The sequence below is a fragment of the Reyranella aquatilis genome, from assembly GCF_020880995.1.
Lineage (GTDB): Bacteria > Pseudomonadota > Alphaproteobacteria > Reyranellales > Reyranellaceae > Reyranella > Reyranella aquatilis.
Genome location: NZ_JAJISD010000006.1, coordinates 1 through 114,132, shown reverse-complemented (window position 1 = coordinate 114,132; position 114,132 = coordinate 1). Strand labels below are relative to the sequence as shown.

Here is a 114,132-nt window from a genome sequence, read left to right as displayed (position 1 = left end):
CGACGAAGACGTTGAAGCCCGGCCCCTCGGTCACCGTCCCGTCGGCGGCCGGCAGCAGCGCGATGGTGGCATCGCGGTCGTAGGCCTCGAAGATCCCCATCGTCAGGTCGAGCCAGTGGAAGTTCTTGATCCTCTGGTCGAGCGACTCCGGCGGGATGCGCTGGGTCCGCGACAGGATCATGCGCAGGCCGTCGCGCCGTTGCGCCTCGTCGGCGATCCACACGAAGGGCTGTGCGAAGGCATAGAGGCGGTTGCGGCACAGGCGCGGGTCCCGCGTGCCCGCGGGCGGCATCCCGCGCGTACACGTCACCTGCACGTAGGCATCGCGCAGACCCGAGCGGCTGGCGCACTCGATCATGATGTCCGCGATCTGGTGCCCCGTGAGCGGCAGCGACATGCGAAGACCGGCCATCGAGGCCTGGAAGCGTTCCACATGATCCTTCAGCCGGAAGAAGCGTCCCTTCCAGACGTGCGCCACGTCATAGGTCGCATCGGAGCGGACGAAGCCGCGATCGAGAATCGGGACCGCAGCCTCCGACAGGTTCATCCAGCGCCCGTCCATATAGGCCACGCCCTTGATGGCGGCGGTCTCGCTGTCGACGTCCATGCCGGATCCTCGTCGCTTCGGGTTCTGCAGGGTCGACCCTTACCACAATGGACAGACGACCGGAGAAGTCCGGGTCGCCGCGGGCTAGGGCGGGTCTGGGGCTCCATGCTATAAGGCCCGTCCAAGAATTCAGGGAAACCCCGCACGATGAGCCCTCCATCGGACGATCCCGCCGCCCCGAGGCGGGCCGGCGTCGACCCCAAGCTGCTCGAGATCCTCGTCTGCCCGGCCACGCACGGCACGCTGGAATACGACGCCGCGGCCGGTGAGCTGATCAGCCGCAAGGCCGGCCTCGCCTATCCGATCCGTGACGGCATCCCCATCATGCTGGTGAGCGAGGCCCGCCAGCTCCGCGACGTGCCATGACCGCCGAATTCGCCAAAGCCGTGCCCGACGAAGGCAACTACGAGGCGACCACGGCGCCGTGGCCGACCGAACTGCGCGTCTTCAAGGAGGAAGGCCGGCTCGAGATCGATTTCTCCGATGGCCATGCCTGCGCACTCTCCGCCGAGTATCTGCGCGTCGAGAGCCCGTCGGCCGAGGTGCAGGGCCACGGGCCGAACCAGAAGAAGATCGTTGCCGGCCGGCGCCACGTGAAGATCGTGTCGGTCGAGCCGGTGGGTCACTACGCGATCCGCATCGTGTTCGACGACCGCCACGACAGCGGCATTTACAGCTGGGCTTATCTGCGCGAGCTCAGCGAAACCCACGCCACGCGCTGGGCGGATTACGAGGCCGCGCTCGCGAAGCGCGGCCTCAATCGCGATACCTGAGGCCACACCATGAAGATCATCATTGCCGGCGCCGGGATCGGCGGGTTGACCGCCGCGATGTGCCTGCATCGTGCAGGTCACGACGTGCAGGTCTACGAGGCCGTGTCCGAACTGCGCCCGCTGGGCGTGGGCATCAACATCCAGGCCGGCGCCGTCCGCATCCTCTGCAACCTGGGGCTAGAACCGGCGCTCGCCGCCACGGCCATCGAGACCCGCGAACTGCGCTACGCCAACCGCCATGGCCAGACGATCTGGGCCGACCCGCGCGGGCGCCATGCCGGCCTGCCCTGGCCGCAATTCTCGATCCATCGCGGCGAACTGCAGATGATCCTGTTCAACGCGGCCAAGGAAATGCTGGGGGCCGACCGCATCCGCCTCGGCCGCCGCATCGCACGCTTTGCGCAGCATCACGGCAAGGTCACTGCACACTTCGTCGACCGCGAGGGCATGCCGGCCGAGAACGCCGAGGCCGACCTCCTGATCGGCGCAGACGGCATCCACTCCGCCGTGCGTGCGCATTTCTACCCCGACGAGGGTCCGCCCAAGTGGCAGGGCATCCTGATGTGGCGTGGCGTTACCGTGGGCAAGCCCTATCTCGGCGGCAACACGATGGTCCAGGCCGGCCACCACAACCAGAAATTCGTCTGCTATCCGATCAGCCGCGCCCATGCCGAGCGCGGCGAGGCGCTGATCAACTGGATCTGCGATCTCTACATGGGCGACGGCGCGCTGCCGTCGCGCGAGGACTGGAACAAGCCAGGCCGCCTGGAAGACTTCCTGCCGCGCTTCGCCGACTGGAACTTCGGCTGGCTCGACGTGCCAGAGGTGATCCGCAGCGCCCACACGATCCTCGAGTTCCCGATGATCGACCGCGATCCACTGCCGCGCTGGAGCCATGGCCGCATCACGCTGCTGGGCGACGCCGCGCACCCGATGTACCCGATCGGTTCGAACGGCGCCTCGCAGGCCATCCTCGACGGCGAGGCGATCACGCAGGAACTGGCCGTCGGCGACGATCCCGAGAAGGCGCTGCGCCGCTACGAGGAGAGGCGCCTCCCGCCGACCGCGCGGATCGTCGAGAGCAACCGGCGCAAGGGCATCGACGTCATGCTCGACATCGTCGAGCAGCGCGCGCCGCAGGGCTTCACCGATCTCGAAAGCGTGCTGCCGGCAGAGGAACTCGAGAAGATCGTCGGCGACTACAAGAAGCTCGTGACGCAGGACCGCGAGACGCTCCTGAAACTGGCCGCCGCCGCGCCGTGAACCGGACAAAAGAAAACCGGCCCCTCTCGGGACCGGCCGTGGCAGCGGTTTAAACCGACCATCACATCGCCGGCCGCTACCGAGGGAATTTATGCCCGAGTGCGATGACAGAATTATGGCTTTCCCATCAGCTTTTCCATTCCTCTCCCCCGCGAGGGGGAGAGGTTAGGTAAGGGGGAATCGACGTGCGTAACCCCCTCACCCATCCTCTCCCCCGATCGGGGGAGAGGAGACAGGCGAGAACGGCGTGAGCCTCGCGCGGGCCATCGCCACGGTCGGGGGCTTCACTCTGCTCAGCCGGATCGTCGGCTTCGTGCGCGACATCGTGCTGTCGGCGGTTCTCGGCTCCGGCGCGGTGGCCGATGCGTTCTTCGTGGCCTTCAAGCTGCCGAACTTCTTCCGACGCCTCTTCGCCGAGGGCGCCTTCTCGGCGGCCTTCGTGCCGCTGTTCGCGCGCGAACTGCAGGGTGGCGGCCGTGCCGAGGCGATGGCCTTCGCGCGCCAGGCGCAGGCGGCGCTGCTTCTGGTGCTGATCCCGTTCACGCTGGCGCTGATCCTCGCAATGCCCTGGGTGATGGCGCTGCTGGCGCCTGGGATGCGCGACGATCTGCCGACCTTCGCCATGGCCGTCGAGTTCGGCCGCATCACCTTTCCCTATCTCCTGTTCATCTCGCTCGCCTCGCTCTACGGCGGCGTGCTGAACGGGATCGACCGCTTCGCCCATGTCGCGGCGACCCCGGTGCTGCTCAACCTCGCGCTGATCGCCGCCGTGCTGGGCCTGACGCCGCTGCTGCCCAACGCGGGCTATGCGGCCTCGATCGGCGTGGCGATCGCGGGCGTCCTGCAATGGGTCTGGCTGCTGGTCGCCTGCGCTCGCGACGAGGTTGGCATGGCCTTGGTGCGGCCGCGCTGGACGCCGCGCGTCGCTCGCCTGGTGAAGCTCGCGACGCCGGTGGCGATCGGCGGCGGCGTGCAGCAGATCAGCGTCGTGCTCGACGTCGTATGGGCGTCGCTGCTGCCCGTCGGCACGATCTCGGCGCTCTACTACGCCGACCGCATCGCGCAGTTGCCGCTGGGCGTCGTCGGCATCGCCATCGGCACGGCGCTGCTGCCGCTGCTGGCGCGCGAGCTGCGCGCCGGCAACACGCAGTCGGCCATGACCAACCAGAACCGCGCCCTCGAATTCGGCCTGCTGTTCAGCCTGCCTGCCGCGGTCGCCCTGTGGTTCCTCGCCGATCCGATCATCCGCGTGCTGTTCGAGCGCGGCCGGTTCACGAGCGAGGACACGATGCGCACCGCCGGGGCGCTGGCCGCCTTCGCGGTCGGTCTGCCGGCCTTCGTCATGGTGAAGGCGCTGGCTCCTGGCTTCTTCGCCCGCGAGGACACGCGCACGCCGCTCTACATCGCGCTGGCGGCCATCAGCGCCAATATCCTGTTCAACGTCTATTTCCTGTTCGCCACCACCCTCGCGCAGGTCGGCATCGCGCTCGCCTCCTCGCTGTCGGGATGGCTGAACGCGGCGCTGCTGGCGGCGGTCCTCTGGCGCCGCGACCACCTGAAACCCGATGGGCGCCTGATCTCGCGTGCGATCCGCATGGCCGGCGCGACGACGGGCATGGGCGTGGTGCTGTGGCTCGGCCTGCTCTGGCTGGCGAAACCCCTGTCGCGCCCGGACATCGAGGGCGGCCTCGCCCTCGCCGGCATCTGCGCGATCGGGGCTCTCGCCTACGGCGCGCTCGGCGCCGTGCTCGGCGTGATCAGGATCTCGGAGCTGCGCTACGTGATGCGCCGCCAGCCGGGCGTCAGGTCAGCCGACCCAGGCGAACAACCGTGACGCCGGGCCGCAGCGGCCGGCTCGACGACGGCATGACCAGCACGCAATCGTCGTAAGGCGTCGTCACCGGCTCGTCGTCGTCGTGTCCCAGCACGGTACCCGCCTTGGCGATCACGTCCTGGCCCTGGAAACGCTGCGCCGCCGTGAAGTTGCCGCGCTTGGTGGCAATGGCATGCGTCACCTCGACGACGCGCTGCGTCGCAGGCGTCGGCTGGCGCCAGCCGGCCGGCAGGTCGCTTTCCTCCACGACACCCGTCTCGACGAGGAAGCGGGCCGTCACGTCCTTGGCCACCACGACCGAAGACGCGCGCCAGTGCTGGCCGGTCTCGATCAGCAGCGCGTTCTTGGGGCTCTCGGGATCGCCGAACCCGCCATAGTCGCGCATGCGCATGCCGGCGGCGTGGCCGGCGTCGCGCACGATGTCGACCGGCGTGCCGATCGCCTTCGCGAAGGCCACGCCCTTGTCGAGCGGGCCCGACAGCATCAGCGGCACGCAATCGTCGTGCATCGAGTGGAGGTCGAGCAGCAGGTCGGCACGCTCGACGAACGGCTTCAGCACCTGCGCGCGCCGGGTTTCGACGGTGGTCGCAGGCTGGTCGAGGCGACCCCAGACCCGGTTGAAGTCCTCGTCGACAAGGCGCGACTTGAAGGGCGTGCGCGGGTCGAAGGAGTGATAGGCCTCGATGTTGTTGAAGGACAGGATCAGGGTACCCTTGCGCGGCTTCACCTGCGCGCCGAGCAGCGCATCGACGACGATCGCGCCCGACACTTCGTTGCCGTGGGTCAGCGACGCGACCATCACCGTCGGGCCGGGCTTTCCGCTCTCCAGCACGTGGATATAGGGCGCGGCGCCCTTCTCCCACTTGCGCAGGTCGGGGAAGGCGAATTCGATCGGCGGCGTGTCGGGCATAGCGTCGAGACCGTTGTAATACTCAAGGGGATACTGAACACTAAGCTCAACCCATCCAATCTCAAAGCTCTACCACGTCGTTCAAATTCGATGTTCTTCAGCCGGCCCAACCTCAAGCCTCTCAACATCGATCTCATTTCGATCGAGGGCGGTGGCAGTTGTCCCTCTCAATTCTGGGGGCAGACAGCCGATGGACGCTCCCTCTACATCCGGTACAGAGGCGGCCATTTCGGCGTGGAGTGCGAAGACGTCAAACTGATCGATGCTTGCATCGGCCCAGGATTCCACGGCGACCTGCTGGTGGAGCAAGCATGCGATTTGGCCGGCCTCACAGTTCGCGGGAAGCGACTGGTCCTTTCGGAAGAAGCGCGGCTCGAAGCGGCAGAACATGGACCCATTCTCGATTGGTCCGGGCGAACGACTTACTGGGAGAGACATTTCCAGTGCGCGCCGGCACAGGCCTTGCACTTCATCGATACCCTCCAGCTTCGCCATCCCCGCGGCGTTCTGATGGAGATTTACTTCGAAAGCCTGCCACTGCAGGGCACAGAGACTCACGGTCTCTTCCGCGCTTGCCGTTTGCGCAAGAGGTTATCGGAATGTCCAGACCTAGGTGTGGTTGTCTTCGGTGTCGAGGCAGACGATCAGAAAATCGCCGGCATTGTGGAGAGCCGTGACGTCAAGCTGAGCGCCGTGGCGACTGCGTTCCGATATTCGATGCATTTCACCTATCGCTCCTGGAATCCCATCAGGAAGAAATCCGGTTTCTCCTGGGAAGAGGCTGGCCGCGACGAAGACGACAGGTGGCCGTTGCGGGGATCGGTGCGCGCGGATTTCGCAAGCCAGGATTCCGACGCCAGGGCATTCGTGGATACCGTTGTGCCCGTCGCCGAGGCATGCTTCCCCGAGCCTGCATAAGAGAGGAAGCGGATGCCACGCACGCGTTACCGCTGGTTCATCGTCTTCCTGCTGTTCGCGATCACGGTCGTGAACTACATCGACCGCGCCGCCCTCTCCTATGCCATCCCGATGATCCAGCGCGATCTCGGCCTCTCGCCGGAGGCGACCGGCGCCATCCTGGGTGCCTTCGGCCTGGGTTATGCCGTGACGACCCTGATCGGCGGCTTCGCCGTCGACCGCTACGGCGCGCGGCTGGTGCTCACGGTCGCCGCCCTCCTGTGGAGCCTGTCGATCGGTGCGACCGCGCTCGCCGGCAGCGTGGCCGTCCTCTATGCCGCCCGCGTCCTGCTGGGCGTGTCGGAAGGCCCGAACTTCCCGGCGCTGACCGGCGCGGTGAGCCACTGGCTGTCGCCGCACGAGCGCGCGTCGGCGCTGGCCAACGCCCTGCTGGCGGTGCCGCTGGCGCTGGCCATCGGCGGGCCGCTGGTGACGCAGCTTCTCGGCTGGCTGGACTGGCGCCTGACCTTCGGCGTGCTGTTCGTGCTGTCGGCCGCCTGGATTCCGCTCTGGTACTTCTGCTTCCGGGACGATCCCTCGCAGTCGCGCCATGTGAACGCGTCCGAACTCGCCCACATCCGCAAGGTGGATCCGGGCGTCACCGCGGCGCCGCACGCGGTGCTGAAATCCTGGCCGGAGCCCGGCGTCCTCGGGGCGCTGCTGACCAATCGCACCCTGCTCGCCAACTATTGGGCCTTCTTCGTCTTCGGCTACTTCCTGTTCTTCTTCATGAGCTGGCTGCCGAGCTACCTGGAGCGCAAATACGGGCTGAACCTGGCCTCCGTCGGCCTGTTCTCGGTGCTGCCCTGGCTGTCCGCCGCCTTCCTGCTGTGGGCGATGGGCCGCTGGTCGGACCATCTGCTCAAGACCACCGGCAGCATGCGCATCTCGCGCTCCTGGCTGATTGCCGGCAGCCAGTTCGTGGCCGCCCTCGCGGTCGTGCCGGTGGCCCTCACCGACAACCTCACCGTGGCCATCGCCGGCATCACTGTGGCGGTGGCCTCGTCGATGGGCGCCAACGCCGCCTACTATGCGGTGAACGTCGATATCGTGCCGCAGCGCGCCGCGACCGCGCTGGGCATCATGGACTTCGCCTTCGCCATCGCGGGCTTCCTGGCGCCGGCCATCACCGGCTGGGTGCTCAACCTGCGCGGCTCCTTCGCCGACGGCTTCCTGCTGATGACCGTACTCGCGCTTTCCTCGGTACTGGTGGTCCTGCTGTTCCACCATCCCGACAAGGATCGCGAGAAGGCCGCCTGACGATCAGCCGTCGAGAAACCAGTTCGCGAGATCGGAGGTGTTGTTGTCCCAGCCGCTGATCTCGGCGACCAGCCTGTTGTTCATGGCGACGGCGCTGGGCCGCATCACCAGCGGAATGGTGACCTGGTTGTTGACCACCAGCTCGTTGCACTTGATCAGCATCGCAGCGCGCTTCACCGGATCGAGTTCGACCTGCGCGGCCTTGTGGGTGTCGTCGTACTCCTTGTTCTGCCAGCGCGTGACGTTGCGGCCCTGCCACTTGTTGTCCTTGGTCGCCACCTCCCACGAACAGAACTGACGCAGGAAAGTCTCGGGGTCGGGCGCTTCCATGCCGTTGCTGTATTCCTGCAGGTCGGCATAGAACTTGGTGTAGGTATCGGGGTTGGCGACGTCCGACGAAAAGAACACCGAGGATGTCACCGACTTCAGGTCCATCTCGATGCCGGCCTTCTGGGCGGCCTGCTTGATGATCGCCTGCGTCTTCTGCCGCGGCTGGTTGATCGAGGTCTGGTAGACGAACTTCAGCCGCTTGCCGTCCTTGGCGCGAATGCCGTCGGCACCGCGCACCCACCCGGCCTTGTCGAGAAGCGCGTTGGCCTTGTCGACGTTGAACTCGAACGTCGTGTTCTTCGAGCGGAAACGCTCGGGATTGTTGATGTAGTTGGCCGTGGCGATGCCGATGCGGCCATAGATGTGATCCTGGATCGACTTCTTGTCGATCAGCAGCGCGATCGCCTGGCGCACGACGGGATCCGACAGGATGGGGTGCTTCGTCTTCAGGCTGGAACGCTCGCCGTCGACCTCCGTCCACGGGTCGGTGTTGTTGAGCTGCAGGTGCTCGATGCCGCCGCCCGGCGTAATCACGACCTTGCCCTTACCGCCCTTCTCCATGCGCACGAGGATCTCGTCCTCGACCTGCATGTTCCAGGCGAAGTGGAACTCGCCGGTCTGCAATACCGCGCGCGCTGCCGACACGGCATCGCCGCCGCCCTTCATCTCGACCGCGTCGAAGTGGGGTCGGTTGGGCACATGGTAGTCGAGGTTGATCTCGCCGGTGACGAGGTCGCCCGGCTTGAAGTCCTTGAACTTGTAGGGGCCGGTGCCGACAGGCTTGAGGTTGGTGGGCGCGTCGCGCGATTTGGCGCCGACATAGTCGCCGAACAGATGCTTCGGGATGATGCAGCCCATCCACCCGACAAAGGTGTCCGCCCAGAAGGGCGTGGGCTGCTTGAACTTCACAACCACGGTGAAGTCGTCGATCTTCTCGACCACGACATCCTTATAGGAGCCGCTCGTCACCGTCGCCGTCGCTGGATCGCTCGAATAGGCCCAGGTGAAGACGACGTCGTCGGCCGTGAAGGGCTTGCCATCATGCCACTTCACGCCCTGCTTGATCTTCCAGATCACCGATTTGCCGTCGGCGGCGAGCGTGCCGTCTTCGCGGCTCGGAATCGACGCGGCGAGCTTCGGGCGCAGGTTGCCGTCGCGGTCCCAAGCGGCCAGCGGTTCGTAGAACAGGCGCGAACCGTCGCGATCCTTGGTGCCGACGGCGAAGTGGGGATTGAGCAGCGTCGGTCCCTGCCACCACAGGACCTTGAGCAGACCGCCGCCGCCGCGCTTTGTGGGCTTGTAGACCGGCGCCGACTGCGCCATCGCCACGCCGGAGAAGGCGAGGAGCTGGGTCGCCATCGGTGCGGTGAGACCCACTGCCGCCAGCCGTTGCACGAAGCCGCGGCGGGACAGGTCACCCGCCTTCACCCGGTCGATCAGACCCCGCAAGCCACGCTCGTCCATCGGATGCCTCCATCCAGAGTGTCGAAGCCGGTCCCTGACGCTCCCGCTATGCTGCAAGATGCGTGCGATTCGATCGGAGCAGCCGCGCCGGCCCTCGTCAATGCCGCCAGCTTGATTATCGCGGCTGCCTGCGCGATACCCGCCCGCCCCTGACCTTCCACCGGCGGGGTGCGCGGAGGTCCAAACCCCGCGCCATCGACCTCTAGCGGAGTCCACATCCATGCCTGACACGACCACCGCCGCGCCCCCGGCGTCCAATCCGCATCTCGCCGCCTACCAGGCGCGCGGCCTCAAGGGCCGGATTCTGTCCGGCGTGCAGCCCACCGGCAATCTCCACCTCGGCAACTATCTCGGCGCCATCCGCAACTTCGCGCGCCTGCAGAACGATTACGAGTGCCTGTACTGCGTGGTCGACCAGCACGCGATCACCGTGTGGCAGGAGCCCGCGCAGCTCGCCGCGCAGACGCGCGAGATCGCCTCGGCCTTCCTCGCGGCCGGCGTCGACGGCACCAAGCAGATCATCTTCAACCAGTCGATGGTGCCGGAGCACGCGCAGCTCGCCTGGATCTTCAATTGCGTGGCGCGCATGGGCTGGATGAGCCGCATGACGCAGTTCAAGGAGAAGGCCGGCAAGGACCGCGAGAACGTCTCGCTCGGCCTGTTCGCCTATCCGGCGCTGATGGCGGCCGACATCCTGATCTACAAGGCCACGCACGTGCCGGTCGGCGAGGATCAGAAGCAGCATCTTGAACTGACGCGCGACATCGCCATAAAGTTCAACAACGACTTCGCCCAGCCCGACTTCTTCCCGATCACCGAGCCGCTGATCTTCGGCGCGGCGACGCGCGTGATGAGCCTGCGCGACGGCACCAAGAAGATGAGCAAGTCCGATCCCTCGGACTATTCGCGCATCAACCTGACCGACGATGCCGACGCGATCGCCCAGAAGATCCGCCGCGCCAAGACCGATCCGCTACCGATGCCGGACACGCTGGAAGACGCCGAGAAGCGCCCGGATGCCGACAACCTGCTGGGCATCTATGCCGCCCTTGCCGACCAGGAGAAGGACGCCGTGGTCGCGCAGTTCGCCGGCAAGCAGTTCTCCGAGTTCAAGACGGCTCTGACCGAACTCGCGGTCGCCAAGCTCGGACCCATCGGCGCCGAGATGCAGCGGCTGATGAAGGATCCCGGCCATGTCGATGGCGTGCTGCGCAACGGCGCCCAGCGCGCCCGCGCCATCGCCGCGCCGATCCTCGACGAGGTCTACCGGACCGTCGGCTTCCTGAAGCCTTGACGCTGGGGTGCTCCCTCAGCGTCATCCCTCCATGCGCGTGAGGGCCCACTTCACCGTGGTGCCCTCCGCCGGGACCTGGCCCACCAGCACGATCTGCTCGGTGCGGCGCACGCGGCCTTCCTCGCCGAGATAGATGCTCTCGGCCAGGCCGATGCCGGCGCCTGTCGCGCGCAAGCGCCAGCCGCGGCCGCTCGGCAGCCGCATCAGCACCGCCTGACCGCTCTGCGCCAGCGTCGCCTTGACCGTGGGATGCAGGTGGAAGCGCACGATGTAGCGCTGGTCCGGCACGGTGACGGGACGGCCCTCATAGCCCAGGAACGAATCCTCGCCCCGCAGATCGCCGCCGTCGGGCGACAGCCACAGCCGCCGCCGGTGGATGATGCCGTAGAGCGAGCGATAGCCGTCGTGGCACATATCGAGCCACTGCGCGCCGCCATCGTCGGCCCGGTCGATCAGCACGTTGCCGGCGCGATATTCGAGCGCGCCGTGATTGGTGATCTCGGTCGAGTTCACGTCGTCGACCACCGCCGTCGAATGGGCGGCCGTGTAGCGCATGAAATGCTGGAAGTCGCGCGGCGCCCCCGGATAGGTGCCGCAGTTCACGATCAGCCGCTCGTGCGCGGCGCTCATCTCGAAGCTCAGCGTGCCGGCATGGGCGATCCCGTCCATGCCGCGGCCCGGCGGGCTGCCGGCATCGGCGATCACCAGCGACGTTCCGGCCGAGAGCCGCTGGAAGCCGCTGGCCAGCGCCATGGTCGGCGCGACTTCGCCAGAGCCCGAACGCGCCAGCACGAGGTCGATCAGGCGACGGTCGCCTTCCCACGTGCCGTTGAACAGGGAGAGGCCACCGTCGCCATGCCGGAAGAAGCGCAGCATCGGCGCCATGCGGTCGATGGCGGCAACGAGTTCGGCCGGGGCGCGCCGCTCGGCCGAGGCCAGCGCCGCCCGCACGTCGATCAGGTGACGCAGCACCGCGAGCTGAAGATGCGGCGCGCGCTCCGCCACGATGCCGTCGTGCAGCACGTAGCGCTTCACGAACTTCGCGAGCCGGCCCAGCGTCTGATCGAGACTCTTCTCGAAGTGCTTGCCGTCGCGGATGAAGGCGAGGTCGGCGAAGATCATCGCCTTGTACACGGCGACGGCCTCGTGGCCGACCATGCCGCGCCGCGCGACGCGGCGCAGGTGGACGCGCTGGCGGCCGAGCGAAAAGACGAAACGGGCGGCGAAGCCCGGGTCGGCCGCCGAGGCCAGCCATTCGTAGTGGCGGATCCAGGCGACCATGCGGGCGGCGAGCACGTCGCGCTTCCACGTCACCGGCGACCAGCGCCACTCACGATTGGTCCAGTCGTCGACCAGCCGGGCAGCGAGCATCGCGCCGTGCGGATCGCCGTTGTCGCGCAGGTCGCGCAGCCAGGCGAAGCCGTTCAGCGCGTCGAGCCACAGCGGGGCCGCGCCGGGGCGCTGCCAGGGGGGATCGTCGGAATCCGGCAGGACCGTTCCGACGCTGCCGGCGGCGGCGAATTCGCCGGCCTGGAGCAGCCGCTGGCCCAGCACCGGATCGCCCGGCCAGGAATCGGCGGCGACCGCGAAGAAGCTGCGCGGCGTGTTGTAGCCCAGGGTGAGCGAATAGAGGGAGGAACCGAGGAACCAGCGTCCGAACGGCTGCCGCTCCCGCTTCGCGGCGGCGGATGGGCGTGTCGGCACCGAACGGATGGGCCGGGCCCCGGAAACCAAAGGTTCACCGGGCCGTCTTGTGTCAGAGGCGACCAGCGTCATCGTTTCTGTTCTTTGGCCCGGGAGGCTCGAGCGGCCGGGCGGTGGAGGGGTTTTGGATGCATTTTAGCCCAGTCGGAGCCCGGTGGCGATGGTTCACGGGCCCGTGCCGCCCTTGAACCTCATCTCACGCACACCAGATTCATTCCAAGGGAGTGCCCGAACGGGGTTCCCGACCACTCGCTCCGCGGAGGGGGGTTATTCATGAGTCGCGTAACGATGTTCAATTCGCCCCTGCTACTGGGCTTCGACCAACTTGAGCGGACGCTCGACCGCCTGGCCAAGAACGCCGAAGGCTATCCTCCGTACAATATCGAGCGGATCGGCGAGAACGGACTGCGCATCACGTTGGCGGTCGCCGGCTTCACTCGCGAAGGCCTGACCATCGAACTGGTGGAGAACCAGCTCACGGTGCGAGGCAAGCAGGCCGACGACGGCGACCGCATCTATCTCCACCGGGGCATCGCCGCCCGCCAGTTTCAGAAGGCGTTCATGCTCGCCGACGGGATCGAGGTGGTGGGTGCCCGACTGGACAACGGGCTGCTGTCGATCGACTTGGTCCGTCCCGTCGTCGAGCCCCGAATCCGAACCATCCGTATCGATGCCGGCCGTCCCGCCGGTGCCGACCAGACGATCGATATCGATGCGCGTCGCAGCCGTTGAGGCGGAGCGCGTTGATGCTGCCAAGGAGGTAGCCATGGAAAACAATGTCCTGAATTTCACGCCGCTCGCCGACGAGGCCTTCCTCAGTCTCGGCGCGGAGCACATCGCCTACGTGAAGGCGATCAACCTGCCCGACGGCGCACACGCGGTCGGCATCTTCTCGGCGGACGGCAAGCCGATGGCTTCGGTACCCTCGATCGAGATCGCGCAGGCGCTGATCCGCCAGCACGAACTCGAGCCCGCGCTGGTCCACTGAGGAGAAGTCGGCAGAAGAAGGTTCAGGCCGCGCTTTGGGTCTGGACCGTCTCTACGAGCAGCGCGTAGAGCGCCTCGGCGTTTTCGGTCGCGCGCAGCTTCTCGACGAGGCTGCGGTCGCGCAACAGCCGTGAGACACGCGCCAGAGCCTTCAGATGGTCGGCGCCCGCGCCCTCCGGGGTGACCAGCAGGAAAACGATGTCCACGGGACGCTCGTCGATCGCGTCGAAGTCGACGGGATGCGCCAGGCGGGCAAACAGGCCGAGCGGCCGCGTCATGGTCGACAGCCGCCCATGCGGAATGGCGATGCCGCCGCCGATCCCGGTCGATCCGAGGCGCTCGCGCTCCAGCAGGCGGTCGAACAGCCTGCGTTCGTCGATCTGGAAGAGACCGGCCGCACGGCCGGCGATTTCGGCCAGCAGCGCCTTCTTGCCGGTCGCCTTGGCGCTGGCCAGAACGGCATCCGGGCCGGTCAGCAAATCGGCGATTTCCACAATGTCACCAATGGGTTAGCGAGCGCGAACTGAAATCGGCCCTGCGAGGGGTGCGCCCCTATAGGCGCCTCCCCCGACCGGGTCAAGCCGTCGCTCGGCAGCACGGGCGGTCCCGCCGGGTGCCCGGCCTCAGTCCGCCGGACCGGTCATCGCCTCGACGGCGACGGGGGCGGACGAGAGGTTCGGCATCGGACGGCTCATGCCGAGGCGGCCCAGGCGCCGACGCTCAGCCGACGAGGGAATGCGCATGGCCTCGCGGTACTTGGCAACCGTGCGGCGAGCGATCTCGACGCCCTCGCCCTTGAGGAGATCGACGATGCGATCGTCGCTGAGCGGCTGGTGCGCGTTCTCGCCGCCGACCAGATGGCGAATGCGCGACCGAACCGATTCTGACGAAACGACCACGCCCGGGGTGCGGGCCGGCAGCGCCGAGGTGAAGAAGTACTTCAGCTCGAAGATGCCGCGCGGCGTGGAGATGTACTTGTTGGAGGTGACGCGGCTCACCGTGCTCTCATGCAGCTCGGTGGCGATGGCGATGTCGCGCAGCACCAGCGGCTTCAGCGCGCTGACGCCGTGGCGGAAGAAGCCGTCCTGCTGGCGCACGATCTCGCGCGCGACCTTGAGGATCGTCGTGGCGCGCTGCTCCAGCGTCTTCACCAGCCAGTTGGCCGACTGGAAACGCTCGGCGACGAAGTCGCGGTCGGGCTTGGCGCGCGCACCCTTCATCAGCGTGGCGTGGTAGTTGCGATCGACCAGCACCTTGGGCAGCGAATCGGTGTTGAGTTCGATGTGCCAGCCATCCTCGCCGGTGTCGGGGTCCTTGGCCGGCGTCAGGTAGAGATCCGGCGCCACCGGCTGGATCGGCTCGAATTCGAAGGCAAGGCCGGGACGCGGATCGAGGGTGCGCAGCTCGGCCAGCATGTCACGCAGGTCCTCGTCGTCGACGCCGCAGCGGCGGCGCAGCTGGCCGAGTTCGCCGGCAGCGACGAGGTCGAGATTGTCGAGCAGCGCCTTCATCGCCGGATCGAGGCGATTGCGCTCGGCGAGCTGGGCGCCCAGGCATTCCGCGACCGTGCGCGAGAACAGCCCGGCCGGCTCCATCTGGCGCAGCCGCGCCCAGATCTTCTCGACCAGCGCGATGTCGGTGGCGACGGCTTCGGCCACCGCGGCCGCCTCGAGACGGCAGTAGCCGGCCTCGTCCAGCCCTTCGGCGATCTTCAGCGCGATGCGGCGTTCGGCCGGATCCTTGAACATCAGTTCGAGCTGTTCCAGCACATGGACCGCCAGCGACTGCTGGCGCTCGGCCACGAAGTCGAGCGCATCGGGCGCATCCTCGCGCTGGCCGGCGCGGCTGGCGGCGGCGTCGCCGCCGCGGTCGGCATGCTCGCGGGTCCAGCGATCGTCGGCATCGGCCAGTGCCGGAGCGGCGGCCTGCAGGGCCTCGGCGGTATCGCGCGGGGTTTCGACGGGAGGTGCCTCGTACTCCCCGGCGGCGGCCTCTTCCGAGGAGCCCTCGGAGAGCAGCGGGTTCTTCTCCAGCTCCTGCTGAATGAAGGCCGCGAGCTCCAGGTGCGAAAATTGCAGGAGCTTGATGGCCTGCTGAAGCTGGGGCGTCATCGCCAACGTCTGGCGAGACGCGAGGATTAGACTCGGACCGATACGCATGGCACCCCACCCCGAAGGTCTGTGGACCTCCCCGTGGATACCCTACAGCAAGAACCGTGCCAGAGTCAGCACGAATTTTCGATCAGTGCGCGAAGATGTCCGTTTCGGGCCAGCCGGCGACGTCCAGACGCGCCCGGGTCGGCAGAAAATCGAACGCGGCCTGCGCCAGTTCGCGGCGGCCCTCCCGCTCCAGCAGGGAGTCCAGCCTGGCTTTCAGCGCATGCAAATGCAGTACGTCGGAAGCGGCGTAGGCAAGCTGCTCATCGGTCAGGCTGTCGGCACCCCAGTCCGAGGTCTGCTGCTGCTTGGACAGGTCGACGCCGAGCAGTTCGCGGCACAGGTCCTTCAGGCCGAAGCGGTCGGTGAAGGTCCGCACCAGCTTGGCGGCAATCTTGGTGCAGTAGACCGGCTCGCAGCGCACGCCCAGCGAATGCTCGAGCACGGCGATGTCGAAACGGCCGAAATGAAAGAGCTTCAGCACTTTGGGATCGGCGATCAGGGCGGCCAGTCGCGGCGCCTTTGCAGCGCCCCGGGGCGCACCGCGCGGTATCTGCACCAGGTGGGCGTTGCCATCGCCGGCCGAGAGCTGGACCAGGCAGAGCCGGTCGCGATGGGGGTTGAGACCCATAGTCTCGGTATCGATGGCCACGACCGGGCCGAACGACAGGTCCGCGGGAAGATCGCCGCGGTGAAGGCTGATCGCCATTAAGGGGTGCTCCGACTGACCCGCATGGTGCCCAGGAGAAGACTCGAACTTCCACGCCTCGCGGCGCTAGTACCTGAAACTAGTGCGTCTACCAATTCCGCCACCTGGGCACGGCATGCGGTCTAGTGCGGGCGCTGAGTTAGGGCCGTGCCGCGCCGATGTCAACCGCGCGACGCATCCCGACGGTCGGCCGGGGCGCTTCGCCCCTTGCACCGTCGCGGCTTTGGGCTATAGGCAGCTTCCATGAGCATCAAGCAGGTCACGGTTTTTGGCGGCAGCGGCTTCGTCGGCCGCGCCATCGTGCGGGCGCTGGCGCAGGAGGGCTACCAGGTGCGGGTGGCCTGCCGACGCATCGAACTGGCCGAGCGGATCAAGACGGCCGGCGACGTCGGCCAGATCACGGTCATGCGGACCAACCTGCGCAACGCCGCCTCGGTGAAGGCCGCGATCGCCGGCAGCCAGGCGGTGGTGAACGCCTCTGGCATCCCCTTCCAGCGCGGGCGACAGAGCTACCAGACCGTCCACGTCGAGGGCAGCCGCGCCATCGCCGAAGCCGCAAAGGCCGCCGGCGTGAAGCGCCTGATCCACATGTCGGGCATGGGTGGGGACCAGCGCAATTCGACGAACAAGTACATCCGCTCCAAGGTCGACGCCGAGGACGCGATCGTCGCCGGCTTCACCGACGCCACGATCCTGCGGCCCAGCGTCGTCTTCGGCCCGGAAGACGCGATGTTCAACCGCATGGCCCAGATCGCGGCCAAGGCGCCGTTCGTGCCGGTGGTCGGCGACGGCTCGGCCCGCGTGCAACCGGTCTATGTCGGCGACATCGGCAGCGCCGTCGTGGCGGTGCTGGCGCGACCCGAGACGGCCAAGACGGTGTTCGAGCTCGGCGGCCCTCGCGTCTACACCTACCGCGAGATCGCGGCGCTGGTGCTGCGCGAAATCGATCGCGAAAAGCGAATCGTCGGCGTGCCGGCCGGCCTGATGCGGCTGGCGGGCTTCTTCGCGGAGTTCCTGCCGGTACCGCCGCTGACCCACGACCAGGTCGACCTGCTGATCACCGACAACATCGCCCGACCGGGCGCGCCGGGCCTCGCCGCCCTCGGGATCGAGCCGACCGCCGCCGAGGCCATCCTGCCGACGTACCTCGACCGCTATCGCGTCGGCGGCCGCTACAACCAGCACGCCCCGGCCTAACCAGCCTCCTGCCTGACTCATGCAGCCGTCACAGACGGCGACTACGCTTGCCCAGAACACATAGTCCTATTTCGGTATCACTTGAGGCAGCGGAGAATCCTTCTTCGGTGTTCTTCTGAGACAAGCCGCCGACCCCAGCATAATTAGGTCAACATAGTTGACTATAGTTTTGTGGCGTGGTCTAATGTCTCCAACAACGCAGCAAAGCCGCGATCGGCGCGGTTTTTGCGTAATAAAATTTCACACATTGTCGAGGAGGCCGGGGATGGCCGAGAGGATGCTGAAGTTCGTTGGAACGCCGCAAGCCATGCCCGACAAGCGGCCGGCTGCCGAGCGCCGCCGCGACTTCGACGAGATCTACCAGAGCTACGCCCAGCAGAAAGCGGCGGAACAGGCCTCCCGCTGCTCGCAGTGCGGCGTGCCGTTCTGTCAGATCCATTGTCCGCTGCACAACAACATCCCCGACTGGCTGAAGCTGACGGCGGAGGGCCGCTTGGACGAGGCCTACGAACTCTCTTCCGCGACCAACAACTTCCCCGAGATCTGCGGCCGCATCTGCCCGCAGGACCGGCTCTGCGAGGGCAACTGCGTCATCGAGAAGGGCTTCGAATCGGTCACCATCGGCTCGGTCGAGAAGTACATCACCGACACCGCCTGGCAGCGCGGCTGGGTGAAGCCGATCCAGCCGCGGCGCGAGCGGACCGAGTGCGTCGGCATCGTCGGCGCGGGCCCCGCCGGCCTCGCCGCGGCCGAGCAGCTGCGCCGCAAGGGTTACCAGGTCGCGATCTACGATCGCTACGACCGGGTGGGCGGCCTGCTGATCTACGGCATCCCGAACTTCAAGCTCGAGAAGGAGATCGTGCAGCGTCGCGAGAAGCTGCTGCGCGACTCTAAGGTCACCTTCCACCTGAACTGCGAAGTCGGCCGCGACGTCAAGCTGGAGGAACTGCGCGCGCGCCACGGGGCCGTGCTGATCGCCACCGGCGTCTACAAGGCACGCGACATCGCCGCCCCGGGCGTCGGCCTCGCAGGCATCGCGCCCGCGCTCGACTATCTCACCGCCTCGAACCGGCAAGGGCTGGGCGACACGGTGCCGGACTTCGAATCGGGCCTGCTGAACGCCGCGGGCAAGGACGTGGTGGTGATCGGCGGCGGCGACACGGCGATGGATTGCGTGCGCACCGCCGTGCGCCAGGGCGCGAAGTCCGTGAAGTGCCTCTATCGCCGCGACCGCGCCAACATGCCGGGCTCGCAGCGCGAGGTGAAGCACGCCGAGGAGGAAGGCGTCGAGTTCGTCTGGCTCGCCGCGCCACAGGCCTTCCTCGGCAAGGACAAAGTGAGCCACGTGCGCACGGTGCGCATCCATCTCGGCATGCCCGACGCCTCGGGGCGCCAGACGCCGCAGGAGATTCCCAACAGCCACGTCAACATCGAGGCCGATCTCGTGCTGATGGCGCTGGGCTTCGACCCCGAGGACCTGCCGGCGGCGATGGGCGCGCCGGACCTCGGCGTCACCGGCTGGAATACGCTGAAGATCGACTGGAAGAGCATGATGACCAGCCTCGACGGCGTATTCGCCGCCGGCGACATCGTGCGCGGCGCCTCACTGGTCGTGTGGGCGGTGCGCGACGGCCGCGACGCCGCCGAGCGCATCCACACCTATCTCGCGGGCAAGGCACTCGCCGCCCAGCGCATTGCGGCGGAGTAGACGATGCTGAAGGTCTACGACTTCACCGGGTCGGGCAACGGCTACAAGGTCTGGCTGCTGATGTCGCAGCTTGGCCTGCCGTTCGAGCGCATCGAGCGGAACATCCTGAAGGGCGAGACGCGCACGCCAGAGTTTCTCGCGAAGAACCCGAACGGCCGCATCCCGACGCTCGAACTGGAGGACGGAACGTTCCTCTTCGAGTCCGGCGCGATCCTCTGGTACCTCGCCGAGGGCACGGCGTTCGCGCCGAAGGACCGGCTGGCGCGGGCGCAGACGCTGCAATGGATGTTCTTCGAACAGTACAGCCACGAGCCCTATATCGCCGTGGCGCGCTTCTGGAAGCACTTCCTCGACAGGCTCTCGCCGCAGCAGGAAGGCAACCTGCCCGACATCATGAAGAAGGGCTACGCCGCGCTCGACGTGATGGAGAAGCATCTTGCGACCCGAAGCTTCTTCGTCGACGAGCGCTACGGCCTCGCCGACATCGCACTCTACGCCTACACCCATGTCGCCGACGAGGGCGGGTTCGACCTCTCGGGCTATCCGAACGTCACCGCCTGGATGGCGCGTGTGAAGGCGCAGCCCGGCCACGTCGCGATCGATCACAAGTTCTAACCCAGGGAGAAGAAGAAAATGCCGATGATCAACGTCCAGATGTTCGAAGGCCGCACGATCGAGCAGCGCCGTGCGCTGGCGAAGGAGCTGACCGAAGGCACCTGCCGCGCGCTGGGCTGCACGCCCGACGCCGTGCAGATCGTGCTGACCGACATCAAGAAAGAGAACTGGGCCGAGGCCGGCAAGCTGTTCTCCGACACATGATCTCAGAGTTTTAGACACCCGTTGCGTCGCTCACCCCCTCCCTGCCTCCCCCGTATGACGGTGGAGGTGGATGAGGTCCAAGGCTCTCCCTCCCCCGTCATACGGGGGAGGTGGCCTGAAAGGCCGGAGGGGGAAAGCCACGGTGAGGATTAGCCCCATGTCCACCCTTCCCTTCGATGCCGAGCAGTTCGTCCGCGACTACCAGAGCGGAACCGAGAAGCTGACCGCCGCCTACGGCTACAACCCCGCCGAGGGACTCGATTCCTGCGGCGTCGGTCTGGTGGTCGCGCTGGACGGCAAGCGACGGCGCGACGTGGTCGCCGCGGGCATCGATGCGCTGAAGGCGGTGTGGCATCGGGGCGCCGTGGACGCCGACGGCAAGACCGGCGACGGCGCGGGCATCCACGTCGAAATCCCGCAGGATTTCTTCAAGGAATATGTCCGCGATTCGAGCGGCGAAGTCCCGCAGGTCGGGCGCATCGCCGTCGGCATGGTGTTCCTGCCGCGCACCGACCTCGGCGCGCAGGAGCGCTGCCGCACCATCGTCGAGACCGAGATCCTGCGCTTCGGGCACACGATCCTGGGCTGGCGGCAGGTGCCGGTCGACATCTCGGTCATCGGCGCAAAGGCCAACGAGACGCGACCCGAGATCGAGCAGATCCTGATCGGCCGCGGCGATGCGAAGCTCGACAACCGCGAGTTCGAGAAGCAGCTCTACATCCTGCGCCGGCGCATGGAGAAGGCGGCGCTCGCCGAGAACATCGCCGAGTTCTACGTCTGCTCACTCTCCTGCCGCTCTGTCGTCTACAAGGGCATGTTCCTCGCCGAGCATCTGTCGGCCTTCTATCCCGACCTGCTCGACGAGCGCTTCGTCTCGCGCTTCGCGATCTTCCACCAGCGCTACTCGACCAACACCTTCCCGCAGTGGAAGCTGGCGCAGCCCTTCCGCGTGCTCGCGCACAACGGCGAGATCAACACCATCCTGGGCAACGTCAACTGGATGAAGAGCCACGAGGCACGGCTGGAGCACGAGACCTTCGGCCGCTTCATCGAGGACCTGAAGCCGATCGTGCAGCCCGGCGCCTCCGATTCGTCGGCGCTCGACAACGTGTTCGAGCTGCTGGTGCGCGGCCATCGCAACCTGCCGATGGTCAAGACGATGATGATTCCCGAGGCCTCGGCCACGAACCCCAACGTGCCGGCCGATCATCGCGCCATGTACAACTACGTGAACGGCGTGATGGAGCCGTGGGACGGACCTGCCGCCATCGCCGGTGTCGCCGGCAAGTGGGCGCTGGTCGGGCTCGACCGCAACGGCCTGCGGCCGATGCGCTACGTCATGACGTCCGAGAACCTGCTGATCGCAGGGTCCGAGGCCGGCATGGTGCCGCAGGACGAGGCCAAGATCGTCGAGAAGGGCCGCCTCGGCCCGGGCGAGATGCTGGCCGTCGATATGGACCAGCCCAAGGTCTACAAGGACCGCGAGCTGAAGGACATGCTGGCCGCGACCCACGACTATGCGAGCTGGACGCAGCGCACCGTCGAGCTCGATTCGCTGATCCGCCAGGACGCGCCGGCCACCGAGCACTTCCCGGCCGACGAGCTGCGCCGCCGTCAGTTCGCCGCCGGCTGGTCGATCGAGGATCTCGAGACGATCCTCCATCCCATGGTCGAGGACGGCAAGGAGGCCGTCGGCTCGATGGGCGACGACGCGCCGCTCGCGGTACTGAGCGACACCTATCGCGGCATGCACCATTACTTCCGGCAGAACTTCAGCCAGGTCACCAACCCGCCGATCGATTCGTTGCGCGAGCGTAACGTGATGACGATCCGCACCCGGCTGGGCAATCTCGGCAACATCCTCGACGAGAATCCCGACCAGAGCGAGATGCTGTCGCTGCAGTCGCCGATCGTGCTCAACGCCGAGTTCGAGGCGATGCGCAAGTACATGGGCGACACGGTGGCCCGCATCGACTGCACCTTCGATCCGAAGGGCGGGCTCGACGCGATGCGCCAGTCGTTCGAGCGCATCTGCAAGGAGGCTGAGGATGCCGTGCGCAGTGGCTGCCTGCACATCGTCCTGACCGACGCCAACGTCGATGCCGACCGCGCGGCCCTGCCGATGATCCTGGCCGCCGGCGCCGTGCATTCCTACCTGGTGCGCCAGTCGCTGCGCACCTTCACCTCGCTGAACGTGCGCTCGGGCGAATGCCTCGACGTGCACTACGTCGCCGTCATCATCGGCGTCGGCGCCACCACCGTGAACCCCTATCTCGCCGAGGAGACGATCGCGGCCCGCCATGCGCGTGGCCTGTTCGGCAAGCTGTCGCTTGGCCAGTGCCTCGCCAACTTCAAGAAGGCGCTGGACGAGGGCCTGCTCAAGGTGATGTCCAAGATGGGCATCTCGGTCCTGTCGTCCTACCGCGGCGGCTGCAACTTCGAGGCGGTCGGCCTGTCGCGCTCACTGGTCGCCGAGTTCTTCCCCGGCATGCCGTCGCGCATCTCGGGCATCGGCCTGCGCGGCGTGCAGGCCAAGATCGCCGAGCAGCATGCGCGCGCCTTCGATGAGGACGTGATCGCCCTGCCGATCGGCGGCTTCTACAAGGCCCGCCGCGGCGGCGACCGCCACAACTTCGAGGGCGCGCTGATCCACATGCTGCAGGACGCGGTGAACACCGAGTCCTACGCGAAGTACCGCAAGTACAGCGAGGCGGTCCGCCGCCAGCCGCCGATCAACCTGCGCGACCTGCTCGACTTCAAGACCGATCGCGCGCCGATCGCGCTCGACGACGTCGAATCGATCACCGAGCTGCGCAAGCGGCTGGTGGCGCCCGGCATCTCGCTGGGTGCGCTCGGGCCGGAGGCGCACGAGACGCTGTCGATCGCGATGAACCGCATCGGCGCCAAGTCGGACTCCGGCGAGGGCGGCGAGGATGCCGCGCGCTACAAGCCGCGCCCCAACGGCGACAATGCCTCGTCGGCCATCAAGCAGGTCGCGTCGGGCCGCTTCGGCGTCACCGCCGAGTACCTGAACAACTGCCGGGAGCTCGAGATCAAGGTGGCCCAGGGCGCCAAGCCCGGCGAGGGCGGGCAGCTGCCCGGCCTCAAGGTCACCGAGATGATCGCCAAGCTGCGTCACTCGACGCCGGGCGTCACGCTGATCAGCCCGCCGCCGCATCACGACATCTACTCGATCGAGGATCTGGCGCAGCTCATCTACGACCTGAAGCAGATCAACCCCGAGGCGCGCGTGACCGTGAAGCTGGTCGCGCGCTCCGGCATCGGCACCATTGCGGCGGGCGTGGCCAAGGCCAAGGCCGACGTGATCCTGGTGTCGGGCCACAATGGTGGCACCGGCGCCTCGCCGCAGACCAGCATCAAGTATGCCGGCATCCCGTGGGAAATGGGCCTGTCGGAGACGCACCAGGTGCTGACCCTGAACCGGCTGCGCGACAAGGTGCTGCTGCGCACCGACGGCGGCATCAAGACCGGCCGCGACGTGGTGATCGCCGCCATGCTGGGCGCCGAGGAGTACGGTCTGGGCACGGCGTCGCTGATCGCCATGGGCTGCATCATGGTACGGCAGTGCCACTCGAACACGTGTCCGGTGGGCGTTTGCACCCAGGATCCGAAGCTGCGCGAAAAGTTCGAGGGAAGCCCCGAGAAGGTGGTGAACCTCTTCAGCTTCGTGGCCGAGGAGGTCCGCGAGATCCTGGCGCAGCTCGGCTACAGGTCGCTGCTCGAGATCGTCGGCCGCTCCGATCTGCTGAAGCAGGTGAGCCGCGGCGGGCGCTATCTCGACGATCTCGACCTCAACCCGCTGCTGACGCGGGCCGACGGCGGCCGCGAGACCGTCCACTGCACGGTCGAGGGGCGCAACGAGGTGCCCGACACGCTCGACGCCCAGATGCTGCGCGACGTGCAGCCGCTGTTCACGCACCGCGAGAAGATGCAGCTGCAGTACAGCGTGCGGAACACCCATCGCGCCGTGGGCACGCGTCTCGCCGCCATGATCACGCGCAAGTACGGCATGGCGGGCCTGCAGCCCGACACCGTGACCGTGCGCCTGCGCGGCACGGCCGGCCAGTCGCTCGGCGCCTTCGCCGTGCAGGGCATGAAGCTCGAAGTGTTCGGCGATGCCAACGACTATGTCGGTAAGGGCCTGAGCGGCGGCACCATCGTGGTGAAGCCGACCATCTCGAGCCCGCTGGTGCCGGAGGCCAACGCCATCATCGGCAACACGGTCCTCTACGGCGCGACGGCCGGCAAGCTGTTCGCCTCGGGTCGCGCCGGCGAGCGCTTCGCCGTGCGCAACTCCGGCGCCGATGCAGTGGTCGAGGGGCTGGGCTCCAACGGCTGCGAGTACATGACCGGCGGCACCGCGGTGATCCTGGGCCCGATCGGCGTCAACTTCGGCGCCGGCATGACCGGCGGCATGGCGTTCCTCTACGATCCGGAGGACTCCTTCAAGCTGAAGGTCAATCCCGAGACGGTGACCTGGCAGCGGATCGACCATCCGCACTGGGAGGCCGTGCTGAAGGGGCTGGTGGCCGAGCATGTCGCGGAGACCAAGTCGCCGCTGGGCGCCCGCCTGCTCAACGACTGGGACCGCCAGGTCGGACACTTCTGGCAGGTCGTGCCGAAGGAAATGCTGACGCGACTGCCCCAGCCGCTTACCGTCGCGCAGGAAAAGCGCGCCTAAGCGCGGACGCAGGAGAAAACTCCATGAGCGACGCGCGACGCTCGCGCGTGGCTTGGCTGCAGCTCGGCCTCGTCGTCGTGCTGTTCGGCCTTGCCTGGCCGGTGATCAGGATCGGCCTCGGTGCCGGCACGCCGCTCTGGCTGGCCGCGGCGCGTGCCACCCTGTCGGCCGCGACGGCATTCGTGCTGGTCGCGGCGCTGAAGCGGCTGGCCTGGCCCGGTCGCGCCGACTGGCCGATCATCCTCTCGGTCGGCGCATTCCAGCTCACCTGCTTCTTCGCCTTCGCCAATCTCGGCGTGCAGATCGTGCCACCGGGCCGCTCCTCGGTGCTGGCCTACACGACCATGCTCTGGATGGTGCCGCTTTCCTGGATGGTGGGCGAGAAGGTCGGCCGGCGCGGCTTCCTCGGCGCGGCGCTGGGCGTCGCCGGGATCGTCGTGCTGGTCGAGCCGCTGCGCTTCGACTGGGCCGATCGCACCGTGCTGCTGGGCCATGCCTGGCTGCTGGCCGCCGGTTTCACCTGGGCGCTGGCCATCCTGCATGCGCGCCGGCATTCGTGGCGCATGTCGCCGCTCGATGTATTGCCGTGGCAGATGGGTGTCGCGACCGTGCTGCTCTGGCTGCTCGCGTTCGCACTCGAACCGGCGGGCCATCTCGATTTCGGCCAGCCCTCGCTCTGGATCTCCCTGCTCTATCTCGGCGTGCTGGCCGGCCCGACGGCGACCTGGGCCGCCGTCTCGGTGGCGCGCGCCCTGCCGCCGGTCACCGGCTCGCTCGGCATGCTGGGCGTGCCGCTGCTCGGCATCGCGAGTTCGGTCGTGCTGGTCGGCGAACCCATCACCTGGCCGCTGGCGATCGGCACCGCGCTGGTGATCGCGGGAATTGCCATCGTGATCCTGGACAGGAACAATTGAGCCCATGTCCCTCATCGAGATCGAACGGCGCGAAGCCGGCGCCGCAACAATCGCCATCGTGCGCTTCAACAATCCGCCCAAGGGCTACATGAATGCCGCGATGGTCGGCGAGCTCGACGCGGCGGTCGACGGGCTGCTGGGCGACGAGTCGGTGCGCGTGCTGGTCTTCACCGGCGCGCTGAAGGGCGTGTTCATCGAGCACTACGATGTCTCCGAGCTGCTGGCGCTGTCGGAGAAATTGCGCGCCAAGGGGGCAAGCTTCTCGCTCGACCGGCTCTCGCCCGAGAGCGGCTACCACAGGATCCTGGCGCGGCTCGAAGCGGCGCCCAAGCCGGTCATCGCCGCCATCAACGGCACCGCCATGGGCGGCGGCTTCGAGTTCTGCATGGCCTGCGACATCCGTCTCGCCGAGCGCGGGCCATACTGGCTCGGCCAGCCCGAGATCAACATCGGCATCCTGGCCGGGGCCGGCGGCACGCAGCGGCTCGCCCGGCTGGTCGGCGAGGCCCGCGCCCTCGAACTGTCGCTGATGGGCCGCACGGTGTCGCCCGACGAGGCCGCTTCCCTCGGCATGGTCCATGCGGCGGTGGACGGGCCGGTGCTGGATCACGCCCTGACGATGGCCCGGCGGCTGGCGGCGCAACCGCCGCGGGCCGTCGCGCACATCAAGCGGCTGGTCCGGTCGGCGGCTGAAACGCCTTTGTCACAGGGCCTCGCCCAGGAGCGGACCCTGTTCATGGATCTCGCGGTGAGCGACGACGGGCACCGCCTGATGGGCGAGTTCGTCGCCGGAACGCGCACGATTCGCGACTGATTGACAGGCAAGCGCCCGGCCTTCCATATGCCCAAAGCCCCCTGAGTGAATGGGGGGACGCGAGGACGGAACACAGCGATGGCGAACAAGGTCTACAAGGATGCGAAGTCGGCCCTCGACGGCCTGCTGCGCGACGATCTGATGCTGATGTGCGGCGGCTTCGGTCTGGTCGGCATCCCCGACAAGCTGATCCGCGCGGTGCGCGATTCCGGCGTGAAGGGCCTCACCTGCGTGTCGAACAATGCCGGCATCGACGGCGCGGGCCTCGGCCTGCTGCTGGAGACCGGGCAGGTGAAGAAGATGATCAGCTCGTACGTCGGCGAGAACAAGACCTTCGCCAAGCTGTACCTCGACGGCAAGCTGGAGCTCGAGTTCAACCCGCAGGGCACCCTGGCCGAACGCTGCCGCGCCGGCGGTGCCGGCATCCCGGCCTTCTATACGAAGACCGGCGTCGGCACGCTGGTGGCCGAGGGCAAGGAGACCAAGGTCTTCGACGGCGAGGAATATGTCATGGAGCGCGGCCTGTTCGGCGACATCGCGCTAGTGAAGGCCTGGAAGGGCGACACGGCCGGCAACCTGATCTACCGGAAGGCCGCGCGGAACTTCAATCCGATGATGGCGACCGCCGCGAAGATGTGCGTCGCCGAGGTCGAGGAACTGGTGCCGGTCGGCGAACTCGATCCTGATCACATCCATACGCCGGCGGTCTTCGTGAAGCGCATCTTCTGCGGTGCGCCCTACGAGAAGCAGATCGAACAGCGCACAATCCGCAAGGCTTGAGGAGAGAACGATGGCCTGGACCCGCGATCAGATGGCGGCACGCGCCGCCAAGGAACTGGAAGACGGCTTCTACGTGAACCTCGGCATCGGCATCCCGACGCTGGTGTCGAACTATGTCCCTGAGGATGTCGACATCACGCTGCAGAGCGAGAACGGCATGCTGGGCGTCGGCCCCTTCCCCTACGACAACGAAGTCGATGCCGACATCATCAATGCCGGCAAGCAGACCGTGACCGAGGTGAAGGGCACGTCCTACTTCAGCTCAGCCGACAGCTTCGCGATGATCCGCGGCGGCCATATCGATCTCTCCATCCTCGGCGCCATGGAAGTGGCGGAGAACGGCGATCTCGCCAACTGGATGATCCCGGGCAAGATGGTGAAGGGCATGGGCGGCGCGATGGATCTGGTCGCGGGCGTGAAGCGCGTGATCGTCACCATGGAGCATGTCTCCAAGGACGGCGCCTCCAAGCTGCTCAGCGAATGCACCCTGCCGCTCACCGGCCGACGCGTGGTCGACATGGTGATCTCGGAGCTGGGCGTCTTCACCGTCGACAAGAAGGGCAATGGCGGCGTGACGCTGATCCAGCTCGCCGACGGCGTCACCGTCGACGAGGTGAAGGCCAAGACGAAGGCCAAGCTCTCGATCGCCGCGGACCTGAAAGTCGCTTAGTCATCTACTTTTCTCCCCTGTAAGACGGGGGAGGAATGAGAGTTACCACTTCGACAGGTATTGCCGCAGCGGCTCCGCACCCGGATTGGTGAAGCGGCGGTCGAGGATGACGCCCTTCGCGGTCGCGCCGCCGCCGTAGTAGAGCGCGTTCCAGTCGTTGTCGGCGTCGATGTAGGAGCCCTCGATCGAGGCGCCGGCGAACAGGCCCTGCGAGTTGGCGAAGGCCACGATGTCGGCGCCGCCGGCCGCCGTCGAGGCGCCCTCGAGGCCGATGCCGACCGCGACCATGGTCACGCCCGCCTCGGCGCCGAACTTGAACTTGTGATCGATGACCGCCTGCAGGCCCTTCTCGGTCCGGATGATGAACACGATCTCGGAGACCTTGCCGCCGACCTGCAGGCCGACGCTGCCGGAGCCCATGCCGTAGAAGGCCGGATAGCTCCAGTTGTTCGGCGAGCTGCGGCCCAGCAGGACGCCGCGGCCGCCGGCGGCGCCGAAGATGAAGCCGCCCTGCACCAGCTCGGGGATGATCAGGACGCCGCGCGCCGTGGACATCTGCTTGGCGGCGTCGGGAAAGTCGGGGCCGCCCAGAATCTTGCGCGCCGTGGCGAGGCACGAATCGACCAGCGACTGGCGCTTTGCGTCGGCACGGGCCGGCATCGAGGTTAGAAACGGCGCGGCGAACGCGGCCGCAGTCCCCGTAAGGACGGTTCGGCGATCGAGCTTCATTTTGTGCTCCGTATGGCTGGCGACCGACGCCGGGGAAGCGCCTGGATGGTCACAAGGGCTGAACCATACCACGTTTCGCGCCGCCTTGGCCCGGCGCAATTGGGCCGGTCAGCGCCGCGGCGCCGGGCGGTCCTTCATCAAGAGCGGCAGGCCGGCGGCCATGAAGACGACCCGGTCGGAACGCTCGGCAATCCGCATGTTCATGCGGCCCATCGCGTCCCGGAAGGAGCGGCCGAGCGGCGTCTCGGGCACCAGTCCGAGGCCCAGTTCGTTGCTCACGAACACCACCGGCTGGTTGTGATCATCCAGTGACTGCACCAGTTCGTCGGTCGCCTGGTCGACGTCCTCGCCGGCATGCATGAGGTTCGACAGCCACAGGGTCAGGCAGTCGACCAGCACCGGCTGGCCGTACGAAACCGCCTTCTCCAGCGCCTCGCTGAGCTTCAGCGGCTCCTCGATGGTCGTCCAGCCGACGCCGCGGCGGGCGCGGTGCGCCATGATGCGGGTGGCCATCTCGACGTCGCCCGCCTCGGCGGTGGCAATGTAGACCGCCGGGCTGGGCGCGGCACCATGCAGCGTGCCGGCGACCAGCCGCTCGGCATGGGTGCTCTTGCCCGAGCGTGCGCCGCCCAGGACGAGGCTCACCGGCGGCAGCGGGAAGGTCGGGATGTGTTCCATCAGACCGCCCGCCCGCTCACCAGCCAGCAGGCGCCGGGCAGATGGATGCCATCAGGCTGCACGTGCGGCGCCAGGCTTTCGGCGATTGCGGCCTTCGCCTTCTTGGCCTGCTCGGGCGTGGCGTCGGCGAAGGCGCGCGCCAGCGGTCCGAAGCGGCCGGCCCCCTCGACGATCTCGTCGATCGACGCGCCCATGAATATGGGCTGGTCGAGCGGCTCGAGCGACAGCGATCCGAATCCCGCCTGCGTGAGGATGCGCTCGACCCGCGTCCGGTCGCCGAAGGAAAATTGCCCGGGCTCTTCCGGCCCGGGTCTCGGCAGCGGCGGCAGGAAGGGCGCGGCGACGCGCACCGGCGCGAGGCTCCAGGGATTCTCCGCCGCCGTCCGCCAGCACAGGAACACCAGCCGTCCCGATGGCTTCAGGGCCTGCCGCAGGTTGCCGAACGCCGCCACCGGATCGGCGAAGAACATGACGCCGAAGCGCGAGAAGACGAGGTCGGCGGACGCCGGCTCGAACGGATGGGTCGCGGCATCGGCGACCCGGAAGTCGGCACGCGCGATCCGCTTCGCCCGTGCGCCCTCGATCAGCAGGTCGGAGATGTCGACGCCGAGGACGGAGCCCGCTTTCTCCGCCAGGACCGCCGTCGTCCCGCCGAGGCCGCATCCCACGTCGATGACGGTCTCGCCCGGACGCACGTCGGCCGCCGCCAGCGCCGCGGCGCTGAAGCCCGCGATGCTGCGCTCGATCCGTTCGATCGAGGCCAGCCAGCTCCGGCCGCCGGCGCCCTTCCAATGGGCGGCCTGGTCGGCCGCCAGTTCCGCGAGGCTCTTGCCCGGCACCGTCACGCAGGCCCGCCCCGGGCGAAGCTGAGCGCGCGCGGCATGTAGTTCACGAAAGCCACGCGCCAGGCGTGCTCCGGATTGGCCTGCTCGAAATGCTCGATCATGGTGATCGACACATTGTCGATCTCGAAGCGGACCGCCGCCTCGGGATGCAGGTTGAAGGCGTGCGCCAGCGCCGCGCGGATCGTGCCGCCATGCGCCGTCGCCACGATGTCGCGGCCTTTGTGCTCGGCGGTCAGCCGGTCGATGCTGCGCACCGTGCGATCGCGCAGGTCGACGAAGCTCTCGCCGCCCTCGGGCCGGAATTCCGGCGGCCCCAGCCAGAAGAGATGGTTGTCGGCATGGTTCTCGGCGATCTCGACATAGGTGAGACCCTGCCAGTTGCCGAAATGCTGCTCGGCGAGATCGGGATCGATGTGGAGCTTGTCCATCTCGGCGCCGGCCTTGGCGAGATGCTCGGCGGTCTTGCGCGCGCGCAGCAGGTTGGAGGCGTACCAGACCGCGCCCTTGGGCAGCAGCTTCGCCTGGTGACGGAACAGTTCCTCGTTGCTCACGTCGCAGTCCATGTCGGACTGGCCGTAGCAGCGCCGCTCCGGATTGGGGACCACGGCATGCCGCACCCACCACCACCGCGTGACCGCACCCGTGATCTTGGCGCCCGTCGCCATGCTCGTCCTCCGATCCCTTTGAAGCGGAGGCCTTCTTAGCGGCCGATGAACAGCGCCGCCACCACGAGGAAGACGATCTCGGCGGTCTGCTGGACGGCGCCCAGCGTGTCGCCGGTGTAGCCGCCCAGCCGCCTGGCGATCCAGTGCGTGGCGTACCAGGCCGCGGCCATGACGGCGAGTGGCGCCAGGAGGGCCACGAACAGGCCCTTGCCCAGCATCAGCAGGAAGGCGAGGCCGGCGCCGACGCCGATGGCCAGCCAGACATCGTTGTCGGTCGGCTTGCCGGCCCGTGCGCCCTGCCCGTCGCCATGGACGGGCGAGAAGGCCAGCAGCGGATAGGCCAGCACGGCGCGCGACAGCGCATGCGCCGAGATCAGCACGACGAGGCCGGTGGCGCCGCCGAACTGCGCCAGGCAGGCGACCTTGACCAGCACCCCGAGCGCCAGCGCCAGCACGCCGAAGGTGCCGTTGCGGCTGTCGCGCATGATCTCGAGCCGCCGCGCCGGCTCGAGCCCGTGCGGCCCCAGCCCGTCGGCGGTGTCCGCCAGCCCGTCTTCATGCAGGGCGCGCGTCAGGATCACTGCCGCACCGACCGCCAGCACCGCCGCCAGCCAGCCCGGCCCGGCGATGCCGCGCACGATGGCGAAGACCAGACCCGAGGCCAGGCCGATCGCCGCGCCGACCAAGGGCAGGACCGGCAGCACGTCGGCCAGTTGCCAGCGCGGCAGGCCGACATCGAGCTTCAGCCCGGTGAAGAAGGTCATCTGCTCCTTGAAGGCCTGCAGCCATTCGTCGAACGAGGTGGGGCGGTTGGCGCCGCCGCCTCCGAAGGGTGGCGGGGAGGGCTCGTTGGGACTGGTCATGGTCCGCTGAATATAGGATGGTCCGGCCCCTTCCAGAATGCCCCCGGACGAACAATGTCGGCTGCCTCCTTCGACGAAATGCGCCGGATCCTGCGCGAACTGCCGGGACCCGATCTCACCGCCCAGACCGAGGTGGTGCGCCGCCAGGCCCAGCTGACCAAGCCGCAGGGCTCGCTCGGCCGGCTGGAGGAGATCGCCGAATGGCTGGCCTGCTGGCAGGGGCGCGCCCAGCCGCGCATCGAGCGGCCGCGCATCGCGGTGTTCGCCGGCACCCATGGCGTCGCCGCGCGCGGCGTCTCGGCCTATCCGCCCGAAGTCACCCAGCAGATGGTGAAGAACTTCCTGAACGGCGGCGCCGCGATCAACCAGCTGGCCGCCATGATCGATGCCGACCTGCGCATCTACGAACTCGACCTCGACCATCCCACCGCCGACTTCACGCAAGGACCGGCGATGGACGAGACGCGCGCCGCCAACGCCATGGCCTACGGCATGATGGCGGCCGAGCCCGGCATCGACGTGATGTGCCTCGGTGAAATGGGCATCGCCAACACCACGACCGCCGCCACGCTGTGCGCCGCGCTGTTCGGCGGCACCGGCGCCGACTGGGCGGGACCGGGCACCGGCGTCACCGGCAAGGCGATGGCGCACAAGATCGCGGTGATCGACGAGGCGCTCGGCTTCCACAAGGAGGCGATCGCGCGCCGCGATCCGCTCGAACTGCTGGCCGCGGTCGGCGGCGAGGAGTTCGCGGCCCTGACTGGCGCCATCGTCGCCGCCCGCATGGGCCGCATCCCGGTGCTGCTCGACGGCTATGCCTGCACCGCCGCCGCCGCGGTGCTCTACGCGGTGGACCGCCGCGCGCTCGACCACTGCCTGGTGGCGCACCGCTCGGCCGAACCCGGCCATGACCGGCTGCTCAAGGAGATCGGCCTGCGGCCGCTGCTCGACCTCGACATGCGCCTCGGCGAAGCCTCGGCCGCCGCGCTCGCCGTGCCGCTGCTCAAGGCCGCCACCGCCTGTCACAACGGCATGGCGACCTTCGCCGAAGCCGGCGTATCCTCGAGGAATGCGTAGACGCACCCTGCTCGGAGCGCTCCCGCTCCTCGCGATGGCCCCTGAAGCCGCCCTCGCCCATCCGCCGCGCCAACCCGATTCGGCGGAGGCGAAGAAGTTCATCGAGGAAGTGACCGACTTTCGCGTGAAGCTCGCGAAGGCCGTGCTCGCGAAGGACTTCGCCGCCCTTCGCCCGCTCTACGCCGACAGCTTCACCCACACGCACGGCTCGGGGAAGATCGACAACAAGGACGCCCGCCTGGTCGCCGCCATGGCCGGCGAACCCCTGATCGAAGCCGCCCCTGCCACCGACCTCAGCTTCCGTGTCTTCACCGGCCCGACCGTGGTCGTGACCGGCAAGAGCCCGATCCTGAACGTGAAGGAACAGAAGACCTACGATTTCCGCTGGGTGTGCGTGTACGTGACGGCGAAGGATGGCTGGCAGTTGGCGGTCAGTCAGGCGACGCGGCTCATTTGACTGCCCGTAATCGCCGAAGCACGGCAAGGTATCTCAAACAACCGCTCACGCTCTTGCAATGACGCAAACCGACAACCCGCCGCCCACTTTATCGACCGAACAGGCTCTCGCAGAATCTGAGAAGACACGAGCCGAAATCGAAGCACTTGCGTTGAAGATCCGAGAGCTGATCATCGCTCAACCACCAATCGAGCTCTTAGGATATGTCTGGGCACAATTCGCCGTTAGACGACTAAAGGAAAGCAGGGATATCGAAGAACAACCGAGCGACTCGGACCTCACAAGACAATTTCAGCATACGCTGGAATATATGCATGCGGTATGGAGCACGACCCCAGGCCATTACCCAACAAAAAAGCTGGACGAATCAAAAGCTAAGGAGCTTCTTATCTGCTGCTCAAGCATGGCTAACACCGCAATGATGCATGCGATGGCTAGCAGCGTCACAAGCGCAAGCGCAGAGTTTGGCACCGAATCGCGAACTGTCGAATTTCAGGCGAAAACCTCGTGGCTCATAATTCGCGGCCATCGCTATCAGGTTCTTGAGAAGGAGTTCTTTGAGTTTGTATTGGCGCCACATGATGACGCATTGCAACAAGCATACGGCACCGACTCTCATGCAATAGCTTTAGGCATTCAAACCATCTCTGACTCGCTACGCGTTGGATTTAGCAACGCCACGCTTGCGATGCAGGATAACTTCGCCAAGCACCAGTCATTGAGCGCCACAAGAAATCTATCCAAAGAAGAGGCAATTGCCGAACTGAGATCGCAAGATCCAGAATTTGACACCAAGATGACAGAAGCTTGGGCAGATGTATTCATGGGTGGGATCTGCAACCTCTCAAAAAAGACTCAGCTGCCAAGTCTTCTCTTGGCTGACCTCTCGTACGAATTTGGTGAAGAGCAGAGTTTCTTTGCCGACGGCCCATACAAAGGCACCCCTTTTAGGCGACTGCCCGCGCGCGTGCGGCCGTTAATTAGACTCGGAGCAGATTACTACGCGACAGATCCGCAATTTGTTCGAGATTCAGCTTATCGCGCAATACAATGGGCATTACTCAAGCGCCTTCCTGCGTATCGCGACACTTGGGCCCGAAGCCAATCGAAACTAGTTGAGCGATCTTTTCCCAAGATCCTCAAAGATCAACTTTCGCAAGCGACTTTTTTTGAAGAAGTCTACTTCAAGGATCCAGAGACGGGAGAATGGGTTGAAACGGATCTCGTTGGCGTAGTTGACGACGTCCTGCTCGTGATCGAGTCAAAAGGCGGCGTGATGGCCATGCATTCGCCCGCGACCAACTATCAGGTGCATGTGCGAACGATCCAGAGCTTGGTCGTCGAGGCATTTAACCAATGTCGACGCTTCCTGGAGTATCTTTCGAGCGCACGAGAAGTCGCGCTGTTTCGGCTAGTCAACGGGCAGCATGAGCAGGTCGCACTACTTAAAAGAGAGTCCTTCAGACTTATTCTGCCTATTGGATTGACGATCGAGTCGTTCACTCCATTTTCATCAATGTGCAAAGCCCTCCCGGAAGTTAAGCCTCTGCTTGGGGTTCATCCGTTCATCTCAATGTCAGTCGACGACCTCTTTGTGCTTCGTAGATTTTTACCAACCGCGGGTGAGCTATTCCATTACCTAGAAGTACGCCAAGCTATCGCCGGCATAGTTCAAGCTCACATTTTCGATGAACTTGACCATCTAGGTGCCTACATTACCAAAAACCGCTTCGATCAGAACCTCACTGACATGCTCGAAACCGCATCTATGGTCACGACAGCGTCTTTCAGCGATGTAGTTGATCGACATTTTGAACGTGAAGACTGGCAAACTCGTCCGCCGCCGCGTCAGGTATACCCTGTCGAATTGCAAGCACTTCTCGATGCGCTCAACCGGATACACCCCAAGGGCTGGTTACGCGCCGACGCCCACTTGCGCAACTACGGCGACGAGGGCCGAAAGCACCTAGAAACACAACTGCTGACACTTAGCGAATCGTTGAAACTCCACCCAGTCCGAAGAATCGGATTCAACAGCGAGCCGCCACTTCAAATCTGGATTTGCCGGGAGGGCAGTCATCCGCATGCCGCGGAAATAGAGCGGCAAGGCATGATCAGCTGCCTGACTTTTGAAGCGCCATCAACTCTTGTCGTTTGCGTCGAATACAATTCGAACAGGCAGATATCCAACGTAACGACCCAGATGGTTATTGCGCCACTACTGATACGTGGTGACTACAAGGAACTCGACACAGAAGCTCAGAGGCAGAAAAAGCGGCTTATTGATCTTCAGTAGACGCAGGATGACCGACATCCTTCCCATTCCCCCACTCCTCTTTCCCGACGCACGCCGCGTCTTGTCGGAAAGAGGTCCCTTGAGTGCGCCGCCCTGCCGGCGGCTTCGCTCGGGACGACGGATATGAAAGGCCCGCCACGGCTTTCACCGGGCGGGCTTTCGGTTTTCAGGTGACGCGGATCAGGCGTGGAGGTCGAAGCGGTCGAGGTTCATGACTTTGGTCCAGGCGGCGACGAAGTCGTTCACGAACTTCTCCTTCGCGTCGGACTGGGCATAGACCTCGGCCAGGGCGCGGAGCTGGCTGTGCGAGCCGAAGATCAAGTCGACGCGCGTGGCCGTCCACTTCACCGCACCGCTCTTGCGGTCGCGGCCCTCGTAGACACCCTCCTCGGCGGCGGGCTTCCACTCGGTCGCCATGTCGAGCAGGTTCACGAAGAAGTCGTTGCTGAGCGTCCCGGTCTTCGAGGTGAAGACGCCATGCTTCGACTTGCCCGTGTTGGCGCCCAGCATGCGCAGACCGCCCACGAGCACCGTCATCTCGGGCGCGGTCAGGGTGAGGCGCTGGGCGTGGTCGACCAGGCGCTCCTCCGGCGATTGCGGCATCTTGGTGCCGACGAAGTTGCGGAAGCCGTCGGCGGTCGGCTCCAGCGGTTCGAACGAATGCACGTCGGTCTGTTCCTGCGAGGCGTCCATGCGACCCGGCGTGAAGGGGACCTTCACGTCATGGCCGGCTTCCTTCGCCGCCTTTTCGATCGCGGCAACGCCGCCCAGCACGATCAGGTCGGCCAGCGAGACCTTCTTGCCGCCCGCGGCGGAGGCGTTGAACTCCTTCTGCACCGCTTCGAGCATCGCCAGCACGGTGGCGAGTTCGGCCGGCTGGTTGACGGCCCAGTCCTTCTGGGGCGCGAGACGGATGCGCGCGCCGTTGGCGCCGCCGCGCTTGTCGGCGCCGCGGAAGGTCGCGGCCGAGGCCCAGGCCGTCGTCACGAGCTGCGACACGGTGAGGCCCGAGGCCAGCAGCTTCGCCTTCAGCGACTCGATCTCGGCCTCGCCGACCAGCGGATGGTCGACGGCAGGAATCGGGTCCTGCCAGATCAGGTGCTCCTTCGGCACCAGCGGGCCGAGATAGCGGGCGATCGGGCCCATGTCGCGATGCGTGAGCTTGAACCAGGCCCGCGCGAAGGCATCGGCGAACTGGTCGGGGTTCGCGAGGAAGCGGCGCGAGATCTTCTCGTAGGCCGGATCGAAGCGCAGCGAGAGATCGGTGGTGAGCATCGTTGGCAGGTGACGCTTCGAGGGATCGAATGCGTCGGGCACGACCGCCTGGCCTCCCTTGGCGGTCCACTGGTGCGCGCCGGCCGGACTCTTCGTCAGCTCCCATTCGTTGCCGAACAGGCTCTCGAAGTAGTTGTTGCTCCACTTCGTGGGCGTCGTCGTCCAGGTGACTTCGAGGCCGGAGGAGATGGCGTCGTGGCCCTTGCCCGACGCGTAGCCGCTCTTCCAGCCGAAGCCCTGCTGCTCGATCGGCGCGGCTTCCGGCTCCGGCCCGACCAGGGCGGCGTCGCCGGCGCCATGGGTCTTCCCGAAGGTGTGGCCGCCGGCGATCAGCGCCACCGTCTCCTCGTCGTCCATCGCCATGCGCGCGAAGGTCTCGCGGATGTCGCGGGCCGCCGCGACCGGATCGGGGTTGCCGTTGGGACCCTCGGGATTGACGTAGATCAGTCCCATCTGCACGGCGCCCAGCGAGCCTTCGAGCTGGCGGTCGCCGCTGTAGCGCTCGTCGGCCAGCCACTTGCCCTCGGGGCCCCAGTAGATGTCCTGCTCGGGCTCCCAGGTGTCGGCGCGGCCGCCGCCGAAGCCGAAGGTCTTGAAGCCCATCGATTCCAGCGCGACGTTGCCGGTGAGGATCAGCAGGTCGGCCCAGGAGATCTTCGCGCCGTACTTCTGCTTGATCGGCCAGAGCAGGCGGCGCGCCTTGTCGAGATTGACGTTGTCGGGCCACGAGTTCAGCGGCGCGAAACGCTGCTGGCCGCCGCCGGCGCCGCCGCGCCCGTCACCGACGCGATAGGTGCCGGCGCTGTGCCAGGCCATGCGGATGAAGAACGGGCCGTAATGGCCGAAATCGGCCGGCCACCAATCCTGCGAATCGGTCATCAGGGCGCGCAGGTCGGCAATGACGGCATCGAGGTCGAGGCTCTTGAACGCCTTGGCGTAGTCGAAGGCCTCGCCCATCGGGTTGGACAGCGGGGAATGCTGGTGCAGCACCTGCAGGTCGAGCTGGTTGGGCCACCAGTCGCGGTTCGAAGGTCCCTTGGGGGCGCCGCTGAAAGGGCACTTGCTCTCGGTCGTCATCGTCCATCCCTCGTGTTCTGGCTGAGCCGGCTCAATTTAGAACGATTCTAAATTAAAAGTCACGTTCTTTGTCGAACGGAGGCACTTTCGAACGCTCGGCAGGGGGGCGCTACCTATCCTTTGGCATGGTTCTGGCGTCTGCGGAGACAACGACCACAAGGAAACAGGGACCTTCGCCATGATCTTCCGCAACAAAGCCGTTCTGGGGACCGTCGCGCTGCTGGCATCGCTGGCCGCGACCCCGGTGCTGGCGCAGGGCACGCTCCGTATCGGCATGACGGCCTCGGACATCCCGCTCACCACCGGCCAGACCGACCAGGGCGGCGAGGGCATGCGGTTCATGGGCTATACGGTCTATGACGGCCTCATCAACTGGGACCTGTCGTCGGCCGACAAGGCCTCGGTGCTGGTGCCCGGCCTCGCCACGTCCTGGAAGGTCGACGAGGCCGATCCGACCCGCTGGACCTTCACCCTGCGCGAAGGCGTGAAGTTCCACGACGGCAGCGAGTTCAAGGCCGACGCCGTCGTCTGGAACCTGGAAAAGCTGCTGAACGACAAGTCCCCGCAGTTCGACCCGAAGCAGGCCGCGCAGGGCCGCTCGCGCATTCCCGCCGTCGCCTCCTACAAGGTGATCGACGACAGGACGGTCGAGGTCCGGACCAAGACGCCCGATGCCTTCCTGCCCTACCAGATTTCCTGGGTCATGATGTCGAGCCCGGCGCAGTGGGAGAAGGTCGGCAAGGACTGGAACAAGTTCGCGCAGACGCCGTCGGGCACCGGCCCGTGGACGGTGACGGCCTTCCAGCCGCAGACCCGCGCCGAGCTGTCGCCGAACAAGGAGTACTGGGACAAGGCCCGGATCCCGAAGCTCGACAAGATGGTCCTGCTGCCGATCCCCGAGCCCGCGACCCGCACGGCGGCGCTGCGGTCGGGCCAGGTCGACTGGATCGAGGCGCCCTCGCCCGACGCCGTGCCGAGCCTGGAGAAGGCCGGGTTCAAGATCATCAGCAACGCCTATCCGCACAACTGGACCTGGCACCTCTCCTTCGCCGACGGCTCGCCGTGGAAGGACATCCGCGTGCGCAAGGCGGCCAACCTCGCCGTCGACCGCGAGGGGCTGAAGGTGCTGCTGAAAGGCATGATGATTCCGGCCAAGGGCTTCCTCACGCCGGGCAGCCAGTGGTTCGGCAATCCGAGCTTCGACGTGAAGTACGATCCGGAAGCGGCGAAGAAGCTGCTGGCCGAAGCGGGCTTCAGCAAGGCCAAGCCGGTGACTGCCAAGGTGCTGATCTCGAGTTCGGGGTCGGGCCAGATGCTGCCGCTGCCGATGAACGAGTACATCCAGCAGAACCTCGCCGACGTCGGAATCAAGATCGAGTTCGAGGTCGCCGAGTGGAACACGCTGATCAACCTGTGGCGGGCCGGTGCGAAGTCCGATCTCGCCAAGGGCGCCAGTGCGCTGAACTTCAGCTACTTCATCCAGGACCCGTTCACCGCCTTCATCCGCCATCTCGATTCGAAGCTGGTGGCGCCCAACGGCACCAACTGGGGCTTCTACCAGGACCCCGGCATGGACGCGCTGCTGGAGAAGGCGCGCACGACCTTCGATTCGAAGGCGCAGGACGAGGCGCTGAAGAAGGTGCACGAGAAGATCGTCGACGACGCGCTGTTCCTGTTCGTGACCCACGACGTGGCGCCGCGCGCCCTGTCGCCCAAGGTGACGGGCTTCGTGCAGGCCCAGAACTGGTTCCAGGACTTCTCGCCGATCACGATGAAGTAGGAACGCGGGACTCCACGAGCATCTCGCAACACTTGGCCTCATCCTGAGGAGGTCGCGCAGCGACCGTCTCGAAGGATGGGCACAGGCGCGGTGCTCGTGCCGACCCTTCGAGACGCACCGCTACGCGGTGCTCCTCAGGGTGAGGCTTATTTGTTCAGGCGGCCTTATGCCCTCACCCGGTCCCACCAGTCGCGGGTGCGGTACCAGGCGCCGACGAAGGGCAGCACCCATTCGGGATTGCCGTTGTAGAAGGGCACGGTCGGGAAATCCTGGCCGTCGAAGGCGTTGACCGGCGCGTTCGAGCCGCCGGCGATCTTCCGCGCGGTCTGGTAGCCGAGATAGGACATCATCGCGACGCCCGAGCCGTTGCACGCCATCAGGTAGTGCATGCCCTGCTCCACGCCCATGTGCGGCAGGAAGTCGAAAGCGAAGGCAACGTTGCCGGTCCAGGCGTGGGTCACCTTCACGCCCTTGAGCTGCGGCCAGCGCTCCAGCATGTAGCCATGCAGCACCGGCGCGCTGACTTCCGGCGTCACCTGGGTGAAGCGGGCGCGGCCGCCGAAGATCACACGCTTGTTGTCCGGCGATTGCCGGTAGTAGCAGAGCACCCGCTTGGTGTCGGAGACGACGCGGTTCTTCGGGATCAGGCTCTGCACCAGATCCTCGGGCAGCTCCTCGGTGGCGATGATGTGGCTGGCCACGGGCACCAGCTTGCGGCGCAGGGTCGGCGTCAGTTCGGTCGTGTAGCCATTGGTGGCGATCACCACCTCGCGCGCCTCGATCGGGCCCTTGCTGGTCAGCACGCGGAAGCCGCCGCCCGACTTGCGCTCGATCTTTTCCGCGTCGCAGTTGGCGCAGAGCCGGGCGCCGGCACGATGCGCCGCCTTCAGCAGGCCGCCATAGTAGAGTGCGGGATGGAGCTGGCCGGTGCGTTCCACGACCATGCCGCCATAGTAATAGTCCGACGCGATCTCCTCGCGCTGGCGCTCGCGCGGGACCATGTAGGTGCCAAGCGCCGCCTTCTCGTTGTAGGTCGCGACCTTGGCCTGCTGCTCGGCGAAATGGCGCGGTGTGTAGGCGCCGCTGAAGCGGCCGTTCATGCGCCAGTAGCACTCGATGCCCTCGCGCTGGATCACGGTCTCGACCTGCGTGAGCGAATCGGCAGCGTCGCTCAGCATGCGCGCCATCACCTTCTTCCAGGCCTCCGGGTCGCCACCGACGCCCTTGCCGGAGAAGCCCTTGCCCATGGTCGTGCCGCCGCTGACGCCGCCGCCGTTGCGCGTCGAGGCGCCGACACCGAAATCGCCGCGCTCCAGCACGGTCACCTCGACGCCCGAGCGCCCCAGTTCCAGCGCCGTCGACAGGCCGCCATAGCCCGCGCCCACCACCAGCACGTCGGTCTTGAGCGGCGGGTCCTGGCTCAGCTCGTTGGAGGGATGCCACCATTCCCACCACCAGGGCGTCGCCTTGAAATCCTTGTGGAAGACGCTGTCAGCCATCACCAGCTCCTTGGCCCATCCTTCGAGACGCGGTCCTTTGGACCGCTCCTCAGGATGAGGGTTTCACTACACTTCCACCTCACCCTGAGGAGGCCGCTTCGCGGCCGTCTCGAAGGGTCGGCAACGTCGTCATCTCGCACTATCCTTAAGGCCGCGGCCGAAGCGGCCGATCAGCACCAGCACGACGGAGACCAGCAGGATCTGCATCACCGAGACGGCAGCGATGGTCGGGTCGATCTCCATCAGGATGTTGTCGAACATCTTCTTCGGGAGCGTCATGTTCGCGCCGGCCAGGAACAGCGCGACGACGACCTCGTCGAACGAGGAGATGAAGGCCAGCAACCCGGCCGAGACGAGGCTGGGCCGCAGCAGCGGCAGGGTGACCCGAGAGAGCGTGCGCCAGCGGCTGGCGCCCAGCCCCTCGGCGGCCTGCTCCAGCGAGCGGTCGAAATCGCGCAGGCCGGCCACGATCACCAGCACCACGAAGGGCAGCGCCAGCACCGTATGGGCGATGACGAGTCCGTACCAGGTGCCGATCAGCTTCAGCTTGGCGAACAGGCCGTAGACCGCGACCGAGAGGATGATGGTCGGCACGATGACCGGCGCCAGCGCGAGCCGGTCGATCAGGACGCGGCCGAAGAAGCGCCCGCGCACCAGCGCGAAGGCCAGCGGCACGCCCAGTGCCAGGGCGAAGATCGCCGTTGCCGCGCCGATATAGAGCGAGCGCCAGGTGGCGTCGATCCATTGCGGATCGTCGAGGTAGCGCTCGTACCACTGCCAGGAAAGACCGGGCGGCGGGAACTGCATGTACGGTGCCGACGACAGCGAGATCGGGAAGACAACCAGCAGCGGCAGCATCAGGAAGAAGTAGATGAGGCCGCAGGCTATGACGAGCAGGCGCCGGCTGGGAGGAGTCCTCATCGCGCGGCCTCCGCCTCGCTCCGCGTGAAGCGCTGCGCCATCGCATAGACGGCGAAGGTGAAGACCAGCAGCACCGCGGAGAGGGCCGCCGCGAACGGCCAGTTCAGCGCCTCGCGCACCTGCTGCTCGATCAGGACCGCGATCATCATCACGCGACCGCCGCCCAGCAGCGCCGGGGTGATGAAGAAGCCGAGCGACAGCACGAAGACGAGGACGGAGCCGGCAAAGATGCCGTTGAGGGTGAGCGGCAGGTAGATGCGGCGGAAGATCGCGAAGCTCGACGCGCCGAGGCCGGCCGCGGCGGCCGGAATGGCCGGATCGACCTTGCGCACCGCGCCGTAGATCGGCAGCACCATGTAGGGCAGCAGCACGTGCACCATACCGATCAGAACGCCGGTGAAATTGTGCAGCATTGGGATCGGATCGGTGGTGATCCCGGCCTCCATCAGCGTGCGGTTGAACACGCCGTTGCGCCCCAGCAGCACCATCCAGGCATAGGTGCGCACCAGCACCGAGGTCCAGAGCGGCAGCAGGACGAAGATGAAGCCCACCGTCGCCCAGAAGGGCGTGGTCGTGGCCATCAGGAAGCCCAGCGGATAGCCCAGCAGCAGGCAGAAGAAGGTGACCAGCAGCGCGATCTCGAACGTGTTCCAGAAGACGCGCAGGTAGAGCTGCTCGCCCAGCGCCTTGGCGTACCAGTCGAGCGTCCCACCTTCGAGGCTGAACCCCAGCATGCGCACGACCGGGAACAGGAAGAACACGAACAGCAGGATCAGTGCCGGCAGCGCGGGGAGGAAGCCGCGGCCAGTCACGACATACCCCTCATCCTGAGGAGGCGCGCAGCGCCGTCTCGAAGGATGGGAATGAGCACCGTCCCTGCGGCCCATCCTGCGAGACGCATCGCTGCGCGATGCTCCTCAGAATGAGGTCGTAGGGGCTCGCGCTCAGAACACATGGATCGACTCGGGCTCGATGCCGACCGTCACGCGGGCACCGGCGGCGGGCAGCGCGCCGCGGGCAGGCTGGCGCACCAGCAGTTCCGGGCCGCCCTCGCAGGCCAGCCGCAGCTTGAACGACGTGCCGAGATAAACCGATTCGATCACCTCGCCGCTGAAGGCGTTGGCACCCGACGGCGCGAATCGCTCGGGGCGCATCAGCACGCCGACCTTCGCGCCCGCGGGCTTGTCGCTCCTCACCTGCAGCGCGCGGCCGCCGTCCAGGACCACCATGCCGGGCGCGCTCATCGTGCCGTGGAAGATGTTGCTCTCGCCCACGAAGTCGGCGACGAAATCGTTGGCCGGCCGCTCGTAGATCTCGGTCGTGGTCGCGATCTGCTGGATCGTGCCCCTGTTCATCACCGCGATGCGGTCGGACAGGACCAGCGCCTCTTCCTGGTCATGGGTGATGAAGATGGTGGTGAGCCCGAGGCGGCGCTGCAGGCGGCGCACTTCGAGCTGCATCGTCTCGCGCAGCTTGCGGTCGAGCGCGCCGAACGGCTCGTCGAGCAGCAGGAGCCGCGGGTTGAAGACGATGGCACGCGCCAGCGCCACGCGCTGCTGCTGGCCGCCTGACAATTGCCGCGGCAGCCGTGCCTCGTAGCCCTTCAGCTCGACCATCGCCAGGGCCTCGGCGACACGGCGCTCGATCTCGGGCTTCGCGACGTTCCGCATCTCCAGCGGAAACGCGACGTTGGCCGCGACGCTGAGATGGGGAAACAGCGCGTAGTTCTGGAACACCATGCCGATGTCCCGCTTCGCGGGCGGCAACGCGGTGATCTCGACACCGCCCACCGTCACGCGGCCGGCGTCGGGCGTCTCGAAACCCGCGACGACCTTGAGCAGCGTGGTTTTCCCGGAACCGCTGGGACCCAGGATGGTGAGCAGCTCGCCCTGGGCCACCTGCAGCGAGACGTGATCCAGTGCGACCACATCCCCGAAACGCTTTCCGACACCCTCGATGAGGAGGTCGGCCGATCCGCTTGCACTCAAGGGATATCAGCCCTTCTTCAGCATCCAGGCGTTCCACAGTTCGGCGGCCTTGGTGCCGTTCTCGGCATACCACTCGTCGCTGATCCAGAACTGCTGGTCGAGATAGGCGGTCGGCAGGAACGGCTTCACCTTCGGATCGACGAAGTTCAGCGATTCGAGATTGAGGCCGGGATAGCCGAGTTCCGAGGCGTAGACCGCCTGCTGCTGCGGGATGGCGAGTTCGGCCAGCATCTTGTTGGCCCAATAGGGGCTCTTGGCGCCCCGCGGGATGGCGAAGCTGCCCTGCTTCAGCGCACCTTCACTCCACTCGATACCGACCGGCGCCCCCTTCTTGATGATGTCGTAGAAGCGGCCGTTCCAACCGGTCGCCAGCACGACCTCCTTGTCGAGCAGGAGCTGGGCCGGCTGCTGGCCGGTCGACCACCAGACGGTGATGTGCGGCTTGATCTGGTCGAGCTTCTTGAAGGCGCGGTCGAAGTCGATCGGATAGAGCTTGTCCTTCGGCACGCCGTCGGCGATCAGCGCGAATTCGAGGTTGTCGGTCGGATGGTTGCGCATCGAGCGCGCGCCCGGGAACTTCTTCACGTCCCACCAGTCGGCCCAGCTCTTGGGCTGGCTGCCGTTCTTGAAGACGTCGTTCCGGAATCCCATGATCGTCGTGTAGACCGACGAGGCGAAGACATAGGGATTCTGCGCCGTCGCCGGATACTTGGAGCGGTCGACCACCTTGGTGTCGATCTTCTCCAGCAGGTTGGCCTTGCCGGCACGGATCGCGTCCTGGCCGCCGATCTCGGTGAGATCCCATTCGACGTTGCCGGAATCGACCATGGCACGCAGCTTGCCGAAGTCGACCGGGCTCGTCTCGACCACCTTGATCCCATACTTCTTCTCGAAGCCGTTGAAGAAGGCCTTGCGCATGGCGGTACCCATCGACCCGCCGGAATGGTTGACCACGAGCTGCGCGGGCTTGGGCGGTTCGGCCTGGGCGAAGGCGGAGCCGGTGGCGCCGACGGCGGCGGCACCTCCCAGCAGCGAAAGAGCGTGGCGGCGGTGCAGGCGCTTCATGTCCATGGCGGTCCCCTCGGAAATCCCCACGGAGACTGTAGAAGTGAGTTTCACGCGGAGCAACAACCAAGCCCATAACCTTCTGGAATGACCAGAAGGGGCGAATGAATTTCTCCCGCAATGCAGGAGGCGTCTAACGTTGCCACAACGAGATAACGGCGGGGGCCTGCGATGATGAACCGATTGAAGGCACTGATCTGCGGCGCGATTCTCGCGTGCACGGGCGCGGGGGCCGCGACGGCCCAGGAACTCACCATGGCGGTGTGGGGTGGCGGCGGCGCCAACACCTGGCGCGAGGCCTTCATCAAGCAGTTCGCTCCCGGAAACGGCTCGACCATCAAGATGGTCGAGGTGCCTAATCCGGCCGGCGCGCTGCGTTCCCCGGCAGCCGCCAACCAGTACAGCCTGGCGCTGGTCACCTACTTCGAGGCGATCGCGCTCTCCAATGCCGGCCTGATCGAGAGCTTCGACGACAAGCAGCTGCCGGGCATCGCCGACGTCGATCCGAAGTACCTTACGAAGGACAAGGCCGGGCGCCATGTCGGCCTGCCGGTCTACTTCACCTACTACGGCATCGCCTACAACACCGACCTCGCCAAGGCCGAGGACTTGGCCTCGTGGCAGGGCCTCGCCGACCCGAAGTGGAAGGGCAAGCTGTCGCTGACCCGGCCGACCTATCTCGCGCCCTACGACGCGGTGATCATGGCCAAGGCGATGGGCGGCAGCGAGAAGGACATCGATCCCGGCTTCAAGCTGCTCGAGAAGATCGTGCCCAACGTGCTGGCGACTTACACTTCGCTTGCCCACATGAACACGCTGCTGACGCGCGGCGAGGTGGCGGCCGTGCCGTTCTACGCCTCGCGCGTCTGGGCGCTGCGCCGCCAGGGCGCCGCCAACGTGGGCATCGTGATCCCGAAGGAAGGCGCGCTGATGCTGCCCTACGTGGTGGTGGTCCCGAAGGGCGCCAAGAACCTGGACAAGTCGCTGGTCTGGATGAACTACATCGCCGGCGCCGAGCCGCAGCTGCGCGCCGCGCTGCTCGACGGATGGCTGCCGATGAATTCGAAGGTCAAGCTGCCCGAGGACCTGCAGAAGACGCTGGGCCAACCCTACGAGCAGATCGTGAAGTCGCTCTATTCGCCCGATTGGCGGATCATCGTCGAGCACAACGAAGCCCGCGTCGACCGGGCCGAGAAGCTGCTGTCCGGCGTCAAGCAGTGAGCCGAGGCACGATCTCGATCGCGGGGGTCGGCAAGGAGTTCGGCGCCGCGACGGTGCTCGACGCGGTCGATCTCACGATCGCCGGCGGCAGCTTCGTCACCCTGCTCGGCCCCTCGGGCTGCGGGAAGACGACGCTGCTGCGCCTGATCGCCGGGTTCCTCGAGCCGAGCCGCGGCACCATCGCCATAGACGGCGTGCCCATGCAGGGCGTGCCGCCGCGCCTGCGCCCGCTCGGCATGGTGTTCCAGAACCTCGCCCTGTTCCCTCATCTCGACGTGTTCGAGAACGTGGCCTACGGCATGCGGATCCGCGGCATGGCGGCGGCGGAGATCTCTGGCCGCGTCTCGAGGTTCCTGACCCTCGTCGGTCTCGCGGGCTTCGAGCGGCGCCGCATCGGCCAGCTCTCCGGCGGCCAGAAGCAGCGGGTGGCGCTGGCGCGATCGCTCGCGCTCGAACCCGCCATCCTGCTGCTCGACGAGCCGCTGAGCGCGCTCGACCTGCAGCTGCGCCGCCAGCTCCAGGTCGAGTTGAAGTCGATTCAGCGCCAGCTCGCCACCACCTTCGTGTTCGTCACCCACGACCAGGAGGAGGCGACCATGCTCTCCGACACGATCGTCGTGATGAACGGCGGCCACGTGCAGCAGGTCGGCACGCCCGGCGAGATCTATCGCCGCCCTGCCTCGCCCTTCGTCGCGCGCTTCGTGGGCGACATCAACATGCTGGACGGCCGCATCGAGGCGGTCGACGCCGGGTCGGTTGCCGTGTCCGTCGCCGGCCGGCGCATCGCCGTGCCGCGCGCCTCGGTCGTCGGGAACGCCTCGACCGGAGGCACCTGCCAGCTCGCCTGCCGGCCCGAATCGGTCCGCCTCGGCGAGGCACAGGCCGACGCGCTGTCGATCGAGGCCCGTGTATCGGCGCTGCATCGCCTCGGGCCCACCGTGAAGGCCGTGCTCGACACGCCGCTGGGGCCGCTCACCGCCCTGATGATGGCCGACCAGCCCCGGGTGGCGGAACTGGCCGAAGGAAAGACCGAGCGTCTCTCGGTGCCGTCCGACACATTCACCCTCTTCGCCTCAACCTGAAAGATCCGTCATGCCCGCTCAGGATTTCGCCGGCCGCACCGTCGCAGACCACGTAGAAGCCTTCACGTCCGGCAGGGTCGCCGCGCGAGACATCGTCGAGGGGCTGCTGGAACGCACCAGGAAGGCCGAGCCGTTCAATCCGATCGCGACGCTCGACGCCGAGGGTGCCCGCGCCGCCGCCGATGCGCTCGACGAGCGCCGCAAGAAGGGCGGATCCTTCGGCGCGCTGGCCGGCGTGCCCGTCTCGGCCAAGGACCTGATCCTCACCAAGGGACTGCGCACCGCGTTCGCCTCGGTCACCATGAAGGACAACGTGCCGACAATGGACGCCGAGGCCATCGCCCAGTGGCGCGCCGCCGACGCCGTGCTGTTCGCCAAGACGACGACGCCGGAGTTCGGGCACAAGGTGCTGACCGACAGCCCCTTGCACGGCATCACGCGCAATCCCTGGAACCGCGAGCATACGAGCGGCGGGTCGAGCGGCGGCGCGGCCGTGTCGGTGGCGTTGGGCCTCGGTCCGATCGCCATGTCGACCGACGGCGCGGGCTCGGGCCGGATCCCGGCCGCCTGCTGTGGCGTCTACGGGCTGAAGGCGACCCTGGGGCGCGTGCCGCACGAAGTGCCGCCGGACCAGTTCGGCCAGCTCACCTATCTCGGCGTCATGGCGCGCCATCCGGCCGATCTCGGCGCCGGACTCGCCTCGATGTCGCGCAGCCATCCCAACGATCCCTGGACGCTCGCGATCGGCCGCGAGCCCTTCGCGTGGCCCGATAAGTCGGGCGGACATCCCATCGCCGGCAAGCGCATCACCGTGATCCGCCGCATGACCGGCGGCTATCTCGATCCCGACACCGAGGCGCGTCTCGACGCGGCGCTCGCTTTCCTCGACAGGCAGGGAGCGAAGATCAAGGAGTTGGACGGAAGCGAGATCGACTGGAAGCTCGACGTGGCGCGCATCATCCTGCGTGCCAACCAGATCGAACGCTTCGCCGACATCCTGAAGAACCGGCGCGGCGACCTCGACCCGTCCTTCGCCCGGACACTGGACGAAGGCAATGCCATCGACGTGGTGCAGCTGCGCCGCGCGCTGGTCGATCGCACCACCGCCTTCAAGTCCGTGCAGGGCCTGTTCGCCGACTGCGACCTGCTGCTCACGCCCACCGTCGCCACGCCGGCGCCGCCCGCCACCCAGAACCAGTTCGAGCCGCTGGTGGTCGACGGCAAGCCGCTCGGCGACCTGCGCGCTGCCTGGTACACCTACACGATCCCCTTCAACATGACGGGCCATCCGGCGATCTCGATCCCGTTCGGCCGCTCGAAGGCGGGCCTCCCCATCGGCATCCATTTCGTGGCGCCGTGGTACGCCGAAGGCCACCTGATCAGGCTGGCCCAGGCGTTCGACGCGGAGACCGGCGCGTCGGCCGAGTTCCCGCCGGGCTTCGCAGCCGGCACCTGAGATGCGCGGCGCCACCTCCACTCCGCGAAGCCTCGGCTGGCTGTTGCTCCCGGCGCTGCTGGTGCTCGCGCTGTTCCTTGGCTCGGTGGCGCTGCTCTTCTTCCATGCCTTCTGGGGCAAGGACGGTTTCTCGCTGATCTATTTCCGGCAGATCCTCGACCGCGCGGACTACCACGAGGTCTTCCTCCGCACCGTGTCGATCGCGGCCATCGTTTCGGTCGCCGCCGCCATCCTGGCCTATCCGATCGCCTGGCTGCTGTGGCGGCTGCCGCGCTGGCGCAACCTCCTGCTGGTGATCGTCCTGGTGCCGTGGCTGGTCAGCCTGGTCGTGCGCACCTACGGCTGGCTGGTGATCCTGGGGCCCAAGGGCTTCCTCAACGAAACGCTGAAATGGGCCGGCGTGATCCAGTCGCCCGTGCCGCTGATCTTCAACGATCTCGGCGTGGTGATCGGCCTCACCCACGTGTTGATGCCCTTCGCCGTCATCTCCACGCTGTCGGTGCTGCTGCAGATCGACCACCGGCTGGAGGAAGCCAGCGAATCGCTGGGTGCCGGTGGCTTCGACACCTGGCGCCGCGTCGTGCTGCCGCTGTCGCTGCCCGGCGTCTTCACCGGCCTCAGCATCACCTTCCTCACCTCGATGGGCGCCATCGTGACGCCGATCCTGCTGGGCGGGGTGCGCCAGAAGATGGCCGGCACGCAGATCTACCAAGAGGTCGTCTACAACTTCAACATGAGCAAGGCGTCGGCCTGGGCGATCTGCCTGCTGCTGCTGAGCGCCCTCGGCCTCGCGCTGCTGCGCGCCGCCGAAGCCGCCCTCGTGCCGAAGGCCGACCGATGAACGCGCCCCTGATCAGGCTCGGCCGCGCAGGCTCCTTCGCGCTGCTGCTCTTCCTGCCGCTGCCCATCGTGGTGATCGGCGCGACCTCGTTCGCGGCCGCCGGCTATCTCCGCTTCCCGCCAGGCGAACTCAGCCTGCGCTGGTATGCCGAGGCCGCCACCGATCCGCGCTGGATCGAGGCCTTCGCGACCAGCCTCGCGATCGCCGCGGTGGTCGCCGTGCTGGTCACCGCCATCGCCTTCGCCGGCGCCTATGCCTGCCACCGGCTGCGGCCGCGGTGGCTGCCGGCCTTCGAACTGGCCATCATGTCGCCCCTGTTCTTTCCGCACGCGGCGCTCGGCGTGGCGCTGGTGAACGTGCTCGCCATGGCGGGCTATCTCGGCACGGCGACGGGCATCGTGATCGCCCACGTCGTCTGCACGCTTCCCTTCGCGTGGCGGCCGATCGTCGTGGCCCTGCAGCGGATCGACGGCGAGATCGTCGAGGCGGCCTCGCTGCTGGGCGCCGACGAACGTCGTATCGCGCTCGGCATCGCCCTGCCGCTGGCGCGCTCCGGCCTCGTCACTGCGCTGCTCTTCTCCTTCATCATCTCGTTCGACGAAGTGACGGTGACGATGTTCCTCACCGGCCCGCAGGTCACGACCCTGCCGGTCCAGATCTATGCCTTCATCCAGGAGAACGCCTCGCCGGTGCTGGCGGCGATCTCGACCGCGACCGTCGTCGTCACCCTGCTGGTGGTGATGCTGCTGGAGCGGCTGATCGGCCTCGAATTCTTCGTGGCCCATGATCCGGCGTAACGTTCGACAATCATCCGCCTCCCCATTCAAATGGGGAGGTGTCGGCGTCTCGCGGCTTGTAACCAAGCCGCTCAGCCGACGGAGGGGTCAGGGTGGCCGGTGGTACGTCGGCGCTCTCGGACATTGCAAGCAATGTCCTGTCGCTCATTGGGCCGAGCCTTGCTCAGCCCTACCAACCCTTCGCCTTGAGATGCGCCTTCACCGCATCGAGGAAGGCGTCGGCCAGCCGGGAGGGCTTGCGGTAGCGCGGGCGCATGGCGCGAAACAGGTAGCGGATACGCGGCTCGAACGGCACCACGGCGATACCCTCGCTGAGGAAGTCGCGCGCGGTGAAGGGCTCGACGATCGACACGCCGAGCCCCCGCGCCGCCAGCGCACAGGCATCGGCCGAGGAATAGACGTCGATCTGCAGCTTGCGCTCGATCCGCTCCTGCTCGAAGGCCGCATCGATGAGATGCCGCATGCGGCCGTCGAGCGGAAACGACAGGAAGCGCTCGCCGCGCAGGTCGGCCGGGCGGATCACCTTGCGGCGGGCCAGACGATGGTCGCGCGGCAGCACGCAGACGGCGGTCGCCCGACTCAACTCCTCCGTGACCATCGAGGGATGCTCGAACGGCATCATCGAGAAGCCGAGGTCGATCTGCTGGTCGACCATCTTCTGGTTGATGTAGGTCGAGCTGCGGACATGGAAGACGATATGCGCCTTGGAGTGGCGCTTCATGAAGCCCGCCATGACGTCAGGCAGCACGCTGCGCCCAAGCGCCGGCGTCGAGTAGATCAGCAGGTCGCCGACCTGGCGTTCGCGGATCTCGCGCGCGACCTCGGTGACCCGCTCGAGACTGTGATAGAGCCGCGTCACCTCCTGCTCCAGAAGCCGCGCTTCGCTGGTCGGCGCCAGCCGGCGCTTGATGCGCGTGAACAGCGGGTAGCCGATCTCGTGCTCCAGCCCCGCCAGGATCTTGCTCACCGCGGGCTGCGAGACGCCCAGCCGCTCGGCGGCGGCCGTCACCGTGCCGTGAGCCATGATGGCGCGAAAGGCTTCGAGCTGGCGCGACGTGATCATCATAACCTCGGGGACTTAACCACCCCGGACAATGACTTTGACCGTGTCGCCCCTCAAGCCGTAACTCAGTCCTGTCAACGTTTTGTGTGCGAGCCTCTTCATGCCTGCGGTTAACCAGTCGATCTTCGCCACTGACTTCAAGGACCAGCCCTACTGGTGGGAGGCGTTCCGTCCGCAGGCCATCACCGCCCCGTCGCTGCCGGCCCGCACCGACGTCGTGGTGGTCGGCGGCGGCTATGCGGGGCTGGCGACGGCCCGCGCGCTGGCCGACGGCGGCGTCCAGAGCGTCGTGCTCGAGGCCGACGAGTTCGGCTCGGGCGCCTCGACGCGCAGCGGCGGCGCGCTGAGCGCCGGCCTGTCGATCGGCAAGAGCTTCACCGGCCGCACGCTCGACTATTCGCCCGACCTGGTGCGCGACGTCGTGGGTTGGGCGATCGACGCCTATCGCGCGCTGATCGATCTGGTCGAACAGGAGAAGATCGACTGCCATCTGGAGCAGCGCGGCCGCTTCCTCGGCGCCTGCGCGGCCTCGCACTACGAGGGGCTGCGGACGCGTTTCGCCAAGCTGCGCGACGGCGGCGCCACCGACTGCCGCCTGATCACCCGCGAGGAGCAACGCGAGGAGATCGGCAGCGACTTCTATCACGGCGGCATGGTGTTCGAGACCGCGGGCAAGCTGCACCCGGCCCTGTTCTACGGCGGCCTGCTGGCGGCGGTGCGCCGGCGCAATTCGATCACGCTGGCCGGCCATTGCCGCGCCACCGGCCTCGCGCGCGACGGCGAGGGCTGGCGGGTCAGCACCAGCCAGGGCGAGGTACGTGCCCGCCATGTCGTCGTCGCCACCAACGGCTATACGTCCGGCGTCACGCCGCGCCTGCAGAAGCGGCTCGTGCCGATCGCCAGCCACATCATCGCGACCGAGGAACTGCCACCCGAGCTGATCAAGGAGCTTTGCCCCAAGGGCCGCACCTTCTCCGAGACGCGGCGCGTGCTGCACTACTACCGGATATCGCCCGACGGCAAGCGCGTGATCTTCGGCGGCCGCGCCCGCTTTACTGAAATCCCCGGAGAGTTGCGTGCCCAGCTCCTGCACCAGTCGCTGGTCGAGCGTTTCCCGCAACTGCGGGACACCAAGGTCACGCACACCTGGCAAGGCAACGTCGCCTTCACCTACGACGCGCTGCCGCATGCCGGCGAGCTCGACGGGCTGCACTTCGTGGTCGGCTGCAACGGCTCGGGCGTGTCGATGATGCCGTTCCTCGGCAACGCGATGGGCCAATCGATCGCCGGCCGCCTGCATGGCAAGGTGCCCTTCGCCGAAACCGAGCTGCCCGCCATTCCGCTCTATTCCGGCAAGCCCTGGTTCCTGCCGGTGATCGGCGGCGCCTTCCGCACCCTCGACTACATCGACGAGAAGATCAGATGAGCGCCGCCTTCTTCTCCGCCACCTATGGCGAGGCCCGCCAACGCTTCCTCGAAGCGGCCACCCGGGCTGGTGCCGCGGTCGGGCACCATGTCCATCCGCTGACGGGCGCGGCGGGAGAAGAGATCGGCACCGACACCGCGCTGCTGGGACCCGCCGACGCGGGCAAGCTTTTCATCGTCAGCTCCGGCACGCACGGTCCGGAGGGCTTCTCCGGCTCGGCCTGCCAGCTCGCCCTGCTGAACGACGAACTGGCCCGCCGCGCCGCCGATCGCGGCATCGCCCTGCTGCTGATCCATGCGGTCAATCCGTTCGGCTTCTCGCACCTGAAGCGGACCAACGAGGACAACATCGACCTCAACCGCAACTTCAACGACTTCGCGACGCCCTATCCCGACAATCCGGTCTACGAGCAGATCCACGACCTGCTGGTGCCCGCGGCCTGGCCGCCTTCCGCCGATAACGAGGAGCGTTTGAACGCGGCGATGGCGCGGCTCGCCGGCCAGCGCAACCCCGGCGTTTCCAGCGGCCAGGACAAGCATCCCGACGGGCTCTTCTACTGCGGGACGGCGCCTGCCTGGAGCAACCGCACGATCCGCTCGATCCTGCGCGCCCACGGCACGACGCGACGCCACATCGCCTGGATCGACGTCCATACCGGCCTCGGCCCCTACGGCCACGGCGAGAAGATCTTCGGTCGCCATTCCGAGGAGACGACCCGGCGTGCCAAAGCCTGGTGGGGCAGCGACCTGATCGTCAGCACCGCGACCGAATCGGTTTCGCCGCGGACGGTCGGCCACATCACCGGCTGCGCGCCGGAAGAATGTCCCGACGCGGCGATCACGCCGACGACACTGGAATACGGCACGGTGCCCAATCCCGTCGTGCGGCGCGCATTGCGCGGCGAAGCCTGGCTGGCCGGCCACCCCGATGCGCCCGCGACGCTGGTGCGCGAGATCCGGCAGGCGGTGCGCGATGCCTTCTACGTCGATGCCGACGACTGGAAGGGCATGATCCTCGGCCAGTTCCGCAGCCAGGCGCTGCAGACGATCAACGGCCTCGCGGCCGAAGAATGAACAAGGAGACGCCCATGAAGTTTCGACATCTGCTTGCGGCTGCCGCCGCATTCGCGTTCGCGACGCCCGCGGTGGCTCAATCGACTCTCAAGATCGTCATGCATTCGGATCTCAAGATCCTCGATCCGGTCTGGGCATCGGCACAGATCAGCCGCACCCACGGCTATCTCGTCTACGACACGCTGTTCGGCCTCGACGGCGATCTGAAGCCGCAGCCTCAGATGGTGGGCAACTGGACCGTCGATGCGGCAGGACTGGTCTATGCCTTCACCCTGCGGGACGGTCTGAAGTGGCATGACGGTGCGCCGGTCACGGCGGAGGATTGCGTCGCCTCGCTGAAGCGCTGGGGCAGCCGCGATCCGGTCGGCCTCAAGCTGATGGCGAACGTCAAGGAGCTGAGCGCCCCCGACGCCAGGACGATCCGCCTCGAACTCGCGCGGCCCTACGGGCTGGTGATCGATTCGCTGGCCAAGCCGGCCGGCATCGTGCCGTTCATGATGCCCAAGCGCGTCGCCGAGGCGCCGGCCACGCAGCAGATCAAGGACCCGACCGGCTCCGGCCCTTTCATGTTCAAGGCCGACGAGTGGCGGCCCGGCGATCGCGTCGTCTATGTGAAGAATCCCGGCTACGTGCCGCGCGCCGAGCCGCCCGCCAACTTTGCGGGCGGCAAGGTGGCGAAGGTCGATCGGGTGGAGTGGGTCTCCATCGCCGATCCGCAGACCGCGGTGAACGCGCTGGAGAACGGCGAGGTCGATGCGCTCGAATCGGTGGCGCATGACCTGCTGCCGCTGGTCGAGAAGAGGAAGGGCATTGCGGTCCAGCGCGGCGCCTACGCCAGCCAGTACGCGCTGCGGCCCAACTGGCTCCATCCGCCGTTCAACGATCCCCGGATGCGGCTGGCGCTCGGCTATGCCATCGACCAGAAGGGCTTCCTCGACGCCGCCGTCGGCGACCCGCACTTCTGGCGCTTCTGCAAGACCTACTACGGCTGCGGCACGCCGCTCGCGTCGGACAAGGGCACCGCGGGACTGCTCGAAGGCAATGTCGAGAAGGCCAGGGCGCTGATCAAGGAGGCAGGCTACGACGGACGGCCGATCGTGCTGCTGCAGGTGACCGACCTCGCCTCCCTGGCCAATCTCGGCCCCGTCGCCAAGGCGCAGCTGGAACGGGTCGGCTTCAAGGTCGACATGCGGCCGGCCGACTGGCAGACGCACCTCGCGCGCGTCATGCGCAAGGAGCCGCCGGAGGACCGCGGCTGGAACGTCACTCTGTCGAGCACCGGCGTCATCGACGTCGTCAACCCGATCACATCGCTGTTCCTGAATTCCGCCTGCGACAAGGCCTCGGCCGGATGGTCGTGCGACGAGCGGATCGAGGCGATGCGCGAGGCCTACGCGCTGGAGCCGGACGCGGCGAAGCGCAAGGCCATCGCCGAGGAAATCCAGGAACGCGCGCTGCAGCTCGGCACGCACTATCCGCTCGGCGAATGGTACAGCGCCTCGGCCGTCAGCGGCCGAACCAGGGGCTGGATCCGCCCACCCTCGACGACCGCCTTCTGGAACGTCGAGATCGCGAAGCGATAGATGATGAAGACGAAGTAGCGACCTCACCCAGAGGAGCGCTCCGCAAGGAGCGCGTCTCGAAGGGTGGGCACGAGTACCTCGTTCGTTGCCCATCCTTCGAGACGCCGTGCTGCGCACGGCTCCTCAGGATGAGGCTGGCTGAATCGACGCCCGCTACTTCTTCTGGGCGCCCGGCAGGAAGTCATCGAGCGGCACGCCGAAGCTGTTCAGCGCCCACGAGACGAGATTGTACTGGCCGACCGTGAAGACGGCATCCATCAGCTGCTCGGTCGAATAGGTCTTCGAGAGCGTGGCCCAGGTCGCGTCGGAGGCGACCGAATTCTCGAACAGATCGTCGGCGAGCTGCATCAGCGCCGCCTCGTGCTCGTTCCAGCCCTTCGCCTTGGGGCCTTCCTTTAGGTTGGCGATGTCGGCGTCGCTGACGCCGCCCCGCTTGGCGATCAGCTCGTGCTGCGCGAACTCGTATTCCGCCTGATTGAGCCAGCCGATGCGCAGGATCAGAAGCTCGCGATCGCGAAACGGCAGCGTCTGCTTCGAGAGGATGTGGCCCGCGAACGGCGTCCACCGCTTGGTCAGCGCGGGATGATTGGCCAGGACCTTGAAGATGTTGAAAACCTGGCCGTTCATGGCGTTCTTCTCGATCGCCTCGCGATCCTCGGGCTTCATGGTCGAGAGATCCCGCATCGGGATACGCTGCTTGCGCTTGATCACTGGTTTCCTCCTTGTCGGTCCTGAGTGGACTAACGTCCCCTCAGGCGACCGACAAGGCGAAAGACATTACTTCGCAGCCGGGTTTTCGCGCGGCGGCTGGAGCCTGGCGGCGGCAAGGCGCGCCTGGCCCGGTGTGCTGAACTGATGGCCTTCGAGTTCGAAGAACGGACGCGTGAAGGCATGAAAGCGGAAGGCGTTGCCTTCCTTGAGGACGACACCGGCGGGCTGTCCCCAGATTTCGACGACGAAGGGTTCGGGCATGGCGCGGTCTCCTTCAGGCTGAACGAACGGCGACCCAGTGATGGGCGTGGCTGAGATGGGAGCGGCATGAGGAGATGACAATGACCCGAAGGCTTGAACCGCGAACGGTCACAGCAGACGCCCCGCGTACGGCATGAATATGGCGACAGCCTCTTTCATCGCTGGTGTTGCGCTCATCGTTGCTGAACAATGACACTTGCATGTCACGTCCTCTCACCCGCTCCCGGCTGATCGGCCTCGCTGGCGCCGGCCTGATTGTCGCGACACGCAGCGCCGCCCAACCCGGAGCCCGCATGCATCAGCGCAGGATCCCCGCCTCGGGAGAGATGTTGCCCGTGGTCGGCGTCGGCACCTGGCGCACCTTCGATGTCGGCGGCAAGCCCGAGGATCGCGCGCCGCTTGCAGAAGTACTGCGTCGCCTGTTCGAGGCGGGCGGCTCGGTGATCGACACATCGCCGATGTACGGATCGGCGGAGGCAGTCGTCGGTGACCTGCTGGCCGCTGCGAACACGCGCGACAAGGCCTTCATCGCCACCAAGGTCTGGACCACCGGCCGGGACAACGGCATCGCCCAGATGCGCGCATCGATGCGGCTGCTGAAGACCGACCGTATCGACCTGATGCAGATCCATAATCTCGTCGACTGGCGGGCCCACCTGCCCACCCTGCGGGCCTGGAAGGCAGAGGGCCGCATCCGCTATCTCGGCATCACCCACTACACACAGAGCGCCCACGACGAACTGGAGAGCGTGATGCGGGCGGAGAAGTGGGACTTCGTCCAGATCAACTACGCGCTCGACGATCGCGCGGTCGAACGAAGGCTGCTGCCGCTCGCCGCCGAGCGCGGCATCGCGGTGATCGTGAACCAGCCCTTCGGCGGCGGCGGGCTCTTGCGCAAGCTCTCCGGCCGCAAGCTGCCGGACTGGGCCGGCGAGATCGGCACCACGAGCTGGGCGCAGATCCTGCTGAAGTTCGTGCTGGCCAACCCCGCCGTGACCTGTGTGATCCCCGGCACCAGCAAGCCCGAGCACATGACGGACAATCTGCAGGCGGGGTTCGGGGCCTATCCGGATGCTGCGATGCTCAAGCGCATGATAAGCGAGATTTCTGTCTAGAGCGGAATGAGCCCTCCGCCCCTGCGGGGCACCTCCCCCCTTTGAACGGGGAGGCGTCGTCGTCTTACGACGATGCAGGGGTCAGAGGCTCAGCGGCAGTTCCGCTTCGATCCACGCCGTCGCCGAGGCATGCCTCGGCTGCCAGCCCAGCTCGCTGCGGGTGCGCTTGCCCCGCACGCGGCTGTTGGAGCCGAAGGTATAGGCCGCACTGTTTGCGCCGAGCTCCTTTGCCGCCTCGGCGAACGGCCAGACCTGCGGCGCGCCGAGCTTCAGGCGGCGCGCGATCGCAACGCAGATGTCGCGATAGGAGGCCTCACCGTTCTCCGCGAAATAGAACGCGCCCGCCGGCGCCCGGGTGAGCGCCAGACGGTAGATATCGGCCACGTCCTCGACATGGACATTCGACCAGATGTTCAGCCCCTCGCCGACATGGCGCACCACGCCCGAGGACCTGGCCCGCTTCGCGAGGCCGGGGATCTGGGCGCTGTCACGCGCCAGGCCGAGGCCGTTGCCGTAGATCATGGTGGGACACACCACGACCGAACGCACGCCGCGCGCGCTCGCGCCGCGAACCAGCCGGTCGATCTCGACCCGCGCCTTCTTGCCCGGCACCGGATCGAGCGGCGTGTCCTCGTCGTAGATCTTCTCCGGCGCGACATCACCGCGGGCATCGTCGGCCACGATGCTGGAACCGCTGGTATGGAGGAACGGCTTGTTCGAGCCGGCCAGTCCTTCGAGGAAGGCTTCCACGGCGCCGCGATGATCGCTGTTGGCCGTATTGATCACCGCATCGGCGCGTCTTGCCTCGGCGGTGAGGAGCGCCGCATCGTCGAGACCGCCGATCAGCGGCTCGACACCGAAATCCGCCAGCTTCCGCGCTTTTTCCTCGTCGCGCACGAGGCCACGCAGTTTGTGGCCGTCATCCAGGAGGCGGCGCGCGATGGTGCCGCCGATGTAGCCGGTGGCGCCGGTCATGAAGATATCCATGGTCATGCCTCCTAGAGAGCCAGCGTCATCTGCGGCGGCACCCGGCGCTCCTCGCGCTGGTGCAGGTTATGGAGCGAGACGCCGAGCAGGCGCACCTTCTTCTCCAGCGGGAAGATCGTGCGCACCAGTTCGCGCGCGGTGCGCTCCAGCACCTCGCGGCTATCGACGCTTTCCTCGAGCGTGCGGCTGCGCGTCACGATCCGGAAGTCGGCATACTTGATCTTCACCGTCACGGTCCGACCGAGGATGCCGGTGCGCTCGCAATAGGCCCAGACGTCCCCGAGCACGGAAGCGACGCCCTCCTCCACCGCCGCCGGCCGGTCGAGATCCTCCATGAAGGTCGTCTCCGAACCGACCGACTTGCGTGGCCGGTTGGGCACGACGCGCCGTTCGTCATGGCCGCGCGCGATGGCGTAGTAATAGGTGCCGGACCGGCCGAAATACTGTTCGAGGAACTCCAGCGGCTGGGCCTTCAGGTCGGCGCCGGTATGGATGCCGAGCCGGTTCATCTTCTCAGCCGTCTTCGGGCCCACGCCGTGGAAGCGGCCGACGGGCAGGCCCTCGACGAAGGCGGGGCCCTTCTCGGGCGGGATCACGGTCTGGCCATCGGGCTTGCGATGATCGGAGGCGAGCTTGGCCAGGAACTTGTTGTAGGAGATGCCGGCCGAGGCGGTGAGGCCGGTGCGCTCCAGGATCCGGGCGCGGATCTCGCGCGCGATCTCCGACGCGAGCGGCATGCCCTTGAGATTGGTCGTGACGTCGAGATAGGCTTCGTCGAGCGACAGCGGCTCCACCAGCGGCGTGTAGTCGAGGAAGATCTCGCGGATCTGGCGCGAGACCTCCTTGTAGACGTCGAAGCGGGGCTTCACGAAGATCAGCTCCGGGCACAGCCGCTTCGCCGTGACCGACGGCATGGCCGAGCGCACGCCGAACTTGCGCGCCTCGTAGCTCGCGGCCATCACGACGCCGCGCTGCCGCCCGCCGACTGCGACCGGCTGGCCGCGCAGCGCCGGGTCGTCGCGCTGCTCCACGGACGCGTAGAACGCGTCCATGTCGACATGGATGATCTTGCGGACCTCGGTCTCCGCCATGGGTTCAGTATAGGCGCCCGCAGGAATGATGCTGTATTTTGCGAATGACACTCGTTTGCATTTTGGCTAGTCTGCGGCCATGCCCGACATCACCCATGTGCGCGAGCCTCGGCTGCTCGCCCTCGACCAGCTGCTGGGCCGGCGCTCGGTCGGCCCGCTGCAGGACCCCGCGCCGGAAGGCACCGATCTCGACCTGATCCTCGACGCCGGCCTGCGCGCGCCCGATCACGGGCGGCTGAGGCCTTGGCGCTTCGTCGTCATCCGCGGCGATGCCCGCCTCGCCTTCGGCGACAAGCTCGGCGAAGCCGCCGCCGCGCGCGACCCGGCGAACGCCGCGGCGCTGGCCGAGCGATACCGGGCCTGGGTCCGGCGCACGCCGATGCTGATCGCCGTCGGCGCGGTCGTCAGGCCGGGCAACATTCCCGAGATCGAGCAGGTCCTCTCGGCCGGCGCGGCGGCGATGAACATGCTGAACGCGCTGCACATGCTGGGCTATGGCGGCATGTGGGTGACGGGGCCGAACACCTATGACGCCACCGTGAACAGGCTGCTGGGTTTCGAGGCCCCATCGCGCCTCGTGGGCTTTCTCACCGCCGGCACACCCGTCACCTCGACCGCTCCCGTGCCGGCGCGTCCCGACCGCGCCGCGCACGTCGCGGAATGGAGGGCCGAGCAGAGCTTGGCCCCCTGAGCGTCAGGACACCGCTTGCGATGTCCGGGAGCGCCGCAGCATGAACGACCAAATCGCGTGCCGAGAGGCGCGCTACTTGCCGGCGGCGTCGAGGGCCTGCGCGAGGTCGGCGAGGATGTCGTCGATATGCTCGATGCCGATCGACAGGCGCACGTAGCCGTCGGACACGCCGGTCTTGAGCTGCTCCTCGGCGGTGAGCTGCGAGTGCGTGGTCGAGGCGGGATGGATCGCCAGGCTGCGGGCATCGCCGATGTTGGCGACGTGATAGAGCAGCTTCAGCGAATCGATGAAGCGGCGGCCGGCCTCTCGGCCCGCCGCCAGCTCGAACCCGACCAGCCCGCCGTAGCCACCCTTGAGATAGGCGTCGGCGCGGCGGCGGGTCTCGCCTTTCTGCTGCGACGGATGGATGACCTTCGCGACCTCGGGCCGCTTGGCCAGGAAGTCGGCGACGGCCTGCGCGTTCTTCACATGGCGTTCCATGCGCAGCGTCACCGTCTCGATACCCTGCAGGATCAGGAAGGCGTTGAACGGCGACAGGGCCGAGCCCAGATCGCGCAGCAGCGTCGTGCGCGCCTTGATGATGTAGGCCACCGGACCGATTGGCTTCACCGCCTCGACCCAGATCGCGCCGTGGTAGCTCGGATCCGGCGTGTTCAGCGCCGGCTGGCGCTTCGGATGGGCCGCCCAGTCGAACGTGCCGCCGTCGACGATCAGACCGGCGATCGAGGTGCCGTGGCCACCGAGATACTTGGTGCCGGAATAGACGACGACAGCCGCACCGTGATCGAGCGGCCGCGTCAGGATCGGCGCGGCGGTATTGTCGATGATCAGCGGAATGCCGAGCGGCCGGCCGATGTCGGCGACCTCCTTGATCGGGAAGACCGCGAGCTTCGGGTTGGGCAGCGTCTCGGCGTAGTAGGCACGCGTGCGGTCGTCGGTGGCGCGGGCGAAGGCCTGCGGATCGGACGGATCGACGAAGCGCACTTCGATGCCCTGGTCCTTCAGCGTGTGCGCGAACAGGTTCCAGGTGCCGCCGTAGAGGTCGGTCGAGCTCACGATGTTGTCGCCTGCCTTGGCGATGTTCTGGATCGCGAAGGCCGACGCCGCCTGGCCCGAACTCACGGCCAGCGCGGCTGCACCGCCTTCGAGCGCGGCGATACGCTGCTCCAGCACGTCGACGGTCGGATTGCCGAGGCGGGTGTAGATGTTGCCGAGTTCCTTCAGCGCGAACAGGTTCGACGCGTGCTCGGTGTCGCGGAACTGGTACGAGGTCGTCTGGTGGATCGGCACCGCGACGGAGCCGGTCGTGGCATCGGCGCGCCAGCCGGCGTGCAGCGACAGGGTTTCGGGATGGCGGGAATTTGTCATGACGGGCCTCGCGGTTGCGACGAGGCGCCAAACTCGTGGCATTGCCCGCCGCAGTCAAAGGGAATGGCTGCCGATGGCCGACAGGTGGGCAAAAAGTCCGCCCTGCGGGCCGCGACGGGAGGAGAAAATTCTTCTCCCACGATCTTTGCCCGTCTCGAACGCGGTCCGAGCCGCTCTACTGGCGCGGCGTCGACACGTTTTGGTTGGACGGCGGCGGGAACGCCGGCGGTGCCGGATTGGCCTGCTTGAGCCCGCCGATCGGCACCGGCGGCGGCAGGTCTTCCTGGCGCCAGCCTCCGCCCAGCGCCTTCACCAGGTTGGCGCTGGCGATCAGCCGGTTGAGGCGGATCGTGAGCAGCGACTGTTCGGCGGCGAGCGCCGACGCCTGCGTCTGCACGACAGTCGTGTAGGGCACGGTGCCGACGCGATATTGATTGAGGGAGAGTCGCTCGGCTTCGCGGGCGGCGGCGACGGCCGCCCGCTGCACCCGCTCCTGGGCGACGAGGATACGCTGCTGCGCGAGCGCATCCTCGACCTGCTGGAAAGCGGTGAGCACGGTCTGGCGATAGGTCGCGACGGTGGCGTCGTAGCTCGCGCGGGCGCCCTGCACCTGTGCCGCGATCCCGCCGCCGTCGACCAATGTCCCGGCGATCTGCGGGCCCACGGACCAGGCCGCCGTGCCCAGCTGCAGCAGCGAACCCAGGCCGCCGCTCAGAAAGCCGATGGTCGCACCGAGCGAGATCTGCGGATAGAAGGCGCCCTTGGCCACGCCGATCTGGGCATTGGCCGCCGCCATCTGGCGTTCGGCCGAGGCAATGTCGGGCCGCCGCTCCAGCAGGGTCGAGGGCACGCCGGAATCGACCGTGGGGATCGTGAGACGCGTCGGCGCGGGCTCGATGCTCACCTCGGACGGCGCCTTGCCCACCAGCAGCGCGATCGCATGCTCCAGGAGCGCGCGGTTGATGCCCTCGTTCACCAGCTGGGCGCGCGTCTGCTCATACTGGGTCTGGGCCTGCACGAGATCGACGCGCGAGACGATGCCGGCATCTACCTGGTTCTGCGCGATCTGCATCGAGCGCTGGTAGGCCGCGACCGTCGCCTCGTAGAGACGCTTGCGGTCGTCGGAGATACGCAGCGACGCATAGTTCGTCACGAGATCGGTCTGGGCCGACAGGCGCGCGTTTGCGAGTTCGGCGTCGCTGGCTTGCGCCGACGCCGAATCGCTTTCGACCTGGCGGCGCAGCGTACCCCAAAGGTCCAGTTCCCAGTTGAGGGTGAAGCCGGTCGAGTACTGGCCGATCGTCGAATCGTAGCGCGTCACCGTCGACGTGCCGCCGGCGGCCGTGGTGCCGCGCAGGCCGCCCGTGCCCGTCTGCTGCGCCGAACCAGTGCCCGAGATGCTGGGGTAGAGCGCCGATTGGTCCTGCCGGATGATCGCCCGTGCCCGCCGGTAGTTGGCCTCGAAGATCTTGAGGTTCTGGTTCGACACGTCGATCTGGGCGGCGAGACTGTCGAGAGTCGGATCGCCGTAGATGCGCCACCACTGGCCGCGATCGGCGCCGTCGGCGGGCTGGGCCGGGCGGAACACCGATGCCGCGCCGGTCGGAAGCTCGGCTTCCTTGTAGGCTGGCGCAACCGGGCTGGCCGGCGGCGCACGCTCGTAGTCGGGCCCGACGAGGCAACCCGAGACGAGCAGCAGAGGAAGAAGCGACGCCGAGCCACGCTTCATGCCGGCGCTCCGGCGCTTCCCAGGACGCGGGCGACACGACTCGGCCGGTCGCGGTCGCGGCGGCGGAAGCGGTCGAGATAGAGGTAGATCACGGGGGTGGTGTACAGGGTCAGGATCTGACTCACGATGAGGCCGCCGATAATCGAGATGCCGAGGGGACGCCGCAACTCCGCGCCGTCTCCGTATCCGAGCGCCAGCGGCAGGGCGCCCAGGATCGCGGCCATGGTCGTCATGAGGATGGGACGGAAGCGCAGAAGGGCGGCTTCATGGATCGCCCTGGCAGGCTCCAGCCCCTCGGCGCGCTCGCGCTCCAGCGCCACGTCGATCATCATGATGGCGTTCTTCTTCACGATCCCGATCAGCAACAGCACGCCGATCATGGCGATGATGCTGAACTCCACGCCGGTGTACTGCAGCGCCAGTAGTGCGCCGACACCGGCGGATGGCAGGGTGGACAGGATCGTGATCGGGTGGATGTAGCTCTCGTACAGGATGCCAAGGACGATATAGACGGCAGCAAGGGCTGCCAGCACCAGCAGGAGCTGGTTGCCGAGGGACTGCTGGAACGCACGCGCCGTCCCCTGGAAGGAACCGTGCAGGGTCGACGGCACGCCGATCTCGCGCATCGTGTCGTTCACGTACTGCACGGCATCGCTCAGCGTCTTGCCGGGTGCCAGGTTGAACGAGACCGTGCTGGCCACGAACATGCTCTGGTGGTTCACGGCGAGAGGCGTGGTGCCGTAGTCCCAGCGCGTCACCGCTGACAGCGGCACCAGCTTCTCCGGCGTCGTGCTGACCGCCGCCCCCGTCGAGGCCGAGCCCCGTCCGCTCACGGCAATCTGGTTGGTCCGCAGGTTGCGCACCGCCTGGGCGGGATCGATCGTCGATGCGCCGGCGGCTCCGGAAGAGTTCGTCGTGGTGGTGGTCGAGGCGATGCTGCCGGTCGTCTGGGTGCCGCTCAGCGCTCCGCCCGAGGTGCTGACGTAGATCTCCTTCAGCGATTCCGGATTCTCCCACCACTGCGGCGCCACCTCCATGACGACATGGTACTGGTTGAGCGCATTGTAGATGGTCGAGACCTGGCGCTGGCCAAAGGCGTCGTAGAGCGTCGCGGAGATGTTGCGCGTGGAGACGCCGAGCCGGCTCGCCGCATCGCGGTCGATGGTGAGGTTGAGCTGCAGCCCGCGCTGCTGCTGGTCGGAATCGACGTCGGTAATCACCGAGGAGTCCGCCTGCAGGGCCTGGGTAAGCCGCGGCCCCCAGGTGTAGAGGTCCGGCAGCGAATCGGCCTGCAGCGTGAACTGATACTGCGCGTTGCCCTGGCGGCCGCCGACGCGGATGTCCTGCACCGCCTGCAGGAACAGCATCGCGCCGGGCACCTGGGCGAGCTTGGGACGCAGCCGCTGGATCACCTGGTCGGCGGTGACGTCGCGCTCGCTGAGCGGCTTCAGGGTCGCGAAGATGAAACCCGAGTTGGTCTGCCCGCCGCCCGTGAACCCCGCCACGCTCTCGATGGCGGGGTCAGAGCGCACGATCTCGACGAATTGCCGGAACTTCCGGCGCATCGCCTGGAAGGAAATGCTCTGGTCGGCGCGGATGCCGCCCATCAGCCGGCCCGTGTCCTGCTGCGGGAAGAAGCCCTTGGGAATCGTGACGTAGAGATGAATGTTGAGCAGCACCGTGGCCAGGAAGACCAGCATGGTGAGCAGCGGATGGCGCAGCACCAGCGCCAGGCTGCGGCCGTAGAGCCATTGCAGCCCGCCCAGGCCCCGCTCGCTGAGCCGCGCGAAGACGTTGGGCCTGCGATGCTCGCCCGGCGGCCGCAACACATAGGCGCACATCATGGGCGTGGTCGTCAGCGACACCACCATCGAGATCAGGATCGCCACCGAGAGCGTCACCGCGAACTCGCGGAACAGGCGGCCGACGATGCCGCCCATCAGCAGGATCGGGATGAAGACGGCGATCAGCGAGACGCTCATCGACACGACGGTGAACCCGACCTCGCGCGCGCCCTTGAGGGCGGCGTCGATGCGCGACATCCCGGCCTCGAGATGACGCGTCACGTTCTCGAGCACGATGATCGCATCGTCGACCACGAAGCCCGCGGCGATGGTGAGCGCCATCAGCGACAGGTTGTTCAGGCTGTAGCCGAGCAGGTACATCCCGCCGAAGGTCGCGACCAGCGACACCGGCACGGTCACGGCGGCGATAAAGCCTGCGCGCGCCGAGCGCAGGAAGGCGAAGGTGACCAGCACCACCAGCACGACGCCGATCACCAGCGCCTGCTCGACTTCCTTCAGCGCCGCGCGGATCGTCGTCGTGCGGTCGCTCACCACCTGCAGCTCGACGTCGTTCGGCATCGAGGCCTGCAGCTCCGGCAGCAGCGCCTTGATCTCGTCGACCGTCTCGATGATGTTGGCGTTGGGCTGCTTGTAGATGATCACCAGCACCGAACGCTTGCCGTTGGCCTGGCCCTCGTTGCGGATGTTCTCGGTCGAGTCGATCACCTCCGCCACGTCCGAGAGGCGCACCGGGGCACCATTGCGCCAGGCGATGATCAGCGAGCGGTATTCGTCGGCCACGCGGGCCTGGTCGTTGGAATAGAGCTGGTAGCGCAGGTCGCCGACCTCGATGGCGCCCTTGGGCGAGTTGGCGTTGGCGGCCGCCAGCGCCGCACGTACGCTCTCCAGCCCGATCCCGTACTTGGTGAGCGCCGTCGGGTTGAGCTCGACCCGGACCGCGGGCAGCGAGCTGCCGCCCAGCGTCACCTGGCCGACGCCGCTCACCTGGCTGAGCTTCTGCTGCAGGATGTTGGAGCCGGCATCGAACAGCCGGCCCTGGCCCAGCGTATTGGAGGTGAGCGCGATCACCATCACCGGTGCGTCGGCCGGATTGAGCTTGCGGTACTGCGGGTTGCTGCGCAGATCGGCCGGCATGTCGGCGCGGGCGGCGCTGATCGCCGCCTGCACGTCGCGCGCCGCCCCGTCGATGTCGCGCGACAGGTCGAACTGCAGCGTGATGCGCGAATTGCCCACGGTGCTCGACGAGGTGATCTCGGTGACGCCGGCGATCGCCCCCAGCCGCCGCTCGAGCGGCGTCGTCACGCTGGTCGCCACCGTCTCCGGCGAGGCGCCCGGCAGGTTCGCGGTGACCTGGATGGTCGGGAAATCGATCTTCGGCAGCGGCGAGACCGGCAGCCCGAAGAACGCCACCAGGCCGGCCAGCGCCAGCCCGATGGTGAGCAGCGTCGTGGCGACGGGGCGCGCGATGAAGGGCGCCGACAGGTTCACGAAGTCCCCTCGCCCGCCTCGGCGCGCACCGGATGCAGCGGCGTATCCAGCGGCATACCGCGGATGCGGCGGCCCAGCCGGTCGAAGGCGAGATAGATCACCGGCGTCGTGAACAGGGTCAGCAGCTGGCTGACGATCAGGCCGCCGACGATGGTGAGGCCGAGCGGCTGGCGCAGTTCCGAACCGGTGCCGGAGCCCAGCATCAGCGGCAGCGCGCCGACCAGCGCCGCCACCGTCGTCATGAGGATCGGCCGGAAGCGCAGCAGGCAGGCCTGGTGGATGGCCTCGCGCGGCGCCTTGCCTTCGTTGCGTTCGGCGTCGAGCGCGAAGTCGATCATCATGATCGCGTTCTTCTTCACGATGCCGATCAGCAGCACGATGCCGATGATGGCGACGATGCTGAGGTCGGTACCGGCCAGCATGAGGGCCAGCAGCGCGCCGATGCCGGCCGAGGGCAGGGTCGACAGGATCGTGATCGGGTGGATGTAGCTCTCGTAGAGCACGCCCAGCACGATGTAGACGGTCACGATGGCCGCCAGGATCAGCAGGAGCTGGCTGTCGAGCGACTTCTGGAAGGCGAGCGCCGCGCCCTGGAAATGCGTGGTGATCGACCGCGGCATGCCGATCTCGCGCTGCGCCGCGACGATGGCGTCGACGGCCTGGCCGAGCGCATAGCCCTGCGCCAGGTTGAAGGAGATGGTGGTCGCCGGGAACTGGCCGAACCGGTCCAGCCGCAGCGGGGCGGTGCGCTCCTCGAAGGTCGCGATGGCCGACAGGGGCACCTGCTTGCCGCTCGCCGAACCGGGCAGATAAAGGTCGTTGAGGGATTTCAGCGACCGCGCCATCTCGGGCTCGACCTCGTAGATCACGCGGTACTGGTTCGACTGGGTATAGACGGTCGACACGATGCGCTGGCCGAACACGTCGTACAGCACGTTGTCGACGGTGGCGGCGGTGATGCCGAAGCGGGCCGCGGCGTCGCGGTCGATGCGGATGAACATCGACAGGCCCTTGTTCTGGAGGTCGCTCGTCACGTCGACCAGTTCGGGCAGCTTCTCCAGCCGGTCCATCAGGCGCGGCACCCAGGCGTCGAACTCCGACGCATTGGCCGATTCCAGGACGAACTGGTACTGCGTGCGGCTCACCGTCGAATCGATCGTGAGATCCTGCGACGGCTGCATGTACAGCGAGATGCCGGGCACCGAAGCGGTCTCCCGCTGCAGCCGCCGGATCACCTGGGCGGCCGACAGCGAGCGCTCGCTGCGCGGCTTCAGGTTGATCAGCATGCGTCCCGAGTTCAGCGTCGGATTGGTGCCATCCACCCCCACGAAGGAGCTGAGGCTCTCGACGGCGGGGTCCTTCAGAATCGCCTCGGCGAGCGCCCGCTGGCGTTCGCTCATCGACGCGAAGGACACGCTCTGCGGCCCCTCGGTCACAGCCTGGATCAGGCCGGTGTCCTGCACGGGGAAGAAGCCCTTGGGGATGACGACGTAGAGCAGGACCGTGAGCACCACCGTCCCGACAGCGACCAGCAGTGTCAGCGCCTGGTGCCGGAACACCACGATCAGGCAGCGGTCGTAGAAGCGGATCACGCGAGAGAACCAGCCGGTCCCGATGTCCTCGTCGTGAGCGGAGACCGGGGCCTTTGCGGCGCCGGGCGCTGCCGGCGCATGCGTCCGCTGGCGCAGGAACTGGGCGCACATCATGGGCACGAGGGTGAGCGACACCACCGCCGAGATCAGGATCGTGACCGAGAGCGTCACCGCGAATTCGCTGAACAGGCGGCCGACCACGTCGCTCATGAACAGCAGCGGGATCAGGACGGCGATCAGCGAGACGGTGAGCGACACCACGGTGAAGGCGATCTGCTTCGAGCCCTTCAGCGCCGCCTGCTTGGGATCGTCGCCGCGCTCGATGTAGCGGGCGATGTTCTCGATCATGACGATGGCGTCGTCGACCACGAAGCCGGTGGCGATGGTGAGCGCCATGATCGACAGGTTGTTGAGGCTGAAGTCGGCGAGATACATCACCGCCAGCGTGCCGACGAGAGACAGCGGCACCGACAGGCTGGGGATCAGCGTGGCGCGGGCGTCGCCCAGGAAGGCGAAGATCACGGCCACGACCAGGATGACGGCGAAACCCAGTTCGATCTGAACGTCGCGTACCGAGGCGCGGATGGTCAGGGTCCGGTCCGTCAGCACGGTCACGTCGAGCGAGTTGGGCAGGGTCTCGCGCAGGGTCGGCAGCAGGGCCTTGATGCGGTCGACCACCTCGATGACGTTGGCACCCGGCTGGCGCTGCACGTTTACGATCACCGCCTGGGTATTGTCCATCCAGGCGGCGATCCGGTTGTTCTCCTGCCCTTCCTCGACCGAGGCGACGTCGCGGATGCGCACCGGCGCGCCGTTGCGATAGGCGACGATGATGTCGCGGAACGTGTCGGGGTCGGTGATCTGGTCGTTGGCATTGATCGTGAGCGCGCGCGCTGGCCCGTCGAAATTGCCCTTGGGCGTATTGACGTTGGCGTTGGAGATGGTGGTGCGGAGGTCGTCGATGTTGAGGCCGTAGGCGGCGAGCGCCGTCGGGTTGGCGCGGATGCGCACGCCGGGCTTCTGGCCTCCCTCCAGCTTCACCAGACCGACGCCGGGAAGCTGTGAGATCTTCTGCGCGAGGCGGGTGTCGACGAGATCGTGGACCTTGGTGAGCGGCTCGGTCTTGGACGTGACGGCCAGGGTCAGCACCGGCGCGTCCGCCGGGTTGAACTTGGCGTAGATCGGCGGCGACGGCAGGTCGCCCGGCAGCAGGTTGCCGGCGGCATTGATCGCGGCCTGGACCTGCTGCTCGGCGATGTCGATCCCGAGCTTGAGGTCGAACTGCAGCGTGATCGACGAGGCGCCGGCCGAGCTGGTCGAGGTCATCTGGTTGAGTCCCGGCATCTGGCCGAACTGGCGCTCCAGCGGCGCGGTGACCGACGTGGTCATCACCTCCGGGCTGGCGCCGGGATACAGGGTCAGCACCCGGATGGTCGGGTAGTCGACCTGCGGCAGCGCCGACAGGGGCAGGAAGCGATACGCGATGATGCCGACCAGCATGATCGCGACCATGAAGAGCGAGGTCGCGACCGGCCGCTCGATGAAGATCCGCGACGGGTTCATGTCGCGAGCGCGCTACTGGTTGGTCTGGGTCGCCGGCTGGCCGGGAGCGGGCCCGCCCGTGCCGCCGCTGGCGCCATTGGCGTGCTGCCGACGACGCTGACCCTCGGCGGGCGCGCCCTGCGGCTGGCCGTCGGGGCCTGCCTTGGGCGGCGGGGCGTTGGCGACCGGCGGACCCGCCGATGCGCGCGGCGGAGCATTGGGGCGCCGGATCTTGGCGCCGTCGCGCAGCCGGTCGACGCCGTCGATCACCACCTGGTCGCCGACCTGCAGCCCCTTGAGGATCGCCACCTTCTCGCCGTCGGTTTCGCCGAGCTGGACGACACGGATCTCCACCGAATCGTCGGGCTTGGCGAGATAGACGAAGGTGCCGGGCTGGCCGCGCTGGATGGCGGCGACGGGAACCACCACCGCATCCCTCACCGTGTCGGCGAGCAGGCGCACGTTCACGAACTGGTTGGGAAACAGCGCCTCGTCGGCATTGTCGAAGATGGCGCGCAGCTTCACCGTGCCGGTGGTGAGATCGATCACATTGTCGGTCGTGTCGAGCCGGCCCACGCCGAGTTCGACCTTCTGCGACCGGTCGAGCGCCCGCACCTCCATCGGCTCGCCGGTCTTCAGGCGCTTGCGCACCAGCGGCAGCGAGTCCTCCGGAATCGTGAACAGCACGGAGATCGGCTGCACCTGGATGATCACGCAGATGCTGCTCGAGTCTCCCATGGTGACGTAGTTACCTTTGTCGACCATGCGAAGGCCGATCTTGCCCGTGAGCGGCGCCACGATCCGCGTATAGTTGACGTTGAGCTTGGCCGCGTCGACCAGCGCCTGGTCGATCACAAGAGCCGCCTCGTACTGGCGGACCAGGGCAACCTGCGTGTCGTACTGCTGGCGGGCGATCGAGTCCTGCTGAACGAGCTTGCGATAGCGCTCGAGGTCGGTCTGGGCGTTCTTGAGCAGCGCCTCGTCGCGCTGCTGCTGTCCGAGCGCCTGCTGCAGCGCCACGTCGTAGGGACGGGAATCGACCAGTGCGAGCAGGTCGCCCTGCTTCACCATCTGGCCTTCCTTGAAGAAGACGTCGACCAGCTGGCCGGTGATCTGGGTCTTCACGTTCACGGTCTGGAGCGGTGTGACCGTACCCAGCGCCCGCAGCACGATGGGAATGTCCCCTTTCGTGGCAGTGGCAATTCCGACCGGCACGGCGACGCCGGCGGCAAACCGGCCCGGAGACCGCGGCGGCGGGGCTGTGCTCGACTGCGTGATGTACCAGCCCGCGCCAGCCACGATCACCAGCCCGACACCGATCCCGAGGAGGGTTCGCAGCCGCTTCATCTTGTCGATTCACCCCAGAAACACAGCACGTACCAGATACGCGCTGAACCGGCGGAGTCTCCCCCACTGAAATGGCGGGCGCAAGGCAGGCGCCCGCCGAACCGGGGGCTCAACGTCCGAGGGGCGCAAAAGACCCCTTGGATGCCCGAGAAATTACGTCAGTCGGCCGATTTGTCCGCGACGTAGAGGCTGCCGCCGCCGGCGCGGAAGCGCTGGCTCATCTCGTCCATGCCCTTGCGGGCATAGTCCCGGATGTCCTGGGTGATGCGCATGGAGCAGAACTTCGGCCCGCACATCGAGCAGAAGTGCGCGGTCTTGTGCGCCTCCTTGGGCATGGTCTCGTCATGGAACTTCTCCGCCGTGGCGGGATCGAGCGAGAGATTGAACTGATCGCGCCAGCGGAAGTCGAAGCGCGCCCGAGACAGCGCGTCATCGCGCAGGCGGGCGGCCGGATGGCCCTTCGCCAGATCCGCGGCATGGGCGGCGATCTTGTAGGTTATCACGCCCACCTTCACATCATCTCGGTCAGGCAGGCCGAGATGTTCCTTGGGCGTGACGTAACAAAGCATCGCCGTGCCGAACCAGCCGATCATGGCGGCGCCGATGCCCGAGGTGATGTGGTCGTAGCCGGGCGCGATGTCTGTCACGAGCGGCCCCAGCGTATAGAACGGCGCCTCGCCGCATTCGCGCAGCTGCTTGTCCATGTTGGCCTTGATCTTGTGCATGGGCACATGGCCCGGCCCCTCGATCATCACCTGGCAGCCCTTGTCCCAGGCGACCCTGGTGAGTTCGCCCAGCGTCTCCAGCTCGGCGAACTGCGCGGCATCGTTGGCGTCGGCGTTGCAGCCCGGCCGCAGACCGTCGCCCAGCGAGAAGGAGACGTCGTACTTCCGCATGATGTCGCAGATGTCACCGAAATGCTCGTAGAGGAAGCTCTCGCGATGCTCGGTGAGGCACCATTGCGCCATCATGGAGCCGCCGCGGCTTACGATGCCGGTGACGCGGCTGGCCGTCAGGGGCACATGCGCGAGGCGCACGCCGGCATGGATGGTGAAGTAGTCGACGCCCTGCTCGGCCTGCTCGATCAGCGTGTCGCGGAACACTTCCCACGACAGCTTCGTCGGGTCGCCGCCCACTTTCTCCAGCGCCTGGTAGATCGGCACCGTGCCGATCGGCACCGGCGCGTTGCGCACGATCCATTCGCGCGTGTCGTGGATGTTGCGTCCCGTCGAGAGGTCCATGACGGTGTCGGCGCCCCAGCGGATCGCCCACACCATCTTCTCGACTTCTTCCTCCATCGAGGAGGAAACGGCCGAGTTGCCAATGTTGGCGTTGATCTTCACCAGGAAGTTCCGGCCGATGATCATCGGCTCCAGTTCGGAGTGATTGATGTTCGCGGGAATGATGGCGCGGCCCGCGGCGATTTCCTGGCGCACGAACTCCGGCGTGATGAACGCGGGCAATGCCGCCCCGAAGCTCTCGCCGTCGGCCAACCGCGCCTCGGCGCCGTCAAGGACCTGCTTGCGGCCGAGATTCTCGCGAGCGGCGACGTAGATCATCTCCTTGGTGATGACGCCGGCGCGGGCCCATTCGAACTGGGTGATTGGCTTGCCGTCGATGCCGCGCAGGGGCTGCTGCGCCTGCGGGAACGGCCGCAGCACCGAGTCCTTCACGTTGCCGTTGTCGATCGGCTGGATCGCACGGCCGGCATATTCCTCGACGCCGCCGCGTTCGAGCACCCAGGCCCGTCGCGTCTGGGCCAAGCCCTTGCGCACATCGATCGCGACGTCGGTGTCGGTGTAGGGACCGGTCGTGTCGTAGACGCGCACCGGCGGCTCGAGCGGCGATGACAGTTCGATCTCGCGCAGGGGAACCCGCAGGTCTGGCGCGGCGTCGGGCGTCGCGTAGACCTTGCGGGATGCGGGCAGCGGCCCCGTCGTGACGGTCGGGGCGCTCGGGGTGACGATGGTGTCCATGATGGATCTCCCGTGGCTGGTTGGCAGACGGAGATCCGGTGTTCTGTCGTGCAAAGGATGTATCCAGTCCCTTCGCCGGCATGACCCGGATCAGGTTCAAAGGGTCACCGCGCCGACGCCAGCAGGAACTGGCGACCATCGGTATCTCAGCCCCTTGTCGGGACCCCCCTTGGACGGGGCCAGCTTAGGTCGCCGGGCTCAACATCTCAAGCTTTCGCAAACTGTCCCGCCAGTTCCGCAATTCCTTAACTCGAGGCTTCTAGCGTCCCTGCCTGCAAGGATCGGGGGTATCGATGCGGGCCACGAGGATCGCCAGCGGTTTGCTCTTGGCCGCGCTGGCCCTGGCGCCATCGCCCATCCTTGCGCAGACGCCCGATGCGGGGCCCGCCAATGGGCTCAGGGCCGAGTTGCAACGCTTCCTGTACGACGAAGCGACGGCCGTCCTGCACCTGCGCAGCTACCTCTTCGATCGCCAGAACCAGAGGCCGCCCAGCTCGGCCGCCATCGTCACCGGTGGCTGGGTCGGACTGCAGACGGGCTGGTTCTACGACACGCTCCAGCTCGGCGCGGTGGGATACACGACACAACCGGTCTGGGCACCGCAGGGCCGCGACACCACCTCCGACGGGACGTCGCTGCTCAAGCCGGGAGGATACGGCTACTTCACCCTCGGGCAGGCCTATGCCTCGGCCCGCTGGAACAGGCAGACCGTCACGGTCTTCCGTCAGTATCTCGACGAACTCGAGGTCAATCCGCGCGACGACCGCGAGATCCCGCAGACCTTCGAGGCCTATGCGCTGCGCGGCGCGCTCGGACCGGTCAACTACTTCGCAGGCTACGTGGCCGCCATGAAACCCCGCGACTACTCGGCCTTCATCAACATGGGCGAGGCGGCCGGCGCGCCGAACGTCAACAAGGGCATGGCCCTGTTCAGCACCAAATACGGCAGCATGAGCGAGCTGCAGGTCCGCGCCTCGGCTTATTACGTCCCGGATATCCTCTGGTCGAGCTATGCCGACGTGGGCGGCACGATCAGGGTGAACGAAGACCTTCGCGTCCAGCTCGCCGCGCAATTCGCGGTGCAGGGCAGCAACGGGATGAATCTCCTCACCGGCCAGCCCTTCAGCACCTTCTGGGGCGGCTTCCGCGCGGATGCCTTCTGGGGACCGATGGCCTTCCGTGTCTCCTATACGCAGATCGGCTCGGCCGCGGCCTGGCGGAACCCCTACGGCATCTTCATCGGCTACAACAAGATGCAGTCGCTGGACTTCAACCGGGCCGGCGAAATGGCCGTCACGGCGGGGGCCAGCTACGATTTCAAGGGCGCAGGCCTTCCCGGCGTGATCTTCATCGCGAGCGCGACCTACGGCGGCAACTCGGTCAATGCCCAGACTCACACGTCGCTGTCCGACAACTGGGAATACGATCTCGAGCTGGCCATCCGGGGCGACATCATGCCGAACGCGCCCGACTGGCTGAAGCCCTTCAACCTGCGCAATCGCGTCGCCTTCGTCGACCAGTACCTCAACAACACGGTCACGTCCTATACGGAGTACCGCGTCCAGTTGAACTACGAGCTGACCTGGAAGGGTCCGCGCCTGCGCCAATAACGGCGCTCATGCGCCGTCGAGAGCGTGCCCACGACAGGACGAAGTCGCTGTCCATCGGTACGTGGTTGCCCATCATCAGGATCGTGAAGTCGGCCACTGTGTCGGCGTTCACGTCGCCTTGCAGCAGGGTGGCGGCACCGAGCGCCGACGGGCGCAACTCGCCCGCCGCGCCACCATCCGACACGCTTGCATGAGGGCCGGGAAATCCCGAAAACTCGATCCGCACAGAAATCGTCCGGGGAAGCTCAGGTACATGCAGTTCGATGACGTCATCCGCGGCCGCCGCAGCATTCGGGGCTACAAGCCCGATCCCGTCCCCAGGGCGCTGATCGAGGAGATCATCGGCCTGGCGATGCGTGCGCCCTCGTCGATGAACACCCAGCCGTGGAATTTCTACATCGTCACCGGCGAGCCGCTGAACCGGATCCGCGCGGGCAACACGGAGCGCATGCTGGCGGGCGTCCCTCAGTCGCGCGAATTCCGCACCGGCAAGTCCTTTGCCGGTGTGCATCGCGACCGGCAGGTCGGCGTCGCCAAGCAACTGTTCTCGGCCATGGGGATCGCGCGTGACGACAAGGAGGGGCGTCAGGACTGGGTGCTGCGCGGCTTCAGTCAGTTCGACGCCCCGGTCTGCGTGATCGTGACCTACGACCGCGTGCTGGACGGCAGCGACGATACGCCGTTCGACTGCGGCGCCGTGGCGACGGCCCTGGTGAATGCCGCCTGGTCGCGCGGGCTGGGCGCCGTGATCAACAGCCAGGGCATCATGCAGTCGCCGGTGGTGCGCGAGCACGCGGGAATACCCGACGATCAGGTCATCATGAAAAGCATCGCCCTGGGCTGGCCGGATGACAGCTTCCCGGCGAACGCGGTCGTCTCGGAGCGGAAGTCCGTCGCCGAAGCCGCGGTTTTCGTCGGCTTCGACGACTAAAGCGCTGCAATCCAGTCGCGACGCGCCCTCAGACGACCTCTGCCGCGCGCATCTCGGCGATCTCGGCGGGCGAATAGCCCGCCTCTTTCAGCACCTCATCGGTGTGCTGGCCGAGCGTGGCCGGCGGGCGGTCGATCGAGCCGCCGCCATGTTCGAGACGGAAACCCGAGCCCACGACCTTGATCGGGCCGTGCTCGGTCTCGACGGTCTGCAGCACCGTGCGATGCTTGAAGAGATCGAGCTGCGCGGTCTCCGGGATGCTGTGGACGCGGCCGGCCGGCACGTCGGCCTTGGCGAAGCGCTCGATCCAGGTGCCGGAATCCTCGGTCTTCATCGCCCCTTCGACGATCTCGTGCAGGGCGGTGTTGTTGGCGATGCGCGTGGCCCAGTCGACGAAGCGCGGATCGTCCAGCACCTCCTCGCGGCCCAGCACCTTCATCAGGCGCCTGAACTGCGGATCGGTCATGACCGCAAGCACGATCCAGCCGTCGCGTGTCTTGAAGAGATTTCCCGTGGGCTTGCGCGTCACCGACAGGTTCGCGGCCTGGCCATGCACGCGGCCGGTCATCAGGTGCTCGGTGAACTGTTGCGCGAGATAGCCCATCACCGCGTCGATCATGGCGACGTCGACGAGCTGGCCCTTGCCGGTGTGCGTGCGCTGGTAGAGCGCGGAGGCGATGCCCAGTGCCGCCGTGGCGCCCGACATCACGTCGGCGCCGGCAAAGCCCACGCGCGTCGGGCCGTTATTCTCGAAGCCGGTGATCGACATCAGCCCCGACATGGCCTGGATCATGCCGTCGAAGGCCGCCGTCTTGGACTCAGGCCCCACCTGGCCGAAGCCCGACACGGCGCAGTAGATCAGCCGGGGATTGATCTTCTTCAGCGTCTCGTAGCCTATGCCGAGCTTGTCCATCACGCCCGGGCGAAAATTCTCGACGACGACGTCGGCCGTCTTGACCAGGCGCTTGATGACCTCGATCGCCTTGGGCTGCTTGAGGTCGAGCGTGACCGAGCGCTTGTTGCCGTTCACCGCGACCCACGGCGCCGCGAGGCCGCGCTTCTCCCAGTCGTTGGACCGGGTGCCGTAGCGCATGTCGTCGCCTTCGCGCGATTCGATCTTGATGACGTCCGCCCCGAGGAGGGCGAGCTGGTAGGAGCTGTAGGGCCCCGCCAGCACACGCGTGAAATCGACGACCTTTACGCCCGTAAACGGCTTGCTCATGTCACTCCTACGCCACGCCCGCCTGTTTGCGCTGGCTGAGCGCGACCTGCTTCACCTTGTCGAATTCGGCGCGCCGCTTGGCGACCTCTTCCGGCGGCATGCGCTCGAGGTTGTTGTAGTCGTTCTTCCAGTCCCCGTCCTCGTTCCAGCGCAACGGCGACTGGACCGTCGTGCGCGGACCGATGGCGCTTTCCAGAACCTTCAGGGCGAGATCCAGCGTGAAGCGCTGGGTATCGGGCTCGTGCGGCTTGCCGCAGGAATTGCCGAGCGGGAAGTCGCTGAACAGGAAGCGCGGGACGCCCGCCCATTCGACGATGTCCTTCGCTGCCCCCATCACTACGGTGGGGATGCCGTTCCGTTCGAGATATCGGGCGACCAGACTCACGGTCTGGTGACAGACGGGTCATGTAGGGACGAGCAGCGCCGCGTCGACCTGGTCCTGGCGGCAGCGGGCGAGGATTTCCGGCGCATCCGTCTCCAGCGTGACGCGCTGGCTGCGATTGGTCGGCGCGCCGTGGAAGCGCTTGGCGAGCTTGAAGCGGCCCTGGTTCGCGAACTCGCGCATCAGCGGCAGCGGGAACCAGGTATTGCTGTCCTTCGCCGTCGTGTGCTTGCGGTCGTAGCCGATGTGGGAGATGCGGGTGTCGTGGTCCCTGTCCGTATCGCCGGAATAGACCGAGTAGAACTTGGCACTGGCGTTGTAGAGGGCGCCCGGACCCTGGTCGCCCTTGTCGGGCTGGTAGGGCGCCGCTGTCGAGATCAGCGCCAGCGTGCTGTCCTTCAGCGGCTTCGTGAGCGGCGTGAAGGGTGCGTCCGTGTAGTGCGCCCAGCGGTAGGGATTGTCGTAGCCCAGGGCGAGATAATACTCGCGCGTCCGGCGCATGTATTCGAGCGGCGCGTCGTATTCCGGCGCGAAATCTGTCGTATCGACCATGGTCGAAAACTGAGCGCTGAAACGCGCGAAGTCAAACGAGGAGAGGCTCTTGTCCGCCTGACGGTATGTCGAACGGGATCGGTCGGCGGGGCCGGCGATGGCCATCCCGGCGGCCGGAGAAGCTGACCCCGATGTAACCCCCCGGCCATAGTGCCGCCCAACTCCATCGCGCTATATATGAAACGAGAGCGGACAGGCTGGGGAGCGCATCGCATGGCGATCAGACGGCGCAGCGTATTGGCGGGGGGCGTGGCCCTTTGGGCCGGTGCCCCGGCGATTCTGCGGGCCCAGACTGCGGCTCCCGGGGCCCCGGCCGCCCCGGGCACGATCCATGTCAGCCACGGCTTCGCCATGCACGGCGAGCCCAAGTACAAGGCAGATGCCGGCCCGCCCGACTACCTGAACCCCAATGCCCCCAAGGGCGGCAGCGTCCGGCTGGGCGCCCGCGGCACCTTCGATTCGCTGCATCCCTACATCGTGAAGAGCGTCCCCGCCGCCGGCATCAGCCAGCTCTGGGACACGCTGTGCTGGAACTCGCGCGACGAGGCCTCGACCGAATACGGACTGATCGCCGAAACGATCGAATGGCCCGAGGACCGTTCCTGGGTGGCCTTCACCCTGCGGCCGCAGGCGCGCTGGCACGACGGCAGCCCGATCACGGTCGAGGACGTGATCTTCTCGCTCGACATCCTGAAGTCCAAGGGCCTGCCCAACTACGCCTTCTATTACGCCGACGTGCTCAAGGCCGAGAAGGTCGGCGACCGGAAGGTCAGGTTCAGCTTCCGCGACAATACCAACCGGGAACTGCCGCTGATCATCGGGCAGCTCCCCATCCTGCCCTCCAAGTGGTGGGCCAGCCGCGACTTCGAGAAGGTCTCGCTGGAGCCGGCGCTCGCCAGCGGCCCCTACAGGGTCGAGTCCTTCGACGTCGGCCGGTCGATCACCTACCGCCGGGTCGCCGACTGGTGGGCGAAGGACCTCTGGATGAATCGCGGGCGCAACAACTTCGACGTGATCCGCTACGAATACTATCGCGACGTCACCGTGCAGTTCGAGGCCTTCAAGGCCGGCGACCTCGACGTCCGGCAGGAGAACATCGCGCGCAACTGGGCGACCGCCTACGACATTCCCGCCGTGCGCGACGGCCGCATCCAGCGCGCCGAGATCCCGCACGAACTGCCGACCGGCATGCAGTGCTTCGCCTTCAACCTGCGCCGCGACTATTTCAAGGACAAGCGCGTACGCGAGGCGATCGCCACGATGTTCGACTTCGCCTGGGCGAACAAGAACCTGTTCTACGGGATGTACAAGCGGAACGTCTCGTTCTTCGGCAACTCGGAGCTGGCCTCGTCGGGCCTGCCGACCGCTGCCGAACTGAAGTACCTCGAGCCGCTGCGCGGCAAGATCCCCGAGGAGGTCTTCACCAAGGAGTTCGTCCTTCCCGAGACCGACGGCACCGGCAACGTCCGCGAGCTGGCGCGCAAGGCGCTGGCCCTCCTCAAGGAGGCCGGCTGGGAGGTCAAGGACGGCAAGATGACGGAGACGAAGACGGGCCGGAAGCTTGCCTTCGAGATGCTCCTGAACGACGCCAGCTTCGAGCGCGTCGTGCTGCCCTACAAGCAGAACCTCGAGCGCATCGGCATCGACATGACGGTGCGCACCGTCGACACCGCGCAGTTCAAGCGGCGCGAGGACGAGTTCGACTACGACATGATGGTCGAGGGTTTCGGCCAGTCGCTGTCGCCGGGCAACGAGCAGCGCGACTTCTGGGGCTCGAAGTCCGCCGACACGCCGGGCAGCCGCAACTCGCTGGGGATCAAGGACGCCGCCATCGATTCGCTGATCGACACGCTGATCGCGGCGCCGGACCGGGAAAGCCTGATCGCCGTGACGAAGGCGCTGGACCGTGTGCTGCTGTGGAGCAACTTCGTGGTGCCCAACTGGCACAACAACAAGGTGTTCGTGGCCTACTGGAACCGCTTCGCGCGGCCCGACAAGAGCGCGCGCTACGCGCCCTTCGCCTTCGACACCTGGTGGATCGACGAGGCCAAGGATCGCGCCCTGCAGCGCGAGAGGAAGTAGGCGTCCGGCCGCTCCATGCTCGCCTACATCCTGCGACGCCTCGTGCTGGTGGTGCCGACCCTGTTCGGCATCATGGTCATCAACTTCTTCATCGTGCAGGCCGCGCCCGGCGGCCCGGTCGAGCAGACGCTGGCCCAGATCCAGGGCACCTCGGTCGATGCGACGGAGCGCTTCTCCGGCAGCTCCAGCGGCGGCGAGACGCTGCGCAAGTCGGCCACGGATTCTTCCGGCGGCGGCACCTATCGCGGTGCCCGCGGCCTGCCGCGCGAGCTGATCGAACGCATCGAAAAGATGTACGGCTTCGACAAGCCGATCGGCGAGCGCTTCCTGCTGATGATGAAGAACTATCTCGTCTTCGATTTCGGCGAGAGCTTCTTCCGCAACAAGCGCGTCGTCGACCTCATCATCGAGAAGATGCCGGTGTCGATCTCGCTCGGCCTGTGGACCACGCTGCTGATCTACTTCGTGTCGATACCGCTCGGCATCGCCAAGGCGGTGCGCGACGGCTCGCGCTTCGACGTGACGACCTCGACGACGCTGATCGTACTGAACGCGATCCCGGGCTTCCTGTTCGCCCTGCTGCTGGTCGTGCTGTTCGCGGGCGGCTCCTACTTCAAGTGGTTCCCGCTACGCGGGCTCGTCTCCGACGACTGGAGCTCGCTGGGCACGATCGACAAGGTGCTCGACTATTTCTGGCACATGGCGCTGCCGATCGGCGCCATGGTGATCGGGGGCTTCGCGACGCTCACCTTCCTCACCAAGAACTCGTTCCTCGAGGAAATCCACAAGCAGTATGTGCTGACCGCCCGCGCCAAGGGCCTGGTCGAGCGCCGCGTGCTCTACGGCCACGTCTTCCGCAACGCCATGCTGATCGTGATCGCGGGCTTTCCCGCAGCCTTCGTGGGCGTGCTGTTCACCGGTTCGCTGCTGATCGAGGTGATCTTCTCGCTCGACGGGATCGGCCTGCTGGGCTTCGAGGCGGCGCTGAACCGCGACTATCCGATCATGTTCGGCACGCTCTACTTCTTCGGGCTGATCGGCCTCGTCATGGGGATCCTGGGCGACCTCATGTACACCGTGGTCGATCCGCGGATCGACTTCGAGGCGCGCGCCTGATGAACCCGATGAACCGGCGCCGCCTCGCGGCTTTCCGTTCCAGCAAGCGCGGCATGATCTCGCTCGCGATCTTCGGCACCCTGTTCTTCCTGTCGCTGTTCGCCGAGCTGCTGGCCAACAACAAGCCGATCCTCATCCGCTACGACGGCGGCTTCTACTCGCCGCTGCTCAAGGACTATCCCGAGACGACGTTCGGAGGCGACTTCCCGACCAACACCGTCTACTCCGACCCCGAGGTGAAGAAGCTGATCGAGGAGAAGGGCTGGATCCTCTGGCCGCCGATCCCCTACAGCTACGACACCGTGCTGAAGGGCGAGGGCCGCACGACGCTGCAGCCCCCGTCCCGCCAGCATTGGCTGGGCACCGACGACAGCGGGCGCGACGTGCTCGCGCGGCTGATCTACGGATTCCGCATCTCCGTCCTGTTCGGCCTGGCTCTCACCGTGGCCAGCACGGTGATCGGCATCGCCGCCGGCGCCGTGCAGGGCTATTTCGGCGGCGCGGTCGACCTGTTGATGCAGCGCTTCCTCGAGATCTGGTCGAGCATGCCGACGCTCTACCTGCTGATCATCCTGGCGAGCTTCATCCAGCCGGGCTTCTGGGTGCTGCTGGGGATCATGCTGCTGTTCAGCTGGATGGCGCTGGTCGGGCTGGTGCGCGCGGAATTCCTGCGCGGCCGCAACTTCGACTATGTCCGCGCGGCCCGGGCGCTGGGTATGATGGACGTGCGCATCATGTTCCGCCACATCCTCCCCAATGCGATGACCGCCAGCCTCACCTTCCTGCCCTTCATCCTGGCGGGTTCGGTGACGACGCTGACCTCGCTCGACTTCCTGGGCTTCGGCCTGCCGGTGGGCTCGCCTTCGCTGGGCGAGCTTCTGTTGCAGGGCAAGAACAACCTCACCGCCCCGTGGCTCGCCTTCACCGGCTTCTTCGTGATCGCCCTGATGCTGTCGTTGCTGGTGTTCATCGGCGAGGCGGTGCGCGACGCCTTCAACCCGCGCAAGGTGCTGGCGTGAGCGATTCCCTGCTGCTCGAGGTCAAGGACCTCTCGGTCACCTTCGGCGCCGGCGACAAGGCGGTGCGCGCGGTGCGCGGCGTCAGCTTCGACATCAGGCGGGGCGAGACCGTCGCGCTGGTGGGCGAGTCCGGCTCCGGCAAGTCGGTGACGGCGCTCTCGGTGCTGCAACTGTTGCCCTATCCGGCCGCCAGCCATCCCACGGGCAGCATCCGCTTCCAGGGCCAGGAGCTGGTCGGCGCCTCGACGCGCGATCTCCTCGCGGTGCGCGGCAACCGCATCTCGATGATCTTCCAGGAACCGATGACCTCGCTCAACCCGCTGCACACGATCGAGCGGCAGGTGAACGAGGTCCTGATCCTGCACAAGGGCCTGTCGCGCGAGGCGGCGCGCAAGCGCACCCTCGAACTGCTGGAGCAGGTCGGCATCCCCGAGGCCGCCAAGCGCCTCGACGCCTATCCGCACCAGCTCTCGGGCGGCCAGCGCCAGAGGGTGATGATCGCCATGGCGCTCGCCAACGAGCCCGACCTGCTGATCGCCGACGAGCCCACGACCGCGCTCGACGTCACCATCCAGGCGCAGATCCTGAAGCTCTTGAAGTCGCTGCAGGCGCGCTACGGCATGGCGCTGCTGTTCATCACCCACGACCTCGGCATCGTGCGCAAGATGGCGGACCGTGTGTGCGTGATGACCAAGGGCCAGATCGTCGAGCAGGGTCCCGTGGCCGAGGTCTTCGACCGGCCGCAGCACAGCTACACCCAGCACCTGCTCTCGGCCGAGCCCAAGGGCCGGCCGGCGGACGCCGATCCGGCGGCGCCCGAGATCCTGCGTCTCGACGATCTCAAGGTGCACTTCCCCATCCGCCGCGGCCTGATGCGGCGCACGGTCGGCCATGTGAAGGCGGTCGACGGCGTCAGCATCGCGCTGCGTGAGGGCCACACGATCGGCCTGGTCGGCGAGTCGGGCTCCGGCAAGACCACGCTGGGCCTCGCCTTGCTCAAGCTCGAGCGCAGCGAGGGCGGCATCCGGTTCGACGGCCGCGACCTGCAGGGGCTGAGCCAGCGCGAGCTGCGTCCGATGCGGCGCGAGATGCAGATCGTCTTCCAGGATCCGTTCAGCTCGCTCAGCCCGCGCATGTCGGTGGGCGAGATCATCGGCGAAGGGCTGGAGGTCCACGGGATCGGCACGCCGCAGGAGCGGACGGCGATGATCGAGCAGGTATTGCACGAAGTCGGCCTCGATCCCGCGAGCCGCGACCGCTACCCGCACGAATTCTCCGGCGGCCAACGCCAGCGCATCTCGATCGCCCGTGCGCTCGTCCTCAAGCCGCGCCTGATCGTGCTCGACGAGCCGACCTCGGCGCTCGACATGAGCGTCCAGGCCCAGATCGTCGACCTGCTGCGCGACCTCCAGCAGAAGTACAAACTTGCATATCTCTTCATCAGTCACGACCTGAAGGTCGTGCGCGCGCTGGCCGACGAAGTCGTCGTCCTGAGGCATGGCAAGGTGGTCGAGCGCGGCCCGGCGAAGCAGATTTTCGAGGCGCCGCAAACCCCTTACACCCAGGCGCTGATTGCAGCCGCCTTCAACCTCGAGGCGATCGGCGCCGACAGTCGCGTGGTCGCGACCTGATAGTTTCAATTGCAGCGAAATCTCTGATGCCTTGCAGGCGTCGCGCGACAAATTTATGAGGAGGGCCTGAAAGGGAGGAATTCATGATCGGCCTCCGCCGCGCCCTGCTCGCCGCCGCTCTCGTCGTCATGTCTCCCCTCGCCGCTCCAGCCCTTGCGATCGCCCAACCGCAGGACCTCACGCTCGGCACCGCCTCGGTCGGCGGCACCTATCACGTCTACGGCGGCGTCGTGGCCGCCCTGCTCACCGACAAGGCCGGGCTGCAGGTGACGACCCAGCAGACCCAGGGGCCGAACCAGAACGTCATCATGATCGACGACGGCAAGATCGGATTGGGCATGACGACCCTGGGCGTCGCGCTGCAGGCCCTTCAGGGATCCGCGCCGTGGACCAAGGGCCGCAAGTACGAAAGCATCCGAGCGCTGTTCCCGATGTACGACACGCCGATGCAGTGCGTGTCGCTGAAGAAGTCGGGCATCACGAGCTTCCGGCAACTCGACGGCAAGACCGTCGGCACCGGCCCCAAGGCCGGCACGTCCGGCACCTATTTCCCGCTGATCTTCGACGCGCTCGGCATGAAGGTGACGGCGCGCAACGGCCAGAGCGCCGAGGCGGGCAACCAGCTCAACGACGGGCTGATCGACGCCTTCTGCTTCGGCGCCGGCGCACCTGTACCGATCTTCACGCAGCTCGATGCCGAGCAGCAGGTCAATTTCTTCGCCTGGACCCCGGAAGAAATCGCCGTCATCCGCCGCAAGATGCCGGAATTCACCGAGTCCACGATCCCCAAGGGTCTCTACAAGCAGCAGACGGCCGACCAGAGGTCGGTCGGGCTCTACAATTTCGCGATCGCCAGCAAGGAAATGCCGGACGCCCTTGCCTACACGATCACGCGGACGATCCTCGAAAACAATCCGACCATGCTGCGGGGCCATGCGGCGGCCCGGGACACGGTCGCCGCCAACGCATCGCGCAACACCATCCTCACATTCCACCCCGGCGCCGTGCGGTATTACAGGGAGAAAGGAATCAAGCTCGACCCGGCGACGCTCCCTAAGTAAAAGGCTGCATGGCCGGAGCTATTGCCTACATCAGCCGCGATACCGACGGCGTCCTCTGGAAGAAGGTCCTGGAAGCAGGCCTTGGTCCGATCGATTTCCGCACCCGCGACAATCTCGGCAACAAGGACGACATCGAAATCGTCCTCGCCTGGAAGCCGGATCGCGGCCTGATCGCCTCCTTCCCGAATGTAAAACTCATCGTGTCGCTGGGCATGGGCGTCGACCATCTTCTGGCCGACGATCAGCTGCCTGCGGGCGTGCCGATCACCCGCATCATGGACGACGGGCTGGTGGGCCAGATGAGCGAATACGCCATCTACTTCGCCCTGCGTCACCATCGCGACATCGACAAGTATGCCGAGAGCCAGCGGGCGAAGACCTGGAAGCCCGAGGATTTCGTCGATACCATCCATCGCCGCATCGGCATCACCGGCCTCGGCACGATCGGCCAGGACACTGCAAGCAAGTTCGCGGCGCTGGGTTTCCCGACCGCCGGCTGGAGTCGCACGCAGAAGACCCTGGCGGGCGTCGAGACTTTCCACGGCCCCGACGGGCTCGCGGCCTTCCTTGCCCGCACCGACATCCTGGTGAACGTGCTGCCGCTCACGCGCGACACCAAGGGCCTGCTCGACGCCAGACTGTTCGCCGCCCTGCCGAAGGGCGCCTACCTGATCAACATGGGCCGCGGCGGCCACGTGGTCGACGACGACCTGCTCGCCGCCCTCGATTCGGGCCATCTCTCCGGTGCCGCGCTCGACGTGTTCAACACCGAGCCGCTGCCGCGGGACCATCCCTACTGGACGCACCCGAAGGTGAAGGTGACCCCGCACATCGCCGGCGCCACCAACCCGCGCACCGCCTCGCCCGGCGTGATCGAGAACATCAAGCGCATCCGCGCCGGACAACCGCTGATCAACACGGTCGATCCGGTCACGGGATACTGAGTCTCCCATCGGAGCGCGCACCTGGCGTTGCGCGCTCCGATGAATAGCTACTTCCCAAACCGGTCCGCGATCGTGCGGTAGATCGCGCGCGCGACCTGGGCCTCGCCGCCTTCGGGGCGACCCGGCCGGCTGCTATTGTTCCACGCCATCATGTCGAAATGCGCCCACGGCACGTCGTTGGGCACGAATTCCTTCAGGTAGAGCGCCGCGGTGATGGCGCCGCCGAAGGCGCCCGAGGAAACGTTGTTGATGTCGGCCACCTTGCTGGCGAGCATCTGGCGATAGGGTGCGTAGAGCGGCATCCGCCACATCGGATCGGTGACGGCCTCGCCGGCCGCGACCAGCGCATGGGCGAGCTTGTCGTCGTTGCAGAACAGCGCCGGCAGGTCGGGCCCGAGCGCCACACGGGCCGCGCCCGTCAGCGTCGCGCAGTCGATCATCATCGCGGGCTTTTCGGACGCGCCTTCGTGCAGCGCGTCGCACAGGATCAGCCGCCCCTCGGCGTCGGTGTTGCCGATCTCCACCGTGATGCCCTTGCGCGTCCTGACCACGTCCATCGGCCGGAAGGCGTTGCCGGACACCGAATTCTCGACCGCCGGCACCAGCACGCGCAGCCGCACCCGCAGGCCCGTGGCCATGATCATCGACGCCACCGCCAGCACCGTGGCCGCACCGCCCATGTCCTTCTTCATCATCAGCATGCCGGCCGCCGGCTTGAGATCGAGGCCGCCGGTGTCGAAGCACACGCCCTTGCCGACCAGGGTCACCTTGGGATCGCTCGCGCGGCCCCAGGTGAGGTCGATCAGCCGCGGCGCGCGCACAGAGGCGCGGCCCACGGCATGGATGGTCGGATAATTCTGCTTTAGGAGCTCGTCGCCCACGATCACTTTCACCCGCGCCTTGTGCGCCCGGGCGAGCTTCTGCGCTGCCGCGGCCAGTTCGGCCGGTCCCATGTCGGACGACGGCGTGGTGATCAGATCGCGCGCCATCGAGATCGCCTCGACGGTGGCGATGGCGCGCTTGCGGTCCGCACCCTCGGGCCAGAGGAACTTCGCACCCGACTTGCTCTTGCTGGCGCGATAGCGCTCGAACTTCCAGGCGCCGAGGCCGATCGCCACGGCGACGTCGGTCGCCGCAACCGGCGCGGTCCTGCCTTCCAGCCGCCACGTCGCTGCCGGGAGCTTCGTCGAGAGGGAACCGAAATCCCACAGGGTCGGCGAATCGGGAATCACAGCCACTGCACCGGATGCCTTGCCGTCGCGTCCGGGCAGGACGGCGACGTCGCCCGGCGAACCGGCAAGCCCCAGCGATTCGACCCAGCCGCGCGTGGCGGCGGACTGGGCTTTCAACCATGCACCCCATTTCGACTGGACAACAAACTGCAGGGGGAGAGCGGAAGAAGAACGGTCGACGAACGGCAGCGACATGGCCATGCTCACAAACATCGGAAGAACGGTTTACATTGCCGGTCAAACTCCATGGCTGGCAAGGAGGGCGTACATGGCCGAGTTCACAGTCGTGATCGGCAACAAGAACTATTCGTCCTGGTCGTTGCGCGGCTGGCTGATGGCCAGGATCGCCAACATCGACTTCGACGAGATCGTGATACCGCTCGACCGGCCCGAGACGCAGGCGGCGATCCGCAAGCACTCGCCGTCGGGCCGGCTGCCGGTGCTGCTGCATCGCGGTCTCGCGGTGTGGGATTCGCTCGCCATCGCCGAGTATCTGAACGACATGAAGCCCGAGGCGGGGCTATGGCCGCCCTCGGCCGCGGCGCGCGCCCACGCCCGGTCGATCTCGGCGGAAATGCATTCGAGCTTCGCCGACCTGCGCAACAGCATGCCGATGAACATCCGCGCGTCGTATCCCGGCATGGGCATGACGGCGGGCACGCGGGCCGACATCGAGCGGATCACGTCGTTGTGGCGCGACTGCCGCAAGCGCTTCGCCGGCGCCTTCCAGAAGGACGACGGCTTCCTGTTCGGCACGTTCGGCGCCGCCGATGCGATGTATGCGCCGGTGGCGACGCGGTTCAAGACCTACGGCGTCACGCTCGACAGCGATGCCGACGCCTATTGCGCGGCCGTGCTCGGCCACCCGGCGATGAAGGAGTGGATCGACGCCGCCGAGCACGAGCCCTGGCTGATCGACAGCTACGAACTGAAGTAGCGATCAGCAGGCCGGGGATCAGGCGCTCCTGCGACGCGCGGTCCTGCGCCCGCCGGTCTTCTTCCTCGCTGTCTTCTTCTTCGCAGTCTTCTTCTTCGCTGTCTTGCGCTTGGCGGTCTTCCGTTTGGCCGGCACCTTCTTGCCTTTGGCACGGGCTTCGGAGAGACCGATGGCGATGGCCTGCTTGCGGCTGGTCACCGTGCCGCCCTTGCCGCCGGGTCCGCTTTTCAGCGTGCGTTTCTTGCGGCGGTGAAGGGCACTCCCAACCTCTTTGCCGACACTTGGGGAGTACTTGGCCATTTGGTTTCCTCCTGTGGTTGGCGCGTTGAACCCTAGGCGGCGCCTGACAGCGCCGATTCCCTCGTCGGATCCGTCATCAAGACCCTGCCAACGGACCGCTCTCCGGTCGCTTCCTCGGGCGTGAGGAACAGTCGCCAGCGGCGAGCGCCGACGCCCCACGCGCGGCGGCTGGAATAGACGGCGAGCGGTGGCGCAAGCAGCAGTCCGGCCACCACCGGCAGCAGCCAGGGCAGGAAAGCCGGCGCCCAGTTCCCGATCACCAGCACGGCGACGACGCCCATGAGTACCTGACCGACATGCCGCTCCACCGCGGTATCCCATTCCATGCCCCGGTCGCCCCGCGCCTGCGGCGGCCAACCGACGGCGCGCCCCGCGAGGATTCCCAGCACGAACGTCGAGTGGAACAGCATCATCACCGGCGCCAGAAGCATCGAGAAGAGCGTCTCGAGAAGAACGCTGAGGGTGATCGCCAGACGTCCGCCATGGCCGCGAGAGGACGCACCAAGCCGCAGCACCAGCGCCAGCAGCTTGGGCAGGAAGAGCACGCAGGCCGTCATGACGAGAAGCCCGTGGACATGGCCGGTATTGTATTGCGGCCAGTTGGGAAACAGCGACGGCACGCGGCCGAAGTAGCTCGGGCCGACGATCTCGTGCTCCAGCACGATGGACGCACTCAAGATCAGCGACCCCAGCCACAGCGGTGAGGCGAGATAGCCCATGATCCCCATCGCAAGATGCAGGCGGCTCATCCAGTGGAGGCCGCGCACACCCAGCAGTCGCGCGTGCTGGAGGTTGCCCTGGATCCACCGCCGGTCGCGCACGGCATAGTCCACGACGTTCGACGGCAACTCCTCGTAGCTGCCGCCCAGCGTCGGGAGGTTCCAGACGAACCAGCCGGCCCGCCGCATGAAGGCCGCCTCGACGAAGTCGTGACTGAGGATCTCGCCGCCGAGCGGCGCCCGGCCGGGAAGCACCGGCAACCGGCAGTGATCAGAGAAGGCAGCGACGCGAATGATGGCGTTGTGGCCGAAATAGTTCGCCTCGCCCTTCTGCCAGAAGGCATGGCCCGTGGAGAGCATGCTGCCATAGACGCGTGCGGAGAATTGCAGGACGCGGGCGAACAGGGTTTCCCGCCCCACGGGTTCGGCATGGGTCTGCACCATGCCCGTGCGCGGACTGGCGTCCATCAGCGCCACAAGGCGCACCATCGTATCGCCGGACATGACACTGTCGGCGTCGAACACGATCATGTGGTCGTAGCGGCTGCCGTGAAGATCGAGCCAGTCCGCGATGTTGCCGGCCTTGCGCCCCACATTGGCGGCGCGCCGGCGCCAGTGCAGCCGCTCGCCCAGGCCGAGGCGCCGCCGCAGGGCCTCCGCTCCCTTTTCTTCTTCCGCTGCGATCGCGTCGACCGTGGTGTCGCTCAGCACGAACAGGTCGAAGGCGTCCGCCCGGCCGGTGGCTTCCAGCGAGCGCCATGTCGTCTCGAGCCGGGCAAAGACCTCATCCGGCTGCTCGTTGTAGACGGGAACCAGGAGGGCGGTGCGGCCCCGCAACGGCGGCACAGCGCCATCGCCGGGACCGACTCGCGACAGCGAGAGCGGATGGAGGCCGGTGGCCTTCAGCAGGAAACCCAGAATGGCCGCCCAGAAAGACAGCACGATCCAGGCGAAGCTCAGCGCAAAGACGCCAAGCAGGGCGATCGCCAGTCCGAGCGGCACCTGAGGCCCCAGCGCCATCGCCAGCAGGTGGACCCCCGCGACCGTCGTGATCGCAACCGCCGAGAACAGCGCGAGCCGGCGCCATCCGGCACCCGCGGCATGCCGGTCGAGATTCCAGTGCGACACATCGAACTGATCAGCCATTGGATTGGCTCTCCTCACGGGCGCAGCACGATGTTGAACGTCTCGGTCAACCGTTCACCGCCTGCCGTCAGGTGGGCCCTGATGTCGGAAGGGCGGCGGCCATCCAGCTCGACGTCGAGGAACAGGCGGCGATTGGTCGAGCCGGGCGGACGGTCGATGTCGGCCCGCAGCAAGCGGCCCGCCGATACGGTGACGTTGGACTCGACGAGCCGTTCCACCTCGAGGGCGGACAAAGCGTCGCCCTCGAACTCCACGACCAGACGGCGCGCCTTCGAGTTGCCCTCGATCGGCCCCTGTCGGGCAGCGATCACACGGGCAAGTGGGGACAGGGCTGCGTCGTCGGCAAGAGCTGAGATGCGATAGCGGTACTCGAGCGCCTGCCCCTTGGCGACGGGCCAGCGCGAGACCCAGAAGGCCACGATGTTGTCGTGATACTCCGAAGGCGTCGGGATCTCGACGAGCCGGACCTCGCCCTCTCCCCAATCGCCCTTCGGTTCGATCCAGAGGCTGGGCCGCGCCTGATACTGCGCCACGCCGTCCTGATATCGCTCGAAGCGACGCTCGCGCTGCAACAGCCCGAAGCCGCGCGGATTGTTGTCGACGAGGGCAGACACCTGCAGCGTTCCCGGATTGCCGAGCGGTCGCCAGATGGACTCACCCGCGCCCGTCAGCACCGCGAGGCCGTCGGAATCGTGCACCTCGGGCCGGAAATCGTCGCGCCACGGCCCCGACTTGCCCGAGAGGAACATGCTGGTGAGCGGTGCGATTCCCAGCACCGACACGCCATGTCTCAGGAACAGCCTGGCATCGACATCGACCGTCGTGCGCGGGCCGGGCGTGACCACAAACGCATAGGCGCCGCTGGCTCCGGGCGATTCCAGGAGGGCATAGAGGGTCAACGACACATCCCCCGGCGCCGGCTCGACCAGCCAGAACTCACGGAACTCTGGAAACTCCTCCGATCGCGGCTGGGCAGTGTCGATCGCCAGTCCCCGCGCCGAGGCGCCATAGGTCTGGCCCTTGCCGATCGGCCGGAAATAGCTGGCGCCGAGGAACGACACAATCTCGTCGAAGCGTTGCCCGTGCAGAGGAAAGGTGAGTTTGAAACCGGCAAACCCCACGCTGGCCGGCGTGCGGCCGGCGCCGAAGTCGAACATCGACGGCGACGACGTGAGGGCCGTGACGCTTCGGTCCGTTCGCGCGATGACATTCAGCTTCACGGGCGTCTGGTAGAGGAAGCCGGTCGGAAAGAACTCGACCCGGAAGTCGCTTCCCCCTTCGCGCCACAGCATCGACTCGGGTCTGAACCGGATGCCTCGATAGGCGTCGTATCCGAGGCTCACGGTTTCGGGGATGGGCGCTTCCTTGCGATAGGGCTGGGCTGCCGAAGCCTGGGCACGATCCACCAGCGTACCGAAGAAGTCCTGCGCAGCCGCCGACGACGACGCCATGCCCACATAGACGATAAGCAGTACGAACAGTCTGATCACGGCACCTCTCGCTGACCTCGACACGCGTCGGGACACGCGTCCGGGCGTCGCCCGCAGCCGCAACGTGACGTCACGCTTTTCGGTTGCTGTGACGCGATGGCGATGGCGATCGCGATGCACGTCATCGGTCCGCTAGGGAACATCCGCAACGGGCTTCAAATAGGCGAGGAACGAAAAGCATCGAGCGCACGTTGGCCGCCTGCAACCATCCCGGCGTCTCGCCGGGCAAGAGATTGCCGAGGGAGTTTACGAATGGCCGACACGTCACACGCCACCGCGCCCAACGAGACCAAGCCCGATCTCGGCGCCGCGGTATCCGAGATCAAGAATGCGCTTACAGGAAAGGCCGAGGAACTGGCCGGTCGCTCGGCCGAGACCGGGGCCGATGCCGTTTCCGCTCTTGGGAAGACTGCCGCCACACTCGCCGGGAGCCTGCAGGACCAGTCTCCCGCCGTCGCCGACTATGTCCGATCGACCGGTCAGCGGATCGACCGTCTCGCCGACGACCTGCGCGACAAGTCGGCGGGTGAGCTTCTGACCATGGCGACCGACTTCGGCAAGCGCCAGCCGCTCGCCCTGCTGGCCGGCTCGGTCATCGTTGGCTTCGCCCTGTCGCGCATCGTCAAGGCCGGCATGGGCGCCTCGACCGAAGCGGCCGGCCCGCGGGCGAACGAGCCCAACGTCGGCCGCATCGACGTCTAGGAGGTATACATGAACACCACCGAAAGGCCGGGCGTCGTCGCCCTGGTGACGGACGCGCTGGGACGAAGCGCCGACCTGATTCAGACCGAGATCCGGCTCGCCCGGGTCGAACTGGGAGAGAAGGCCGAGGCGCTGCGCACCAGCCTCGTCAGCGGCATCGTCATGATGCTCGTGGGCACCGTCTTCATCATCGGCGCCCTCATCCTGGTCCTTCAGGCGCTCGTGGCCGCCCTGATCGAAGGCGGCGTCACGCCCGCCGTGGCGATCCTGATCGTCGCCGGCGGATCGGCCTTGGGCGGCATCGTCGTCCTGATGGCCGGCAAGAAGACGCTGGGCGCCGTCGACCCCACCCCGACCCGGACAATCGCGTCCCTGCAGAACGACGCCCGCATGGCGAAGGAGAACCTGACATGAGAGAGAGCGCCCAACTCCAACGCGAAGCCGAGGCCCAGCGCGCCGGCCTGTCCAACACGCTCGGCCAGCTGCGTGAAGGCATGACCACTTCCGCGCTCTCGACCGAACTCGTCGGCGTGCTGCGCGACAGCAGCCTGTCGATCGTGAAGAGCCTGGCGGAATCGGCCCGCACCAATCCTGGCGCAGCCCTGCTGATCGGCGCCGGTCTCACCATGATGCTGACACGCACCACCGGCGCCGATGTGATGGCGACGGCGACCTCCGCCCTCAAGACCGCGACCACCGTCGGCAGCGACGCCGCCGCGGCGGCCGCGGGCAAGGTCAAGAGCGCGGCCGGCACTGCGGCCGATACTGCGAAGTCGCTGGCCAGCCAGGCCGGCGACACCGCCAAGTCGCTCGCCGGTCAGGCCACCGACAAAGTCGCCGGCATCGCGACGAAGGCCGAGAAGCTGGCGTTGAACACGGCGGCTTCGCTGACCGATCAGGCCGTCGGCGCGGCCGATGCGGTCCGCGGCGCCGCCGGCGAGCAGGTCGACCACGCCAAGCGGCTGGTCGAAGAGGGCAAGGAGACGGCCGAGCATCTCAATCAGGATGCGTCGAAGCTCGCCGCCGATACCCGCCAGGCCGTCACGAAACTCTTCGAGGAGCAGCCCATCCTCGTCGCGGCGATCGGGACGGCATTGGGCGCCCTGTTCGGCGCGGCGCTCCCGGTGTCGCAGGCCGAGCGTCAGGTGCTGGGCAAGGTCGGCGCCGAGGCGATCGACAAGGGCCGCGACGTCCTCGAGACCGCAAAGACCGCCGTCGGCGAGCAGATTGCCGACGCCCATCTCGGCGAGAAGGTTGGCGACATGGCCGGCAAGCTCGTCGACACGATGGTCCCCACTTCGTCTTCCCGTTCCGCCTGATCCATTACCGAAGGAGTTACCATGCCCGCCAAACAGGATGCCGTCGCCCTGCTGAAGGCCGATCACCGCAAAGTCGAAGATCTTTTCGAGAAGTTCGAGAAGGCCAAGGGGTCGGAGCGCAAGCAGAGCCTGGCGACCCAGATCTGCACCGAGCTGACCGTCCACGCGATCATCGAGGAGGAAATCCTCTATCCCGCCAGCAAGGGCGAGGTGGAGAACGATCTGCTCGACGAATCCTATGTCGAGCACGACGGCGCCAAGGTGCTGATCGCCGAGATCTCGGCCGGCTCGCCGGACGACGAGTTCTATGACGCCAAGGTCAAGGTCCTGTCCGAGATGATCAAGCATCACGTCAAGGAAGAGGAGCGTCCGGGCGAGGGCCTGTTCGCGCAGCTGCGCAAGGCCGGCGCCGATCTCGTCGAACTCGGCGAGCGCCTGAAGGTGCGCAAGCAGCAGCTCATGGCCGAGTTCAAGAATGCGGAGCTGCCGCCGCCCGAGACCCGCAGCTTCACCGGGCATGAGCTGGTGCAGAGCAAGCCGCTGGAAGCGACTGCCTGATCCAACCTAGAGCCGTTCCAGTTCACATTGACCCACTTACCTCATCCTGAGGAGCGCGCCGAAGGCGTGCGTCTCGAAGGATGGGCAACAGGCAAGGTGCGCGTTCCCACCCTTCGAGACGCATCGCTGCGCGATGCTCCTCAGGGTGAGGTCGTTGTTTGAATGTTCGGCTTGATTCAATCTCGCCCAGAAGCGCTCTAGCCCCCGCTTCACTTCTGAAAAAGCCCGGCGAAACAATTCGCCGGGCTTTGCTGCAGAAATCGGAAGAGTGGAAGCCGCGGTTCAGGAATTGGGCTTGGGGAGACTCGTCGGGCTGATCCGGAGGATCTTGTAGCCCACCTGCTCCAGTTTGACGGCCTCGGCCTGGGCTTCCACCAGGCTCGAATAGCCGATGCCGATTTCAGACTGTGTGCGCGGGTCCACCGTCCACACCATGTGTTTGCCGAATGCTTCGTTGCTCATTGCGCCTTGTACAGGTCTTTGGGCCGCGAGTCCGAAGCTTGTTCGTCGCGCCCCCGCGCTCAGCGGCCGCAGGCGAGACGCCCCCGCTCGACCGCGCCCTGTCTGAAATCGGCCGTCAGGGCCGCCGCGAGCGTGCGGTTCAGCAAGCCCGTCGGATGGCCATCGTCCGGCATATAGTAAAGGTCGATCGACGAAGGTGGGTCGGGCAGGAGCGCATTGACGTCCAGAACGGTGACACCCGCGTTGCACAGCAGGGGCACCATCGTCGCCCGCCAACCCGCCACATCCCCGCGCCAGGTTTCGCCGGAATAGTAGAGCACGACGAGCCTGGCGCCGTAGTCGGCGGCCAGCCTGTCCCTGATCTCGCGCAGGATACGCGCGAACAGGCGTCGTTCCCCCTCCTCGTCCACGAACAGCTTCCACGCCAGCGCGAACAGCCGCGATCCGACCAGCAGCGATTCGACGAAATCGGACGGCTGGACCCAGGTGCCGCGCGCCGTCAGCCGGCCGTCCGGCTCGACGACGTAGCGCGGGCTGTCGCGCAGCCACTGGACCCGGCCGGCCACGCGCAACACATGATCGTCGACGATCGAGAGGATCGCCCAGGGGTAGCGGGCGAAGCCCGCCCTTCGCGGCTCACCCATCTCGATCTGACGCAGCACCTGATGGATGCCGTAGCCCTTCACCGCGAGGTTCACCGGCTGCAGCCGTGAGTCCGACAGCTCCCGCAGATACCAGGCCAGCGTTTCCCGGTCGGGGAGGCCGGCCCCGAAGGCAAAGGAATCGCCCAGGATCAGCACCGGCGTCTCGCCCCCCGGCTTGCCGTCCGGGGGCACGTTGCGAAAGCCATGCTCGTCGGTGGAATAGATGACGTCGTAGATCGTTCGTCCGTTCTTGACCGCGGTCGCCCGCGCCTCGCGATTGGGCAACATCCGGAAGGCCAGTGCGGGATCGGGGACGATCAGAGGATCCAGCGTCGTCGCCAGCCCGCGACGGAATTGCGCGAGATCCCGCTCCTCGACGAAGCGATTCATCAGATCGGTGCGCAGCAGCAGCTCGGCCGCGAGCATGCCGGCCGAGAGCGTGAACAGAAGCAGCGAAAGATTCCGCAACCGGGGCGCGGCCGCCAGCATCAGCAGGAACCACACGGCGAGCAGCGCCATCGCGCCCAGCACCGACGAGGCCCAGGTCACCGCCAGCCAGAAGCCGAGGGCCGGCAGGCACCCCAGAAAGAAGAGTACGCCGGCGACGGCCCGCCCGGGATACGGGCGGCGCGCCGGAGCGGGGGTCGGTTCGGAAGTCCTCAGCCGTCCACCTTGGCGCCGCTCGCCTTGACGATCGGCGCCCACACCGCGATCTCGCTCACGATGCGGTCCTGCAGGCCTTTGGGCGACATCGGCCAGGGATCGGTGCCCAGAGCGGCGAACTTGGCCTTCACGTCGGCGTCCTCGAGCGCCTTGGTGCCGGCGGCGGCGAGCTTGTCGACGATGGGCTGCGGCACGCCGGCCGGCCCGCCGAAACCCATCCAGACTTCGACCACGTAATTCGGCACGAACTCGATGATCGCCGGCACGTCGGGCGCGGCCTTGTTGCGCTCGCGGCTGGTGACGCCCAGCGCCCGCAGCTTGCCGGCCTGCACATGCGGGAAGCAGCTCGGCATGTTGTCGAACATGATGTGGACGTTGCCGGCGATCAGGTCCTGGATCGCGCCGGCGCTGCCCTTGTAGGGGACGTGCAGCATGTCGGTGCCGGTGAGCTGCTTGAACATCTCGCCGGCGAGATGGATCGTCGTGCCCGATCCGGACGAGGCCATGTTGTACTTGCCCGGATTGGCCTTCAGCAGCGCGATCAGTTCCGGCACGGTCTTCGCCGGCACGCTGGGATGGACCACCAGCATGTTCGGCCACACCGACATGCCCGCCATCGGCGAGAAGTCCTTGGCCGAATCGTAGGGCAGCTTGGCGTAGAGGGCCGGCGCCATGCAGAACATGGAGATGGTGACCAGGCCGATCGTGTAGCCGTCGGGCGCCGCCTTGGCGATCGCATCGGTGCCGATCGTGCCGCCGCCGCCCGCCTTGTTGTCGATCAGGACCTGCTGGCCGAGGATCTCCGACACCTTGGCCATCACGATGCGCGAGATGTTGTCGGTCGCGCCGGCCGGCGTGTAGGGCACGATGAACTTGATCGGCTTGTTCGGAAACGCGTCCTGCGCGCGGGCGAGGCCCGGTGCAACCAGGGTTGCGGCGGCGCTCGCCAGCACGGCACGACGGGTAGGCTTGAACTCGGACATAACTCCTCCACGCACCTTTTCTTGATCTGTGCGCGGACGCTAACAGCCCGTCTGACGGGCGTCACGCAAGGCCGTGTTCCCCGCTCGCGCTGCGGCCTGCGAGGTCGCTCCGCGGGCGGGATCGCCTACTGCAGTGCCGCCATCACGCGAGCCAGCGCAGGCAGCCGGTATCGGCAAGCACGGGATCGAGCCGGCGCCGGACATTCGCCGGCAGGGCGGCGAGTTTCTTGCGCAGCGCGTCGTAGCACTTGGCCTGGTAGCGGAACGGCGCCTGGCTCCAGGGCCGCCCGAGGATCTCGAGGTCGACCGACGGCGCGCCGGCTTCCAGCGCCGCGCGGTTGGCGCTGAGGAACGGCAGGTAGGTCTCGCCGCAATGCTTCAGCAGCGCGAGCAGCGTTCCGGGCAGCGGCGCATCGGCCGCCAGCCATTCGCCCTCGACGCCCGAGGCATCGTCGAGGCGCAGCAGCCAGCAATAGACGTCGGGCGCGCGCCGCCGCATCTCCACCATCGGCGTGGGATCGACCGACAGGATCTGCAGCTGGCCGAACAGACCGAAATCGGCCAGCGACGGGCGCGAGCCGAACAGGAACTCCTGACGGCGCACATGGGCGTCGAGCGTGTCGAGGATGAAGCGGTAGCTGTCCTCGATGACGGGCCTGTTGGCGTCGGTGCAGCCGACCATCGCCATGCGACCGACCTGGCGGTCGTTGAAGGCCTGCATCGCCTCGCGCCGCGCGGCCTCCGGCATCTGCGGGTTGCGCGAGGTGATCACCCAGACCTGCGCGAATTCGCGATCGGCGGCGTAGAACCAGCGATAGTGGAACATCGCCTTGGTGACCCACTCGTCGCCGAAGTCCTCCAGCAGGTCGCTGAGATAGGCATGCGCGGGATCGTCGGGGATGATCGAGCGCTGGCCGGGATGCGCGCGCTCCAGCGCATGGGCGAGCGGCGTCGAATCGTTCATCAGCGTGCCGTCGGGGAAGCGCAGCACCGGAATGACCGGCGGCAGACCGGCGGCGACGGCGACGTCGCGGGCGGTGCCATCGGCCTGCCACACGAACGGCAGGCGGCGATAGCGCAGCAGGGCGCGCATCTTCACCGAATAGGGCGACGGGGCGATGCCATGGAGGATGTAGGGCTTCGTGCTCATGTCACCACTCATTCCTACCACTGCCCGAAGAAGATGCCGTGCTGGCGGTGCTTGGCCGTACGGGCCTCGACATAGGCATCGTCGACGGTGACGCGGCTCTTGCGCGCTTTGGCCCAGGCGTTCAGCCGCTCCTCCATCTCGCGGAAGATCGGCGCGTAGGTGAGATCGCCGCCGAGGTCGCGGCGCTCCTTCGGATCGTTGGCAAGATCGAACAGCATCGGCCGGTATCCCTGCCACCAGACGTATTTCCAGCGATCGGTGCGCACCATGATGGCGCGGCATTCCGAAGGCTTGCGGCCGAGGATCTTGCGCGCCTCGCGGAAGGAATAGTCGAGTTCGGAAAAGACCGCGTCGCGCCAGCCGTCGAGATGGATCCTGCGCAGCAATGGCAGCAGCGATCGGCCCTCCAGCAGATGGTCCTGCGGCGGCAGGCCCAGCGTCTCGAGGATGGTCGGCACGACGTCGATCGCCTCGACGAAGCGCTCGTCGACCGTGCCGCGCGTCAGATCGGCCTCGGGATCGGGGTCGACCACGATGAAGGGCACACGCTGCGCCTCCTCGTAGAACATCTCTTTTTCGCCCAGCCAGTGGTCGCCCAGGAAGTCGCCATGGTCGGCGGTGAAGACGATCAGCGTGTCGTCGAGCCGTCCGGCCCGCTCCATGTGCGCGAACAGGCGGCCGAGCCAGTCGTCGAGCTGGCGGATCAGGCCCATATAGGCGGGTCGCACGATGCCCGGCGCCTCGGGGCGGCTGAAGGAAACGGATTCCTCCATCTCGCGATAGGCCGCGAGCACGGGATGTTCGTTCGCGCGTTCCTGCTCGTCGCGATTGAGCGGCAGCATGTCGGCGGCGCCGTACATGTTGTGATAGGGCGCGGGCGCCATGTAGGGCCAGTGCGGCTTCACGTAGCTGAGATGCAGGCACCACGGCTTCTCGCCCATCTCGTCGATGAAGCGCATCGCCTCGCGCGTCATGTAGGCGGTCTCGGAATGCTCCTCCTTCACGCGTGCCGGCAGATGGACGTTGCGCATGTGCCAGCCCGACAGCTTCTCGCCGCCGGGACCGTCGGCCGCGATCACGAAATCGTTCCACGGATCGTCGGAGACGTAGCCGTGCCTGCGGAGATAGGCCGCGTAGCCGCTCTCGGCGCCCGGCGGCGAATGGCCGTCATAGCGGTCGAGTTCCTCGAAGCGCCCGGCCCGCATCAGCGCGTCCAGCGCCGAACCGCCCTCGATGCCGAAACGTTCCAGCGCCTCGAGGTCGGGCAGGACATGGGTCTTGCCGGCGAGGGCCACCTTGATTCCGGCCGCCGACAGGAAGTCGCCGATCGTCTTTTCGCGCAGGGAGAGCGGCACGCGGTTCCAGGTGGCGCCGTGGCTCGACACGTAGCGGCCGGTATAGAAACTCATGCGGCTGGGTCCGCAGACGCCGGACTGCACATAGGCGCGCGGGAAGCGCACGCCGCGCGCCGCCAGCGCGTCGATCGCCGGCGTCTTCAGGTGCGGATGGCCGGCGCACGACAGATGGTCCGCGCGCAACTGGTCGCACATGATGAACAAAACGTTTTTGACCTTGCCCACGGTTTCCTCACTCGACGGCTTCTGCGTGCCCTGTCTAACTAAGCCGCATGACACAGGCGCCGTCCATCCGCGACATCATCGATTTCTGGTTCCTGCCGCTGGGGCATCCCGATCGCGGCAAGCCGCGTGACATCTGGTGGACCAGCACGCCCGAGTTCGATGCCGAGATGATCGAGCGGTTCGGGTCCATGATCCCGCGCGCCCTCGCGGGTGAACTCGACGCCTGGAAGGACTCGCCCGAGGGCGCGCTGGCGCTGATCCTTCTCTGCGACCAGTTCACGCGCAACTGCTTCCGCAAGACGGCGCGGGCCTTCGACGGCGACGCCCGGGCCATAGAGACTGCACGTTACGCCCTGGCGCGTTTCTATCCGTCGGTATTCCCGCCCGACATGCGCCTGTTCTTCTACATGCCGTTCGGCCACAGCGAGCATCTGGCCGATCAGCACCTCGCCTGCGCGCTGTTCGAGACCATCGGCGGGGAGAACAACATCAAGTCCGCGATCGAGCACCGCGACGTCGTCGCCCGCTTCGGCCGCTTCCCCCACCGCAACGAAGTGCTGGGCCGGGCGACGACGGCGGAGGAGATCGAGTACCTGAAGAACGCGAACCGCTACGGGCAGTAAAAGAGGTCCCGCGACTGATAGGCGGTGCGGAGCCCCCTCACCCAGCCTCTCCCCCTAGCGGGGGAGAGGAGTTTGAATTTCATGTTCCTCTCCCCCGCCAGGGGGAGAGGTTGGGTGAGGGGGTGACGCAGATTCTAAACGCCCGCGATCTCGCGGTAGAGGTCTGCGGTTTCCGTGTCGAAGCAGCAGAAGATGACTCGCTCGATCATCGGGATCATGTTGACCTCGTGGATGGCGATCTCGGCGGCGTCGCGTTTCGGATAGCCGTAGATGCCGGTCGAGATGGCGGGGAAGGCGATGCTCTGCAGCCCGTGCACGACCGCCAGCGCCAGCGAGTTGCGATAGCAGCGCGCCAGCAGGTTGGGCTCGCCCTGCCGGCCGCCCTGCCATACCGGGCCGACCGTATGGATGACGTGGCGCGCCTTGAGGCGGTAGCCGCTGGTGATCTTCGCTTCGCCGGTCGGGCAGCCGCCCAGCGTGCGGCACTCGGCGAGGAGTTCGGGACCGGCGGCGCGGTGGATGGCGCCATCGACGCCGCCGCCGCCGAGCAGGCTTTCGTTGGCGGCATTCACGATGGCATCGACGTCGAGGCGCGTGATGTCGCCCTCGACGATCTCGATACGGCTCATGCTCTTGCCGGTATCGCCCTTACCAGTAGCGGACGGGACCGGTGTCGAGGTGCACGAAACCGGAGCGCGGATAGAAGCCGACGCCGCCCATGTTGAGCGAGCGCGCCGCCTGGCGGATGCGGAACACGGGGACGCCCGGGAAGCGGATGTCCATCGCATTGCCGTTCATGTGCTGGCTGTCGCGCGCGACGCCGCGGCTGACGCTGGCCAGCCAGGCGTTGCTCTCGGGCGAGCGGAAGGCCGACAGGACCTCGATCGTGCCGGCGTAGCCCGAGATGCGGGCGGTGTGCCACAGCACGTCGAACAGCAGCGGGTCCATCTCGGTCACGCCGGCGTCGCGGCTGTCGCGCAGGAACTGGTTCAGCTGGTCGAGCGCGCTGCGATGATAGGCGCCGTTCGACCAGTAGGTGACCGTCAGCTCTTCCTTGGTGTTGAAATTCATCAGGCTGAGGCTGCGCGGGCTCGACAGGTCGAGTTCCGGCGCCGGAACCGGCGCGGCCATCGCGGCGGCCGAGAAGCCGCCGTAGCGGGCGGCGGCGGCGGCGCGATTCTGCTGCGGCGTGGCGGCCGGCGCCTTCTTCTGCTGGGCAGCGACCTTCTGGACGCTGGCCGACTTGGCCGGTGCGGCTGTCTTCTTCTTCGTGTTAGAATTGTCGGCGGAAGCGGCGCTCTTGACCTTCGGAGCGGTCGAAGCCCCGGTATTCGTCTGGGCGAAGCCGGTGCCGGCAAATGCCAACAGAGTCGCCAGGCTCAGTACAAAGCTACGCATCCCTGCCCCGGTGTTGTTGCATTTTTGTCACAGACACCCTTATCAGAGACCCATTCTCGACTCAAAGCTAAATTCCTGGTCGCGGCTGAGGGCCAGGCCCACAACTTCACCTACCATGCACAAAGTTGGGCCCGTCAGGATGGCCCTCTGAGCCTGCCCCTCGATGGTGGCCAGGGTTCCCACCACCCTCCTTTCGCGCTCGGTCGTCCCGTGCTCGATCAGGGCGACGGGTGTTGAGGGCGGGAGTCCGTGGGCGATGAGCTGCGAGGCGATCTGCTTCAGGGCTCCCACTCCCATATAAATGACGACCGTCTGGCGCGGCCGCGAAAGCATCTCCCAGTCGAGGTTGACGGTGCCGTCCTTCAGGTGACCGGTGACGAGTACGCAGGCCTGCGCATGGTCGCGATGGGTGAGCGGGATGCCCGCGCTGGAGGCGCAGCCCAGCGCCGCGGTCACGCCGGGTACGACTTCGACGGCGATGCCCGCCTTCACCAGCGCCTCGACCTCCTCGCCGCCGCGGCCGAACACGAACGGATCACCGCCCTTCAGGCGCACCACGCTTTTGCCGGCGCGGGCCAGGGCCACCAGCCGGTCGTTGATCTCCTGCTGGGGCACGCAATGATTCGCCCGGCGCTTGCCGACATAGACGCGCTCCGCGTCGCGACGCGCCATCGACAGGACCTCGTCCGAGACCAGCCGGTCGTAGACCACGACGTCGGCGCGTTGCAGCAGCCGGTGCGCCTTCAGTGTCAGCAGGTCGGGGTCGCCGGGGCCAGCGCCCACCAGGTGGACCATGCCGGTCGACGCCGTTTCGTTGCGCACGCCGTCGAGCAGGCGGATCAATTCGCGGCGCGCGCCGATCTCGTCGCCGGCCAGGGCCAGCTCGCCGACACGGCCCTCGAAAACGCGATCCCAGAAGCGACGCCGCGCACGCGGTACGACGAGGGTACGACGAACCTGTTCGCGGAAGACATCGGCGAAGCGCGCGAGCCGGCCCAACGCGGCGGGCAGGCTGCGCTCGATCTCGGCGCGGACACGGCGCGCGAGGGCCGGTGCCGCGCCGCCCGTCGAGATGGCGATGGTGACGGGCGACCGGTCGACGATGGCCGGCATGATGAAGCTGGACAGGGCAGGCCGGTCGACGACGTTGACGGGCACGCACCGCTTCTGCGCCGCCGCCGAGACTCGCGCCTGCTCGGCTTCGTCCTCGGTGGCCACGATGACCAGCGACATCCCGTCCAGTTCGCCGTCATGGAAGTTGCAGCCGGCCCAGGAGATGTGGCCCTCGGCGATCAGCTGGGCGATCTCGCCGCCCACCGTGCCCGCGACGAGGGAGACCTGCGCGCCGGCCTTGAGCAGCAGCTCGGCCTTGCGGGCCGCCGCGTCGCCACCGCCGACGATCAGCGCGCGGCGTCCCTGGAGGGAGAGGAAGAGCGGAAAGGTCTGCATCAGGCTGCCTTTGCGAGACGGGCCTTGCGCAACAGCGCGCGAAGTTCGGGACGGCAGGAACCGCAACTCGTTCCGGCCTGGGTCTGCGCACCGATGGCGGCCAGCGATGTCGCTCCATCGGCAATGGCGGCTTCGACGGCACCGCACGAAACGCCGAAGCAGGCGCAGATCTCGCCGCCGCGATGCATATCGGTGCCGCCGTGCAGCAGCTGGTCACGCTGGGCATCGCTCAGGCGATCCAGCGCCATGAACGGCGCGAAGCGGTCGCGGGCCCCGGCGTCATGCGTCTCGGTCAGCGACAGGATCGCCTCGACCCTTCCATCACTGATGACGGCGGCGACATTTTTCTCGCCGACGAGCCAAGGGCCGGGATTGGTCGTGCGCACGGCCGCCGCCAACATGCGTTGTGCAACTGCGAAGGACTGCTCGCCCGCCACGCTGTAGGCGTGATAGCCGGCGCCCTGCATCCGCGCCCAGTAGGAAATCTCCGGCAGCATGAGAGCGCGACGAGCGAGAATCGTGCCATGCCAGCGCATATCCAGACGTCGAATTTCGACGGGCGTGTGTTTGAGCTCGGGCTGCCCGGAGATCGGATCGACCGCCGGGTTGACCGCAGCGTTTATGCGACCGGCACGACTGACCTGGGCCGTCCAGTGCATCGGGGCGAAGGCCTCGCCGGGCCGCACCGAATCGCTCGCATGCACCCGCATCACGCTCCGTCCCCACGCACTCGACATTTCCGCGATGTCGCCGTCCGCAAGTCCGCGCGCGGACGCATCGCCTGGATGCAGTTCGACGGTGGGCTCCGGACGATGCCCGGCAAGGCGCACCGACTTTCCGGTGCGGGTCATCGTATGCCACTGGTCGCGCACGCGGCCGGTGTTGAGGATCATCGGTCGCGCGGCTTGCGGCGCATTCACGGGCGCGCGTGCCGTCGTGGCGATGAAGCGCGCGCGCCGGTCGGCATGGAAGAAGCCGCCGTCGCCGAAGAAGCGCTTGTCGCTCGCGCCGCCCCAGGTGAAGGGTCGCAGCGAATCGTAGGCGGCATCGTCGAGCGCGGCGCAGTCGCCGATATCGAAATCGCGCGTGCCCGCGTTCTCGAACGCCGACAAGGCGGCGTGCTCGCGGAAGATGTCGGCGACGCCGCGCCAGGCGAAGGCCTGGCCATAGCCGAGGCGCTTTGCGACCTCCGAGAGGATCCACCAGTCCTGCTTCGCCTCGCCGGGCGGCGGCAGGAAGGGCCGCTGGCGCGAGATGCCGCGCTCCGAATTGGTCACCGTGCCGTCCTTCTCCGCCCAGGCCAGCGCCGGCAGGCGGATGCGGCAGGCGTCGACGGTGTCGGTGGCGCGGATCGCCTCCGACACGATCGAGAGATCGCATGCGCGCAACGCCGCGCGGACGGCATCGGCATCGGGAAGACTGTCGACGGGATTGGTGGCCATGATCCACACCGCCTTGATGCGGCCGGCGCGCACCGCGTCGAACAGCTCGACCGCCTTGAGACCGGGCCGGGTCGCCATGCGAGGCGCGCCCCAGAATCGCGCGACCCGGTCGATCTCCGCCGGGCCGAAGTCCATGTGGGCCGCCAGCGTGTTGGACAGCGCACCGACCTCGCGTCCGCCCATCGCATTGGGTTGGCCGGTGATCGAGAAGGGTCCCATGCCGGCCCGGCCGATGCGTCCGGTCAGCAGGTGGCAGTTGATGATCGCGTTCACCTTGTCGACGCCGGCGCTCGACTGGTTCACGCCCTGGGAATAGAGCGTCACCGCCTTCTCGCTGCGGGCAAACCAGTCGAGGAAGGTGGCGAGATCCGAAGCCGCGAGGCCGCAGGCGGCGGCGTCGGTCGCCTGGGCGACGGCCAGCGCCTCGGCGAGACCCGACGTGTGCTGCGCGACGAAGCGGCCGTCGGTCGCGCCGCGCGCCGAAAGACCGGCCAGCAGGACATTGAACAGCGCCACGTCGCTGCCGGGCTTCAGCGCAAGATGAAGATCGGCGATGTCGCAGGTCTCGGTGCGGCGCGGATCGACAACCACGACCTTCATCGACGGCCGCGCGCGCTTGGCCGCCTCGATCCGCTGGAACAGCACGGGATGACACCAGGCGAGATTGCTGCCGACCAGCACCACGAGGTCGGCCAGCTCGAAATCCTCATAGCGTCCCGGCACAGTATCGCTGCCGAAGGCGCGCTTGTGGCCGGCCACCGACGACGCCATGCAGAGACGCGAATTGGTGTCGATGTTGGCGGTGCCGAGGAAGCCTTTGATCAGCTTGTTCGCCGCGTAATAGTCCTCGGTGAGCAACTGGCCGGAGACGTAGAAGGCAACGGCGTCGGGTCCGTGTTCGGCGATGGTCCTGCGGAAACCATCCGCCACCGTGTCGAGCGCCACGTCCCAGGAAACCCGCCGGCCGTCGATCTCGGGATGCAGCAGGCGATCCTCCAGCGACAGGGTCTCGCCCAGTGCCGCGCCTTTCGAGCACAGCCGTCCCTGATTGGCCGGATGATCGTGATCGGCCGCGATGCCTGCCCCGCCCCGGCCGTCGGGCGTGGCGACGATCCCGCATCCCACGCCGCAATAGGGGCAGGTCGTGTGGACACCGGCGGCGGTCATGACGACAACAACGACCTCACCCTGAGGAGCGCTCCGAAGGAGCGCGTCTCGAAGGGTGGGCACGCGCACCACGCTCGTTGCCCATCCGTCGAGACACCATGCTCCGCACGGCTCCTCGGGACGAGGTTGGGTGGATTGATTGAGGACTTAAGGCGCCTAGTAGACATCGCGCTGATACCGGCCGGCCTTCGCGAGGCCGTCGAGCCAGACCTTCGCCTCCGCAGGGCTCCTGCCGCCCTGCTCCATGGCGATATCGAGCAGCGCCGTCTCGACGTCCTTGGCCATGCGCTTGGCGTCGCCGCAGACGTAGAAGTGCGCCCCCTGCTCGAACCAGGCCCAGAGTTCGGCGGCGTTCTCGCGCATGCGGGTCTGGACGTAGATCTTCTCGGCCTGGTCGCGCGAGAAGGCGAGATCGAGGCGCGACAGGACTCCGCGCCGCTGCCAGTCGGCGATCTGGTCCTCGTAGAGGAAGTCCGTCGTGCGCTTCTGGTCACCGAAGAACAGCCAGTTCCTGCCTTTGGCCCCGCGCGCATCGCGCTCCTCCAGGAAAGCCCGGAACGGCGCGATGCCCGTGCCCGGCCCGACCATGATGGCGGGCACCGTATCGTCCACGGGCGGCGCGAAGCCATGGCTCTTCTGCACGAACACCGGGATGACGTCACCCGGTTTGGCAAAGTCGGCGAGGTAGCACGAGCCGATGCCGGTCCGGGTCCTTTCCTTCGCGTCCCAACGCACCGCCGAGACCGTCAGATGGACCTCGCCCGGATGCGCCTTGGGCGACGAGGCGATCGAATAGAGACGCGGCTGCAGCCGGTCGAGCGACTTCAACAGGCCGGGCAGCGACGGCGAGACCGACGGGAAGGCCTGCAACAAGTCGAGCAGATCGGCCTCGGCCAGTTCCGGCGGCCCCTCGCCCGCCGCCAGCGCCTGGAGCTTCAAGGCTTCCTCGCCGTCGAAGGCACGGTTCGCGAGGAACAGCATGCACTCGTCGCTCGGCCGGGCGATGTCGACCTTGCTGAGCAGCGCCTGCCGCAGTGGCAGCGCCTCGTGATCGATGCCGACCATCTCCTCGCCGGTGGCGCCGAGCCGGTCGAGCACCGCCTGCACGAGCTGCGGATTCTTGCGGGCGAAGACGCCCAGGCTGTCGCCCGCCTCGTATGTGACGTCGCTCGCCGAGAGATCGAGCACGACGTGGCGCACGTCCTTGGCGGAGCCGGGGCGGTTGAGCGGATGAGCGTCGACCAGCGTGGCGAGTGCGGGCCGGTCGCGCGAGAAGCCGACCTGTGCCGCGGGTTTCAAGGCGGGGGCCGCGACGGCGGAACCGCTTCGCAGCGGCTCGAGCGCAGCCACGAGTTCCTTGATCTTGCGCTGCGTTTCCTTGCCGCCCGGCACGCAGCGGCCCAGGTCGGCCTCGGCGCCGGACCACACCGCCTCGGCATAGGTCTGGCAGAGATAGCCGCACTGGCCGCAATCGAGCTGCGCCATCGCGGCCATGAGCTGGCGCTCGGGCTTCGCGCCTTTTGCCAGGTCGAGCCGCTCGGCCATCGTCAGCGCCGCATCGTGCCAGGGATGATCCTCGGGCTCGGCAGGTTCTGCCGCCTCATCCGCAGCGGCGCTGTCGGCGACGCCGAGATAGGCGGCGAAGAAGCCGTTCAGCCAGGCGCGCTGTTCCGTCGAGAACGGCGCGTTCTCGGGGACGATCTGCGGAATGGGCGTCACGATGTTCATGCGGCAAGCGCCAGCACCGGCGCGCGATCGGCCAGCTCGCGCAGGGCCGCGATCTCATGGCGTCGGCAGAACTCGAAGAACGATTCGGCGGCGGACAAACGGTGCGCCAGATAGGCCGACAACAGCCTTTCGAGAAGCGGCGGCAGGTCGTCGAAGGCAATCGAGCTCGCGTACTCCCGCGCCATCGCCTGCTCAGCGGTCGCCGCGGCGCCGCCGCCGATGAAGACGTGATAGCCCTCTACGCTGTCCTCGCCGCGCTCGACCTTTGCCGCGATCAGGCCGATGTCGCCGACATAGTGCTGCGCGCAGGAATGGTGGCAGCCGGTCAGGTGGATGTTGATCGGCGTGTCGATGGCCAGTCGCCTCTCGAGATGCTCCACCAGCTTCAATCCATGGCCCTTGGTGTTCGCCGCCGCGAACTTGCAGCCGGCATTGCCGGTGCAGGCGACCAGGCCCCGCCGCAGGGCACTCGCCTCGACGCGCAGCCCGAGCGCCGCGAAGGCGGTGATGCAGAGGCCGACGTCGCGGTCGGCCACGTCTGAGATCAGCAGGTTCTGCCACACGGTCAGCCGGATCGTACCGCTGCCGAAGCGCTCCGCGATCTCGGCGACGCCGCGCATCTGCGCCGACGTCATGCGGCCCACCGGCAGGACGAGGCCGAGATAGTTGAGCCCCGCCTGCTTCTGGCGATGCACGCCGATATGGCCATGCTTGTCCGCCAGCGTGCGCGGCGCCAACTGCGCGCCCGCTGCACGGCGCAGCTTCGCCCCATGTTCCTTTTCGACTTCGGCCAGGAAGGCTTCGCGGCCCATGCGATCGATCACGTACTTCAGTCGCGCCTTCTGCCGGTTGGTGCGATCGCCGTGGATGGCAAAGGCACGCACCACGGCGCCCGCCACGGGCACGCATTCGTCGGACTTCAGGAGAACCCCGGTCTCGAAGGCGAAATCGAGATGGCCGGTGATACCGCCCAACTGGAGGTGAAAATAGATGCCGGGCTCAAAGCCCTCGCCGCCCGTCACCTCGGTCGCCACGAAGCCGATGTCGTTGGTGTCCTCGAGGACGGGCACGCGCCCACCGCCGTCGAAGGCGATGTTGAACTTGCGCGGCAGGCCATACATCTCGCGGTGATTGAGGATGTAATGGTGCATGGCGCGGCACAGCGGCTGCGTGTCGTAGAGCTCCTGCGGGTCGATGCCGGCCGTCGCGCTGCCGGTGATGTTGCGGATGTTATCGGCGCCGGAGCCGCGTGCCGTGAGCCCGAGATCCTGCACGGCCAGCAGCAGGTCGATCGCGTGCCGTGCCGGAATCTCGCGGATCTGCAGGTTGGCGCGCGTCGTGACATCGGCATAGCCGCCGCCGAACGCGTCGGCCGCGTCGGCCAGGCCGCGCATCTGCCAGGCGTTCAGGATGCCGTTGGGCATGCGCAGCCGACACATGAAGGAATTCTCGGCCGGCGCGACGAAGAAGAGTCCGTGATACTTCGTGAGGAAGACGTCGATGCCCTTGGGAAACTGCCCCGCCCCGGCGCGCTCCACCAGCTCGTCCCAGCGATCGAGCGGATGACGCGCCCGCTTGGCCGTCTCCTCGGCCACCAGCCGGCCGCCGGCCGCCACGGCACGGTCCTGCGCGGCATGCTGCAGGGCATCCGGTCCGATCGCCTGACCCGCTGCCGGCGCGCCCGGCGGGCGTGAGGCGAGCTTGTCCGCCGCCTTGCGGGCTTCGATCCCGCTGACGAAACCCTGCAGCCACTGCTTCTGGGCGTCGTCGAATTCCTCGGTCATGCGGCCCGCGCCGGCACCCTGTGACGTGCATAGAGGAACTCGAGCACGGCCGCGCGGCAGCGGGCGTATTCGGCATCCGTCGCCAGTTCGAGCCGGCGGCGCGGCCGGGGCAGGTCGACCGGCAGAATCTCGCCGATCGTGGCGGCGGGACCGTTGGTCATCATCACCACGCGGTCCGACAGCAGCACCGCCTCGTCGACATCGTGGGTGATCATCATCACCGTGTTGCCGAGGCGCGCATGGATCTCCATGACGCTGTCCTGCAGGTGCGCGCGGGTGAGTGCATCGAGCGCGCCGAACGGCTCGTCCATCAGCAGGACCTTGGGCTGCATGGCGAGCGCCCGCGCGATGCCCACGCGCTGTTTCATGCCGCCCGACACTTCGTGCGGCCGCTTGTCCTTGGCCTGGGCCATCTGCACCAGTTCGAGATTGTGCATCACCCAGTCGTGGCGCTCGGCCTTGCTCTTCGACGAGCCGAACACCTTGTCGACGGCGATCGCGATGTTGCCGTAGACGGTCAGCCACGGCAGCAGCGAATGGTTCTGGAACACGATGGCGCGGTCGGGACCCGGATCGTCGACAACCTTGCCTTCGAGGAAGACCTCGCCGCTTGTCGACTTCAGCAGGCCGCCCAGGATGTTGAGCAGGGTCGACTTGCCGCAGCCGGAATGGCCGATCAGCGAGACGAACTCGCCCTGCTCGATGCGCAGGTTGACGTCGCGCAGCACTTCCGTCGCCATCTGGCCGCGGCGGAAGCTCATGCCGACCTGTTCGAACTTGAGATAGGGCTGGGTTGTCATGGCCGGGTGCTCCCCTACTGCGCCGAGACGCCGTGCGACACGAAGTGACCGATCGTGGCGATCAGCTTGTCGAGCAGGAAGCCGACGATGCCGATATAGACGAGCGCCACGATGATGTCGGAGATGCGCGAGCTGTTCCACGCGTCCCAGATGAAGAAGCCGATGCCGACGCCGCCGATCAGCATCTCGGCCGCCACGATGGCGAGCCAGCTGAGGCCGACGCCGATGCGCAGGCCGGTGAAGATGTAGGGCACGGTGGCGGGCAGCGTGATCTTGTAGAAGACCTCCCACCAGGACAGCCGGATCACGGCCGCCACGTTGCGATAGTCCTGCGGGATGTTCCGCACGCCCACCGAGGTGTTGATGATGATCGGCCAGATCGAGGTGATGAAGATCACGAACAGGGCCGAGGGATCGGCATGGCGGAAGCCCGCCAGCGACAGCGGCAGCCAGGCGAGCGGCGGCACGGTGCGCAGCACCTGGAAGATCGGATCGAGGCCGCGCATCGCCCAGGTGCTCTGGCCGACCAGAACGCCGAGCGCGATGCCGACCACGGCGGCGAGGCTGAAGCCGATCGCCACGCGCCCCAGGCTCTTGGAAATCTGCCAGAACGCGCCCTTGTCGATGCCGCCATTGTCGTAGAACGGGTCGGCGATGAAATCCCAGGCGTCGGCCACCACCTTGGTCGGCGGCGGCAGGCGCGCGCCGGGCTCCGAGCAGAGCAGCTGCCAGACGAACAGCGTGATCGAGAGCACGATGAGCGGCGGCAGGACCACGCTCGCGACATGGCGCGCCATCTCCAGAGCGCGTTCGAGAGCCGGCCGCACGGGCGGCCGGAACGTGACGATCTCGGCCGAGGTTTCCGGCACAGGTGTCGCAGCGGCCACGGAGGCCGCCCTTGCAGTGGCCGGCATCACGCCACCTTCTTGATCTGGAGGGCCGCCAGATAGGCCTTCGGATCGGCCGGGTCGAAGACCTTGCCGTCGAAGAAGGTTTCCTTGCCGCGCGACACGCCGGCCGGCATCTGGTTCGCGGGAACGCCGATCGCCTTGGCGGCCTCGCGCCACAGATCCTCGCGGTTGACCTTGCCGATGATTGCCTTGGTGTCGAGGTCGGCGGCCATCATGCCCCAGCGCTGGTTCTCGGTCAGGAACCAGAGTTCGTGGCTCTGGTAGGGATAGGAGGCGTGGTCGCGCCAGAACTTCATCGACAGGTCGCGGTTGTCGATCTTGCGGCCGTCGCCGTAGTTCACCTTGCCTTCGATGCGGTTGATGATGTCGGAGGGGGGACAGTTGAACCACTGGCGCTTGCCGACGATGTCGGCCAGTTCCTTGCCGTTCTCGAGCTTGTCGCACCACTGCGCCGCCTCGAGCACAGCCTGCAGGACGGCCAGCGCCGCCTTCGGATTCTTGTCGACCCACTCGGCGCGCATGGCGAGGCTCTTCTCCGGATGGTCCTTCCAGATGTCGCCCGTGGTGCAGGCGGTGTAGCCGATGCCCTGGTTGACGAGCTGCTCGTTCCACGGTTCGCCGACGCAGAAGGCCTCCATGCTGCCGACCTTCATGTTGGCCACCATCTGGGGCGGCGGCACGACGATGGTCGAGACGTCCTTGTCGGGATCGATGCCGCCCGCGGCCAGCCAGTAGCGGATCCACAGGTCGTGGGTGCCGCCGCGGAAGGTCATCGCGCACTTCGGGTCCTTGCCGGCGGCCTTCATCTTGGCGAAGGCCTCCTTGAGCGGCGCCGCATTGACGGTGGCGCCGGTGCTCATCAGGTCCTTGGCGACCGAGATCGCCTGGCCGTTCGTGTTGAGGCGCGACAGGATGTACATCGGCACCGGCTTGTTCTCCGGCGTCGTGAGCCCCAGCGACATCTGGTAGGGCTTGGGCGTCAGGATATGGGCGCCGTCGACGCCGCCCGAAGACGAACCCAGCACGGTATTGTCGCGCGTCGTCCCCCACGACGCCTGCTTGGCGACGTTGGCGTCGGTGATGCCGTACTTGTCGAACAGCTTCTTTTCCTTGGCGATGATCAGCGGCGAGGAATCGGTGAGCGCGATGAAGCCCAGCGTGACCTTGTTGGTCTCCGGTCCGCTCGTCTGCGCGAAGGCACCGCCCGGAAAGGAGGCACGCACGGCGCTCATCAGGGCGGCCGTCGCCGCGACGCCCGAGGCGCTCTTGAGAAGGTCGCGCCGTCCCAGGCCCTTGCGGCCGTTCCTGTTAGCCATGATTGCTCTCCTGCTGTTTGAAGGTCTTTGACGTTTCTGTGCTTGGGTCGAACACCGACCCATCGAGGAAACTGTCCGGTCCCATCGCGACCGGTGCGCCGTTGGTCGGGATGATCCAGGGATCCGGATGCGCGCCCTCGACCTTGCGATCGTCGAGCGGGCACGGCAGCCCCAGTTCGCTGGCCGCGGCGCGGTAGATGTCGCTGCGGAAGACACGGTCGGCGACGGCCCGCATGTCGTGGCGTGGCGCCACCTGTCCCCACCGCACCATCTGCGACAGGTACCAGTCGGCGTGGCTGCGCCATGGGAAGTTGGCGAGCTGGCGATGGAAGATGTGGAAGTCCGGCTGGCTCAAGGAGCGGCCGATCACGTCGGCCGGCACGTTGAGGAAGCGCGGCGTCGACAGGATGCGCGCCGCCTCGGGCCGGTTGGCCGGCTCGTCGAGCCAGGCGCCGGCCTCGGTGATGGCCTTCACCAGCGCGATCAGGGTCTTGGGATTCTGCTGCGCCCACGCCTCGGTCGTGCCGAGGATCTTCTCCGGCATCGAGTCCCAGATCTGCCGGCTGGACGCGGCGATGCGGCCGATGCCGAGGCTCGCAGATTGCTGGTTCCACGGCTCGCCGACGCAGTAGCCGTCGATGGTGCCGCCGGAAAGATGCGCCACCATGTGCGGCGGCGGCACTACCGTGAGACGCACGTCGCGATCCGGATCGATGCCGCCCGACGCGAGCCACAGACGCAGCAGGTGGTTGTGAGAGGAGTAGGTGAAGACCGACGCCAGCGTGATGGGCGCCCGGCCGTCGCGGCGACGGCGGGCGACGACCACCGCCAGCGCGCGGGCGTCGAGCGGCGCTCCGGCGGGACGGTTGTCGCCGACATGCTCGGGCGCGGCTTCCTCGATCTCGCGCCACAGACCGTTCGAGAGCGTGATCGAGTTGCCGTTGAGGTGCAGCGTCATCGCCGCGATCATCGGGACGTTGACGCTGTCGATGCCGAGCGTGGTCGCGAGCGGCATCGGCGAGAGCATGTGGGCGGCGTCGAGCAGGCCGACCGCCAGCTTGTCGCGGATGTTCGACCACGAGACTTCGCGGCGCAGCTCGACGTCGAGACCGTGACGCTCGTAGAGGCCGAGGACCTCCGCGAACAGCACGGGCGCGCAGTCGATCAGGGGAATGAACCCCACTCTCACCTTCGGTCGCTCGACGTGACCCACCAGACTCGACTCCAAAAAAAACGACGCCCCAAGCGGCCGCGGGAAAGCGACCGTGTGGGACGTCGTTGTCCGGAAAGGCAGACCGCCATTGGCCTGCCCTTGAAATTCAGGAGGCGCCCATCATTGGGCGTCTCGCTGACAAGACAGCAGGAACCATGCCAAGCGGCAGGCGCGCCGAGGCGAAGTGCGAAGCGCCTGATCCTATTGGAGAATTCGGCAGATGCGTTGTGCAGTGCCCAAATCACATCCAGATGGTTGTGATACCGCCTGCCCGCTTGCGCGCCAGTGCCGCCGAAGAGGCAGGCAGTTGGCCTGAAGCGAAAGGTCTCTCACTTCGTTCGGGATGACGCCGATTTCTGACTCGACGCATTGCGCCAATCCCGACGGCGATGTCATCTCGAACGAAGTGAGGGACCTTTGTGCCTCTTAGCGCCGTTCCAGGTCACATTGACCCACTTACCTCATCCTGAGCGACCGTCGTGAGGGTCAAGCGTTTGCCCATGGCTTTTTGTCCCTGAGGATTGCGTTGAGGATGGTCACGAGCTTGCGCATGC

96 protein-coding genes, 1 tRNA gene and 1 riboswitch (1 of these 98 only partly in view) are annotated in these 114,132 nt (G+C 66.9%); of the genes, 46 read left to right on the top strand and 51 right to left on the bottom strand.

Going from position 1 to position 114,132, the window contains the following annotated elements; all coding sequences use genetic code 11:
- Positions 1-607: the 5' portion of an aminotransferase class IV gene (locus LJ725_RS14950; protein ID WP_230551445.1), read on the bottom strand. It extends 308 nt beyond the left edge of the window; 607 of the gene's 915 nt are visible here — the first part of the coding sequence; the start codon lies at positions 605-607; the stop codon falls past the left edge of the window.
- Positions 608-754: 147 nt separating this feature from the next.
- Here LJ725_RS14950 and LJ725_RS14945 point away from each other — a divergent pair, with 147 nt between their 5' ends.
- From LJ725_RS14945 to murJ, 4 genes are all read left to right on the top strand, one after another.
- On the top strand, positions 755-973 hold the full coding sequence (locus LJ725_RS14945; RefSeq protein ID WP_230551444.1) for a Trm112 family protein: 219 nt from the start codon (positions 755-757) through the stop codon (positions 971-973).
- Positions 970-1,380, top strand: coding sequence for a gamma-butyrobetaine hydroxylase-like domain-containing protein (locus LJ725_RS14940; protein WP_230551443.1), 411 nt, complete (start codon positions 970-972; stop codon positions 1,378-1,380). Before LJ725_RS14945 ends, LJ725_RS14940 begins: the two co-directional genes overlap by 4 nt.
- A 9-nt stretch (positions 1,381-1,389) precedes the next feature.
- Entirely contained in the window at positions 1,390-2,643 is a 1,254-nt protein-coding gene (locus LJ725_RS14935) for a flavin-dependent oxidoreductase (RefSeq protein ID WP_230551442.1), read from the top strand.
- 247 nt (positions 2,644-2,890) lie between these two features.
- Positions 2,891-4,477 (top strand): murein biosynthesis integral membrane protein MurJ, encoded by a 1,587-nt coding sequence (gene murJ, locus LJ725_RS14930; protein ID WP_230551441.1) that lies wholly within the window; start codon positions 2,891-2,893, stop codon positions 4,475-4,477.
- Here murJ and LJ725_RS14925 read toward each other — a convergent pair.
- Positions 4,446-5,387, bottom strand: coding sequence for a M14 family metallopeptidase (locus tag LJ725_RS14925; protein WP_230551440.1), 942 nt, complete (start codon positions 5,385-5,387; stop codon positions 4,446-4,448). The genes murJ and LJ725_RS14925 overlap by 32 nt on opposite strands.
- Before the next feature lie 90 nt (positions 5,388-5,477).
- Between LJ725_RS14925 and LJ725_RS14920 the strand changes: the two genes are divergently transcribed.
- Positions 5,478-6,305 (top strand): hypothetical protein, encoded by an 828-nt coding sequence (locus LJ725_RS14920; RefSeq protein ID WP_230551439.1) that lies wholly within the window; start codon positions 5,478-5,480, stop codon positions 6,303-6,305.
- A gap of 12 nt (positions 6,306-6,317) precedes the next feature.
- Complete coding sequence (locus LJ725_RS14915; RefSeq protein WP_230551438.1) at positions 6,318-7,604, top strand: MFS transporter; 1,287 nt, start codon at positions 6,318-6,320, stop codon at positions 7,602-7,604.
- 3 nt (positions 7,605-7,607) lie between these two features.
- Here the strand turns inward: LJ725_RS14915 and LJ725_RS14910 are convergent, their stop codons facing one another.
- Positions 7,608-9,398: a peptide ABC transporter substrate-binding protein gene (locus LJ725_RS14910; RefSeq protein ID WP_230551437.1), complete on the bottom strand. Its 1,791-nt coding sequence runs from the start codon at positions 9,396-9,398 to the stop codon at positions 7,608-7,610.
- A 220-nt stretch (positions 9,399-9,618) separates the two neighbouring features.
- On the opposite strand from LJ725_RS14910, the gene trpS reads away from it, so the two are divergent.
- Positions 9,619-10,692: a tryptophan--tRNA ligase gene (gene trpS / locus LJ725_RS14905; RefSeq protein ID WP_230551436.1), complete on the top strand. Its 1,074-nt coding sequence runs from the start codon at positions 9,619-9,621 to the stop codon at positions 10,690-10,692.
- 21 nt (positions 10,693-10,713) lie between these two features.
- Here trpS and LJ725_RS29190 read toward each other — a convergent pair whose 3' ends face one another.
- On the bottom strand, positions 10,714-12,396 hold the full coding sequence (locus LJ725_RS29190) for a heparinase II/III family protein (RefSeq protein ID WP_230551435.1): 1,683 nt from the start codon (positions 12,394-12,396) through the stop codon (positions 10,714-10,716).
- Between the two features lie 273 nt (positions 12,397-12,669).
- On the opposite strand from LJ725_RS29190, the gene LJ725_RS14895 reads away from it, so the two are divergent.
- Together LJ725_RS14895 and LJ725_RS14890 are read left to right on the top strand one after the other, a co-directional pair.
- Complete coding sequence (locus LJ725_RS14895) at positions 12,670-13,128, top strand: Hsp20 family protein (RefSeq protein ID WP_230551434.1); 459 nt, start codon at positions 12,670-12,672, stop codon at positions 13,126-13,128.
- Positions 13,129-13,162: 34 nt separating this feature from the next.
- Positions 13,163-13,384: a DUF1150 family protein gene (locus LJ725_RS14890; protein WP_230551433.1), complete on the top strand. Its 222-nt coding sequence runs from the start codon at positions 13,163-13,165 to the stop codon at positions 13,382-13,384.
- A 22-nt stretch (positions 13,385-13,406) separates the two neighbouring features.
- On the opposite strand, the gene LJ725_RS14885 is transcribed toward LJ725_RS14890, so the two are convergent.
- From LJ725_RS14885 to LJ725_RS14870, 4 genes are all read right to left on the bottom strand, one after another.
- On the bottom strand, positions 13,407-13,877 hold the full coding sequence (locus LJ725_RS14885; protein ID WP_230551432.1) for a PTS sugar transporter subunit IIA: 471 nt from the start codon (positions 13,875-13,877) through the stop codon (positions 13,407-13,409).
- Between the two features lie 129 nt (positions 13,878-14,006).
- Complete coding sequence (gene rpoN, locus LJ725_RS14880; RefSeq protein WP_268990669.1) at positions 14,007-15,542, bottom strand: RNA polymerase factor sigma-54; 1,536 nt, start codon at positions 15,540-15,542, stop codon at positions 14,007-14,009.
- 82 nt (positions 15,543-15,624) lie between these two features.
- Complete coding sequence (locus LJ725_RS14875; protein ID WP_230551430.1) at positions 15,625-16,248, bottom strand: ribonuclease D; 624 nt, start codon at positions 16,246-16,248, stop codon at positions 15,625-15,627.
- 25 nt (positions 16,249-16,273) lie between these two features.
- Positions 16,274-16,358: transfer RNA gene (locus LJ725_RS14870), tRNA-Leu, on the bottom strand.
- Between the two features lie 133 nt (positions 16,359-16,491).
- On the opposite strand from LJ725_RS14870, the gene LJ725_RS14865 reads away from it, so the two are divergent.
- The 9 genes from LJ725_RS14865 (at position 16,492) to LJ725_RS14825 (ending at position 27,852) form a co-directional block, all read left to right on the top strand.
- Complete coding sequence (locus LJ725_RS14865) at positions 16,492-17,445, top strand: complex I NDUFA9 subunit family protein (RefSeq protein WP_230551429.1); 954 nt, start codon at positions 16,492-16,494, stop codon at positions 17,443-17,445.
- Positions 17,446-17,710: 265 nt separating this feature from the next.
- Positions 17,711-19,153, top strand: coding sequence for an NAD(P)-dependent oxidoreductase (locus tag LJ725_RS14860; RefSeq protein ID WP_230551428.1), 1,443 nt, complete (start codon positions 17,711-17,713; stop codon positions 19,151-19,153).
- Positions 19,154-19,156: 3 nt separating this feature from the next.
- Positions 19,157-19,768, top strand: a complete 612-nt coding sequence (locus LJ725_RS14855) for a glutathione S-transferase family protein (protein WP_230551427.1) — start codon at positions 19,157-19,159, stop codon at positions 19,766-19,768.
- Between the two features lie 18 nt (positions 19,769-19,786).
- Positions 19,787-19,972 (top strand): 4-oxalocrotonate tautomerase, encoded by a 186-nt coding sequence (locus tag LJ725_RS14850; RefSeq protein WP_068191259.1) that lies wholly within the window; start codon positions 19,787-19,789, stop codon positions 19,970-19,972.
- Positions 19,973-20,129: 157 nt separating this feature from the next.
- Entirely contained in the window at positions 20,130-24,674 is a 4,545-nt protein-coding gene (gene gltB / locus LJ725_RS14845) for a glutamate synthase large subunit (protein ID WP_230551426.1), read from the top strand.
- A gap of 23 nt (positions 24,675-24,697) precedes the next feature.
- Positions 24,698-25,588 carry a DMT family transporter gene (locus LJ725_RS14840; RefSeq protein ID WP_230551425.1) on the top strand — a complete coding sequence of 297 codons (891 nt, stop codon included), beginning with the start codon at positions 24,698-24,700 and terminating at the stop codon, positions 25,586-25,588.
- A gap of 4 nt (positions 25,589-25,592) precedes the next feature.
- Positions 25,593-26,402 carry an enoyl-CoA hydratase/isomerase family protein gene (locus tag LJ725_RS14835; RefSeq protein ID WP_230551424.1) on the top strand — a complete coding sequence of 270 codons (810 nt, stop codon included), beginning with the start codon at positions 25,593-25,595 and terminating at the stop codon, positions 26,400-26,402.
- 78 nt (positions 26,403-26,480) lie between these two features.
- Entirely contained in the window at positions 26,481-27,182 is a 702-nt protein-coding gene (locus tag LJ725_RS14830; RefSeq protein ID WP_230551423.1) for a CoA transferase subunit A, read from the top strand.
- Positions 27,183-27,192: 10 nt separating this feature from the next.
- Complete coding sequence (locus LJ725_RS14825) at positions 27,193-27,852, top strand: CoA transferase subunit B (RefSeq protein ID WP_230551422.1); 660 nt, start codon at positions 27,193-27,195, stop codon at positions 27,850-27,852.
- A gap of 42 nt (positions 27,853-27,894) precedes the next feature.
- Here the strand turns inward: LJ725_RS14825 and LJ725_RS14820 are convergent, their stop codons facing one another.
- The 5 genes from LJ725_RS14820 to cobS form a co-directional block, all read right to left on the bottom strand.
- Positions 27,895-28,581, bottom strand: coding sequence for a lipid-binding SYLF domain-containing protein (locus LJ725_RS14820; RefSeq protein ID WP_230551421.1), 687 nt, complete (start codon positions 28,579-28,581; stop codon positions 27,895-27,897).
- 108 nt (positions 28,582-28,689) lie between these two features.
- Positions 28,690-29,259, bottom strand: a complete 570-nt coding sequence (gene cobU, locus LJ725_RS14815; RefSeq protein WP_230551420.1) for a bifunctional adenosylcobinamide kinase/adenosylcobinamide-phosphate guanylyltransferase — start codon at positions 29,257-29,259, stop codon at positions 28,690-28,692.
- Positions 29,259-30,104 carry a class I SAM-dependent methyltransferase gene (locus LJ725_RS14810; protein WP_230551419.1) on the bottom strand — a complete coding sequence of 282 codons (846 nt, stop codon included), beginning with the start codon at positions 30,102-30,104 and terminating at the stop codon, positions 29,259-29,261. Before LJ725_RS14810 ends, cobU begins: the two co-directional genes overlap by 1 nt.
- A complete protein-coding gene (locus tag LJ725_RS14805) occupies positions 30,101-30,769 on the bottom strand; it encodes a histidine phosphatase family protein (protein ID WP_230551418.1) in 669 nt (222 codons plus the stop codon). The genes LJ725_RS14810 and LJ725_RS14805 overlap by 4 nt, the downstream gene beginning before the upstream one ends.
- 35 nt (positions 30,770-30,804) lie before the next feature.
- Complete coding sequence (cobS, locus tag LJ725_RS14800) at positions 30,805-31,632, bottom strand: adenosylcobinamide-GDP ribazoletransferase (RefSeq protein WP_230551417.1); 828 nt, start codon at positions 31,630-31,632, stop codon at positions 30,805-30,807.
- A gap of 54 nt (positions 31,633-31,686) precedes the next feature.
- On the opposite strand from cobS, the gene cobT reads away from it, so the two are divergent.
- The 3 genes from cobT to LJ725_RS14785 are packed head-to-tail and all read left to right on the top strand — an operon-like array spanning position 31,687 to position 35,462.
- On the top strand, positions 31,687-32,709 hold the full coding sequence (cobT, locus tag LJ725_RS14795) for a nicotinate-nucleotide--dimethylbenzimidazole phosphoribosyltransferase (protein ID WP_230551416.1): 1,023 nt from the start codon (positions 31,687-31,689) through the stop codon (positions 32,707-32,709).
- The gene (locus tag LJ725_RS14790; protein ID WP_230551415.1) at positions 32,702-33,166 is read left to right on the top strand and encodes a nuclear transport factor 2 family protein; all 465 of its coding nucleotides are present in this window, start codon (positions 32,702-32,704) and stop codon (positions 33,164-33,166) included. The genes cobT and LJ725_RS14790 overlap by 8 nt, the downstream gene beginning before the upstream one ends.
- Positions 33,167-33,224: 58 nt before the next feature.
- The gene (locus LJ725_RS14785; RefSeq protein WP_230551414.1) at positions 33,225-35,462 is read left to right on the top strand and encodes a hypothetical protein; all 2,238 of its coding nucleotides are present in this window, start codon (positions 33,225-33,227) and stop codon (positions 35,460-35,462) included.
- Positions 35,463-35,642: 180 nt separating this feature from the next.
- Here the strand turns inward: LJ725_RS14785 and katG are convergent, their stop codons facing one another.
- Positions 35,643-37,814, bottom strand: coding sequence for a catalase/peroxidase HPI (katG, locus tag LJ725_RS14780; protein WP_230551413.1), 2,172 nt, complete (start codon positions 37,812-37,814; stop codon positions 35,643-35,645).
- A gap of 178 nt (positions 37,815-37,992) precedes the next feature.
- Between katG and LJ725_RS14775 the strand changes: the two genes are divergently transcribed.
- Complete coding sequence (locus tag LJ725_RS14775) at positions 37,993-39,594, top strand: ABC transporter substrate-binding protein (RefSeq protein ID WP_230551412.1); 1,602 nt, start codon at positions 37,993-37,995, stop codon at positions 39,592-39,594.
- Between the two features lie 164 nt (positions 39,595-39,758).
- Here the strand turns inward: LJ725_RS14775 and LJ725_RS14770 are convergent, their stop codons facing one another.
- The 5 genes from LJ725_RS14770 to LJ725_RS14750 all read right to left on the bottom strand — a co-directional run bounded on the left by LJ725_RS14770 (position 39,759) and on the right by LJ725_RS14750 (position 45,073).
- Entirely contained in the window at positions 39,759-41,093 is a 1,335-nt protein-coding gene (locus LJ725_RS14770; RefSeq protein WP_230551411.1) for an NAD(P)/FAD-dependent oxidoreductase, read from the bottom strand.
- 129 nt (positions 41,094-41,222) lie between these two features.
- Positions 41,223-42,014: an ABC transporter permease gene (locus LJ725_RS14765; RefSeq protein WP_230551410.1), complete on the bottom strand. Its 792-nt coding sequence runs from the start codon at positions 42,012-42,014 to the stop codon at positions 41,223-41,225.
- Positions 42,011-42,826, bottom strand: coding sequence for an ABC transporter permease (locus tag LJ725_RS14760; RefSeq protein WP_230551409.1), 816 nt, complete (start codon positions 42,824-42,826; stop codon positions 42,011-42,013). The genes LJ725_RS14765 and LJ725_RS14760 overlap by 4 nt, the downstream gene beginning before the upstream one ends.
- Positions 42,827-42,958: 132 nt before the next feature.
- Positions 42,959-44,002, bottom strand: a complete 1,044-nt coding sequence (locus LJ725_RS14755) for an ABC transporter ATP-binding protein (RefSeq protein WP_230551408.1) — start codon at positions 44,000-44,002, stop codon at positions 42,959-42,961.
- A gap of 6 nt (positions 44,003-44,008) precedes the next feature.
- Entirely contained in the window at positions 44,009-45,073 is a 1,065-nt protein-coding gene (locus LJ725_RS14750; RefSeq protein WP_230551407.1) for an ABC transporter substrate-binding protein, read from the bottom strand.
- A 165-nt stretch (positions 45,074-45,238) separates the two neighbouring features.
- Between LJ725_RS14750 and LJ725_RS14745 the strand changes: the two genes are divergently transcribed.
- Genes LJ725_RS14745 through LJ725_RS14725 form a run of 5 tightly spaced genes read left to right on the top strand, consistent with a single transcriptional unit; the run spans position 45,239 to position 50,464 of the window.
- A complete protein-coding gene (locus LJ725_RS14745) occupies positions 45,239-46,288 on the top strand; it encodes an extracellular solute-binding protein (protein WP_230551406.1) in 1,050 nt (349 codons plus the stop codon).
- On the top strand, positions 46,285-47,370 hold the full coding sequence (locus LJ725_RS14740) for an ABC transporter ATP-binding protein (protein ID WP_230551405.1): 1,086 nt from the start codon (positions 46,285-46,287) through the stop codon (positions 47,368-47,370). Before LJ725_RS14745 ends, LJ725_RS14740 begins: the two co-directional genes overlap by 4 nt.
- Before the next feature lie 10 nt (positions 47,371-47,380).
- Positions 47,381-48,826, top strand: a complete 1,446-nt coding sequence (locus LJ725_RS14735; protein ID WP_230551404.1) for an amidase — start codon at positions 47,381-47,383, stop codon at positions 48,824-48,826.
- Between the two features lies 1 nt (position 48,827).
- Positions 48,828-49,667 carry an ABC transporter permease gene (locus LJ725_RS14730; protein ID WP_230551403.1) on the top strand — a complete coding sequence of 280 codons (840 nt, stop codon included), beginning with the start codon at positions 48,828-48,830 and terminating at the stop codon, positions 49,665-49,667.
- Positions 49,664-50,464, top strand: a complete 801-nt coding sequence (locus LJ725_RS14725) for an ABC transporter permease (RefSeq protein WP_230551402.1) — start codon at positions 49,664-49,666, stop codon at positions 50,462-50,464. The genes LJ725_RS14730 and LJ725_RS14725 overlap by 4 nt, the downstream gene beginning before the upstream one ends.
- A 169-nt stretch (positions 50,465-50,633) precedes the next feature.
- Here LJ725_RS14725 and LJ725_RS14720 read toward each other — a convergent pair whose 3' ends face one another.
- Positions 50,634-51,527: a LysR substrate-binding domain-containing protein gene (locus LJ725_RS14720; RefSeq protein ID WP_230551401.1), complete on the bottom strand. Its 894-nt coding sequence runs from the start codon at positions 51,525-51,527 to the stop codon at positions 50,634-50,636.
- A gap of 100 nt (positions 51,528-51,627) precedes the next feature.
- On the opposite strand from LJ725_RS14720, the gene LJ725_RS14715 reads away from it, so the two are divergent.
- From LJ725_RS14715 to LJ725_RS14705, 3 genes are read left to right on the top strand one after another with little or no spacing between them, the layout of a single operon-like run.
- Positions 51,628-52,953 carry an NAD(P)/FAD-dependent oxidoreductase gene (locus LJ725_RS14715; protein WP_230551400.1) on the top strand — a complete coding sequence of 442 codons (1,326 nt, stop codon included), beginning with the start codon at positions 51,628-51,630 and terminating at the stop codon, positions 52,951-52,953.
- Complete coding sequence (locus tag LJ725_RS14710) at positions 52,950-54,026, top strand: M14 family metallopeptidase (protein WP_230551399.1); 1,077 nt, start codon at positions 52,950-52,952, stop codon at positions 54,024-54,026. Before LJ725_RS14715 ends, LJ725_RS14710 begins: the two co-directional genes overlap by 4 nt.
- 14 nt (positions 54,027-54,040) lie before the next feature.
- Positions 54,041-55,609, top strand: coding sequence for an ABC transporter substrate-binding protein (locus tag LJ725_RS14705; protein ID WP_230551398.1), 1,569 nt, complete (start codon positions 54,041-54,043; stop codon positions 55,607-55,609).
- A 153-nt stretch (positions 55,610-55,762) separates the two neighbouring features.
- Here the strand turns inward: LJ725_RS14705 and LJ725_RS14700 are convergent, their stop codons facing one another.
- Together LJ725_RS14700 and LJ725_RS14695 are read right to left on the bottom strand one after the other, a co-directional pair.
- The gene (locus LJ725_RS14700; protein WP_230551397.1) at positions 55,763-56,320 is read right to left on the bottom strand and encodes a carboxymuconolactone decarboxylase family protein; all 558 of its coding nucleotides are present in this window, start codon (positions 56,318-56,320) and stop codon (positions 55,763-55,765) included.
- A 66-nt stretch (positions 56,321-56,386) separates the two neighbouring features.
- Entirely contained in the window at positions 56,387-56,581 is a 195-nt protein-coding gene (locus LJ725_RS14695) for a hypothetical protein (protein ID WP_230551396.1), read from the bottom strand.
- 200 nt (positions 56,582-56,781) lie between these two features.
- Here LJ725_RS14695 and LJ725_RS14690 point away from each other — a divergent pair, with 200 nt between their 5' ends.
- Positions 56,782-57,696 carry an aldo/keto reductase gene (locus LJ725_RS14690; RefSeq protein WP_230551395.1) on the top strand — a complete coding sequence of 305 codons (915 nt, stop codon included), beginning with the start codon at positions 56,782-56,784 and terminating at the stop codon, positions 57,694-57,696.
- 81 nt (positions 57,697-57,777) lie between these two features.
- On the opposite strand, the gene LJ725_RS14685 is transcribed toward LJ725_RS14690, so the two are convergent.
- Entirely contained in the window at positions 57,778-58,683 is a 906-nt protein-coding gene (locus LJ725_RS14685; protein ID WP_230551394.1) for an NAD-dependent epimerase/dehydratase family protein, read from the bottom strand.
- Positions 58,684-58,694: 11 nt separating this feature from the next.
- Positions 58,695-59,774, bottom strand: coding sequence for a DNA polymerase IV (gene dinB, locus LJ725_RS14680; protein ID WP_230551703.1), 1,080 nt, complete (start codon positions 59,772-59,774; stop codon positions 58,695-58,697).
- A 79-nt stretch (positions 59,775-59,853) separates the two neighbouring features.
- Between dinB and LJ725_RS14675 the strand changes: the two genes are divergently transcribed.
- Positions 59,854-60,465 carry a nitroreductase family protein gene (locus tag LJ725_RS14675; protein WP_230551393.1) on the top strand — a complete coding sequence of 204 codons (612 nt, stop codon included), beginning with the start codon at positions 59,854-59,856 and terminating at the stop codon, positions 60,463-60,465.
- A gap of 72 nt (positions 60,466-60,537) precedes the next feature.
- Here LJ725_RS14675 and LJ725_RS14670 read toward each other — a convergent pair whose 3' ends face one another.
- The 6 genes from LJ725_RS14670 to thiC all read right to left on the bottom strand — a co-directional run bounded on the left by LJ725_RS14670 (position 60,538) and on the right by thiC (position 73,312).
- Positions 60,538-61,833, bottom strand: coding sequence for an O-acetylhomoserine aminocarboxypropyltransferase/cysteine synthase family protein (locus LJ725_RS14670; RefSeq protein WP_230551392.1), 1,296 nt, complete (start codon positions 61,831-61,833; stop codon positions 60,538-60,540).
- A 175-nt stretch (positions 61,834-62,008) separates the two neighbouring features.
- Positions 62,009-63,562: an efflux transporter outer membrane subunit gene (locus tag LJ725_RS14665; protein ID WP_230551391.1), complete on the bottom strand. Its 1,554-nt coding sequence runs from the start codon at positions 63,560-63,562 to the stop codon at positions 62,009-62,011.
- Positions 63,559-66,855 (bottom strand): efflux RND transporter permease subunit, encoded by a 3,297-nt coding sequence (locus LJ725_RS14660; RefSeq protein ID WP_230551390.1) that lies wholly within the window; start codon positions 66,853-66,855, stop codon positions 63,559-63,561. Before LJ725_RS14660 ends, LJ725_RS14665 begins: the two co-directional genes overlap by 4 nt.
- Entirely contained in the window at positions 66,852-70,010 is a 3,159-nt protein-coding gene (locus tag LJ725_RS14655) for an MdtB/MuxB family multidrug efflux RND transporter permease subunit (protein ID WP_230551389.1), read from the bottom strand. The genes LJ725_RS14660 and LJ725_RS14655 overlap by 4 nt, the downstream gene beginning before the upstream one ends.
- Positions 70,011-70,022: 12 nt before the next feature.
- Positions 70,023-71,336 carry an MdtA/MuxA family multidrug efflux RND transporter periplasmic adaptor subunit gene (locus LJ725_RS14650; protein ID WP_230551388.1) on the bottom strand — a complete coding sequence of 438 codons (1,314 nt, stop codon included), beginning with the start codon at positions 71,334-71,336 and terminating at the stop codon, positions 70,023-70,025.
- A 158-nt stretch (positions 71,337-71,494) separates the two neighbouring features.
- Positions 71,495-73,312: a phosphomethylpyrimidine synthase ThiC gene (thiC, locus tag LJ725_RS14645; RefSeq protein ID WP_230551387.1), complete on the bottom strand. Its 1,818-nt coding sequence runs from the start codon at positions 73,310-73,312 to the stop codon at positions 71,495-71,497.
- 49 nt (positions 73,313-73,361) lie between these two features.
- A riboswitch (TPP riboswitch) is annotated at positions 73,362-73,492 on the bottom strand.
- A 113-nt stretch (positions 73,493-73,605) separates the two neighbouring features.
- On the opposite strand from thiC, the gene LJ725_RS14640 reads away from it, so the two are divergent.
- Both LJ725_RS14640 and LJ725_RS14635 read left to right on the top strand, forming a co-directional pair.
- On the top strand, positions 73,606-74,922 hold the full coding sequence (locus tag LJ725_RS14640; protein ID WP_230551386.1) for an OprD family outer membrane porin: 1,317 nt from the start codon (positions 73,606-73,608) through the stop codon (positions 74,920-74,922).
- 253 nt (positions 74,923-75,175) lie between these two features.
- On the top strand, positions 75,176-75,853 hold the full coding sequence (locus LJ725_RS14635; protein ID WP_230551385.1) for a nitroreductase: 678 nt from the start codon (positions 75,176-75,178) through the stop codon (positions 75,851-75,853).
- A gap of 28 nt (positions 75,854-75,881) precedes the next feature.
- Here LJ725_RS14635 and LJ725_RS14630 read toward each other — a convergent pair whose 3' ends face one another.
- Both LJ725_RS14630 and LJ725_RS14625 read right to left on the bottom strand, forming a co-directional pair.
- Positions 75,882-77,075 carry a CaiB/BaiF CoA transferase family protein gene (locus LJ725_RS14630; protein ID WP_230551384.1) on the bottom strand — a complete coding sequence of 398 codons (1,194 nt, stop codon included), beginning with the start codon at positions 77,073-77,075 and terminating at the stop codon, positions 75,882-75,884.
- Positions 77,076-77,082: 7 nt separating this feature from the next.
- Positions 77,083-78,009, bottom strand: a complete 927-nt coding sequence (locus tag LJ725_RS14625; RefSeq protein ID WP_230551383.1) for a glycine/sarcosine/betaine reductase selenoprotein B family protein — start codon at positions 78,007-78,009, stop codon at positions 77,083-77,085.
- A 213-nt stretch (positions 78,010-78,222) separates the two neighbouring features.
- On the opposite strand from LJ725_RS14625, the gene LJ725_RS14620 reads away from it, so the two are divergent.
- The 6 genes from LJ725_RS14620 (at position 78,223) to LJ725_RS14595 (ending at position 85,862) form a co-directional block, all read left to right on the top strand.
- The gene (locus tag LJ725_RS14620; protein ID WP_230551382.1) at positions 78,223-80,091 is read left to right on the top strand and encodes an extracellular solute-binding protein; all 1,869 of its coding nucleotides are present in this window, start codon (positions 78,223-78,225) and stop codon (positions 80,089-80,091) included.
- A 15-nt stretch (positions 80,092-80,106) separates the two neighbouring features.
- Positions 80,107-81,207 carry a microcin C ABC transporter permease YejB gene (locus LJ725_RS14615; RefSeq protein WP_230551381.1) on the top strand — a complete coding sequence of 367 codons (1,101 nt, stop codon included), beginning with the start codon at positions 80,107-80,109 and terminating at the stop codon, positions 81,205-81,207.
- Entirely contained in the window at positions 81,207-82,226 is a 1,020-nt protein-coding gene (locus LJ725_RS14610) for an ABC transporter permease (protein WP_230551380.1), read from the top strand. Before LJ725_RS14615 ends, LJ725_RS14610 begins: the two co-directional genes overlap by 1 nt.
- A complete protein-coding gene (locus LJ725_RS14605) occupies positions 82,223-83,857 on the top strand; it encodes an ABC transporter ATP-binding protein (protein ID WP_230551379.1) in 1,635 nt (544 codons plus the stop codon). The genes LJ725_RS14610 and LJ725_RS14605 overlap by 4 nt, the downstream gene beginning before the upstream one ends.
- 83 nt (positions 83,858-83,940) lie before the next feature.
- The gene (locus tag LJ725_RS14600; RefSeq protein ID WP_230551378.1) at positions 83,941-84,918 is read left to right on the top strand and encodes a TAXI family TRAP transporter solute-binding subunit; all 978 of its coding nucleotides are present in this window, start codon (positions 83,941-83,943) and stop codon (positions 84,916-84,918) included.
- An 8-nt stretch (positions 84,919-84,926) separates the two neighbouring features.
- Positions 84,927-85,862 carry a 2-hydroxyacid dehydrogenase gene (locus tag LJ725_RS14595; RefSeq protein WP_230551377.1) on the top strand — a complete coding sequence of 312 codons (936 nt, stop codon included), beginning with the start codon at positions 84,927-84,929 and terminating at the stop codon, positions 85,860-85,862.
- 47 nt (positions 85,863-85,909) lie between these two features.
- On the opposite strand, the gene LJ725_RS14590 is transcribed toward LJ725_RS14595, so the two are convergent.
- Positions 85,910-87,289, bottom strand: a complete 1,380-nt coding sequence (locus tag LJ725_RS14590; RefSeq protein WP_329958368.1) for a leucyl aminopeptidase family protein — start codon at positions 87,287-87,289, stop codon at positions 85,910-85,912.
- A 73-nt stretch (positions 87,290-87,362) separates the two neighbouring features.
- Here LJ725_RS14590 and LJ725_RS14585 point away from each other — a divergent pair, with 73 nt between their 5' ends.
- The gene (locus LJ725_RS14585) at positions 87,363-88,031 is read left to right on the top strand and encodes a glutathione S-transferase family protein (RefSeq protein ID WP_230551375.1); all 669 of its coding nucleotides are present in this window, start codon (positions 87,363-87,365) and stop codon (positions 88,029-88,031) included.
- Positions 88,032-88,049: 18 nt separating this feature from the next.
- On the opposite strand, the gene LJ725_RS14580 is transcribed toward LJ725_RS14585, so the two are convergent.
- The 3 genes from LJ725_RS14580 to LJ725_RS14570 are packed head-to-tail and all read right to left on the bottom strand — an operon-like array spanning position 88,050 to position 91,686.
- Positions 88,050-88,331, bottom strand: coding sequence for a DUF6496 domain-containing protein (locus LJ725_RS14580; RefSeq protein WP_230551374.1), 282 nt, complete (start codon positions 88,329-88,331; stop codon positions 88,050-88,052).
- A gap of 32 nt (positions 88,332-88,363) precedes the next feature.
- Positions 88,364-90,196, bottom strand: coding sequence for a glucans biosynthesis glucosyltransferase MdoH (mdoH, locus tag LJ725_RS14575; RefSeq protein ID WP_230551373.1), 1,833 nt, complete (start codon positions 90,194-90,196; stop codon positions 88,364-88,366).
- Between the two features lie 14 nt (positions 90,197-90,210).
- Positions 90,211-91,686, bottom strand: coding sequence for a glucan biosynthesis protein (locus LJ725_RS14570; protein WP_230551372.1), 1,476 nt, complete (start codon positions 91,684-91,686; stop codon positions 90,211-90,213).
- 252 nt (positions 91,687-91,938) lie between these two features.
- On the opposite strand from LJ725_RS14570, the gene LJ725_RS14565 reads away from it, so the two are divergent.
- Genes LJ725_RS14565 through LJ725_RS14550 form a run of 4 tightly spaced genes read left to right on the top strand, consistent with a single transcriptional unit; the run spans position 91,939 to position 94,265 of the window.
- Complete coding sequence (locus LJ725_RS14565) at positions 91,939-92,388, top strand: hypothetical protein (RefSeq protein WP_230551371.1); 450 nt, start codon at positions 91,939-91,941, stop codon at positions 92,386-92,388.
- A 9-nt stretch (positions 92,389-92,397) separates the two neighbouring features.
- Positions 92,398-92,802 carry a phage holin family protein gene (locus tag LJ725_RS14560; RefSeq protein WP_230551370.1) on the top strand — a complete coding sequence of 135 codons (405 nt, stop codon included), beginning with the start codon at positions 92,398-92,400 and terminating at the stop codon, positions 92,800-92,802.
- Positions 92,799-93,707, top strand: a complete 909-nt coding sequence (locus tag LJ725_RS14555) for a hypothetical protein (RefSeq protein WP_230551369.1) — start codon at positions 92,799-92,801, stop codon at positions 93,705-93,707. Before LJ725_RS14560 ends, LJ725_RS14555 begins: the two co-directional genes overlap by 4 nt.
- Positions 93,708-93,728: 21 nt before the next feature.
- Complete coding sequence (locus tag LJ725_RS14550) at positions 93,729-94,265, top strand: hemerythrin domain-containing protein (protein ID WP_230551368.1); 537 nt, start codon at positions 93,729-93,731, stop codon at positions 94,263-94,265.
- Positions 94,266-94,547: 282 nt separating this feature from the next.
- Here the strand turns inward: LJ725_RS14550 and LJ725_RS14545 are convergent, their stop codons facing one another.
- From LJ725_RS14545 to LJ725_RS14525, 5 genes are all read right to left on the bottom strand, one after another.
- Entirely contained in the window at positions 94,548-94,727 is a 180-nt protein-coding gene (locus LJ725_RS14545) for a hypothetical protein (protein ID WP_216957331.1), read from the bottom strand.
- 59 nt (positions 94,728-94,786) lie between these two features.
- Positions 94,787-96,076, bottom strand: a complete 1,290-nt coding sequence (locus LJ725_RS14540; protein WP_230551367.1) for an SGNH/GDSL hydrolase family protein — start codon at positions 96,074-96,076, stop codon at positions 94,787-94,789.
- The gene (locus LJ725_RS14535; RefSeq protein WP_230551366.1) at positions 96,031-97,017 is read right to left on the bottom strand and encodes a Bug family tripartite tricarboxylate transporter substrate binding protein; all 987 of its coding nucleotides are present in this window, start codon (positions 97,015-97,017) and stop codon (positions 96,031-96,033) included. Before LJ725_RS14535 ends, LJ725_RS14540 begins: the two co-directional genes overlap by 46 nt.
- 142 nt (positions 97,018-97,159) lie before the next feature.
- Complete coding sequence (locus LJ725_RS14530; protein WP_230551365.1) at positions 97,160-98,167, bottom strand: glutathione S-transferase family protein; 1,008 nt, start codon at positions 98,165-98,167, stop codon at positions 97,160-97,162.
- A gap of 14 nt (positions 98,168-98,181) precedes the next feature.
- Positions 98,182-99,747, bottom strand: a complete 1,566-nt coding sequence (locus LJ725_RS14525) for a sulfatase-like hydrolase/transferase (protein ID WP_230551364.1) — start codon at positions 99,745-99,747, stop codon at positions 98,182-98,184.
- Positions 99,748-99,794: 47 nt separating this feature from the next.
- Between LJ725_RS14525 and LJ725_RS14520 the strand changes: the two genes are divergently transcribed.
- Entirely contained in the window at positions 99,795-100,370 is a 576-nt protein-coding gene (locus LJ725_RS14520; RefSeq protein WP_230551363.1) for a DUF924 family protein, read from the top strand.
- Between the two features lie 134 nt (positions 100,371-100,504).
- Here LJ725_RS14520 and LJ725_RS14515 read toward each other — a convergent pair whose 3' ends face one another.
- The 10 genes from LJ725_RS14515 to LJ725_RS14470 form a co-directional block, all read right to left on the bottom strand.
- Positions 100,505-100,999: an O-acetyl-ADP-ribose deacetylase gene (locus LJ725_RS14515; protein ID WP_230551362.1), complete on the bottom strand. Its 495-nt coding sequence runs from the start codon at positions 100,997-100,999 to the stop codon at positions 100,505-100,507.
- A gap of 19 nt (positions 101,000-101,018) precedes the next feature.
- Positions 101,019-101,768 (bottom strand): DUF882 domain-containing protein, encoded by a 750-nt coding sequence (locus LJ725_RS14510; RefSeq protein ID WP_230551361.1) that lies wholly within the window; start codon positions 101,766-101,768, stop codon positions 101,019-101,021.
- A gap of 42 nt (positions 101,769-101,810) precedes the next feature.
- The gene (cysG, locus tag LJ725_RS14505) at positions 101,811-103,217 is read right to left on the bottom strand and encodes a siroheme synthase CysG (protein ID WP_230551360.1); all 1,407 of its coding nucleotides are present in this window, start codon (positions 103,215-103,217) and stop codon (positions 101,811-101,813) included.
- Positions 103,217-105,826, bottom strand: a complete 2,610-nt coding sequence (locus LJ725_RS14500) for a nitrate reductase (RefSeq protein ID WP_230551359.1) — start codon at positions 105,824-105,826, stop codon at positions 103,217-103,219. Before LJ725_RS14500 ends, cysG begins: the two co-directional genes overlap by 1 nt.
- A gap of 156 nt (positions 105,827-105,982) precedes the next feature.
- Positions 105,983-107,554 (bottom strand): sulfite reductase subunit alpha, encoded by a 1,572-nt coding sequence (locus LJ725_RS14495; protein ID WP_230551358.1) that lies wholly within the window; start codon positions 107,552-107,554, stop codon positions 105,983-105,985.
- On the bottom strand, positions 107,551-109,338 hold the full coding sequence (locus LJ725_RS14490) for a NirA family protein (RefSeq protein ID WP_230551357.1): 1,788 nt from the start codon (positions 109,336-109,338) through the stop codon (positions 107,551-107,553). The genes LJ725_RS14495 and LJ725_RS14490 overlap by 4 nt, the downstream gene beginning before the upstream one ends.
- Positions 109,335-110,138: an ABC transporter ATP-binding protein gene (locus LJ725_RS14485; RefSeq protein ID WP_230551356.1), complete on the bottom strand. Its 804-nt coding sequence runs from the start codon at positions 110,136-110,138 to the stop codon at positions 109,335-109,337. The genes LJ725_RS14490 and LJ725_RS14485 overlap by 4 nt, the downstream gene beginning before the upstream one ends.
- 14 nt (positions 110,139-110,152) lie before the next feature.
- A complete protein-coding gene (ntrB, locus tag LJ725_RS14480) occupies positions 110,153-111,052 on the bottom strand; it encodes a nitrate ABC transporter permease (RefSeq protein WP_230551355.1) in 900 nt (299 codons plus the stop codon).
- Entirely contained in the window at positions 111,052-112,365 is a 1,314-nt protein-coding gene (locus LJ725_RS14475) for a CmpA/NrtA family ABC transporter substrate-binding protein (protein WP_230551354.1), read from the bottom strand. Before LJ725_RS14475 ends, ntrB begins: the two co-directional genes overlap by 1 nt.
- Complete coding sequence (locus tag LJ725_RS14470) at positions 112,358-113,578, bottom strand: CmpA/NrtA family ABC transporter substrate-binding protein (protein ID WP_329958367.1); 1,221 nt, start codon at positions 113,576-113,578, stop codon at positions 112,358-112,360. The genes LJ725_RS14475 and LJ725_RS14470 overlap by 8 nt, the downstream gene beginning before the upstream one ends.
- Positions 113,579-114,132: the final 554 nt, after the last annotated feature.

What these genes read in the sequence shown, in the direction of transcription:
- LJ725_RS14945 (WP_230551444.1), top strand. Translation starts at nt 755, where the DNA reads ATGAGCCCTCCATCGGACGATCCCGCCGCCCCGAGGCGGGCCGGCGTC.
- LJ725_RS14940 (WP_230551443.1), top strand. Translation starts at nt 970, where the DNA reads ATGACCGCCGAATTCGCCAAAGCCGTGCCCGACGAAGGCAACTACGAG.
- LJ725_RS14935 (WP_230551442.1), top strand. Translation starts at nt 1,390, where the DNA reads ATGAAGATCATCATTGCCGGCGCCGGGATCGGCGGGTTGACCGCCGCG.
- LJ725_RS14925 (WP_230551440.1), bottom strand. Translation starts at nt 5,387, where the DNA reads ATGCCCGACACGCCGCCGATCGAATTCGCCTTCCCCGACCTGCGCAAG.
- LJ725_RS14920 (WP_230551439.1), top strand. Translation starts at nt 5,478, where the DNA reads ATGTTCTTCAGCCGGCCCAACCTCAAGCCTCTCAACATCGATCTCATT.
- LJ725_RS14915 (WP_230551438.1), top strand. Translation starts at nt 6,318, where the DNA reads ATGCCACGCACGCGTTACCGCTGGTTCATCGTCTTCCTGCTGTTCGCG.
- LJ725_RS14910 (WP_230551437.1), bottom strand. Translation starts at nt 9,398, where the DNA reads ATGGACGAGCGTGGCTTGCGGGGTCTGATCGACCGGGTGAAGGCGGGT.
- trpS (WP_230551436.1), top strand. Translation starts at nt 9,619, where the DNA reads ATGCCTGACACGACCACCGCCGCGCCCCCGGCGTCCAATCCGCATCTC.
- LJ725_RS14895 (WP_230551434.1), top strand. Translation starts at nt 12,670, where the DNA reads ATGAGTCGCGTAACGATGTTCAATTCGCCCCTGCTACTGGGCTTCGAC.
- LJ725_RS14890 (WP_230551433.1), top strand. Translation starts at nt 13,163, where the DNA reads ATGGAAAACAATGTCCTGAATTTCACGCCGCTCGCCGACGAGGCCTTC.
- rpoN (WP_268990669.1), bottom strand. Translation starts at nt 15,542, where the DNA reads ATGCGTATCGGTCCGAGTCTAATCCTCGCGTCTCGCCAGACGTTGGCG.
- LJ725_RS14875 (WP_230551430.1), bottom strand. Translation starts at nt 16,248, where the DNA reads ATGGCGATCAGCCTTCACCGCGGCGATCTTCCCGCGGACCTGTCGTTC.
- LJ725_RS14865 (WP_230551429.1), top strand. Translation starts at nt 16,492, where the DNA reads ATGAGCATCAAGCAGGTCACGGTTTTTGGCGGCAGCGGCTTCGTCGGC.
- LJ725_RS14860 (WP_230551428.1), top strand. Translation starts at nt 17,711, where the DNA reads ATGGCCGAGAGGATGCTGAAGTTCGTTGGAACGCCGCAAGCCATGCCC.
- LJ725_RS14855 (WP_230551427.1), top strand. Translation starts at nt 19,157, where the DNA reads ATGCTGAAGGTCTACGACTTCACCGGGTCGGGCAACGGCTACAAGGTC.
- LJ725_RS14850 (WP_068191259.1), top strand. Translation starts at nt 19,787, where the DNA reads ATGCCGATGATCAACGTCCAGATGTTCGAAGGCCGCACGATCGAGCAG.
- gltB (WP_230551426.1), top strand. Translation starts at nt 20,130, where the DNA reads ATGTCCACCCTTCCCTTCGATGCCGAGCAGTTCGTCCGCGACTACCAG.
- LJ725_RS14840 (WP_230551425.1), top strand. Translation starts at nt 24,698, where the DNA reads ATGAGCGACGCGCGACGCTCGCGCGTGGCTTGGCTGCAGCTCGGCCTC.
- LJ725_RS14835 (WP_230551424.1), top strand. Translation starts at nt 25,593, where the DNA reads ATGTCCCTCATCGAGATCGAACGGCGCGAAGCCGGCGCCGCAACAATC.
- LJ725_RS14830 (WP_230551423.1), top strand. Translation starts at nt 26,481, where the DNA reads ATGGCGAACAAGGTCTACAAGGATGCGAAGTCGGCCCTCGACGGCCTG.
- LJ725_RS14825 (WP_230551422.1), top strand. Translation starts at nt 27,193, where the DNA reads ATGGCCTGGACCCGCGATCAGATGGCGGCACGCGCCGCCAAGGAACTG.
- LJ725_RS14820 (WP_230551421.1), bottom strand. Translation starts at nt 28,581, where the DNA reads ATGAAGCTCGATCGCCGAACCGTCCTTACGGGGACTGCGGCCGCGTTC.
- cobU (WP_230551420.1), bottom strand. Translation starts at nt 29,259, where the DNA reads ATGGAACACATCCCGACCTTCCCGCTGCCGCCGGTGAGCCTCGTCCTG.
- LJ725_RS14805 (WP_230551418.1), bottom strand. Translation starts at nt 30,769, where the DNA reads ATGGCGACGGGCGCCAAGATCACGGGTGCGGTCACGCGGTGGTGGTGG.
- cobS (WP_230551417.1), bottom strand. Translation starts at nt 31,632, where the DNA reads ATGACCAGTCCCAACGAGCCCTCCCCGCCACCCTTCGGAGGCGGCGGC.
- cobT (WP_230551416.1), top strand. Translation starts at nt 31,687, where the DNA reads ATGTCGGCTGCCTCCTTCGACGAAATGCGCCGGATCCTGCGCGAACTG.
- LJ725_RS14790 (WP_230551415.1), top strand. Translation starts at nt 32,702, where the DNA reads ATGCGTAGACGCACCCTGCTCGGAGCGCTCCCGCTCCTCGCGATGGCC.
- LJ725_RS14785 (WP_230551414.1), top strand. Translation starts at nt 33,225, where the DNA reads ATGACGCAAACCGACAACCCGCCGCCCACTTTATCGACCGAACAGGCT.
- katG (WP_230551413.1), bottom strand. Translation starts at nt 37,814, where the DNA reads ATGACGACCGAGAGCAAGTGCCCTTTCAGCGGCGCCCCCAAGGGACCT.
- LJ725_RS14775 (WP_230551412.1), top strand. Translation starts at nt 37,993, where the DNA reads ATGATCTTCCGCAACAAAGCCGTTCTGGGGACCGTCGCGCTGCTGGCA.
- LJ725_RS14770 (WP_230551411.1), bottom strand. Translation starts at nt 41,093, where the DNA reads ATGGCTGACAGCGTCTTCCACAAGGATTTCAAGGCGACGCCCTGGTGG.
- LJ725_RS14765 (WP_230551410.1), bottom strand. Translation starts at nt 42,014, where the DNA reads ATGAGGACTCCTCCCAGCCGGCGCCTGCTCGTCATAGCCTGCGGCCTC.
- LJ725_RS14750 (WP_230551407.1), bottom strand. Translation starts at nt 45,073, where the DNA reads ATGGACATGAAGCGCCTGCACCGCCGCCACGCTCTTTCGCTGCTGGGA.
- LJ725_RS14745 (WP_230551406.1), top strand. Translation starts at nt 45,239, where the DNA reads ATGATGAACCGATTGAAGGCACTGATCTGCGGCGCGATTCTCGCGTGC.
- LJ725_RS14735 (WP_230551404.1), top strand. Translation starts at nt 47,381, where the DNA reads ATGCCCGCTCAGGATTTCGCCGGCCGCACCGTCGCAGACCACGTAGAA.
- LJ725_RS14730 (WP_230551403.1), top strand. Translation starts at nt 48,828, where the DNA reads ATGCGCGGCGCCACCTCCACTCCGCGAAGCCTCGGCTGGCTGTTGCTC.
- LJ725_RS14725 (WP_230551402.1), top strand. Translation starts at nt 49,664, where the DNA reads ATGAACGCGCCCCTGATCAGGCTCGGCCGCGCAGGCTCCTTCGCGCTG.
- LJ725_RS14720 (WP_230551401.1), bottom strand. Translation starts at nt 51,527, where the DNA reads ATGATCACGTCGCGCCAGCTCGAAGCCTTTCGCGCCATCATGGCTCAC.
- LJ725_RS14715 (WP_230551400.1), top strand. Translation starts at nt 51,628, where the DNA reads ATGCCTGCGGTTAACCAGTCGATCTTCGCCACTGACTTCAAGGACCAG.
- LJ725_RS14710 (WP_230551399.1), top strand. Translation starts at nt 52,950, where the DNA reads ATGAGCGCCGCCTTCTTCTCCGCCACCTATGGCGAGGCCCGCCAACGC.
- LJ725_RS14705 (WP_230551398.1), top strand. Translation starts at nt 54,041, where the DNA reads ATGAAGTTTCGACATCTGCTTGCGGCTGCCGCCGCATTCGCGTTCGCG.
- LJ725_RS14695 (WP_230551396.1), bottom strand. Translation starts at nt 56,581, where the DNA reads ATGCCCGAACCCTTCGTCGTCGAAATCTGGGGACAGCCCGCCGGTGTC.
- LJ725_RS14690 (WP_230551395.1), top strand. Translation starts at nt 56,782, where the DNA reads ATGTCACGTCCTCTCACCCGCTCCCGGCTGATCGGCCTCGCTGGCGCC.
- LJ725_RS14685 (WP_230551394.1), bottom strand. Translation starts at nt 58,683, where the DNA reads ATGGATATCTTCATGACCGGCGCCACCGGCTACATCGGCGGCACCATC.
- dinB (WP_230551703.1), bottom strand. Translation starts at nt 59,774, where the DNA reads ATGGCGGAGACCGAGGTCCGCAAGATCATCCATGTCGACATGGACGCG.
- LJ725_RS14675 (WP_230551393.1), top strand. Translation starts at nt 59,854, where the DNA reads ATGCCCGACATCACCCATGTGCGCGAGCCTCGGCTGCTCGCCCTCGAC.
- LJ725_RS14670 (WP_230551392.1), bottom strand. Translation starts at nt 61,833, where the DNA reads ATGACAAATTCCCGCCATCCCGAAACCCTGTCGCTGCACGCCGGCTGG.
- LJ725_RS14665 (WP_230551391.1), bottom strand. Translation starts at nt 63,562, where the DNA reads ATGAAGCGTGGCTCGGCGTCGCTTCTTCCTCTGCTGCTCGTCTCGGGT.
- LJ725_RS14655 (WP_230551389.1), bottom strand. Translation starts at nt 70,010, where the DNA reads ATGAACCCGTCGCGGATCTTCATCGAGCGGCCGGTCGCGACCTCGCTC.
- LJ725_RS14650 (WP_230551388.1), bottom strand. Translation starts at nt 71,336, where the DNA reads ATGAAGCGGCTGCGAACCCTCCTCGGGATCGGTGTCGGGCTGGTGATC.
- thiC (WP_230551387.1), bottom strand. Translation starts at nt 73,312, where the DNA reads ATGGACACCATCGTCACCCCGAGCGCCCCGACCGTCACGACGGGGCCG.
- LJ725_RS14640 (WP_230551386.1), top strand. Translation starts at nt 73,606, where the DNA reads ATGCGGGCCACGAGGATCGCCAGCGGTTTGCTCTTGGCCGCGCTGGCC.
- LJ725_RS14635 (WP_230551385.1), top strand. Translation starts at nt 75,176, where the DNA reads ATGCAGTTCGATGACGTCATCCGCGGCCGCCGCAGCATTCGGGGCTAC.
- LJ725_RS14630 (WP_230551384.1), bottom strand. Translation starts at nt 77,075, where the DNA reads ATGAGCAAGCCGTTTACGGGCGTAAAGGTCGTCGATTTCACGCGTGTG.
- LJ725_RS14620 (WP_230551382.1), top strand. Translation starts at nt 78,223, where the DNA reads ATGGCGATCAGACGGCGCAGCGTATTGGCGGGGGGCGTGGCCCTTTGG.
- LJ725_RS14615 (WP_230551381.1), top strand. Translation starts at nt 80,107, where the DNA reads ATGCTCGCCTACATCCTGCGACGCCTCGTGCTGGTGGTGCCGACCCTG.
- LJ725_RS14610 (WP_230551380.1), top strand. Translation starts at nt 81,207, where the DNA reads ATGAACCCGATGAACCGGCGCCGCCTCGCGGCTTTCCGTTCCAGCAAG.
- LJ725_RS14600 (WP_230551378.1), top strand. Translation starts at nt 83,941, where the DNA reads ATGATCGGCCTCCGCCGCGCCCTGCTCGCCGCCGCTCTCGTCGTCATG.
- LJ725_RS14595 (WP_230551377.1), top strand. Translation starts at nt 84,927, where the DNA reads ATGGCCGGAGCTATTGCCTACATCAGCCGCGATACCGACGGCGTCCTC.
- LJ725_RS14590 (WP_329958368.1), bottom strand. Translation starts at nt 87,289, where the DNA reads ATGTCGCTGCCGTTCGTCGACCGTTCTTCTTCCGCTCTCCCCCTGCAG.
- LJ725_RS14585 (WP_230551375.1), top strand. Translation starts at nt 87,363, where the DNA reads ATGGCCGAGTTCACAGTCGTGATCGGCAACAAGAACTATTCGTCCTGG.
- LJ725_RS14580 (WP_230551374.1), bottom strand. Translation starts at nt 88,331, where the DNA reads ATGGCCAAGTACTCCCCAAGTGTCGGCAAAGAGGTTGGGAGTGCCCTT.
- mdoH (WP_230551373.1), bottom strand. Translation starts at nt 90,196, where the DNA reads ATGGCTGATCAGTTCGATGTGTCGCACTGGAATCTCGACCGGCATGCC.
- LJ725_RS14565 (WP_230551371.1), top strand. Translation starts at nt 91,939, where the DNA reads ATGGCCGACACGTCACACGCCACCGCGCCCAACGAGACCAAGCCCGAT.
- LJ725_RS14560 (WP_230551370.1), top strand. Translation starts at nt 92,398, where the DNA reads ATGAACACCACCGAAAGGCCGGGCGTCGTCGCCCTGGTGACGGACGCG.
- LJ725_RS14555 (WP_230551369.1), top strand. Translation starts at nt 92,799, where the DNA reads ATGAGAGAGAGCGCCCAACTCCAACGCGAAGCCGAGGCCCAGCGCGCC.
- LJ725_RS14550 (WP_230551368.1), top strand. Translation starts at nt 93,729, where the DNA reads ATGCCCGCCAAACAGGATGCCGTCGCCCTGCTGAAGGCCGATCACCGC.
- LJ725_RS14545 (WP_216957331.1), bottom strand. Translation starts at nt 94,727, where the DNA reads ATGAGCAACGAAGCATTCGGCAAACACATGGTGTGGACGGTGGACCCG.
- LJ725_RS14535 (WP_230551366.1), bottom strand. Translation starts at nt 97,017, where the DNA reads ATGTCCGAGTTCAAGCCTACCCGTCGTGCCGTGCTGGCGAGCGCCGCC.
- LJ725_RS14530 (WP_230551365.1), bottom strand. Translation starts at nt 98,167, where the DNA reads ATGAGCACGAAGCCCTACATCCTCCATGGCATCGCCCCGTCGCCCTAT.
- LJ725_RS14520 (WP_230551363.1), top strand. Translation starts at nt 99,795, where the DNA reads ATGACACAGGCGCCGTCCATCCGCGACATCATCGATTTCTGGTTCCTG.
- LJ725_RS14515 (WP_230551362.1), bottom strand. Translation starts at nt 100,999, where the DNA reads ATGAGCCGTATCGAGATCGTCGAGGGCGACATCACGCGCCTCGACGTC.
- LJ725_RS14510 (WP_230551361.1), bottom strand. Translation starts at nt 101,768, where the DNA reads ATGCGTAGCTTTGTACTGAGCCTGGCGACTCTGTTGGCATTTGCCGGC.
- cysG (WP_230551360.1), bottom strand. Translation starts at nt 103,217, where the DNA reads ATGCAGACCTTTCCGCTCTTCCTCTCCCTCCAGGGACGCCGCGCGCTG.
- LJ725_RS14500 (WP_230551359.1), bottom strand. Translation starts at nt 105,826, where the DNA reads ATGACCGCCGCCGGTGTCCACACGACCTGCCCCTATTGCGGCGTGGGA.
- LJ725_RS14495 (WP_230551358.1), bottom strand. Translation starts at nt 107,554, where the DNA reads ATGAACATCGTGACGCCCATTCCGCAGATCGTCCCCGAGAACGCGCCG.
- LJ725_RS14490 (WP_230551357.1), bottom strand. Translation starts at nt 109,338, where the DNA reads ATGACCGAGGAATTCGACGACGCCCAGAAGCAGTGGCTGCAGGGTTTC.
- LJ725_RS14485 (WP_230551356.1), bottom strand. Translation starts at nt 110,138, where the DNA reads ATGACAACCCAGCCCTATCTCAAGTTCGAACAGGTCGGCATGAGCTTC.
- ntrB (WP_230551355.1), bottom strand. Translation starts at nt 111,052, where the DNA reads ATGCCGGCCACTGCAAGGGCGGCCTCCGTGGCCGCTGCGACACCTGTG.
- LJ725_RS14475 (WP_230551354.1), bottom strand. Translation starts at nt 112,365, where the DNA reads ATGGCTAACAGGAACGGCCGCAAGGGCCTGGGACGGCGCGACCTTCTC.